88 protein-coding genes and 3 rRNA genes (2 of these 91 only partly in view) are annotated in these 115,343 nt (G+C 66.1%); 20 read left to right on the top strand and 71 right to left on the bottom strand.

All coding sequences use genetic code 11. The annotated features are described in order from the left end of the window. A protein-coding gene (locus ACPXYO_RS13615; RefSeq protein ID WP_423921463.1) for a DUF512 domain-containing protein crosses the window boundary here: on the bottom strand, positions 1-413 show its beginning. The gene continues 1,186 nt to the left of window position 1, outside the view; the window shows 413 of its 1,599 coding nt (coding positions 1-413); its start codon is at positions 411-413; the stop codon falls past the left edge of the window. Positions 414-518: 105 nt separating this feature from the next. Between ACPXYO_RS13615 and ispH the strand changes: the two genes are divergently transcribed. Beyond that, complete coding sequence (ispH, locus tag ACPXYO_RS13610; RefSeq protein WP_423921461.1) at positions 519-1,580, top strand: 4-hydroxy-3-methylbut-2-enyl diphosphate reductase; 1,062 nt, start codon at positions 519-521, stop codon at positions 1,578-1,580. Between the two features lie 43 nt (positions 1,581-1,623). On the opposite strand, the gene ACPXYO_RS13605 is transcribed toward ispH, so the two are convergent. The 8 genes from ACPXYO_RS13605 to ACPXYO_RS13570 all read right to left on the bottom strand — a co-directional run bounded on the left by ACPXYO_RS13605 (position 1,624) and on the right by ACPXYO_RS13570 (position 14,648). After that, a complete protein-coding gene (locus ACPXYO_RS13605) occupies positions 1,624-4,149 on the bottom strand; it encodes a sulfatase-like hydrolase/transferase (protein WP_423921459.1) in 2,526 nt (841 codons plus the stop codon). Between the two features lie 386 nt (positions 4,150-4,535). Next, positions 4,536-5,231: a lysophospholipid acyltransferase family protein gene (locus tag ACPXYO_RS13600; RefSeq protein ID WP_423921456.1), complete on the bottom strand. Its 696-nt coding sequence runs from the start codon at positions 5,229-5,231 to the stop codon at positions 4,536-4,538. Beyond that, complete coding sequence (aroA, locus tag ACPXYO_RS13595) at positions 5,224-7,299, bottom strand: 3-phosphoshikimate 1-carboxyvinyltransferase (RefSeq protein WP_423921453.1); 2,076 nt, start codon at positions 7,297-7,299, stop codon at positions 5,224-5,226. Before aroA ends, ACPXYO_RS13600 begins: the two co-directional genes overlap by 8 nt. Further along, positions 7,296-8,414, bottom strand: coding sequence for a prephenate dehydrogenase/arogenate dehydrogenase family protein (locus tag ACPXYO_RS13590; RefSeq protein WP_423921450.1), 1,119 nt, complete (start codon positions 8,412-8,414; stop codon positions 7,296-7,298). Before ACPXYO_RS13590 ends, aroA begins: the two co-directional genes overlap by 4 nt. A gap of 73 nt (positions 8,415-8,487) precedes the next feature. Next, on the bottom strand, positions 8,488-12,099 hold the full coding sequence (locus ACPXYO_RS13585; protein ID WP_423921447.1) for an indolepyruvate ferredoxin oxidoreductase family protein: 3,612 nt from the start codon (positions 12,097-12,099) through the stop codon (positions 8,488-8,490). Positions 12,100-12,253: 154 nt separating this feature from the next. Further along, a complete protein-coding gene (locus ACPXYO_RS13580; RefSeq protein ID WP_423921445.1) occupies positions 12,254-12,988 on the bottom strand; it encodes a pseudouridine synthase in 735 nt (244 codons plus the stop codon). A 5-nt stretch (positions 12,989-12,993) separates the two neighbouring features. Further along, the gene (gene scpB / locus ACPXYO_RS13575) at positions 12,994-13,815 is read right to left on the bottom strand and encodes an SMC-Scp complex subunit ScpB (protein ID WP_423921442.1); all 822 of its coding nucleotides are present in this window, start codon (positions 13,813-13,815) and stop codon (positions 12,994-12,996) included. Further along, positions 13,812-14,648: a segregation and condensation protein A gene (locus ACPXYO_RS13570; protein ID WP_423921440.1), complete on the bottom strand. Its 837-nt coding sequence runs from the start codon at positions 14,646-14,648 to the stop codon at positions 13,812-13,814. Before ACPXYO_RS13570 ends, scpB begins: the two co-directional genes overlap by 4 nt. 138 nt (positions 14,649-14,786) lie before the next feature. On the opposite strand from ACPXYO_RS13570, the gene trpS reads away from it, so the two are divergent. After that, positions 14,787-15,788: a tryptophan--tRNA ligase gene (gene trpS / locus ACPXYO_RS13565; protein WP_423921437.1), complete on the top strand. Its 1,002-nt coding sequence runs from the start codon at positions 14,787-14,789 to the stop codon at positions 15,786-15,788. Between the two features lie 104 nt (positions 15,789-15,892). Here trpS and ACPXYO_RS13560 read toward each other — a convergent pair whose 3' ends face one another. The 5 genes from ACPXYO_RS13560 to ACPXYO_RS13540 all read right to left on the bottom strand — a co-directional run bounded on the left by ACPXYO_RS13560 (position 15,893) and on the right by ACPXYO_RS13540 (position 25,094). Further along, entirely contained in the window at positions 15,893-20,452 is a 4,560-nt protein-coding gene (locus tag ACPXYO_RS13560; RefSeq protein ID WP_423921434.1) for a sacsin N-terminal ATP-binding-like domain-containing protein, read from the bottom strand. A gap of 514 nt (positions 20,453-20,966) precedes the next feature. Then, positions 20,967-21,101, bottom strand: coding sequence for a hypothetical protein (locus tag ACPXYO_RS13555; RefSeq protein ID WP_423921431.1), 135 nt, complete (start codon positions 21,099-21,101; stop codon positions 20,967-20,969). Positions 21,102-21,103: 2 nt separating this feature from the next. After that, positions 21,104-22,381 carry an ATP-binding protein gene (locus ACPXYO_RS13550; RefSeq protein ID WP_423921428.1) on the bottom strand — a complete coding sequence of 426 codons (1,278 nt, stop codon included), beginning with the start codon at positions 22,379-22,381 and terminating at the stop codon, positions 21,104-21,106. A 119-nt stretch (positions 22,382-22,500) separates the two neighbouring features. Continuing rightward, positions 22,501-23,427 carry a site-specific tyrosine recombinase gene (locus ACPXYO_RS13545; protein WP_423921426.1) on the bottom strand — a complete coding sequence of 309 codons (927 nt, stop codon included), beginning with the start codon at positions 23,425-23,427 and terminating at the stop codon, positions 22,501-22,503. A gap of 2 nt (positions 23,428-23,429) precedes the next feature. Continuing rightward, the gene (locus ACPXYO_RS13540; RefSeq protein WP_423921423.1) at positions 23,430-25,094 is read right to left on the bottom strand and encodes a CTP synthase; all 1,665 of its coding nucleotides are present in this window, start codon (positions 25,092-25,094) and stop codon (positions 23,430-23,432) included. A 147-nt stretch (positions 25,095-25,241) separates the two neighbouring features. Here ACPXYO_RS13540 and ACPXYO_RS13535 point away from each other — a divergent pair, with 147 nt between their 5' ends. Further along, on the top strand, positions 25,242-26,732 hold the full coding sequence (locus ACPXYO_RS13535; RefSeq protein WP_423921421.1) for an amidohydrolase family protein: 1,491 nt from the start codon (positions 25,242-25,244) through the stop codon (positions 26,730-26,732). Between the two features lie 133 nt (positions 26,733-26,865). Here ACPXYO_RS13535 and ACPXYO_RS13530 read toward each other — a convergent pair whose 3' ends face one another. The 27 genes from ACPXYO_RS13530 to argC all read right to left on the bottom strand — a co-directional run bounded on the left by ACPXYO_RS13530 (position 26,866) and on the right by argC (position 56,858). Further along, positions 26,866-27,921 (bottom strand): hypothetical protein, encoded by a 1,056-nt coding sequence (locus ACPXYO_RS13530; protein ID WP_423921418.1) that lies wholly within the window; start codon positions 27,919-27,921, stop codon positions 26,866-26,868. A 43-nt stretch (positions 27,922-27,964) separates the two neighbouring features. After that, positions 27,965-28,816: a glycosyltransferase gene (locus ACPXYO_RS13525; RefSeq protein ID WP_423921415.1), complete on the bottom strand. Its 852-nt coding sequence runs from the start codon at positions 28,814-28,816 to the stop codon at positions 27,965-27,967. A gap of 17 nt (positions 28,817-28,833) precedes the next feature. Continuing rightward, positions 28,834-29,895 (bottom strand): copper transporter, encoded by a 1,062-nt coding sequence (locus ACPXYO_RS13520; protein ID WP_423921412.1) that lies wholly within the window; start codon positions 29,893-29,895, stop codon positions 28,834-28,836. After that, positions 29,896-31,080 (bottom strand): putative cytokinetic ring protein SteA, encoded by a 1,185-nt coding sequence (gene steA / locus ACPXYO_RS13515; RefSeq protein WP_423921409.1) that lies wholly within the window; start codon positions 31,078-31,080, stop codon positions 29,896-29,898. It abuts the gene before it with no gap. After that, entirely contained in the window at positions 31,077-32,771 is a 1,695-nt protein-coding gene (gene recN / locus ACPXYO_RS13510; RefSeq protein WP_423921406.1) for a DNA repair protein RecN, read from the bottom strand. The genes steA and recN overlap by 4 nt, the downstream gene beginning before the upstream one ends. A gap of 87 nt (positions 32,772-32,858) precedes the next feature. After that, positions 32,859-33,737 carry an NAD(+)/NADH kinase gene (locus ACPXYO_RS13505; protein ID WP_423921404.1) on the bottom strand — a complete coding sequence of 293 codons (879 nt, stop codon included), beginning with the start codon at positions 33,735-33,737 and terminating at the stop codon, positions 32,859-32,861. Continuing rightward, on the bottom strand, positions 33,734-34,600 hold the full coding sequence (locus ACPXYO_RS13500; RefSeq protein ID WP_423921401.1) for a TlyA family RNA methyltransferase: 867 nt from the start codon (positions 34,598-34,600) through the stop codon (positions 33,734-33,736). The genes ACPXYO_RS13505 and ACPXYO_RS13500 overlap by 4 nt, the downstream gene beginning before the upstream one ends. A gap of 100 nt (positions 34,601-34,700) precedes the next feature. After that, entirely contained in the window at positions 34,701-35,720 is a 1,020-nt protein-coding gene (locus tag ACPXYO_RS13495) for a 2-oxoacid:ferredoxin oxidoreductase subunit beta (protein ID WP_423921399.1), read from the bottom strand. A 113-nt stretch (positions 35,721-35,833) separates the two neighbouring features. Then, positions 35,834-37,714, bottom strand: a complete 1,881-nt coding sequence (locus ACPXYO_RS13490) for a 2-oxoacid:acceptor oxidoreductase subunit alpha (protein ID WP_423921396.1) — start codon at positions 37,712-37,714, stop codon at positions 35,834-35,836. 85 nt (positions 37,715-37,799) lie between these two features. Then, positions 37,800-38,870, bottom strand: a complete 1,071-nt coding sequence (locus ACPXYO_RS13485) for a class I fructose-bisphosphate aldolase (RefSeq protein ID WP_420624236.1) — start codon at positions 38,868-38,870, stop codon at positions 37,800-37,802. A 149-nt stretch (positions 38,871-39,019) separates the two neighbouring features. After that, entirely contained in the window at positions 39,020-39,652 is a 633-nt protein-coding gene (locus ACPXYO_RS13480) for a hypothetical protein (protein ID WP_420624237.1), read from the bottom strand. 490 nt (positions 39,653-40,142) lie between these two features. Continuing rightward, positions 40,143-40,259 (bottom strand): 5S ribosomal RNA (gene rrf, locus ACPXYO_RS13475). Positions 40,260-40,387: 128 nt separating this feature from the next. Then, a 23S ribosomal RNA gene (locus ACPXYO_RS13470) occupies positions 40,388-43,470 on the bottom strand. A 315-nt stretch (positions 43,471-43,785) separates the two neighbouring features. After that, positions 43,786-45,305 (bottom strand): 16S ribosomal RNA (locus tag ACPXYO_RS13465). The 16S, 23S and 5S rRNA genes sit together here, the layout of an rRNA operon. A 503-nt stretch (positions 45,306-45,808) precedes the next feature. Further along, on the bottom strand, positions 45,809-47,080 hold the full coding sequence (gene tyrS / locus ACPXYO_RS13460; RefSeq protein ID WP_423921392.1) for a tyrosine--tRNA ligase: 1,272 nt from the start codon (positions 47,078-47,080) through the stop codon (positions 45,809-45,811). Between the two features lie 83 nt (positions 47,081-47,163). After that, positions 47,164-47,931, bottom strand: coding sequence for an ABC transporter permease (locus tag ACPXYO_RS13455; RefSeq protein ID WP_423921389.1), 768 nt, complete (start codon positions 47,929-47,931; stop codon positions 47,164-47,166). Then, the gene (locus tag ACPXYO_RS13450) at positions 47,928-48,890 is read right to left on the bottom strand and encodes an ABC transporter ATP-binding protein (protein WP_423921386.1); all 963 of its coding nucleotides are present in this window, start codon (positions 48,888-48,890) and stop codon (positions 47,928-47,930) included. The genes ACPXYO_RS13455 and ACPXYO_RS13450 overlap by 4 nt, the downstream gene beginning before the upstream one ends. Beyond that, on the bottom strand, positions 48,890-49,159 hold the full coding sequence (locus ACPXYO_RS13445; RefSeq protein ID WP_423921384.1) for a hypothetical protein: 270 nt from the start codon (positions 49,157-49,159) through the stop codon (positions 48,890-48,892). Before ACPXYO_RS13445 ends, ACPXYO_RS13450 begins: the two co-directional genes overlap by 1 nt. 51 nt (positions 49,160-49,210) lie before the next feature. Next, positions 49,211-49,459 carry a hypothetical protein gene (locus ACPXYO_RS13440; RefSeq protein WP_420624242.1) on the bottom strand — a complete coding sequence of 83 codons (249 nt, stop codon included), beginning with the start codon at positions 49,457-49,459 and terminating at the stop codon, positions 49,211-49,213. A gap of 76 nt (positions 49,460-49,535) precedes the next feature. After that, positions 49,536-50,150, bottom strand: a complete 615-nt coding sequence (locus ACPXYO_RS13435; RefSeq protein ID WP_423921381.1) for an NUDIX hydrolase — start codon at positions 50,148-50,150, stop codon at positions 49,536-49,538. Continuing rightward, the gene (locus tag ACPXYO_RS13430) at positions 50,147-50,746 is read right to left on the bottom strand and encodes a DNA-3-methyladenine glycosylase (protein WP_423921379.1); all 600 of its coding nucleotides are present in this window, start codon (positions 50,744-50,746) and stop codon (positions 50,147-50,149) included. Before ACPXYO_RS13430 ends, ACPXYO_RS13435 begins: the two co-directional genes overlap by 4 nt. Further along, complete coding sequence (gene argH, locus ACPXYO_RS13425) at positions 50,746-52,197, bottom strand: argininosuccinate lyase (RefSeq protein WP_423921376.1); 1,452 nt, start codon at positions 52,195-52,197, stop codon at positions 50,746-50,748. The genes ACPXYO_RS13430 and argH overlap by 1 nt, the downstream gene beginning before the upstream one ends. A 10-nt stretch (positions 52,198-52,207) precedes the next feature. After that, positions 52,208-52,669, bottom strand: coding sequence for an arginine repressor (gene argR / locus ACPXYO_RS13420; RefSeq protein ID WP_423921373.1), 462 nt, complete (start codon positions 52,667-52,669; stop codon positions 52,208-52,210). Further along, entirely contained in the window at positions 52,666-53,583 is a 918-nt protein-coding gene (gene argF / locus ACPXYO_RS13415) for an ornithine carbamoyltransferase (RefSeq protein WP_420624247.1), read from the bottom strand. Before argF ends, argR begins: the two co-directional genes overlap by 4 nt. After that, positions 53,583-54,836, bottom strand: a complete 1,254-nt coding sequence (locus tag ACPXYO_RS13410; RefSeq protein ID WP_423921369.1) for an aspartate aminotransferase family protein — start codon at positions 54,834-54,836, stop codon at positions 53,583-53,585. Before ACPXYO_RS13410 ends, argF begins: the two co-directional genes overlap by 1 nt. 46 nt (positions 54,837-54,882) lie before the next feature. Continuing rightward, a complete protein-coding gene (argB, locus tag ACPXYO_RS13405) occupies positions 54,883-55,848 on the bottom strand; it encodes an acetylglutamate kinase (RefSeq protein WP_423921366.1) in 966 nt (321 codons plus the stop codon). Beyond that, positions 55,845-56,858: an N-acetyl-gamma-glutamyl-phosphate reductase gene (gene argC / locus ACPXYO_RS13400; protein ID WP_423921363.1), complete on the bottom strand. Its 1,014-nt coding sequence runs from the start codon at positions 56,856-56,858 to the stop codon at positions 55,845-55,847. Before argC ends, argB begins: the two co-directional genes overlap by 4 nt. Positions 56,859-57,143: 285 nt before the next feature. Between argC and gltB the strand changes: the two genes are divergently transcribed. The 3 genes from gltB (at position 57,144) to ACPXYO_RS13385 (ending at position 64,359) form a co-directional block, all read left to right on the top strand. Beyond that, positions 57,144-61,892, top strand: coding sequence for a glutamate synthase large subunit (gltB, locus tag ACPXYO_RS13395; protein ID WP_423921361.1), 4,749 nt, complete (start codon positions 57,144-57,146; stop codon positions 61,890-61,892). Positions 61,893-61,948: 56 nt separating this feature from the next. After that, positions 61,949-63,406, top strand: coding sequence for a glutamate synthase subunit beta (locus tag ACPXYO_RS13390; protein ID WP_423921358.1), 1,458 nt, complete (start codon positions 61,949-61,951; stop codon positions 63,404-63,406). A gap of 200 nt (positions 63,407-63,606) precedes the next feature. Beyond that, positions 63,607-64,359: a M20/M25/M40 family metallo-hydrolase gene (locus ACPXYO_RS13385; protein ID WP_423923862.1), complete on the top strand. Its 753-nt coding sequence runs from the start codon at positions 63,607-63,609 to the stop codon at positions 64,357-64,359. A gap of 64 nt (positions 64,360-64,423) precedes the next feature. Here ACPXYO_RS13385 and ACPXYO_RS13380 read toward each other — a convergent pair whose 3' ends face one another. Then, on the bottom strand, positions 64,424-65,071 hold the full coding sequence (locus ACPXYO_RS13380) for a hypothetical protein (protein WP_423921356.1): 648 nt from the start codon (positions 65,069-65,071) through the stop codon (positions 64,424-64,426). A 6-nt stretch (positions 65,072-65,077) separates the two neighbouring features. Further along, on the bottom strand, positions 65,078-65,569 hold the full coding sequence (merB, locus tag ACPXYO_RS13375) for an organomercurial lyase (RefSeq protein ID WP_423921353.1): 492 nt from the start codon (positions 65,567-65,569) through the stop codon (positions 65,078-65,080). Positions 65,570-65,915: 346 nt separating this feature from the next. Here merB and ACPXYO_RS13370 point away from each other — a divergent pair, with 346 nt between their 5' ends. Further along, complete coding sequence (locus ACPXYO_RS13370; protein WP_423921350.1) at positions 65,916-72,254, top strand: cell wall-binding repeat-containing protein; 6,339 nt, start codon at positions 65,916-65,918, stop codon at positions 72,252-72,254. A gap of 33 nt (positions 72,255-72,287) precedes the next feature. Next, positions 72,288-73,064: a nitroreductase family protein gene (locus ACPXYO_RS13365; protein WP_423921347.1), complete on the top strand. Its 777-nt coding sequence runs from the start codon at positions 72,288-72,290 to the stop codon at positions 73,062-73,064. A 57-nt stretch (positions 73,065-73,121) separates the two neighbouring features. Here ACPXYO_RS13365 and ACPXYO_RS13360 read toward each other — a convergent pair whose 3' ends face one another. The 4 genes from ACPXYO_RS13360 to ACPXYO_RS13345 all read right to left on the bottom strand — a co-directional run bounded on the left by ACPXYO_RS13360 (position 73,122) and on the right by ACPXYO_RS13345 (position 76,067). Continuing rightward, a complete protein-coding gene (locus ACPXYO_RS13360; protein ID WP_423921344.1) occupies positions 73,122-74,318 on the bottom strand; it encodes an ISL3 family transposase in 1,197 nt (398 codons plus the stop codon). Between the two features lie 163 nt (positions 74,319-74,481). Then, the gene (locus ACPXYO_RS13355; protein ID WP_423921341.1) at positions 74,482-74,874 is read right to left on the bottom strand and encodes a GOLPH3/VPS74 family protein; all 393 of its coding nucleotides are present in this window, start codon (positions 74,872-74,874) and stop codon (positions 74,482-74,484) included. 4 nt (positions 74,875-74,878) lie between these two features. Next, positions 74,879-75,097 carry a GPP34 family phosphoprotein gene (locus ACPXYO_RS13350; RefSeq protein ID WP_423921338.1) on the bottom strand — a complete coding sequence of 73 codons (219 nt, stop codon included), beginning with the start codon at positions 75,095-75,097 and terminating at the stop codon, positions 74,879-74,881. A 142-nt stretch (positions 75,098-75,239) separates the two neighbouring features. Continuing rightward, complete coding sequence (locus tag ACPXYO_RS13345; RefSeq protein ID WP_423921336.1) at positions 75,240-76,067, bottom strand: DUF192 domain-containing protein; 828 nt, start codon at positions 76,065-76,067, stop codon at positions 75,240-75,242. Positions 76,068-76,148: 81 nt separating this feature from the next. Here ACPXYO_RS13345 and ACPXYO_RS13340 point away from each other — a divergent pair, with 81 nt between their 5' ends. The 4 genes from ACPXYO_RS13340 to ACPXYO_RS13325 all read left to right on the top strand — a co-directional run bounded on the left by ACPXYO_RS13340 (position 76,149) and on the right by ACPXYO_RS13325 (position 82,107). Continuing rightward, on the top strand, positions 76,149-79,157 hold the full coding sequence (locus ACPXYO_RS13340) for a cytochrome P450 (protein WP_423921333.1): 3,009 nt from the start codon (positions 76,149-76,151) through the stop codon (positions 79,155-79,157). Between the two features lie 239 nt (positions 79,158-79,396). Next, positions 79,397-80,206, top strand: coding sequence for an SDR family NAD(P)-dependent oxidoreductase (locus ACPXYO_RS13335; RefSeq protein WP_423921330.1), 810 nt, complete (start codon positions 79,397-79,399; stop codon positions 80,204-80,206). Positions 80,207-80,270: 64 nt separating this feature from the next. Continuing rightward, complete coding sequence (locus ACPXYO_RS13330) at positions 80,271-81,140, top strand: SDR family NAD(P)-dependent oxidoreductase (RefSeq protein ID WP_423921327.1); 870 nt, start codon at positions 80,271-80,273, stop codon at positions 81,138-81,140. 46 nt (positions 81,141-81,186) lie between these two features. After that, positions 81,187-82,107: a D-isomer specific 2-hydroxyacid dehydrogenase family protein gene (locus ACPXYO_RS13325; protein WP_423921324.1), complete on the top strand. Its 921-nt coding sequence runs from the start codon at positions 81,187-81,189 to the stop codon at positions 82,105-82,107. Between the two features lie 24 nt (positions 82,108-82,131). Here the strand turns inward: ACPXYO_RS13325 and pheT are convergent, their stop codons facing one another. The 6 genes from pheT to infC form a co-directional block, all read right to left on the bottom strand. Continuing rightward, positions 82,132-84,543, bottom strand: a complete 2,412-nt coding sequence (gene pheT / locus ACPXYO_RS13320; protein WP_423921321.1) for a phenylalanine--tRNA ligase subunit beta — start codon at positions 84,541-84,543, stop codon at positions 82,132-82,134. Positions 84,544-84,595: 52 nt separating this feature from the next. Beyond that, a complete protein-coding gene (gene pheS / locus ACPXYO_RS13315) occupies positions 84,596-85,657 on the bottom strand; it encodes a phenylalanine--tRNA ligase subunit alpha (RefSeq protein ID WP_423923860.1) in 1,062 nt (353 codons plus the stop codon). 76 nt (positions 85,658-85,733) lie between these two features. Further along, positions 85,734-86,540, bottom strand: coding sequence for a TrmH family RNA methyltransferase (locus tag ACPXYO_RS13310; RefSeq protein WP_423921318.1), 807 nt, complete (start codon positions 86,538-86,540; stop codon positions 85,734-85,736). Positions 86,541-86,575: 35 nt separating this feature from the next. Beyond that, on the bottom strand, positions 86,576-86,944 hold the full coding sequence (rplT, locus tag ACPXYO_RS13305; protein WP_420624265.1) for a 50S ribosomal protein L20: 369 nt from the start codon (positions 86,942-86,944) through the stop codon (positions 86,576-86,578). A 45-nt stretch (positions 86,945-86,989) separates the two neighbouring features. After that, positions 86,990-87,184 (bottom strand): 50S ribosomal protein L35, encoded by a 195-nt coding sequence (rpmI, locus tag ACPXYO_RS13300; protein WP_419553718.1) that lies wholly within the window; start codon positions 87,182-87,184, stop codon positions 86,990-86,992. A 106-nt stretch (positions 87,185-87,290) separates the two neighbouring features. After that, the gene (infC, locus tag ACPXYO_RS13295) at positions 87,291-87,899 is read right to left on the bottom strand and encodes a translation initiation factor IF-3 (protein WP_423921314.1); all 609 of its coding nucleotides are present in this window, start codon (positions 87,897-87,899) and stop codon (positions 87,291-87,293) included. 205 nt (positions 87,900-88,104) lie between these two features. On the opposite strand from infC, the gene ACPXYO_RS13290 reads away from it, so the two are divergent. Both ACPXYO_RS13290 and hisG read left to right on the top strand, forming a co-directional pair. Next, complete coding sequence (locus ACPXYO_RS13290) at positions 88,105-88,590, top strand: hypothetical protein (RefSeq protein ID WP_420624268.1); 486 nt, start codon at positions 88,105-88,107, stop codon at positions 88,588-88,590. 103 nt (positions 88,591-88,693) lie between these two features. Further along, on the top strand, positions 88,694-89,569 hold the full coding sequence (gene hisG, locus ACPXYO_RS13285) for an ATP phosphoribosyltransferase (RefSeq protein WP_423921310.1): 876 nt from the start codon (positions 88,694-88,696) through the stop codon (positions 89,567-89,569). A 95-nt stretch (positions 89,570-89,664) separates the two neighbouring features. On the opposite strand, the gene ACPXYO_RS13280 is transcribed toward hisG, so the two are convergent. Further along, a complete protein-coding gene (locus ACPXYO_RS13280) occupies positions 89,665-92,469 on the bottom strand; it encodes a cell wall-binding repeat-containing protein (protein WP_423923858.1) in 2,805 nt (934 codons plus the stop codon). Positions 92,470-92,498: 29 nt separating this feature from the next. On the opposite strand from ACPXYO_RS13280, the gene ACPXYO_RS13275 reads away from it, so the two are divergent. Continuing rightward, entirely contained in the window at positions 92,499-94,478 is a 1,980-nt protein-coding gene (locus ACPXYO_RS13275) for a cell wall-binding repeat-containing protein (RefSeq protein WP_423921307.1), read from the top strand. A gap of 107 nt (positions 94,479-94,585) precedes the next feature. Here ACPXYO_RS13275 and ACPXYO_RS13270 read toward each other — a convergent pair whose 3' ends face one another. From ACPXYO_RS13270 to ACPXYO_RS13255, 4 genes are all read right to left on the bottom strand, one after another. After that, positions 94,586-95,893, bottom strand: coding sequence for a bifunctional 3,4-dihydroxy-2-butanone-4-phosphate synthase/GTP cyclohydrolase II (locus ACPXYO_RS13270; RefSeq protein WP_423921304.1), 1,308 nt, complete (start codon positions 95,891-95,893; stop codon positions 94,586-94,588). Further along, positions 95,886-96,491 (bottom strand): riboflavin synthase, encoded by a 606-nt coding sequence (locus ACPXYO_RS13265; protein WP_423921301.1) that lies wholly within the window; start codon positions 96,489-96,491, stop codon positions 95,886-95,888. Before ACPXYO_RS13265 ends, ACPXYO_RS13270 begins: the two co-directional genes overlap by 8 nt. Before the next feature lie 11 nt (positions 96,492-96,502). Further along, positions 96,503-97,540 (bottom strand): bifunctional diaminohydroxyphosphoribosylaminopyrimidine deaminase/5-amino-6-(5-phosphoribosylamino)uracil reductase RibD, encoded by a 1,038-nt coding sequence (ribD, locus tag ACPXYO_RS13260; protein WP_423921298.1) that lies wholly within the window; start codon positions 97,538-97,540, stop codon positions 96,503-96,505. Positions 97,541-97,608: 68 nt separating this feature from the next. Then, positions 97,609-98,130, bottom strand: coding sequence for a MogA/MoaB family molybdenum cofactor biosynthesis protein (locus tag ACPXYO_RS13255; RefSeq protein ID WP_423921295.1), 522 nt, complete (start codon positions 98,128-98,130; stop codon positions 97,609-97,611). 103 nt (positions 98,131-98,233) lie between these two features. Here ACPXYO_RS13255 and ACPXYO_RS13250 point away from each other — a divergent pair, with 103 nt between their 5' ends. Beyond that, complete coding sequence (locus ACPXYO_RS13250) at positions 98,234-99,424, top strand: amidohydrolase family protein (protein WP_423921292.1); 1,191 nt, start codon at positions 98,234-98,236, stop codon at positions 99,422-99,424. Between the two features lie 74 nt (positions 99,425-99,498). Beyond that, positions 99,499-99,915, top strand: coding sequence for a hypothetical protein (locus ACPXYO_RS13245; RefSeq protein WP_423921290.1), 417 nt, complete (start codon positions 99,499-99,501; stop codon positions 99,913-99,915). 49 nt (positions 99,916-99,964) lie between these two features. Here the strand turns inward: ACPXYO_RS13245 and ACPXYO_RS13240 are convergent, their stop codons facing one another. After that, the gene (locus ACPXYO_RS13240; protein WP_423921287.1) at positions 99,965-101,242 is read right to left on the bottom strand and encodes a CaiB/BaiF CoA transferase family protein; all 1,278 of its coding nucleotides are present in this window, start codon (positions 101,240-101,242) and stop codon (positions 99,965-99,967) included. A gap of 109 nt (positions 101,243-101,351) precedes the next feature. Here ACPXYO_RS13240 and ACPXYO_RS13235 point away from each other — a divergent pair, with 109 nt between their 5' ends. Both ACPXYO_RS13235 and ACPXYO_RS13230 read left to right on the top strand, forming a co-directional pair. Further along, a complete protein-coding gene (locus ACPXYO_RS13235) occupies positions 101,352-101,969 on the top strand; it encodes an enoyl-CoA hydratase-related protein (protein WP_423921284.1) in 618 nt (205 codons plus the stop codon). A 44-nt stretch (positions 101,970-102,013) separates the two neighbouring features. Then, the gene (locus ACPXYO_RS13230; RefSeq protein WP_423921281.1) at positions 102,014-102,784 is read left to right on the top strand and encodes an N-acyl homoserine lactonase family protein; all 771 of its coding nucleotides are present in this window, start codon (positions 102,014-102,016) and stop codon (positions 102,782-102,784) included. 22 nt (positions 102,785-102,806) lie between these two features. Here ACPXYO_RS13230 and ACPXYO_RS13225 read toward each other — a convergent pair whose 3' ends face one another. Then, positions 102,807-103,832 (bottom strand): amidohydrolase family protein, encoded by a 1,026-nt coding sequence (locus ACPXYO_RS13225; protein ID WP_423921278.1) that lies wholly within the window; start codon positions 103,830-103,832, stop codon positions 102,807-102,809. Between the two features lie 149 nt (positions 103,833-103,981). Here ACPXYO_RS13225 and betC point away from each other — a divergent pair, with 149 nt between their 5' ends. Next, positions 103,982-105,511 (top strand): choline-sulfatase, encoded by a 1,530-nt coding sequence (gene betC, locus ACPXYO_RS13220; protein WP_423921276.1) that lies wholly within the window; start codon positions 103,982-103,984, stop codon positions 105,509-105,511. A 58-nt stretch (positions 105,512-105,569) separates the two neighbouring features. On the opposite strand, the gene ACPXYO_RS13215 is transcribed toward betC, so the two are convergent. The 11 genes from ACPXYO_RS13215 to ACPXYO_RS13165 form a co-directional block, all read right to left on the bottom strand. Next, positions 105,570-106,142, bottom strand: coding sequence for a YfcE family phosphodiesterase (locus ACPXYO_RS13215; RefSeq protein WP_423921273.1), 573 nt, complete (start codon positions 106,140-106,142; stop codon positions 105,570-105,572). A 21-nt stretch (positions 106,143-106,163) separates the two neighbouring features. Next, positions 106,164-107,069 (bottom strand): methionyl-tRNA formyltransferase, encoded by a 906-nt coding sequence (locus ACPXYO_RS13210; protein ID WP_423921271.1) that lies wholly within the window; start codon positions 107,067-107,069, stop codon positions 106,164-106,166. Positions 107,070-107,176: 107 nt separating this feature from the next. Then, positions 107,177-107,746: a peptide deformylase gene (gene def, locus ACPXYO_RS13205; protein WP_423921268.1), complete on the bottom strand. Its 570-nt coding sequence runs from the start codon at positions 107,744-107,746 to the stop codon at positions 107,177-107,179. A gap of 60 nt (positions 107,747-107,806) precedes the next feature. Continuing rightward, positions 107,807-109,663, bottom strand: coding sequence for a hypothetical protein (locus tag ACPXYO_RS13200; RefSeq protein ID WP_423921265.1), 1,857 nt, complete (start codon positions 109,661-109,663; stop codon positions 107,807-107,809). Positions 109,664-109,771: 108 nt separating this feature from the next. Then, positions 109,772-110,962, bottom strand: coding sequence for a methionine adenosyltransferase (gene metK / locus ACPXYO_RS13195; RefSeq protein WP_423921262.1), 1,191 nt, complete (start codon positions 110,960-110,962; stop codon positions 109,772-109,774). Between the two features lie 108 nt (positions 110,963-111,070). Continuing rightward, on the bottom strand, positions 111,071-112,360 hold the full coding sequence (coaBC, locus tag ACPXYO_RS13190; protein WP_423921259.1) for a bifunctional phosphopantothenoylcysteine decarboxylase/phosphopantothenate--cysteine ligase CoaBC: 1,290 nt from the start codon (positions 112,358-112,360) through the stop codon (positions 111,071-111,073). Between the two features lie 61 nt (positions 112,361-112,421). Further along, positions 112,422-112,760, bottom strand: coding sequence for a DNA-directed RNA polymerase subunit omega (rpoZ, locus tag ACPXYO_RS13185; protein ID WP_419553752.1), 339 nt, complete (start codon positions 112,758-112,760; stop codon positions 112,422-112,424). A 95-nt stretch (positions 112,761-112,855) separates the two neighbouring features. Beyond that, positions 112,856-113,467, bottom strand: a complete 612-nt coding sequence (locus ACPXYO_RS13180) for a guanylate kinase (RefSeq protein WP_423921256.1) — start codon at positions 113,465-113,467, stop codon at positions 112,856-112,858. A 10-nt stretch (positions 113,468-113,477) separates the two neighbouring features. Further along, positions 113,478-113,813, bottom strand: a complete 336-nt coding sequence (gene mihF / locus ACPXYO_RS13175; RefSeq protein ID WP_423921254.1) for an integration host factor, actinobacterial type — start codon at positions 113,811-113,813, stop codon at positions 113,478-113,480. A gap of 64 nt (positions 113,814-113,877) precedes the next feature. After that, positions 113,878-114,624 (bottom strand): orotidine-5'-phosphate decarboxylase, encoded by a 747-nt coding sequence (gene pyrF / locus ACPXYO_RS13170; protein ID WP_423921251.1) that lies wholly within the window; start codon positions 114,622-114,624, stop codon positions 113,878-113,880. 5 nt (positions 114,625-114,629) lie between these two features. Next, on the bottom strand, positions 114,630-115,343 hold the 3' portion of the coding sequence (locus ACPXYO_RS13165) for a dihydroorotate dehydrogenase (protein WP_423921249.1). It continues 264 nt past the right edge of the window; the window shows 714 of its 978 coding nt (coding positions 265-978); its start codon lies off the right edge, out of view; its stop codon occupies positions 114,630-114,632.

The raw sequence follows: 115,343 nt of genomic DNA, 5'->3' as shown, positions 1-115,343 counted from the left end.
GTCACCCGCTCGAGATCCAGCTCGGTGAAGCGAGTCAGCGTCGTGAAGTTCCCGTACAGAAACGACAGCCGGTAGTCGTCGTCCTTGAGATAGAGGCTTCGGCGCAGTCCCGGCGGCAACTGATAGATGAAGCAGAATTCGCAATGGTTGTCGCACGTTTGAACCCGGTCGAAGATCGCAGCGTTCACCTCGGCACCCAACCGAACCCCGGCGTCCTTGCTGACGTCGAGTTGGACCGCGCTGCCGGCTCGCACGATTTCGAGGCTGGGGTCGGCTTCGTCAAGCAACAGCTGCCAGGCGATCACGTCGGTCGGCACGACGCCGTCGATCGACACCACCTCGTCGCCCACAGCCAATCCGGCAACCTCGGCCGCCGAGCCGGGCTCCACCGCCACAACAACCGGCCGGGACATGGGTTCAGGATAGGAAGCTGTCACCGTTTGCCCTGCTGGCTCGGCCCAGTTGCCACACTGTGTTGCTGCACTGGGTTTCTGTGCTGGGTCGGTAGCGTCGTCGCCGTGGCAGTCGACCGGGTGCTTCTGGCCGCGCCACGCGGCTTCTGCGCCGGCGTGGAGATGGCCATCAAGGCGCTCGCCTGGATGGTGCGAACGTTCGCACCGCCCGTGTACTGCTACCACGAGATAGTGCACAACCGCTTAGTGGTCGATCGCTTCGAACGGCTCGGGGTGGTGTTCGTCGATGACGTGGCCGAAGTGCCCGCTGGCCGGCCGCTCATGCTGTCGGCTCACGGCTCGGCGCCGGAGGTCGTCGACGAGGCTCGCCAGCGAGGCGGCTACGTGGTCGATGCCATCTGCCCGCTCGTCACCAAGGTGCACCACGAAGTGCGGGTGCGAGCCGGTAAGGGCTACAGAGTCGTCTACGTGGGCCATGAGGGTCACGACGAGGCGGTCGGCACCATGGCAGTGGCTCCCGCATCGATCTCGTTGGTGTCCGAGCCGGCCGACGTGGATGCTCTCGACGACTTCGAGGGGCCCGTGGCCGTGCTGGCCCAGACGACGCTCAGCCTCCGGGATTGGTCGGATGTCGCCGACGCTGCCAAGGCGCGATTCGGCGACGTGTGGATGCCAGGCCGCTCGGACCTCTGCTTCGCCACCACCAACCGTCAGGGCGCACTGGCAGAGATCGCCCCCCACTGCGATGCCGTGGTTGTCATCGGCTCGGCCAATTCGTCCAACACCATGGCGCTCGCCAAGGTGGCGGCCGAGTCGGGCTGCGAACGCGTGCTGCGGGCGAACGCCGCCTCTGAGCTGCCTGAGGATCTCTACGGCACGATTGGGGTCACCGCCGGTGCGTCGGCGCCTGAAGAGCTCGTCGACGCAGTCATCGCCCGCCTCGCGCCCGCGCACGGCACGACCGAGATCTCCATCACCGACGAAGACGAGTACTTCCCCCCGCCCCGCGAACTGCGCGAACTGCTGTCTGCCATGGAGATCGCCGTGCACGCGACCTTGTCGGTGTCCCCCGTCGCGCGCACAGCTGCCACAGATCGCACGACCGCCGCCAGCGACGTACTGGCGTCCCTCGCAGCGAATGATCTCGTGCGGCTCGACCAGATCTAGCGCAGCATGATCTGAAGCGTGCCGGAACTGTCCAAGCGCGCTCTCAGGGGATCGCGATGTCGGGTATGGGCGCTTGCTGTCCGAAGATGCGTACGCCGCGGAGGCGGGAGTCGGTGAACTCCTGCAGCTTGCGTTGGTAGTACGAGATGCCGCGGAACAGGGTGCCGGCGACGTTGTCGGCGTTCCAGGCGTTCCAGAGCCGTGCCAGTTCGACGGCCGCATCCCGGTCACTGGCGAGCAAGTCCGTCGTTTCGCCGATGTCGTTTTCCAGATCGACCAGCATGGGCGTGTTGCGGTCCTCGGCCACGCTCAATTTCATATTGTCGGAGCGAACAGCGTAATCGTGGATCAAGGAACGCTTGTTGTCGTAAAGATCTCGCCAGAAGAGCGCCAGATGTGGCGAGCCGGTGGTTTCGCGGCGCAAGTACGGATCCAAGTTGACGCCGTCCAACGGCCGTGCCTCGTCCGTCGCGGCAGCACCCGCCATCTTCAGCACGGTGGCCGCGATGTCCAAGCTGATCACTTGTGGTTCATATGTCCGGTTCTGCGGCCATCTCGCCGGCCAAGATGCGACGAACGGAACACGTATCCCGCCTTCCCAGAGATCTCCCTTGCCCCCGCGCAGCGGGCCGTTGTCCGCCCATGATTGGATGCCGCCGTTGTCGCTGAGAAAGAAGATGATGGTGTCATCGCGCTGTCCCGATGACACCAGGGCATCCATCACTCGGCCAATGTTCTGATCCAGCGAATCCACCATCGCCAAGTAGGTGCGGCGGCCGCCGTTGGCAACATCTTGATATTTCTCTATCAAATCGGCTGGCGCCTGGAGCGGGCCGTGGGGAGCGTTGTAGGCTAGATACAGGAAGAACGGCTGATCCTGGCCGTCACCAATAAAGTCGATGGCTTTGTCGGTCAGCACATCGGTCAGATACCCAGTGAAGCTTGCCGTGGCGGTATTTTCGATCAGCGGAGTCACCAACTGATTCGCAGGCTGGGTGGCATCAATGTCGTAATAGTCATGTGCTCCGCCCAGGAAGCCATAAAAGTAGTCGAACCCCCGCTTGAGCGGACTGAACCGGTGCGCCGCGCCGAGTTGCCACTTGCCGACCAGACCGGTGCGGTAGCCCGCTGTCTGCAAGTACTCACCGAACAGCGTCTCCTCCAAGGGCAAACCCATATGGTTGTCAAATGGCGCGTAGGTGATGTTTCCCTCGAGGCCGTAGCGCGCCGGATAGCGCCCGGTGAGCAGGCCTGCCCGCGACGGAGTGCAGATCGGGAACGGCACATAGCCGTTGGTGAAGGCAATCCCTTCCTCCGCGAGCCGATCGATGTTGGTTGTCTGAATCTCCGTGGCGCCATTGAAGCTGACATCGTTGTAGCCCAGGTCATCCACCAGAATGACGATGACATTGGGCGGCTCTTCGGGGATGCCCAAGACCTCCACTGCTGTCTCTGCTGCCGCTGCGACAATCGACACACTGAGGCTGGCCTTGGCCGCTTCTGTGCCGTCGGCATTGCTCAGGCTGACCTGGACCGTGTACTCGCCGGCCGGGCATGTCGCGGGCACTGCGGCGCTGCGGATCTCGGGATCTTGGTCCACCATCTTCATGTAGCGGTCGCGGCCCGTGCCGCCGCCCTCGCACTCGTCCGCGTCGACCACGTCGGCACGGAACCAGTAATCCACATCAGAGGTGTCGGAGTTGAACTCCAAGTCGCCGAAGCTCATCGTGATGCTGAAATCCGTGCCCACCGTGATGGGATCGGACTCAGACAGATCCAGCGTGATCGTCGGTCCTTGCAGCGCGGACACTGGCGCCGCTTCGACAGCCGCCGTCGCAGCGCTGGTGAGTGTCTCAGAGCTGCCGCCGTCATCGGTGAAAGCCACCCGAACCTTGATGGTGTGACCCTCATCGGCGGGCCGGAGCGTGTACGTGGCCGCTGTGGCCCCCGCAATGTCGTCGTCCGCGGACCCGTCGTTGGAGATCCACTGATATATGGGCGTTGCGTCGCTCAAGCCGTCCACGTCGGCAATCTCAGCCGTGGACACGGCCAGCGTCTCGCCCACTTGCGCGATGCCGACAATGGTGGGCAGACCAGTTGCCGCCGTATTGGCCCTGACCGGCGCGGCGGTCGTGGTTGGGCCATGGTCCAAGGCCGGCGGCGTATCCGGCCACTGTTGTATCTCGGTGGCCCACATGAGGACAAAGTCCGACCAGCTCGAGACGCCCTGGGCGTTCCGGGCGCGAACCCAGAAATACAGGACCGCGTTGCGAGGGAGATTGCTGATTATCGCCTGCGAGCCATCGAACGCTATCTCGTAGCCGTCAGCCCGACTGGGCAGGTCAACCCATTCGCGGCGGTCGGCGTCAAAAAATTGTACGTCGTAGGAGTCTGCACCGGGCACGTCGTTCCAGTCCAGCTCCACCATGCCGTGCCAGATCGCCTTGCCGGCAGGCCGGTCCGGTGTCGGGGGGGGGGGGGGGCTCAGCACCTGCGCGGAAGCCGTGGAGATACTCACAATCAGCGCCAGCGCAATGATCGCCGCGAGCCTTACCAGCTGTTTCCGCATCGACGAACTCCCAAGTGAAGACTTGACGGGTGCGCTCCCGTGGGGAGTCGCCGCAGGTGTTGCGTCGCCGCCGCGAAAGGCCTCGGGCGACACGCGGTAGAGACGATACCCGCCGCGGCTGCAGATGGGGTCGTGCTGAGATAGCGGCGATGGTGTGTTGCGCGGACGATACGGGGTGCTGCTGGGAATTGATCCGCTGCGGGTCTGGTGTGTCAGCAGCCTGATCGGCTGGAAACGCCTATGGCTGAGCAGGCTCGGAGCGTCATTGTGGGCGGTGGCGCAATTGGGGCAGGCTTGCTGTGCTCGTTGGCGCATACGTGCCGGACCAACCCGTCGATCTGCACACATGCAGATGACGGCCATATATCAATACGGCGCCCCGCATCTCAGTAGTAGTTGGGGGTGCCGGCGTCGGCTTGCGCACGATCGAAGAGCTCCTGGACACGCTCGCGCAGCTCCTCGGTGACCTCACGCACTGCCCAGCGTGACACCCGTCCGCTCGGCCCCGGCGGCGGCGGGTCCATCGGCTCGCCGATGATCAACTTGATCCGCCGGGGATACACGAACTTGGCGCCGCGAGGCATGGCAGCGGCAGTTCCGCCGATCCCGACGGGCACAATTGGCACCTGCGCCCGGGCGGCCAGGTACGCCGGTCCATCCATGAGCGGCAGCACCCGCGGGCCGTCCTTACGCTCGCCTTCGCCGAACATCACCACCGGACAATCGCCGTAGCGCAGCGCATCTAGCGCAATCCGCAGTGCCGCCCGGTCAGGAGCGTCGCGGTTGACGGGGAAACAACCGAACGTGTTGAACAGCCAGGCAGCAGGGCGGTACTTCCACATCGATTCCTTGCCCATCACCCGCATCTGCGCCGGAATCGCGGCGTGGATCGGCGTGTCGATATAGCTGCGATGGTTGGGCACCCACACGCACGGGCCATCAGGCATGTTGTCCAGCCCCTCGACGGACATTCGGTTCCAGGTCCGGAAGATGCCCCACAGCAGGTATTTCGCCATCTTGTACACCGCGAGGTTGAACCGGCTGTCGCGCAGGTCAACCTCGGGGCCGTCGGACTCAGACATTGTTCGCCGTTCCGGCCGGCAGTCGGAAGTCGGTTGCTGACGCGTAGAGCTCAGCGATCTGCGCCACGGCCTCATCCTGAGTCATCTCACTGGTGTCCACGATGACGGCTCGGGGCGCCACTCGCAGCGGCGAGTCGGCCCGGCCCGAGTCGAGCCGGTCCCGCTCGCTCAGCTCGGCGGCCAACACTGCCACCGCCCCGTCATCAGGAGGGGCCCGATCGGAGTTGCCGCTTGATGAGGCCTGCTGTGCGAGGCGACGACGTGCCCGTTCGGTTGGGGTGGCTGTCAGGAACACCTTCAGCACGGCGTCGGGGAACACGACACTGCCGATATCGCGGCCTTCCATGACTCCCCCGCCCAATCGATTGGCCCAATGCCGTTGGTGCTCCACGAGCACTCGCCGCACTGCGGGATTGGCCGCGACGGCGCTGACGCTGCGGTCCACTTCGCCGCTGCGGATCGCCGCCGTGGCATCGACGCCGTCCACCGTGACGCGCTGTGCGTCACCCACGCTGGAGATCTCGATCTCGGCCGTGCGGGCAATCTTGGCGACACCTTCGGCATCGTGCGGGTCGACATGTGACTGCAACGCCGCCCATGCCACCGCCCGGTACATCGCACCGGTGTCGAGGTAGTCCATCTCGAGTTCGGCTGCCACGGCACGGGCCACGCTGGACTTGCCTGAAGCAGCAGGGCCGTCAATCGCGATCACCGGCGAAATCGGCTCCCGAGCCCCCTCCGGCGGGGATCGCAGCGACTGGAGCGAGTCGAAGAATTCCGGGAATGTCTTGGCTACGCAGTCCGGGTCGTCGATTTCGATGCCCGCAACACGCAGGCCGATCAACGACATCGCCATCGCCATGCGGTGATCGCCGTGGCAGTCGACCCGGCCCACTCGCAGCCCGAACGGATTCGCACGAATCCTGATGCCGTCGGGCTCAGCAACGGCGGGGACGCCACGCTTGGAGAGCTCGGACACGGTGTCGCCGATGCGGTCGGTCTCCTTGCGGCGGATGAAACCAATGCCGCTGATGCGTGTCGTGCCCTCGGCGAACGCGGCCACTGCCGCCAGCGTCTGGGCCGTGTCGGAGCAGTCGCGCAGGTCGAATGTGCCCCCCTGCAGCGCTCCGTCCGCCGGCGCACCAACAACGACGGCATTGTGGCTGATCGCGACCTCAGCTCCCATCTCACCGAGGATCTGAGCGAAGCGGACGTCGCCCTGGATGCTGCTGTTCCCCAGGCCCTCGACACGCACACTGCCGCCGCAGAGCGCCGCCGCTGCCCAAAAATAGCTCGCGGCAGAGGCATCCGGTTCGATCGCGTAGCCCCCAGCTCGGTAGCCGCCTGGCGCCACGACATAGCGGTCTGGGCTTGGCGTGTCAATGGTTGCGCCGAACGCTGTCATCACCGCAACCGTCATGTCGATGTACGGCCGGCTCACGGCGTCTGGCGCCGAGTGGATCTGCAGGTCGATGCCACCGAGCAGCGGACCCGCCAACAGCAGACCACTGGCGAACTGGCTGCTCACGTCTCCCCGAATCCGAACCTGACGCGGTTCAGCCAGGGAGTAGACGCCGTTTGCCGAGACCACCTCAAGCGGCAGCTGGCCGGGCTCGCCCAGCTCGCGTACCTCCGCACCGAGCGAACGCACAGCTGCAATGAGGTCCCCGAAGGGACGGGCACGCAGCTGCGGATCACCGTCAAGCAGCCACCGACCGCCGATCGCTGCGAGCACGGGCAGACAGAAGCGTGCCGTCGTGCCCGATGATCTCGCATGCACCCGCGCAACACCGTCCCCCGCAGTTTGCTCAGTAGCGCTGCCAGCACCGATGCCGTTGACGACCAGCCGTGAGTTCGCGCGATCGATGCGCGCCGACGCCCCCATCGCGCGTGCGGCGTCGATCATCGCCTCGGTGTCATCGGCGAACAGCGCTCCGTCGAGCGTGCTGAGCCCGCCGGCCAGTGCCGCGCACAGCATCGCCCGGTTGGTGATGCTCTTGGAGCCTGGCACCGACGCCGTGCCTGAGACCCCGTTCGTGAAGGGGGCGATGACCCGCCCTTCGCTCATGCCAGATCGCGCGTCGTGGGGTGGTAGCCCTGCCCGGCCAGGGCGGCAAGGAAGCGCTGGGCCTCATTGCGCGCCACCACGAGCACGAGCACGCCCTCGGTTCCCTCGGGCGAGTGCGCCACCTCGATGTCGGCCACGTTCACGTCGCAGTCCGCAGCCAGCATGGTGATGGCGGCAATCTGGCCCTTGCGGTCCGGGATCGGCACCCGCACCTCGAGGAGTTCCTGGGGCCGCACGTAGCGAGACGGCAGGTTGGTGCGCGCTCGACGTGCTTGGGTGAGTACGGCGCGTAAGCCCTCGCGATCTGCTCCCGCTACCACTTCGCGCATCTGTGTCAAGCGCTCGGACAGCTCATCGAGCACGTCGACGATGGCGTCTCGGTTCTCGCCGCAGATGTCGAGCCAGATTCCCGGATGTCCCGCGGCGATCCGCGTCATGTCTCGGAAACCGCCCGCCGCGAGGCGCAGCAGCGGCGCATCGTCGAGGGCTCGTTCGTCTGCGAGGCACATCAGCGTTGCCGCAGCGAGGTGCGGTACATGGCTCACCACGGCCACGAGTGCGTCGTGTCGTTCGGGCGTCATCGTCACGACATCGGACCCGAAGCCGGTCAGCACCGTCTGGCACGAACGCAAGGCGTTGTCGTCGGTGGTCTCGGTCGGCGTCAGCGTCCACACGGCGCCGACGAACATGTCCGGGTTTGCTCCCTCAACGCCTTCCTGTTCTGAACCGGCCATCGGATGGCCCGGCACGTAGCGAGGATCTGTGATGGTCCGAGCAACCGGTGTCTTGACGCTGCCCGTGTCGGTTACCACGGCACCCAAGGCTGCGGTGTCTGCGAGTGCTCTCGTGACTTCACCGGCAAGAAATGCAGCAGGCACGGCCACGACGCAGAACATCGCCTCGGAATCGGTGCCGATGGCATCCAGACAACCAAGCTCGAGCGCCCGCTGAGCGTGACCGCCGACAGCGTCCCGCCCGGTCACATGCCAACCCGACTTGCGCAATGCAGAAGCGACCGACCCGCCGATCAGGCCCGTGCCGACGACTTGGGCGCGCCGCACCTCCCCGGTGCCAAACGACGGCACCTGCTCGGGCGCGGAGGGATCAATCGCCACGTACCGAAGGGTACCGATGCCTCCCGACCCTCCCCGTGTGCAGGCTCTGGTTACCGATCTGCCTGATCGACCTTCAGTGGGTGAGCTCGCCGACACGTTCGTCGAGCTCAGCCCGAAACGTCTCGACCGTGGCCATCTTGATGTCCTCGTAGCCGCGCACCAGCTCCGGCAACCTGGCGATGGCAACTGCCTGCTCGTATCGAGCGGCGCCGGCGTCACGCTCGAGTGCTTCGACAGCGGCATCGAGGGCGGCGAGGTACTCGTGTACCAGCGCCCGCTCGGTCCGGCGGATCTCGGTGTGGCCGAAGGGATCGAACCAGTGGCCTCGCAAGCGCTTGCCGCCCGCCAGCAGCGCGAACATCGGTCGCCACGCCAGCGAGAACCGGACCTTGCCCGTGCGCCCAAGCGCCCGCAGCACCGGCGGATGCAAGCTCCACGACACGGTGCCGTCAACCGAAGCCGCCAAGGCGCGTGCCGCCGCGTTCGCAGCCGCGTCTCCCATGAGGCGGGCAACCTCGTACTCGTCCTTGTATGCCATGAGCTTGAACAGCCCGGCCGCAGCCGAATCCGTCAATCTGGCCGAGCCGTCCCCCGCAGTCCGATCCGCACGCGCCACCCCTTCGACGGCCTCGAGGAAGTCGGCTGCCAAGCGGTCAGACTGATAGGCGCAGAGCTCTGACACGTAGGTACCGAGGCTGGATCGCAGCTCCGTCGAATCGTGTGCCGCTTTCACTCCACCCAGGCCGTCCATCATCTCGTCGATGCGAGCCGCCAAGCGTCCCGGCAACGATAATTCGCGGGCGCCGGCGTCGCTGGAGTCTCGATCCGCAGCGGGCACCGACGCTTCCGCTGCGATTGCGGCTGTCTTGGTGCCGTCTGGGTCAGCAATGATCGCCCGGCCCCAGCGGAAGGCCGCGATGTTCTGGGTCACGGCAACGCCGTTCAACTCAATCGCCGCCTCCACACTCGAGGGTGCTATAGGCAGTGCGCCCGACTGGACGGCCATTCCCACGACAAACACGTTCGCCGTGATCGTCGAGCCGCACAATGCGGTCACCAGCTCGCCGACGTCCGCCCAGTGCCGCTGCCCGTCAACAGTGACGGCCGCCACCCTCTCAAGCAGCTCGTCGGTCGCGGGCATCTCGATGTTCGGATCGGCGACCATCGGGCCGGTCGGCGTCACTGACGTGGAGCCGACGACCATGGTCCGTTGGGGGTCGGCCACATCGAGTCCCGCGGCAGACGCAGCCACGAGCAGGTCGAAGGCCAGGATCACGTCGGCCTGGCCGCTGCCAAGGCGGGCCGTAGCCGGTCGCCCGAGGCGCCGAAGCCGCAGATCGCCCACGACGGTGCCGGCTTTCTGCGAGAGACCGATCTGATCGAGCCCCCGAACCTCGAAGCCGTCGAACATCGCCGCAGTGCCAAGCACCTGGTTGACCGTCACGACGCCGGTGCCGCCGATCCCGCACATGCGCACCGACACCTCATCGGGACCGGTGAACCGAACAGGTTCGGGCAGTTCGGCTGGCGGCTCGGGCCTGACGCCAATTCCTTCTCCGGTCCGGGGCGCACGCCGCAGCGGCGCAAGCATTTGCCGCACTGCGGTGCGAAACGGTCCACGCTGGCTCACGGTCATGAACGACGGGCAATCACCGTCGAGGCACGAATAGTCGAGGTTGCAGGAAGTCTGGTCGATGTGGGTCTTGCGGCCGAAGAACGTGTCGATCGGTTGCACCGACAGGCAGTTGCTCTTGCGCCCGCAGTCGCCGCAGCCTTCGCAGATCCGCTCGTTGATCAGCACCCGCTGGGTCGGCGTCGGCTGCGTTCCCCGCTTTCGGGCCCGGCGTGCCTCTGCCGCGCACTGCTGATCGTGAATCAGCACGGTGACGCCCTCGATGCCCGCGAGCAGTTCCTGAGCTTCGGTGAGACGGTCGCGATGCCAGACCTCAACGCCCGCAGGCAACGAGCGGCTGCGGTAGGCGGAGGGGTCGTGAGTGGTGATCAGTACCTTGGCCACCCCGTCTGCCAGCAGACCCGCTGCCACCTCGGGCACCTCCAACTGGCCGGCGGGATCCTGCCCGCCGGTCATGGCAACGGCCCGGTTCCACAGGAGCTTGTAGGTGATGTTCGTGCCGGACGCCACCGCGCCGGCGATGGCCAACTGACCACTGTGGAAGTACGTCCCGTCGCCCAGATTCTGGAAGATGTGGGCCGTCTCCACGAAGGGCGACATGCCAATCCACTGAGTGCCCTCCTGACCCATGCACGTCACGCTCACGATGTCGCCGACGCGTTCGGGATTCATGAACAGCGCCATCGTGTGGCAACCAATGCCTGCGCCCACCAGCGCGCCGTCGGGCACCTCGGTGGATCGATTGTGCGGGCAGCCCGAGCAGAAGTACGGCGAACGGCTCTGTTCGGGCGGCAGTGCCAGCGGCAGCTCGATGCGCACACGCTCGGGACGGGCCCCCACGAGCCGGTCGCCGATGCGAGCCTCGAGGCGACTGCGCAGCGGCTTGATGAGGTCATCGGCGGTCAGCGCACCATACGAGCTCAGCAGCATCGCGTCGTTCTCGTCGGTCTTGCCGACGATGCGGGGATGGTGCGACTGGTTGTAGAGGGCGTCTTTCAGCAGCGACTCGATGTTGGGGCTCTTCTCCTCGATCACGAAGATCTCCGTGACCCCGCGGGCGAAGTGCCGGGCTCGCTCGGCGCTGAACGGGATCGGCATGCCCATCCGCACGAGCCGGATGCCGGCGTCTCGCACCGACTCGTCGCTGTCAAGGCCCAGCCGCCGCAGGGCCTCGCGCACCTCGCGGTATGTGATGCCCGAGGCCACGACGGCAATCCAGGCGTCGGGAGGGTCGACCGTGGCGTCGTTCAGGTGGTTGGCTGCCGCGTACGCGATGGCCAACTCGTAGCGGACCTCAACGATTTCACGCTCGATGTCGACCGTGTGCGGCGTCAGCAGGTAGCCGTCGGGCCTGTGGCGGTAGGGCTCGCCGTCGACGAGCGGGATGACCGGGTCGAACCGGTCTGGATCCAACAGGACCGTTGCGGCGCCGTCTGCCACGTCGGCCACGATCTTCAGGCCCGTCCACAGCCCCGTCGTGCGGGACATCGCTATGGCGTGACGGCCCAGATCGAGCGCCTCGGCGGGCGTGCCCGGATACAGCACCGGGATGTGCAGGTCAGCCATGGTCCCAGCGGAGCTCGAGGGAATCGTGGAACTCTTGGCGGCTGGGTCGTCGCCGGCGATGGCGACCGCGCCACCGCGAGGATCGGCGCCGGCGAACACTGCGTGCCGAAGAGCATCAGTTGCGCGGTCGACGCCGGGCGCCTTCCCGTACCACAGGCCGACCACGCCGTCATAGACGGCGTCGGGCCGGGTGGTGGCCAGTTGACTGCCCATGATCGCGGTCGCTGCCTGATCCTCATTGACAGCAGGCGAATGCACGACCGGCAGGTCGGTTGTGGCACGGGCGGCCTCGACGGCGGCGTCATAGCCGCCGAGCGGCGAGCCGGGGTAGCCCGATATGAAGGCCGCCGTGCGCAGTCCAGCCCGCCGATCGGCCCGCAGCTGCTCGATCGGCAGGCGCGCCAACGCTTGCAGCCCAGTCATGAACGTGGTGCCGCGGTCGTCCGTGTAGCGCCCCGACAGCCGGTATGTCTCAGCGAGGCTCATCAGCTTGCTCCGGTGTGCATGCGCAGGCTCTCGGGCAATTCATCAGGGTATTCTGCCTGCGCTACATCCATTGTGGTCGCTCGCTGTGACATTGACGGGCCGCCGAACTGCACGCGTCTGCGGCTGCCGGGCAGCAGTTCGCACCGCGGCCGAGTCAATCTCCGCGCCTTGCGGCCCGATGCAGCCTTCGGATCTCGTCGGCACTGAGCGATCGGTGCTCGCCAGGGCGCAGTGCTGGATCGGCAAGCGGGCCGATGCGTGTGCGCACCAACCGCAGCACCGGATGGCCCACCGCCTCGCACATGCGGCGGATCTGGCGGTTGCGGCCCTCCCCAATCGTGATGCGCAGCATTGACGGCTGCGGCATGGACACCAACGCTGGCGCAGTCTTCCCATCTTCCAACTCGATGCCATCGCGCAGTCGGGCCAGCGATCCCCGGGACGGCACCCCCTCCACATGCGCCAAGTACTCCTTGTCGACACCCCACGACGGGTGCGTCAGCCGGTGAGTCAGCTCGCCGTCGTTGGTCACGATGATGAGCCCTTCGCTGTCGGCGTCCAGCCGACCGACTGGGAAGACGCGCACTGCCGCAGGCACCAGGTCGGTCACGCAGCGTCGTCCCCGGTCATCCGATGCGGCGCTGAGCACCCCGCGCGGCTTGTTCACCAAGTAGTGGACAAGCTCCGGGTCCCAGGTGACGACGGCTCCATCGACTTCGATGCGATCTGTCGGTCCCGCACGATCTCCGATCCGGGCTGTTGTGCCGTTGACCGTGACGTGTCCCGCAATGATCAGCTCCTCGCACGCCCGCCGGCTGGCTACGCCGGCACGCGCCATGACCTTGTGCAGTCGCTCGATACCGCTTGCTGGCCCGTCAGCGGGTGCCACGTCGCCTAGCCGGTGCGGCTGGCTGCAAGGCGGTCCATGGCCTCCACCGCGTCGGGGTCCAGGCTCAGCTCCGCCAGCGACGGCAGGTCCTCGAGGCTGTCAAGGCCCAGTCGTTCGAGAAAAAGTGCTGTCGTCCCCAGCAGGGAAGCGCTGCCCGGGCCCGGATCGCGCGCGACCTCAGTGATGTAGCCCTGATTTGCGAGCGTGCGCACCACGCCGTCGGCATTCACGCCCCGGATGGCACTGATCTGGGCACGCGAGATTGGTTGCTTGTACGCAACCACGGCCAGGGTCTCCATCGCCGCCGCAGACAGCCTCCCGGATCGACGACCGCCGACGAACCGTTCGACATAGTCCGATACGGCCGGGGCGGACTGCAGCTGGTAGCCGCCTGCAATCCGCACGAGCGTGAATCCCCGCTCGGCCGTGGCGTACTCGCGAGCGAGTTCGTCGCAGACCACGTGGACCGACGCGATGGGCGCCGCGGTCACCGACGCCAGCACCTCGGCCGGCACAGGCTCGGTTGCAACCATCAGCACGGCCTCGATCGCTGCGTACAGCTCGTTGTCGTCGAGCGCTCGTAGCTCGTCGAGGGTCATCTCACCGGCGAGGATTTCCGCAGCGATGCCGTCGAGTCCGTTGCCGGCTTCTGCCACGCCGTCATCCGCGCGACCGTTCTGGGCGGGCATCGACGGGTGCGGCGGGGGTTGTGCCTGCGGCTCTGCCTGCGCGATCGGCGGCGTCGGCGGTCCAGCGACCGTGCGACCCTCATCGCTGACGAGGCGCAGGCCGTTGGTCGAGCTGTGCGGCGGACGCTTGCTGCTCACGCAGCGTCCTCGCCGTAGCCGACAGCCGATACCGGCAGCGATGCGTCGTCGCCCCCGGTCCACTCCACGCCGATATCGCCGAAGTGCTCGGCTTGGGCCAATTCCACGAGCCCCGATCCGAACAACTCGAGCACGGCCAAGAAGTACACGACGACGACGATGCGCTCGGTGAGATGCTCGGTGAGCTCGCGGAAAGATGCCGCACCGTCCACCATCAGCCGTTCGGCAATCTGGTTCAGCGCCTCGTCCACCGTGATCCCCGCAGCACGCAGGTGACCGACGTCGACACGCGGCACGGGCCTTGGCGCCAGCACGCGCTCGAGCGCTGCGGTCAAGTCGTCACGGGACGCGCCTTCGAGCAAGTCAGGGGCAAAGGCAATGAACCGCTCCTCGGGACCGGCGTTTCGGGGCCATTGCAACGTTGCGGCCAGCCACCGCTCTCGCAGTAGCCGGGCCGCGGCGCCGAACGTTCGCCCCTCGACCAGTCGCGCGAAGGCCGCGTCCCGAAGCCCGTATGCCGCCAGCTCTTCTTCCAGATCCAGCTCGACGGGCGGGGTGGGCAGCAGGCGGCGGGACTTCAGCTCGATCAGCGTTGCAGCCAGCAGCGTGAACTCGCTCGCAGCATCGAGGTCGATCCTGGCCTCACCATTGCTGTGGACGTCGGTTTCGCCGTCGGCACCGAGCGTGAGGTCCGCAGCCACCATCACGGCGACGAAGTCGTCAACGAGGCGCGTCAACGACACCTCCCAGATGTCGACCTCCTGGGAGACGACCAGCTTCACCAGCACATCCAGCGGGCCCGCGAAGGCCTCGGTGCGAACCTCGTGGGTCACGCAGCCCGAAGATACCGCGGCCCGCAGGTATGGCTCGGGACAGTTGGCGGCTTTCGATAATGGCCGCGCCAGGTGGCCTGTAGCCCAACGAGGCCTTCGCTGCGGCCCGCGCGCACCGGCCCGGTACCGTCAGGCGCCATGACACGAGTGCTCTCGGGCATCCAGCCCACCGGCGACGTTCACCTCGGCAACTTTCTCGGGGCGCTGCGCCATTGGGCGATCGATCAGCACAATGCCGACGCCTTTTACTGCGCCGTCGACCTTCATGCCGTCACCATCCAGCAGGATCCGCAACAGCTGCGCTCCGCGACGCTGGGCACGATGGCCACGCTCATCTCGGTCGGCCTCGACCCTGAGGTCTGCACGCTGTTCGTCCAGAGCCACGTTCCCCAGCACACGGAGCTCTCGTGGCTGCTCGAATGCACGGTGTCGCTCGGCGAGCTGCGACGGATGACCCAATTCAAGGACAAATCGGCTCGCTCAGAAGAGGGTGGGCAGAGCGGCGACCATGTCTCTGCCGGCTTGTTCACCTACCCGGCGCTGATGGCCGCCGACATCTTGATTTACGACGCCGACCGGGTGCCCGTCGGCGACGACCAGCGCCAGCACCTCGAGCTGACCCGCGATGTGGCGCAGCGATTCAACAGCCGCTACGGCGACACGTTTGTGATTCCCGATGCTGCTATTCCCGCGGTGGGCGCCCGAGTCATGGATCTGCAGAGTCCCACCGCGAAGATGTCCAAGTCAGCCGAGAGCCCCCAGGGGTCGATCGGCATCTTCGACGATCCTGCCGACATCTCTCGCAAGTTCGCCCGCGCAGTGACCGACTCCGAGTCCGAGGTGCGTTACGACTCCGACGCCAAGCCAGGCGTCTCGAACCTGCTGTCGATCCTGGGTGCCGCCACCGATCGCAGCCCAGCCGATTCCGCGGCGGGCTACAGCCAGTACGGGGCGCTCAAGTCCGACACCGCCGATGCGGTCATCGCGATGCTCGAGCCGATCGCCGCCAAGAAAGCCGAGCTCGATGCGGACCCCGCCGAGCTCACTCGCATCATCGCGGCCGGTGCCGACAAGGCTGAAGCGGTGGCAGCAGGCACCCTGGCTCGCGCCAAGACGGCCATGGGCTTCCTGCCCAAGTAGCGACACCCAGCACGCCCACCGCGCGATCGCGCCGACGCCTCGAGTCCGGATGGCCGGAACGAGATGAGGGGCGTAGACGGCCCGAAGCTACCCACTCTTTGAGCTCAAGGGCTTAAAGCGTTCCGAATATTTTCCCCTTCGCTGATTGGCCGTTGGTCATCGATCGGGGCGAACTGGTAAACGAGGCTCGTCGCCTCACGCAATCCCGACAGGGTGATCGCCCCCCGTTCGGTCGGGCGCAAGTTATTCAAGGGATCGTTCACAACACGGATGGTGGGCTGCGCATCGACACCCTCGATGTTGGATACGACAACGAGGAAGAAGTCAGGTGTTGTGAGCGCTCGTTGCACTTCGGAGTCCGTGAGCGTTACCTGGTCCGGTTCCGACCCGGCTGAGACCTTCAACTCGTAGAACTTATCTAGCTGATCGACCGCATCGGCACCGACGCCGCGCTGGGTGCGCAGGTCGACGATGTCGTCCTGGTCGGTGCCCAGCAGCATTTGCAGAAGCTCGAAACCCACGTCTTCCCGGTCCACGTCGGAGTATCCGCGCAATGGAATCCTGTTCTGTGGTCGGCGCGAGCCTCGCTTCGGCTCGTTGAGGCCGCTGCGGGCCGCTTTCCCACCCGTTCCGCTGGCACTACTGAGCGATACGTTGTCCTCACGCCCCATTGGATCGACGAGCATGAGCGATTGCGGCTCTACCAGTGTCCTGAGAGCGGTCGCAGGCGGAGACTGCTGCCGCTGCCTGCTCTCTTTTCCGGCGACGTCGGATGACTGAGTCTTGCCTCCCGGCCGGGCATCAGGACTTCGGAGTGAGCGGTGCTTTTGGGCGGTGCTCTTCCGCCACTCCGCTAGATGACTGCCTGCCTCCAGTTCCGCCTCGGCGCGTGCAGCGCGCTCGCGGGCAAGTTCAACGCTTCGCACCTCAATTCCTTCCTCCGCTTGGTCGCACGCGGCTCGCCATGCCTGCGCGACGAGTCGTGCTCCGCCCTTGAATAGCGCCGCGAGCGCTCTGCCTCCCCCATCCACGCGGGCGAGTGCCGCGGGTTCTGTGACAAAGACCGTGGCACGGGCGGTGTCGACTTTCGCCTTCACATCGCAGTCGTACTTCTGGCCCGAGGCAACTCGTACTGCGAGTGCGAGCGACGGGTGAACTTTGACAACGTACGCCTCGAGATTGGCCCAGGACTCCGTGCAGCGTTCGGCGAGTCTTGGGTCGTTGCGCTGTAGGTCGTCGCGCAGCAGTTCCACGGCCCGTCGGAAGAGTTCCGTCAAGTAGAGGTCGTTCGCCGCATGTTCGGGTTCGATTACTTCAGCTTCGCTGGCCCGGATCGCCGTGACTCGCAACGGCTCGAGCAGAGACTGGAACTGTTCAAGCCCTCCGCCCGGGCGCCAAATCGGAAGCCGGTCACCCAGCCCGGCAGCCAAGACGGGGTCGTCGGTTGCATACACAGGACGGTCGCGCCTCCACCCAATGCTCGTCCACAGCGCCAATTTCACCAGTTTCCGGCGCTCGACGGTGTTCCCGCGTGCATGGTGCTCGGCGAGTGTGCGCATGGTTTCCAGCAGGATTGCTTCCTCGGTCGCATCGGGTGCATCTTGGCGACGGAATGCGGCCTCCCTGAGTACGTTCAGGCAATCGTCCGGTGACGGCATCCTTAGACGTAGGGCACGCCACAACGGTTCGCATCCTCTTATCGCTGGAGCGAACGGGCGAAGGCGTCCAAAGATCGGCGGTCCCGCGAGCACATTTCGAGGAGACAGCCAGCCGAGATCCGTGAGCACAAGACCGTGGCGGGCGAACTCCGCCCACAGTTGATTCTCGGTCAGGTCGGAGTCGGTGTGCGCTCCAAGGCTACGCGCAAGAGCCCGATAAACGAGAGCCGAGTCGTGTCGCTGGTCCTCTGGTGAGACCTCATCTTCGTGCGAAGCCTGCCGAAGTGCCCGGAGCCGTTCTACAAGTTCGGATCGGCTGGGATCACTCGAAACGCCGACCGCCGCCAGGAGAGTGCGACGACTTGGCTGATCCAGGTCCTTGTGCAGATAATCCGGCGAGTTCGCGCCATATATCGCCTCGGTGCCCGGCGTACGAACGCGCAACGCGGTTGGTTTGCGCGCAGTGCCACTCTCATCGTCGAGCCAAGCAACGTCTCCGGCCTGCGCGAGCCAGAAGGCACGGATCCTTCCCTTGGGCCTCCAGACGTAGTAGCCCTCGACAGCATCGACTTCGGCGAAATCGCTCAAGCGACGGTCCCACCCCCGCCCGAGTGCCACCAGCAGTGCACCGGCTCGCTTTCGCCGAAGTCCTCCCCGGCGCTCCCGCGAAATGTCCGCTATCACCGCGAAGAGATCAGGGCTGTCGTGATCCTCAAGTGTGTAATCGGCGCCCCGTTCAGTCATCGCTGAGCTGCGCGCCTCCGGCCCGCCCTCGACCCTCTTGAATAGCCCCTGGCGGCTGTCGTTTTGGTACGGCTGCCTCAGCTGCGGATGCGGTCGAAGTCGCGGCGCGGTCGCGGCTCCTAGCAATCGAAGGAAACGGAGGGCGCCGATCCCTTCTCGACCTGCTTGCGAGCGGAGAGTTCTCGCGTAGCGGTCGCTCAGCCACACAAGCCCTTGTGATTTGCCAGCTGCGGCGGCGAAACTGTCCGGGTCCCGATCGATCGAACGCGGCAGGTACGCATCGACAGGCCGAGCCGATCCGGTTTTCTTGTGCCCCCCTGCGTCGTAGATGTACGACTCGAGCCGAACGGCACGGCCAACATCAGGTCCAAGAGCCGCCCGTTCGTTCCGAGTCATGCGCTCGAGTGCATCCCCGAGTGCACGCACCTGTTCATCGGAAAGCGGTGAGCCAATGGGGCGTCCCGACCGCCCAGCCTCGGCGAGGCGGCGCACCACTTCACCGTCGTCGGAACCATCGAGCAGAGCTCCGCACTCCCGCAGCCATGCGAGAACTGCAGGGGCGCCGTTTGTGGATGCCAAGTGGGCCGGGTGAAGCAGGGTGGTGATGCCCAGTTGCTCCGCGAGCGGCGCAGCTTCTACAGAGACCGCCGCTGCAGAGTTCCCGGTCGGCGGCACTAGCCGTCGCCCGTCGTGAGATATCACGCACGGGAGTTCGAGCAGTCTCGCGCCGAGTCGCTCCGCAAGCGCCGCAGCGACGAGCGCTATGGCCAGACTGGCTGACCGATTCTCATCGCCCACGAGGTCGAGCGCCCGCTCAACGCTGACTGGTTCGGGAAGGTCATCTCTGTAGCTTCGCCAGTCCTCCAGTACCGAACGCCATCTCCCGGCTGGATCCCTGACGCCGGACGGCAGCGTCGCGCTGAGCCCGGCCAATTGGGCGGTTTCGGACTCTTGCAGGAGTCCCTCCAGCGGCTTCGCCTCTAATGCAAGCTGCGACAGGTTGATGTTGCCTTGTTCGGGAACCGAGAACGACAATCGGGATGCAACTGCCCCTCTCGCCTTCTCGATGACGGCGGCTTCAAGGGCCCTGACCACAGGTGACGAAGGCTCTTCTTCACGACTGTGTGGCAGTGGTATCGCGTGCCAGGCAGCCTGAGGGTCGCGTCCGAAGAGGTCGAGTACCGCTTCCGACCACAGTTCCGCGACGAGGTTTACGAGCACTTGGTTCCACGCGGTGTCGGCGAAGTCGGCTCTACTGATGAGGGGATCGAACTGTGCACTTGCGAAGAGCGGCGAGCGAGTCGACGCCACCGGCAGCCCTGCGTAGATCTGACCCTTTTCGGTGGGGCTGAACGGGACCGCGACTGCGATCGGAGTGATCGACGCTGTCGCCTTGTTTGCACGCGAGACACCCGCAGGGGCTGGAACGTTGGCGCTGTACGCGGCCCACGAACGCCCGTCGGCTGCGCTCGCGTGCTCTCGCGATACTGCCGGGAGCTCTGAGCCCAACATCAAATTCTCGTCCGTGCGCCGCGCGAGCTCAAGCTGGCGAATTGTGTCGCCGTTCGGATCCAGCAGGGTCACACGAGCCACATGGCGGAGGAACAGCAAGGCAGAGTCGTCCCAGCCGTCGAACCAATCCTCAAGGTCCCGCGATCGCCACGTCCCGGCCTGTAGAGGAATCCGCATCGTGGTCCACCCAGGTTCACACAACCACGATGGCAGTTCCGGTGGCCGAGCGGGAGCGACCGTCGGATCGCCGATCCGGACGTGGTATGGGGCGCAGTGCACCTCAAGCGTGGACGACAACGATTGAAGAGTGGAGAGTCCTACGCCGAATCTGCCGATGGCACTCGCATCATCAGCCTTGGTGCTCAGCCACGGAGTCGCCAAGCCGAGCACATGCTCGAGGCGCACAGGAGTGCCATTGTGGCTCGCCAGCACTTCGGCTGGCCTCAGCAGAAAGCGCACATCTGAGGCCTCTACATCGTCGGCGTTCTGAACGATCTCTGCGACGCCCTGGAGCCGATCGCTTGTGATGAGGGTCCCGCTGTTTCTGGCTCCATCGAACGCCGTTGCGACGAAGCCCGGGAGTTCCTCAAAGAGTTCCCCGAGACGTTGGACCGCCGCCCGGGCTTCCTCTGGGCCGGTTGGCTCAAACGAGGAGCCACACGCGGCAGCAAGTCCCGGTTTGAAGAGCTGTTCGGCAGCCTCAATGGCCTGCGCGATTGGACCGTTGTCACCCACCAAGTTCTGTTGCATTGATTCGCTCCCGGGGTGCCAAGGTCTTGACCAAGAGGTCTACGAACACCGCAGCGCCGAACGTACATCCTGCCTGTACATAGCCTTATGCGGCGCCGTCGCTACTTGGTCAAACGGAGCCGGGCGGCGCGACGCACTCGGCTGGTTGCCGGTAACCGCAGCAATCCGGTGGTAGTCAGCGCCGTAGTGGACGACCGTCAGGTCGTTGAGCTCGGCAACTGCAGCAATCAACAAGTCCGACAACGGGATCCGGTGCTCGTCGCGCAACGCGAGCTGTGCTGAACACCGAGTGCCCGGCCGGAGGCCGCTTTGGTGATCGGAAACGAAGCCATCGCGCGACGCTCGCTCAGAATCTGCTCATTGTCGGAAGTCGAGCGGGCGCTGTAGAGAACCTCAAAATCGACAATTGGGCACGTCGCCACATATCCATCGACAATGAGCGGAGCGAGTCGGTTCGCGACCTGGGCATGGTGCATGCGCGCCAGCGCGCTCCTATCTACGGGATAGAGGGGTCTCAGCGCCATGCGGCGGACATGACCTCGTCGTCTGCAATGTCAGTGCCGTGCAGATCGACGAGACGACGCGCGTGCCTGAGCCGCAACTCAGCATCGATGGTGTGCCGCAGCGCTGCGTTCACCGTGTCCTTCATGATTACGGCCCCAACGCGGTGATGGGCACCACTGAGACGCCGTCGGACCGTCGATAGCCGTAGCCGGTTGCAGTGATCACCAGTTTGGTGACCGGCTCAGCGCGCTCGCCGGCATCGATGGTTGCGCAGGTCTTGGCCAGCGAGCGGGCGGCATCGTCCACGCGTGTCGCACCCAGCTTGACTTCCACAGGAAGCCAGCTGCCATCTCGACGCTCGATGACCGCATCGAGTTCATCGCCGTAGCTGGTTCGCCAGTGAAACACCTCTGCCTGGTTAGCCGCTGCGTAGACGCGAAGGTCGCGGATCACCAGAGATTCGAACAGCAGGCCCAAGGTCTCGAGGTCATCGAGCAACCGGTTCGGTGTTGCGGCCAGCACAGCCGCGGCCAGCGAGGGATCAGCGAAATGGCGCTTGGGCGACTGCTGCAGAGTCGCTCGCGAACGAAGCCGTGCTGGCCACACGGGCAAGTCCTCCACCATGAACACTCTCTCCAGCGCATCCAGATAGTTGGCAGTGGCGTTCCAGCTGAGCGGAGGCTCCCCGGCCACATCGCGCGCAAGTGTGCTCAAGGACGCCGTCGTGGAGGTGTGCCTTCCAAGCGAAACGAGCAGACGCCGAACGCGGGCTGGATCGTGCCTGGCGCCCGAGGCCGCTGGCAGATCGACGCGGGCCATCTCGTCCAGATAGCTCTCCAACAGTTCCTGTGCCACCGACGCCGGCCGACCCAAGTTGCGGGGCCATCCGCCTCGACACAGGATCTCTGCCATCTCAGGGACGGTCACCGACGGCGCAGCGGCATCGCATGGCCCGCCGTCGAGCAGTGACCCGAGCGACACGCTGCCATCGGACTCGCCGCTCTCCATCAACGACATCGGGCGCATCCTCACCCGTCGGACTCGCCCCGCCCCCGAGTGACGGGTGATGTCGTCGGGCGGTTGCGCGGAACCCGTCAGGATAAAGCAGCCGACGTCACGGCCTTCATCGACGACGTGGCGCGCCGTGTTCCAGATGGACGGCACGATCTGCCACTCGTCTACGAGACGCGGGCGGGGGCCCTCAAGCGCACGTCGGGGCACGATCTCGGCACCTTGCCGCGCTGCTGCATCGTCCAAGAACTGCACTTGGCTCTGCGTATGGCGCAGCCCTGTCCAGGTCTTGCCGCACCCCTTGACGCCCTCGATGACCACGATGGGCGCCGAGTCGAGAGCGGCGGATACCTGAACATCAGCCACACGGGGGAGATATCCGTGGGGAACCAGCGGTCCAGGTGGGGCAACCATATCGTCATGCTAGTCCATGTAGCAATTTTCAGGCAATTTGTGTATCAACTTCTTGGCACGCAGTGCTCTAATTTTCTGGCCCAATATGTTGTAATTTTGGGCAACATGGCCCACAACCGCTAATAACGGGCGCGGGGGTGCGCTTGGCGGTACACCTCGGTCAGTCGTTCTTGAGAGACCGCGGTGTACCGCTGAGTGCTCGAGATTGAGGCGTGGCCCAGCAGCTCCTGCACGCTGCGGATGTCTGCGCCGCCGTCGAGCATGTGGGTGGCGCACGAGTGGCGCAGCACGTGAGTGGTCAACTGGTCAGGGCCCAGACCGACGCGTTCACCATGGCGGCGCACGATCAGCCACACCCCCTGGCGGGTGATCCGCCGACCCCGGGCGTTGAGGAAGAGAGCCGTGGCATCGTCGCGGGACTTCCATGGCTCGGGCTCCAACGCTCCCCTGCCGGCCCCGCTCAACCAGTCCCCGACCGCATCGGCGGCATGGCGCCCCACCGGCACAATCCGCTCCTTGCCTCCCTTGCCCCAGACCCGCATGAGCCGCTCGTCGAGATCGACGTCGCCCAGAGACAGCGAGACCAGCTCGCTGGCCCGCAGGCCCATGCCGTAGAGCACTTCGAGCATTGCCCTGTCGCGCCGAGTCAGCGGGCTGTCCCCAACCGGTGAGGCCAGCAGCTGTTCGATCTGGTCGCGTCGCAGTGCGCGGGGCAAGCCGGCCGGCGTGCGAGGCACGTCCAGCGCCCCTGCAGGATCGTTCGACGCCAGATCCTCGGCCACCAGGAACCTGTAGAGGCCACGCAGGCTGACCGCGGCCCGGGCCACCGTCGAGGGGGCCCGCCCGAGGTCGTCTCGCAGGTGCGCCAGGTAGGCGGCGATATCGGAGGTGCTGGCGTCAAGCAGTCCTCCGCCTCTGGATTCCAGCCATGCAGCGAAGGCGTCGAGGTCTGCCCGGTACGACGCCACGGTGCGCGGCGCTCGACCCCGCTCGTTCGACAGCCAGCCCAGGTAGTCCTCGGCCTCGACTGCCAGCGCAGCGGACACCGTCAGCCCAGCGGCTCTGAGCCCAGCGGTCCGGTTCCAGAAGATGCTGGCAGCAGCTGTGGGTTGCGTCCCTCGGCTCGGGCGAGCGCAGCACCCACCAATCCGCAGAACAGCGGTGCGGGCCGGTTGGGGCGGCTCTTGAACTCCGGGTGCGCTTGGGTGCCCACCCAGAACGCATGGTCGTCCAGCTCGATGAACTCCGCCAGCCTGCCGTCGGGCGACATCCCGCTGCACTGCAGGCCGCCATCTTCCATCCGCTGGCGGTAGGCGCTGTTCACCTCGTAGCGATGCCGGTGTCGCTCGTTGACCAGCGTGTCGCCATACATCGCTGCGACACGACTGCGAGGAGCCAGCCTGGCCACATATGCGCCGAGCCTCATCGTGCCGCCCTTGTCCTGGACGTTGCGCTGCGCATGCATGAGGTCGATCACCGGGTGCAGCGTGTTGGGGTCGAACTCGGTCGAGTTGGCGCCCAGCAAACCCAGCTCGTTGCGACAGAACTCGATCACCATGACCTGCAGCCCCAAGCACAGACCCAGGCATGGGATGTCGTACTCGCGGGAGTACGCCGCTGCGGCGATCTTGCCCTCGATGCCTCGCGAGCCGAACCCTCCCGGGATCACCATGCCGTCGAGATGCCGCAATCGCCCCGCAGCGAGCAGACCCTCGATCTCCTCGGAGTGGATCCACTCGATTTCGACCTCGACACCGTGGTAGGAGGCTGCATGGCGGAGCGACTCCACGACCGACAGGTAGGCATCAGGCAGAGTCACGTACTTGCCGATGATGCCGACGCGCACCGTCGCCTGCGGTGCCTTGATGCGGGCCAGCATCGCTTCCCAATCGGCGAGGTCAGGTTCGACGTCATCAAACCCCAAGATCCCGCACAGGAAGCTGTCGAGGCCTTCTGCCCGCAGCACCATCGGGATCTCGTAGAGGACTAACGAATCGGGGGCGTTCACCACGCCGGCGAGCTCGACGTCGCTGAGGTTGGAGATCTTGTTGCGCAGGCCATCCTCGATAGGACCCTCGCTGCGCAGCACGATGGCGTCAGGCTGCACGCCGCGGCTGCGCAATTCGGTCACGGAGTGCTGCGTGGGCTTGGTCTTCTGCTCGCCTGAGGGGCCGATGAACGGCACCAGCGTGACATGCACGTAGCAAATGTTCTGCCGACCGACCTCGAGGCGCATCTGCCGGATGGCCTCAAGGAACGGCAGGATCTCGATATCGCCGACCGTGCCGCCCACCTCGGTGATCACCACGTCCACGTCGCTGGTCGCCAGCTTTCGAATGCGTTCCTTGATCTCGTCGGTGATGTGCGGGATGACCTGCACCGTCCGCCCGAGATACTCGCCCCTTCGTTCGTCAGCCAGCACCTTCTGGTAGATCGAGCCCGTCGTCGCGTTCGAATCACGGGTCAGCGACACGTCGATGAACCGCTCGTAGTGACCGAGATCGAGGTCGGTCTCGCCGCCGTCGTCGGTGACGAACACCTCGCCGTGCTCGTACGGGTTGAGAGTGCCGGGGTCGACGTTGATGTACGGGTCCAGCTTCTGCATGGTGACCCGCAGTCCGCGGGCGACGAGCAAGCGCCCCAGTGAGGCCGCGGTGAGTCCCTTGCCGAGGGAGCTGGCGACTCCACCGGTGACGAAAATGTGCTTGGCCACGCGGCTCCCTTAGTGGGCTCCCTCGAATTTCATCTCAAGCTACCGTCGCTTTGGCCGGGGGTGGCTGATCCCCGCAAGAGCTCAGCGACCTAGGGGGAACTCGCTGAGAACTTCACTCGGGAGCATCCACCTGCTGGACGGGAAACGATGAACGACGTCACGAACGAAGAACGCAACGAAGAGCCGGCAGATCTGTTGGTACGCAACGCCATGTTGGTGGCGACGTGTGACGATCAGCGCCAAGAGATCGATGGCGGGTGGGTTGCCATCGCAGACGGTCTCATCAGCGCTGTCGGAGGAGCCAGCGAGGCGCCTCCGCGGGCGCAGCGACACATCGACGCGAGCGGCTGCCTGGTGACGCCGGGGCTCATCAACACCCACCACCACATGTACCAAAACCTCACTCGGTCGTACGCACCGGCGCTTCGGGGCGGGCTGTTCGACTGGTTGACCACGCTGTACCCGTTGTGGGCACGGCTCGACGAGCGGGGCGCGTACCTGTCCGCCTGGGTAGGCCTTGCCGAGCTGGCGCTGGGCGGCTGCACCACGAGCACCGATCACCTGTACGTGCACCCCCGAGGTGCCGGCGACCTGATCACAGCCGAGATCACCGCGGCTGCCGAGTTGGGCATGCGCTTTCATCCCACACGCGGCTCGATGTCGCTCGGGCGCTCGGCGGGTGGGCTGCCGCCCGACGAGGTGTGCCAATCGCCCGACGAGATCTTGACGGAATCGGAGCGGCTTGTCGCCGTGCACCATGACCGCGCACCGAACGCGATGGTGCGCATCGCGCTGGCTCCCTGCTCGCCGTTCTCGGTCTCGACTGATCTGATGACCGCCACCGCTGCGTTGGCCTCCCAGCTTGACGTGCGTCTGCACACGCATCTCGCTGAAGACCCCGGCGAGGACGGGTTCTGCATGGAGATGTTCGGGATGCGGCCGGTGGAGTACTTCGAGCACTGCGGCTGGGGTTCGGATCGCTCGTGGATCGCACATGGGGTGCAGCCCAACCCCGCCGAGATCGCACGGCTCGGCTCCTGGGGCACCGGAGTGGCGCACTGCCCGAGCTCGAACCTGTTGCTCGGCGTCGGACTGGCCCCGGTGCGCGAGCTACGGGCCGCCGGTGTGCCCGTGGGCCTCGGCGTGGACGGCTCGGCCAGTACCGATTCGGCATCAATGTGGACCGAGGCGCGCAATGCCCTGCTGTTAGCACGGCTGCGCGACGGCCAGCGACACTTGAGCGCTGAGCAGGGCCTGTACAGCGGCAGGACGGGCGGCGGCGCGACCGGCGGCAGCGCCGATGACGCCGGAAGAGCCGATTTGGTGTATTTCTCCGCCCGGAATGTCCTAGACCTTGCAACTCGTGGCAGTGCGGGCTGTCTCGGCCGGGTGGGCGAAATCGGCGAGCTGTCGCCCGGCGCATGCGGCGACCTCGTTGTCTGGCAGCTCGACGGTCCCGCGTTCGCGGGTGCACTGTCAGATCCGATCGAGGCGTGGCTGCGCTGCGGCCCGCTGTCCGCCCGGGACACGATCGTGGCAGGTCGCCCCGTCGTCGCCGACGGTCAGATCGTCCACCCCAGCCTCGACGCCCGCCTAGCGGAACATCGGCAGTGCGCCGCTGCCATGCAGCGGGCATAGGACACAGCGCCGCTGCCATACGACGCGGATTGAACCCGTCAGCGCTTCTGTGTGCAGTTTTGCTGTCTACAGCGGCATTTCTGCGCAGAGTCTGGCGAGCAGGGTCTCCCAACTCGCACGCAGACACAGATGGTCAGCGGTACGGCGAGCCGAGCCGGTCCAGCCACCGCAACGGCGGCACCGCGTCGATGATCCGGCTGAACGACCAGCGCTCGCTCGCCAGGTTCAGCACCGCCAGCACCGCTAGCACGACCCACTCGACGCCCGCGGAGTACACGGCGACAGTGGCCATGCCCAGCATCGCTCCGAGGGGGTTGACGCCAGTGTCACCCTGCATGTGCTCTTCGGTCAGCTCACCGCGCAGCAGCCCGGCCGAGGCGCCGACCGCCCCGGCTGCCCACACCCCCCAGTCCGCTGCATCGGGTCCCTGGGTGAAGCACCCTGGGCTGCAGGATGCCGCAATCGCCGCCGGCACCAGAGCCACCAGCCACCACGCCAGTGCAGCCTTGGTGGCGCGTCCCGGCACCCGGTCCAACAGGTTCGCCAGGTTGGCCGCGAGGGCCACAATCAAGGCCCCACGCAGCAGCGTCACGATGCTCCACGGCGGTGACGCTGCTGTGGAGAACCAGTCGCTCGGATCGGCCCAGGTCGCCAGCTGGACTGCTCCAAGTGCCACCGCCAAGCCGCCGAGCGCTTTCTGCGCCCCGGTGGTGAGCCGCCGGTACTGCCAGCTGAGGCGCAAGTGTCCGGCGAACCCGCCGAGTGAGTCCTGGTGCTCAATGGCTCCGCGAGTGTCGTCGCGGTAGCCGAGCCAGCCCAGACCTGCCAGCAGCATCAGCGCCGCGATGCCCCCGGCGATTGCTGCGGGTTCCGGCGAACGGTCCAGCACGAAGTGGCGGTCCCCCACGGCGACCGCCCAGACACCGTGTCCGCCAGGCTCGATGATGACGAGCGCAGCCGTCACGGCAATCGTCACGATGATGCTCGCTGCGACCGTCAGCAGTCCCCCCACGGCCACGACGGGCTGTCCGCGGTAGTTGGGGCGTACCCAGCGGTCTCGCGCCATGCGGGCACCCAGCCAGCGCCACAGCAGCGACGTAATCGCCAGCGAGCAGAAGAACGCAGCGACGAGCAGCACTGCCGTTTGCAGCCGATCATCGAGATCGGACCTGAGGAGTGCGAGCGTCATCGCCGTCAATGGACCTCGCGGGCGCGACGCCAAGGCCTCACGGTTAGCTCGAGGTCCGTCGTCGCCGTGACTTCAGACGGGACCGCAGCCGTTGCAGCAATCCCAAGCGCCACTGTGGCCACGAGGGCCGCCACGATCGCAGTCGCCGCAAAGCCGCATGCACGTCCCGCCCTCGCTTCCGAGACGCTGGTCGACGTGACGACAGCGCGCGGCTAACGAGCGATGCGATCAGGAGATAGATCGTCTTCGGGCCCCCGATGCGGGAGGCCGCGGCGCGGTACACGTGCCGGCCGATTCTTGCCCGGTGAGCAAAGCCGCTGAGGTCACGCCCAGACGGCCGATGGGAGAAACCGACCTCGATCTCGCTGATGGAAGCCCCGCGTGAGACAACATCGAGCGTCAGACCGATGTCGAGACCGAATCCGTCGGCGAGCTCCATCGAGCGCAGAAGCGGACCCCGCAGGGCGCGCTGGCCCGACAACGGCTCTGCCAGCGTCAGCCCGGTCTCGGCACGCAGGACGCGCTCCGCAAAGCCCTTGACGAATCCGAACCCGCCACCGCCAGGGGGGGAATCGAGCGCGGCAATCGTCATGTCAGCCGTTCCCAGCGCAACTGGCTGCAGCAGTTCGCCTGCCAAGGCGGCGGTGCGGCCCAGGTCGGCATCGATGAGCAGGTACGCGTCGGGGGCACCTGAGGCGGCAACGCCCGCAGCTATGGCGGCCCCCTTGCCGCGATTGCGTGCAAGCTCGATAACGCGCGCCCCTGCGGCGGCCGCAGCCGCGGCCGTGCGATCGGACGACCCGTCGTCGACCACGATGACATCGAGCACATCAGGCACGGTCCGCAGCGCCGTCACCGTGGCACCCACCGTGTCTGCCCGATCGTATGCAGGCACGATCGCCACGGCGTGTGTCATGACGGGCCCAATCCGTGCGCGGGATCGACCGAGGAGAAGTGACGGATCTCGGGCAGATCCTCGAGCGCCACGAGCAGCGCCAGATCGCCCGAGAAGGTGTCCACGCCGTCGACGCTCGAGAACGAGGCGGCGAGCAGTGGGTCTGACCGAACCCGTTCGAGCACAGCGCCGTATCCGATGCCTGCGGCGTCGAGGGCGGGCACCTCGACAATCACACCGCTGCCCGGGTATCCGTTGTCAGCGATGACCATCAACAGGTCAAACACGAAGTCCTCGTTCAGCCCTGCTGCAGCTGCATCGGTCACCACCACAAGGCGCAGTCCCTCCCCGCCGAGCAGGTGCAACGCGACTGCGCCGGTGCCGTCGTGGGTGACCAAGCCCAAGTCGCGAAGCAGTGTGAGCGCCGTGCGCGTCCGAGGGGCCAACAAGAAGCCGCGCGAGAAGCCGTCGAGCGCACCGGCGTCGGTGATCGCGTTGACGTCGGCGTCGAGTGCTCGGCTCGAACCGGCCTCCGATGGCCGCAGGAGCGCCTGGGGCACCAAGAAGCGCAACGCCCTGCGCACCGCGTTGCGGCTGTCGCCCGCGAGCGAGAACGCTTCAGCAATTCGCTGGCGCACTTCGGGGTCATAGAGGCGCAGATCGTCGCTGAGCCGCAGCACACCGCCGAGTTGTGTATCGGTTACTGCCAAACGGGCTCTGATGGCGACGACCGCGTCGGTGTCGGTGCTCTCGGGTGCAACGATCAGCGTCGTCGTGCCGCTCAGGCGCCCTTGCGGAAGGTATGGGCGGACGAGATCCTCGACCTCGAACCGTTCAGACCGCGCGGCGTCGACGCTCGCAAGCGCCTCCTCACGCGCCGCCTCAGCCTCGTCACGCGCGGCCTCGGCCTCGGCGCGCCTGTCGATCGCCTCCTCAGTGTCGGCTTGAAGATGGTCCACCCGGGATTCCAGATTGCTCACCAACACCGAGTCCACAAACGTCGAGCCCAGCGCCAGGCCGATTGCCAAGGCCAGGAAGACGGCCGCGATGGACACGATGTGGTAGCGGAGGTTGACCATTCAGAGGCCCATGTTGATCCACAGTGTGCGCAGCAGAAGCCGGCCTGGCTCGGTCACTGCGGCAATGACGCCGATAGTGACCAGCGCCGAGACGATCAGCATCGCCATGTCGCGCTTGCGCACCTGGGTGCGGTACAGACGGCTCACACCCTTTGCATCCACGAGTGCCGAGGACACCTGCATCCGGGTGAGGAAGGTGGATGCCATGCCGCGGCGGCCCTTGTCGAAGAAATCGACCATTGAGGTGTGGGACCCGACCTCCACAATCTGCTCGGCTCGCTGCTCGAATGCCAGTCGCAATGCGAGGTCCTCGCTGGTGCCCGGCGCCGCAATGACGTCGTAGCTCAGGCCTGCATCGTCGAGGTGTCTAGCACCCGGCACGCCCCCTTCGGGATAGCCGTGCACGATGAGCTGCGCACCGCAGTCAAGCGCCCGCGGCGAGACTGAGTCGAAGTCGCCGATGATGATGTGCGGCACGAGACCGGCTTCAAGGAGCGCATCCGCCCCTCCGTCCACACCGATGAGCACCGGCCGCATGTCCGACACATAGCCCGAGCGTCGAAGTGCCGCGAGATCTTCGCGGTAGTCGATGCCGCGCACCACCACCAGCACATGGCGGCCGCGCAGTTCGTGTCGGAGCGGAGGGATGTCCAATTCCTCGGTGAGGATCTGCGGCTCCTGTTCGAGGTACTCGAGCGTGTTGCGGGCGAAGCTCCCCAATTCGCTGCGCACCGCAATGCGCGCCGATTCGAGCACATGCTCGAAGTACTCGGCGTCGCGGCGGTAACCGGTCCCTATCACCTCGCCGTCGCGCACTACCTCGTCGCCGGCAACTGCGATCTCGTCGCCCTCTCCCAACGCCTTGAATGCGGCCTCGCCGATTTCCTCGAGTACGGGCACCCCGGCCTGAGCGAGCGTGAGGCCGCCCAGCGCCGGGTACCGGCCGCTCATCGTCGGCACAGCGTTGACCACGGCCGCCGCCCCGGCTGCGATGAGCCCATCGGCGGCGACCCGATCGAGATCTGCGTGGTGGATGACTGCTATCTCGCCTCGTTCCAAGCGTCGGAGCAGGTTCTTGGTGCGGCGGTCCACGCGGCACCGGCCCGCCAATTCAGCGTTGGCCCCGTCTCGGCGGCGCCGCACACGCCGGCGGCGAGCCGTCTGTGCGTCGCGGGACAAGCTCACGGGACTGCGCCGCTGCGCGCTGGCTCAGCAACCACCGCTGCGTCCCCCTCGTCGGCGAGCTCAGCCGCCGCTGCGTCGATGTCCGGCTGCGTTCCATCGAGCGCCGGTCGCTTCGCAGCGGCATTGTCGAGCAGTTCGCTTGCGTGCTGGCGGCCGCTTGCCCAGTGGGGCTGACCCGCAAGCATCCGCGCCAACTCGCTCACACGTTCGGTGCCGGTGACCGCGACCAGATCCGACGCCACCGTTGCGCCGTCGTCGGTCTTGCGCACCGCCACATGGTGATGCGCAAATGCCGCGACCTGCGGGAGATGGGTCACCACCAGCACCTGGTGGTTCTTGGTCAGCGAGGCCAGCGCTTGACCGACGGCCACCGCCGTCTCACCGCCGATGCCGGCGTCGACCTCGTCGAACACCAGTGTCGGCGGACCAGCGGTCAGTACCAGCCGCAAGGCCAGCATCACCCGTGCCAGCTCGCCGCCGGAGGCCACCTTGGACAGCGGGCCGGGCGGAACACCCCGGTTCGCGCTGAAGCGCAGCTCGACGCTGTCGCTCGGCGGGCCGCCCGATACGCCGACATCCAGCGAGCCGCCGGGCAGCGCCAGCGACGCCAGGTGCTCGGTCACGGCGGCAGCCAGCCCCGGAGCAGCCGCTCGGCGAGCTGCAGCGACGGCCTGTGCCTCGCTGTCCATGTGGCGCTGCGCTGCGATGATGCCCGACTCCAGTTCGATCGCCAGCTCCTCGTGGCGTTCCAGCTGCGAGAGGCGCTCGGCAGAGCGGGCGCCGAACGACATCACCTCAGCGAGTGTGTCGCCGTACTTGCGCGTCAACTCACGCAGCAGTTGGTGCCGTGCGCGGACATCGGCCAACGCACCGGGATCGTCTTCGATCGTCTCGAGCACGCTCCGAAGTTGCGCCACGGTGTCGTCCAGCTCCGCGGCCACGGCCCCGAGTCGCTCGCTCAGGGGGGCAAACGCCTTCCGGCCACCCAGCGCGGCCAAAGCCCGGCCCAGCTTGTCGATGACGCCGTCGTCACCGGCGAGTGCGTGGCGGGCCGCGTGCCCCTCCCCGAGGTGAGATGTCGCATCCGCCAGCAGGTCTTCGCGCTCCGCGATCCGTTCCAGCTCGTCGAGGTCCTCCAGCTGCGCGGCGGCAATCTCGTCGACCTGGTACCGCAGGAGATCGATTTCCTGTGCCCTGGCACGTGCATCGCCGCCGAGCACTGCCAGGTTCTCAGCCAGCGCCCGCAGCTCCTCACGTGCTGCCGCCAATGGATGCAGGTCCACGCCGCCCCAGCGGTCCAGCGCCTCACGCTGGGTGCGCGGCCGCAGCAACGACTGGTGCTGGTGCTGCCCGTGCAGGTCGATGAGCCCGGCTCCCAGTTCGGCGAGCTCCGGTGCCGAAGCCATGGTGCCGTCCATGTACGCACGGCTGCGGCCTGCGGCTGGAATCACGCGACGCAGCACCCCTTCGCTGCCATCAGGGTTCACGAACCTGCCTTCGACGACTGCTTCGGTCGCGCCTGCCCGCACCATCGCAGGATCAGCTCGCCCGCCCACGAGCAGCTGGACCGCCTGCACAACGAGCGTCTTGCCGGCTCCCGTCTCGCCGGTCAATGCCGTCATTCCCGCGCCGAGCACCAGGCTGGCTCGCTCGATTACCCCGAGATTGCGCACCGCCAACTCTGCAAGCATCAGCAGCTCCTGCCGCTTTCCGGCCGACCGCAGGGGCCCGGTGGCTGCCGCTGGCAGGGCATTGGTCGCTCGCTCATCGACGCAAACTCAGCGATCCTTGAGGCCGAACTTGTGCTTCAGCACGCGATGGAAGCTGTCGCCGCCGGCGGTGACGAACTGTGCCTCGTATGGGGCGCGCGTCACCACGAGCTCGTCACCTGTCTGCAGCATTGTGGCCGAACGCCCATCCACTGCGGCCAGCGCCGGCCGCTCGCTGACCACCCGGATGCCGATCTCGGTGTCGGGTGGCAGCAGCAGCGACCGATCGAACAGCATGTGCGGCGCGACGGGCGTGACCTGCAGGGACGAATGCGTCGGCGCAACGACGGCTCCTCCCGCAGAGAGGCTGTACGCGGTGGAACCGGTTGGTGTGGACACGATGAGACCGTCTGTCGCATAGGTCGCGAACATGTCGCCGTCGAGCCAGACCTCCAGCCTGACCGTGTGGCCCGGATCGCGCTTTTCGAGGACGACTTCGTTCAAACCGGTCCACGTATCTGCGTCGTGGGAGTCGGGGTCGTCGGGATCTTCGCCAGGTCGCCGGCGCACGGTGGCGCTGACCATCATCCGCACCGATATGCCCAGCGTCCCCTCGAGCGCCGCGGCAACCGTTTCGGTGAGCTGTGCAGGCTCGAATTCGGTCAAGTAGCCGAGGTGGCCGACGTTGACGCCGAGAACCGGCACTCCTGCGGCCGCCACCAGATCGAACGAGCGCAACATGGTGCCATCGCCGCCGACACTCACGGCGAGATCCGGCATGGTGCCGATCGGCTCGTCGGCTGCGAGTTCGCTGCGACCGATGGCCGATGCCTCCACACGTCCCAGCTCGACGGTGTGACCCTCGCTCTCGAGCCAGTCCACTAATCGCTTCGATGCCGACACTGCCTCGGCGCGCTCGGCATGAGCGATGATCAGCACCGCGCTCATCGAGTTGCTCCCCCGTCGTCGCGTGTGCCGTCGACACGCTGGATTGCCCTGTCGATTGCGGCATCGAGGTCAAACGCGGCGGCGGTTCGGGAGGCGCCGACGACGTGGCTCGGTTGGTCCGCAGCGCGACGGCAATACAGGAAGAACTCGACATTGCCCGCCGCACCTCGCAGCGGCGAGACGGCGACGCCTGCCGGCACCAGGCCGCATCCGGACGCGCTCGCCGCCACCTCGCTGAGCACCCGCCGCCACACCTCGGGGTCGCGGACCACGCCCTTGCCCCGTGAGGCCTCCCGCCGGCCGGCTTCGAACTGCGGTTTGGTCAGCAGCACCGCATCCCCGCCGGGTGCGGTACACGCCGCCAGGTTCGCCATCACCGTTCGCAGCGAAATGAACGACAGGTCGGCGGTCACGATGTCTGCCGCACCGCCGATGTCAGCGGCCCCCACATGACGCACGTTGCAGCGCTCTCGCACCGTGACCCGGGTATCGGTGCGCAGACGTGCATCCAGCTGACCCCAGCCGACGTCGGCCGCCACAACCTGAACTGCGCCTCGCTGCAGCAGGCAGTCCACAAACCCGCCCGTCGAAGAGCCGGCGTCAAATGCGCGCCGCCCAACGACGGGGATCCCAAAGGCGTCCAGCGCTGCATCGAGTTTGTCGCCGCCGCGTGACACGAATCGGGCAGGTTCACCGCTGAGCTGGACCGGCTCCGCGGCCGCCACCATCCGTGAGGGCTTCTGCGCGACGGCACCGCTGACGAGCACCCGACCACCGGAGATGAGTGCCTGCGCGGCCGCCCGTGACGGCGCCATGGCTCGGCGCACCAACTCGTTGTCGAGGCGTCGTCGCACGGCGTTCATGCAGCCGAAAGTACCAGCGCGCCCGTCGGGCGCCGCAGCGAATTCTCAGACACGGCCGCGGCGGTCTTGCCGCCGCGAGCCTCGGGGCACGAGATGGATCTCAGACGTACCAAGTACCGCGTGAACGCAGCAACTGTCCGACGTCCGCGGGGCCCTGCTTTTCCTGGGCTGCGGCCAGCTGCCGCGTGGAAGCCATTGCGTACTCACTGCGCCGCACGGCACGGAATACGCCGATCGGAGTCGGCTCAAAGGGTCCGCGTGCAAGACGGGCCAGCATGAACGCCGTCGACGGATCGTGCTTGGTCTCGTCGTGGGTGAGCAGCTCGTCAGGACTCACATCGGCTGAGTGGATGACCCGGGCGCAGCCAGACTCGTCAATGACGCCGAACTCGCCATCAGCCCCGAACCGGATGGGTTCGCCATGCGTCAGCGGGATCAGATTGGCGTCACGATTCTGCTTCTTCGTGACACCTTCGAAGGCGCCGTCGTTGAAGACGTTGCAGTTCTGGAACACCTCCACGAACGCGGCGCCCTCGTGTTCGTGCGCCCGCCGGAAGGTTTCCATCATGTGCTGGCGGTCCATGTCGTGGGTACGGGCCACAAACGAGGCCTCAGCTCCGAGCGCCACTGCCAGCGGGTTGAACGGGGCGTCCAACGAACCCATCGGCGAGCTCTTGGTGACCTTTCCGATCTCGCTGGTGGGGCTGAACTGGCCCTTGGTGAGGCCATAGATCTGGTTGTTGAACAACAGCACCTTGATCTTGACGTTGCGACGCAACGCATGAATCAGGTGATTGCCGCCGATCGACAGCATGTCGCCGTCACCGCCGATCACCCACACGTCGAGATCGGGCCGCGCCATTGCCAGACCGGTGGCGATCGCAGGTGCTCGGCCGTGGATGCCGTGCACGCCGTAGGAGTTCATGTAGTACGGGAAACGGGCGGCACACCCGATGCCCGAAACGAACACCGTGTTGTGCGGCTCGGTGCCGAGGCTCGGCATCAGCATCCTCATTGCCGTGAGGATGGAGTAGTCGCCGCAGCCCGGGCACCAGCGGACCTCCTGGTCGGAGACCCAGTCTGCGGGCTGTGTGGTCGGCGTGAAAGAGGTGTCAGTCATCGTGCTTTAGGCCTCTGTCTGTGCTCTGAGTGCTCGTTGGGAGATTGTTCCGGCTTGTGCCAGTTGCGATTCGTGCGTCGTATGTCGTGTGTGTGGATTTGCGTCGTCGGCTTCTATGTGGCTGCCAACTCCTCGAGGCGCTTGCGTACCCCGGCGGTCACTTCTCCCGTGGTGAAAGGCACGCCGTCGATCTTTCCGATGTGTTCGACATCGATCAGGTACTTCGCTCGCACGAGATCGCTGAGCTGGCCCTTGTTCATCTCGGGGCACACCACGGCCCGGTAGCGCCGCAGCACGTCACCAAGATTCGTCGGCAGCGGATTGAGGTGTCGCAGATGCACGTGTGCGATCTGGAAGCCAGCCTCTCGCAGCCGTCCGGCGGCGGCGTCGATGGCCCCCCACGTGGACCCCCAGCCCAGCACGACGAGATCAGCATCGACGTCGCCGGCGATTTCGACATCGGGCACGTCGACACCGTCGATCTTGGCCTGCCGCAGGTCCACCATCAGCTGGTGATTCTCGGGCTCGTAGGAGATATTGCCGGTGGCGTCCTCCTTCTCGATGCCACCTATGCGGTGCATCAAGCCAGGCGTGCCGGGAATGGCCCACGGTCGGGCCAGGGTCTCCGGATCTCGTAGGTACGGCAGGAAGATGCCGTCGCCGTCCTCGTTGGTGCCGTTGAACTCGGTGGCGAAGTCGACCCCGATGTCAGGCAGCGTGCCGACGTCTGGGAGCAGCCACGGCTCGGAGCTGTTGGCCAGGAAGCCATCGGACAGCACGATCACCGGCGTCCGGTACTTCAAGGCGATGCGCGACGCCTCGATCGCGATGTCGAAACAATCGGCCGGGCTGCGCGGCGCCACCACGGGCAGCGGCGACTCAGAGTGGCGCCCGTACATGGCCATCATCAAGTCGGCCTGCTCGGGCTTGGTCGGCAGTCCCGTGGACGGACCGCCGCGCTGGATGTCGAGCACCACCAACGGGAGCTCCAAGCTCACCGCGAGGCTGAGCGTCTCGCCCTTGAGGGCCAGGCCTGGCCCCGACGTGGCGGTGAACGCCAGCGCTCCGCCGAAGGCCGCCCCCACAGCGGACGCTGCAGCGGCGATCTCGTCTTCGGCCTGGAAGGTCCGCACGCCGAAGTTCTTCTTCAGCGACATCTCGTGCAGGATGTCCGACGCCGGGGTGATCGGATATGAGCCCAGGAACACCGGCAGGCGCGCCAGCTGACCCGCCACGACGCAGCCCCACGCCAGCGCCGTGTTGCCGTTGACGTTGGTGTACTCGCCAGGTGCCAGCGGGGCCGGCTTGACCTCGTAGTGCGCCTCGAAGATCTCAGCGGTTTCGCCGAAGTTGTAGCCGGCCTTGAAGGCGGAGGTGTTGGCGTCAATGACCTGAGTGCGACCCCGGAACTTGGTGTTGATGAATTCGATGGTCGGCTCGGTCGGCCGGGTGTACATCCACGAGATCAACCCGAGCGCGAAGAAGTTCTTGGACCGTTCCGCGTCGCGCTGCTTGACGCCGTGCTCAGCCACCGCGTCCCGGGTGATCTGGCTCATCGGCACCGGGTATGCCCGGTAGTCGTCAAGCGTGCCGTCTTCGAGCGGGTTGGAGGAGTAGCCGGCCTTCTCGAGGTTGCGGTCGGTGAAGGCATCGGTGTTGATGATCAGCGCGCCGCCCTGCGTGAGATGGTGCAGCTGAGCCTTCAGCGCAGCGGGGTTCATGGCGACCAGCACTGTCGGAGCGTCGCCCGGCGTGGTGATGTCGAAGTCCGAAATGCGTACCTGGAAGGCCGAGACGCCCGCCAGTGTCCCCTGCGGGGCGCGGATCTCGGCGGGGAAATCCGGCAGGGTCGACAGGTCGTTTCCGAGGGCTGCGGAGATACTCGTGAACTGATCTCCGGTCAACTGCATGCCGTCGCCGGAGTCACCGGCGAATCGGATGATGACCTCGTCGATCTCCTGCAGCGGCAATTCGCGCGATGCGGTGTCGGTCACGTTTCCTCCTGGGGGGATTGCGGCCGCTCCAGGCGACCACGCTAGCCGCGGCTGAACCGATGCAGCCGGGTTGGGGTCACACCTGTCAGGCGATGGTCACGGCCGGGTCCGAATACACGTCCTGTATGGCGCCGAGCAGCTCGACGCCCTCGACCATTGGCCGTTGGAAGGCCTTGCGTCCCGAGATCAGCCCGATGCCGCCCGCTCGCTTGTTGACGACCGCAGTGGTGACGGCCTCGGTCAAGTCCGTGGCGCCCGAGCTGGCGCCTCCCGAGTTGATCAACCCGACACGTCCCATGTAGCAATTGGCCACTTGCCAGCGGCACAGGTCCACTGGATGATCCGATGTCAGCCGGTCGTACACGGCAGCGTGGGTCTTGCCAAAACCCGAGACGGAGACGAAAGCGCCGTTGTTCTCGGGCAGCTTCTGCTTGATGATGTCGGCCTCGATCGTCACGCCGATGTGGTTGGCTTGCCCGGTGGCGTCGGCGGACACATGGTGGTCAACGCCGCCTGCTTCGTTGGACAGGTTGATGGCTGGGTTGCGGAGGTAGCACCACAGCACGGTGAACATGCCGAGCCGGTGTGCTTCCTCGAACGCAGCGGCTACCTCAGTGATCTGCCGTCCGCTCTCAGCCGAGCCAAAGTAGATGGTGGCTCCGACGCCAGCGGCGCCGAGCTCATGCGCCCGGGCGACCGAACCGAACATGATCTGGTCGTACTTTGCGGGATAGGTCAGCAGCTCGTTGTGGTTGAGCTTGACGATGAATGGGATGCGATGCGCGTAGCGGCGGGACACCGCCCCCAGCACGCCGAACGTAGTCGCCACGGCATTGCAACCGCCCTCGATCGCCAACTCCACAATGGAAGCTGGATCGAAGTAGATCGGGTTGGGGGCGAACGAAGCAGCCCCGGAGTGCTCGATTCCCTGGTCCACCGGCAAGATCGAGACATAGCCGGTGCCGGCGAGGCGGCCGTGGTCGAACAATGACTGAAGGCTCCGCATGACCTGCGGAGAACGGTCCGTGCCGGCTACGACGTCGGTTACGAAGTCCGGCCCGGGCAGGGTGAGCAGATCCCGCCCGATGCCTTCACACTTGTGGTCCAGCAAATAGGAGGCCTGCTCGCCCAGCAGGCGCTCGATGTCGGTAGTCACGTTGTGCCGCTTGCCTCGCGCGATCGGGCGGCGCCGGTACTGAGGGCCGGTACTGAGGGCGGCGCTCGCCGAATGACGGGATCACTCTACCCGCGCGCTCGCGGCGGAAGGCTGATCCTGCAGGGATTTCTTGAAGTTGTGCGCTATCGCTAGGCGTTGTGCGTGCCGAGTGCTGCCAACCGGTCCTGCACATCAACGAATTCGGGCTCGACATCGGCAATCCGGGCGAAGCCGCGCCGGGCCCGCTGCAAGTCCCCGATCCGGTCGTACAGATCTGCGAGCGCGTACCACAGCCTGAGGTGGTGCTCCTGAGGGCCCTTAGGGCGCAGCGGACCCGCCTCAAGCAAACGAATGGCGTCGCGTGGGCGGCCTTCGTCCGTCAGCGCACCCGCAGCCACGATGCGCCCCTCGGTGATCGTCTCAGCGTCAGGATCGGCGTGCCTCAGCCGGTCCCAGACGTCGTGCACGTCGTTCAGCCGGCCCAGTGCCCGGTAGCAGTCCGCGAGCACTGGCAGCTGGTCGATAGCCCTGGTAAGCGCCTCATATTGCTCGAGCCGGTGTGACGCCGCAGTCCAGCGACCAAGGCGGTACAGCGTGAGGCCGTAGAGCTCCTGCACCTCCGCGACGGCCGCATATCTCGACGCCAGTGGTCGGAGCGTGCTGAGCGCGTCGCCGAACCGTTCTGCCAGAAAGTCCTCTCCTGCATCGCGCAGGCGATGAGCGAGTCGGTCCCGTTCGGATGCCGGCAGGTCTCGCACCGATGCTGGGTCCAGCTGGGGCACATCCAGCCGGACTCTCGGCCGACGCCGGGGCTGTGTCTTTGTCGTCTTCGTCGCGGCACGCCCGACGGGCTTCGGGCCCTGAGGCACCGAAGGTCGCGGCTCTTGGCGGACCGGCACCCCCGCTGCATACGCATCCCCCCGGTCGCCCCCCGGGATCGGCCGCAGCACAGAAGCGCCCTTGCGTGCAACCCCGCCCCAATCTGTCCGCCGGGCCGCTCGCTCTGCCACCTCGTCGACAGGCTTGTCACCTCGACGAGGAGGTCCAGACCGACGCTGCTCACGTTGGCCCCCAGGGCGGCGATCTTTCCCAGGTCGGTCATTTCGACCGCGGCCGGACTCGCCTCGACGACCGGGACCTTGCCGTCGATCGCTGTCACGATCGGGGCGCCGCTGCGGGCCTCTGCGAGGCGGGCGCCGGTTCTGCGTCACTCCTCGAGACTAGGCCCCGAGCGCGAAGAACCCCCGCCGCTAACACGACGGGGGTTCAGGGTTCCGGCAGCGACCTACTCTCCCAGGGGAATTGCCCCCAAGTACCATCGGCGCTGGCAGGCTTAACTTCCGTGTTCGGAATGGGAACGGGTGTGGCCCTGCCGCCATAACCACCGGAGATCCAGTGCGTACGGTCGTGCCGTATGCACAGTTCCAGTTCGCGTGCGAGATATCTCGCACGGCGACTCCTGCAAAGCGATGCACGCTCAGCGCACTACGTGGTGCGCTTCTTCGAGGCTGAGTATCGATACCAAGCCCTCGGCCGATTAGTACCGGTCTGCTGAACACATTGCTGTGCTTACACATCCGGCCTATCAACGTGGTTATCTTCCACGGGCCTTACCTGGTTGTACCAGTGGGAGATCTCATCTTGGAACAGGCTTCGCGCTTAGATGCTTTCAGCGCTTATCCCTTCCGCAGGTCGCCAACCAGCCGTGCTCCTGGCGGAACAACTGGCACACGAGAGCTGCGTCCATCCGGGTCCTCTCGTACTACGGACAGCTTTCCTCAAATCTCCTACAGCCACAGAGGATAGGGACCGAACTGTCTCACGACGTTCTAAACCCAGCTCGCGTACCGCTTTAATGGGCGAACAGCCCAACCCTTGGGACCTGCTTCAGCCCCAGGATGCGATGAGCCGACATCGAGGTGCCAAACCTTCCCGTCGATATGGACTCTTGGGGAAGATGAGCCTGTTATCCCCGGGGTACCTTTTATCCGTTGAGCAACGACGCTTCCACACGCAATCGCTGGATCACTATGCCCTGCTTTCGCACCTGCTCGACCTGTATGTCTCACAGTCAAGCTCCCTTGTGCCATTGCACTCGACGACTGATTGCCAACCAGTCTGAGGGAACCTTTGGGCGCCTCCGTTACCATTTGGGAGGCGACCGCCCCAGTCAAACTACCCGCCTGGCACTGTTCCCGAACCCGTTGAGGGTCCTAGGTTAGAGTTCCGACATGAGCAGGGTCGTATTTCAAGGTTGACTCCACGCACGCTGGCGCGTACGCTTCCTCGTCTCCGACCTATCCTACACAACACGTGCCACAACCCAATACCAGGTTATAGTAAAGGTCCACGGGGTCTTTCCGTCCTTCTGTAGCTAACGAGCATCTTTACTCGTACTTCAATTTCGCCGGGTCTGTGGTTGAGACAGTGGGAAAGTCGTTACGCCATTCGTGCAGGTCGGAACTTACCCGACAAGGAATTTCGCTACCTTAGGACCGTTATAGTTACGGCCGCCGTTTACCGGGGCTTAGGTTCACAGCTTCGCTCCAAAGAGCTAACCGTTCCCCGTAACCTTCCGGCACCGGGCAGGCGTCACAGCGTATACATGGTCTTACGACTTCGCACGCTGCTGTGTTTTTAGTAAACAGTCGCTTTCCCCTGTTTTGTGACACCCCTTCCGGCTCAGGCAGCTAGTGCCGTCACCATCATGGGGTCATCCTTCTCCCGAAGTTACGGATGCAATTTGCCGAGTTCCTTAACCACAGTTCTCCCGTTCGCCTGAGTATGCTCTACCTGCCTACCTGTGTTGGTTTAGGTACGGGCACCGCGTGAACTCGCTAGAGGCTTTTCTAGGCAGCATGGAATCAGTGACTTCGCCTGTAGCGGCTCGGCATCGCGTCTCAGACTTCATGGGGTCCGGATTTACCTAGTCCCCGTCCTACACGCTTACCCCAGGTCTACCATCGCCTGGGTTCACCTATCCTCCTGCGTCCCCTCATTGCTGTCCTCAGTGCGGTGGGTCGGTTCGTCTTTCCCCGAAGGGAAGACAGCCCCTTAGCAACCGCATTTTGGACTGGGCGCGCACGCGGTGGTACCGGAATATCAACCGGTTGTGCATCGACTACGCCTCTCGGCCTCGCCTTAGCTCCCGACTAACCCTGGGAGGACCAGCCTTCCCCAGGAACCCTTGGGCTTACGGCGGAGGGGATTCGCACCCCTCTCTCGCTACTCATGCCAGCATTCTCACTCGTACCCGCTCCACTGGCGCTCACGCTCCAGCTTCGCAGCAGGCACGACGCTCCCCTACCCCTCAAATCCACCCGTAGGTGAATTCAAAGACGCGGCTTCGGCGGTGTATTTAGCCCCGTTACATTATCCGCGCAGGACCACTCGACCAGTGAGCTATTACGCACTCTTTCAAGGGTGGCTGCTTCTAAGCCAACCTCCTGGCTGTCTGGGCAATCCCACATCGTTTGCCACTTAATACACACTTAGGGGCCTTAGCCGGCGTTCTGGGCTGTTTCCCTCTCGTCCAACGAAGCTCATCCCCCGTGGACTCACTGCCGCACTCTGGAGCCATGGCATTCGGAGTTTGACTGGGGTCGGTAAGCTTGTGGGCCCCCTAGCCCAATCAGTGCTCTACCTCCATGGCTGAACGTGCGACGCTGCACCAAAATGCATTTCGGGGAGAACCAGATATCACCGTGTTTGATTGGCCTTTCACCCCTATCCACAGGTCATCCGCCCAGTTTTCAACCTAGGTCGGTTCGGGCCTCCACGGAGTCTTACCTCCGCTTCACCCTGCCCATGGATAGATCACACGGCTTCGGGTCTACAGCATGCGACTGTGCGCCCTATTCGGACTCGCTTTCGCTCCGGCTTCCCATCACTGGTTAACCTTGCCACACACCGTAACTCGCTGGCTCATTCTTCAAAAGGCACGCTGTCGCGCACGGACACGAATGTCCGGTAGCGCTTCAACTGCTTGTAAACCAATGGTTGCAGGTACTATTTCACTCCCCTCCCGGGGTACTTTTCACCTTTCCCTCACGGTACTAGTTCGCTATCGGTCGCCGACACATATTTAGCCTTACGAGGTGGTCCTCGCAGATTCACGCCGGCCTTCACGGAACCGGCGCTACTCGGGAGCAATCCCAGGAGACAAGCAGATTTCGCGTACGGGGCTGTCACCCTCTTTGGCCCGCCTTTCCTGTACGGTTCCGCTATCTGCTTGTTTTGTAACTCCTTGACCGATCTGGTGTTCGGTCGGGGATGTCCCACAACACCGATCCGGCAACGCCACCAGGCTTTACCACCGGACTCGGTTTAGGCTGTTCCCATTTCGCTCGCCGCTACTCCGGGAATCGCTGTTGCTTTCTTTTCCTCAGGGTACTGAGATGTTTCAATTCCCCTCGTTCCCTCGAACTGCCCTATAGATTCAGGCAGACGTGACACCCGATAACAGGTGCCGGGTTTCCCCATTCGGATGTCCACGGATCAAAGCCTATTCGGCGGCTCCCCGTGGCTTATCGCAGCCTATCACGTCCTTCATCGGTGTTCGGCGCCAAGGCATTCACCATTGGCTCTTCGTAGCTTGGTATATCGATACTCAGTCTCGAAGAATCAAAATCCCTCCATCGCTCGTGAACACGTTTAAGCGGCAGTTATTTCGTGCCACTCAACGGTCGCCAGCGACGAGGGTTTGATGCTCGTGCATCGCTATGCAGTTATCAGAGAGCTGCGACGCCATGGCGCGACACAGCGCTCCCTGGCAGCAGAACAGAGGACGAGCCGACTGAAACCGGCTGATGAAGAACATCAGCCAATGGATCCAGGCAGCACCAGTGCTCCAACTGGGAATCTCCGTCTGAGAACCGAGACCTCGGTGGTCTCGGTCTCGGAGGTGACTCCTTAGAAAGGAGGTGATCCAGCCGCACCTTCCGGTACGGCTACCTTGTTACGACTTCACCCCAATCGCTAACCCCACCTTCGACAGCTCCCCCCCTTGCGGGTTGGGCCACTGGCTTCGGGTGTTGCCAACTTTCGTGGTGTGACGGGCGGTGTGTACAAGGCCCGGGAACGTATTCACCCCGGCGTTGCTGATCCGGGATTACTAGCGACTCCGGCTTCATGGAGTCGAGTTGCAGACTCCAATCCGAACTGAGACCGGCTTTTTGGGATTCGCTTGACCTCGCGGTTTCGCAGCCCTTTGTACCGGCCATTGTAGCATGTTTGCAGCCCTGGGCATAAGGGGCATGATGACTTGACGTCGTCCCCACCTTCCTCCGACTTGTCGCCGGCAGTCTCCCATGAGTCCCCGCCATTACGCGCTGGCAACATAGGACAAGGGTTGCGCTCGTTGCGGGACTTAACCCAACATCTCACGACACGAGCTGACGACAGCCATGCACCACCTGTGATGGGACCATAAGGAAACCGCATCTCTGCGGCTGTCCCCAACATGTCAAACCCAGGTAAGGTTCTTCGCGTTGCCTCGAATTAAGCAACATGCTCCGCCGCTTGTGCGGGCCCCCGTCAATTCCTTTGAGTTTTAGCCTTGCGGCCGTACTCCCCAGGCGGGGCACTTAATGCGTTAGCTACGGCACGGATTCCGTTGGATGGAACCCACACCTAGTGCCCAACGTTTACGGCGTGGACTACCAGGGTATCTAATCCTGTTTGCTCCCCACGCTTTCGCTCCTCAGCGTCAGTACCGGCCCAGAGTGCTGCCTTCGCTATCGGTATTCCTCCTGATATCTGCGCATTTCACCGCTACACCAGGAATTCTACACTCCCCTACCGGACTCTAGTCATGGCAGTATCGAGTGGCGTCTCAGAGTTGAGCCCTGAGTTTTCACACCCGACTTACCAAACCGCCTACGAGCCCTTTACGCCCAATGAATCCGGACAACGCTTGCGCCCTACGTATTACCGCGGCTGCTGGCACGTAGTTGGCCGGCGCTTCTTCTGCAGGTACCGTCAATTTCGTCCCTGCTGAAAGGGGTTTACGACCCGAAGGCCTTCTTCCCCCACGCGGCGTCGCTGCGTCAGGCTTGCGCCCATTGCGCAATATTCCCTCCTGCTGCCTCCCGTAGGAGTCTGGGCCGTGTCTCAGTCCCAGTGTGGCTGATCGTCCTCTCAGACCAGCTACCCGTCGATGCCTTGGTGAGCCATTACCTCACCAACAAGCTGATAGGCCGCGAGACCCTCCCGGAGCACCGGAGCATTTCCTGAACGCACCATGTGGTGCAGGCAGGGTATCGGGTATTAATCCAGGTTTCCCTGGGCTATTCCCATCTCCGGGGTAGGTTTCTCACGTGTTACTCACCCGTTCGCCACTTCCCCATTGAGACCGAAGTCTCGGGTTCGTTCGACTTGCATGGATGAAGCGCGCCGCCAGCGTTCGTCCTGAGCCAGGATCAAACTCTCCATCGAGATCGAGGCCTGCCATGCCGCTGCAACCGCCGAAGCGGCTGCGACCGGACATCGCAAGCACGATCGAAGAGCCCGTGACGCGATCTGAGGGGAAATCCCCTCTCCTGCGACAACTGGCTGGAATTGGTGCACCGTCGCATGTCGGCCCGCTCGAGGCGAGCCTGATGCTCCGGCACGAATAAGTTGGTCCCCGGTCTGGGTAGACCGCGGACCGGCTGTGTGGTTCGACCGGCGGCTGGAATCCAGCAGCCGATCGCCCGCACTGGCGTTTTCGTCCTCTGTTCTGTTGTCAAGGAGCGCTGCTGAGGCGAAGCCGCCGGCAGCTGACACTCAATCGGCGTCTGCCGCTGCCCTCTGCGAAGGAGTGCTGCGGGGGACGCCGCCGGAGGTGTCGGGCCCCTCCGGCCGGCAAAGCGGCCTGCGAGGGGGAGGCATGACACTACAGGGGGCGACCCACCTCCGCAACCACTCTCAGTCACAGATTTCGCCTGTACGCGGCGCTGTCAGGGCGCGGTCGCCACGTGCCAGCGCTTCTTGCCTCGCCGCAGCAGCACATAGCGGCCATAGAGCAGGTCGTTCGCCCCGACGAGGCGGTCGGGATCGCTGGTGCGATCGCCGTTGATGTACACGCTGCCCTCGGCGAGCGCCCTGCGAGCTTCGCTGCGGCTGTGAGCCAATTCGGCGTCGACGAGCACGTCCACTACGGATGCACCGAGCACTCGCAGCTGGCCCGAAGGGACTTCTTCGACCACGAACGCCAGCGCTGGTGCCGACACCTCGCGCAGCGACGCCATCCCGCCGAACAGCACCTCACTGGCCCCGGTCGCAGCGGTGGCCGCTGCATCTCCGTGCACGATGCGCGTGATCTCGGTCGCCAGGCGCCGTTGGCCCTCGCGACGGCCCGGATCGGCCTCGTGCGCAGCAGTGATGTCCTGCACTTCCGCGATATCGAGGAACGTGAGCTGAGCCAGCAGCTTGCCCACGTCGGCATCATCAGCACCGATCCACGTTTGGTAGAAGCGGTAAGGACTCATGGCGTCGGCGCTCAGCCACAGTGTCTCGCCACCAGCCGTCTTGCCGTATTTCGTGCCGTCACTGCGCGCCAGCAATGGCCAGGTCAGCGCGTGGGCGGAGCGTCCCAGCCGGCGCCGAATCAAATCGATGCCCAGCACGATGTTGCCCCACTGATCAGAGCCGCCGACCTGCAGTTCGCACTCGACGTTCTCGGCCAGCCAGAGGTAGTCGTACGCCTGCAGCAGCATGTAGCTGAACTCGGTGTAGGACAGCCCATCACCTTCGTCCAGTCGGTTGCGGACCGACTCCTTGCCGACCATCTGCTGCACGGTGACGTGCTTGCCGACGTCTCGCAGGAAGTCGAGCACGCCGACACCGACAGTCCAGGCGCGGTTGTCAAGCAGCCGTGCTGCGGAGGTCCCGTCGTCGAAGTCCAGGAATTGCCGCAGCTGCGGCACGATCCCCTCGAGGTTGCGGGCCAGAGCGTCGTCATCGAGCAGGTTGCGCTCAGTCGAGCGCCCGCTGGGGTCGCCGACCATGCCGGTCGCCCCGCCAGCGAGGGCTATCGGACGGTGCCCGCCCAGCTGCAGCCGACGCAACGTCAGCAGTCCCATGAGGTTGCCCACATGGAGGCTGGCGGCGGTGGGGTCGAATCCGCAGTACACAGTGATCGGGCCGGACTCCAGACGCTGCGCGAGTGCCCGACGGTCGGTCGTCTGATGGATCAGACCGCGCGCATCGAGGTCAGCCAGGACGTCCACGCCGCCAGTCTGCCTGACAGGTCGCGCCATGAGGTCACAGCGAGGTCACGACGGGCGCGCGCCCGATGGGTCCCGACGTCTGGCTAGCTGCGAGGCGTCCAACGAAAGGCCCGCACCGTGACCAGCACTCCGAACACTCCCCACACACCGATGATCACCCAGCGCCACACCGGCATCGGCACGCCCTCAGCGAAGGGATCAAAGGTGCGCCCCAGCGCAAGGGCGAGGTGCTTGATCGGGAAGATGTCGCCGATGAAAGTCATCCAGCGCGGTGCTGTGTCCGAGGGAATGAACACGTCGGACACGAAGTACAGCGGCAGCACACACATGTTGGTGATCGCAGGCGCCGCCTGCTCGCTCGGGCAGACGCAGGTGATGGCCAAGCCCAGGGCGGAGAACGCAGCCGCCCCCACAAGCAGGGAGATGAACAGGCTCGGCAGGGCGGCGAGCTGGATTTCGACGCTGTAGCCGAGCCAGCCGATGCCTATCACCAGCACGGTCATCAGCGCCGTCAGGACCAGCGACGAACCGACCTGCCCGCCCACGTAGACCCAAGGCCGCAGCGGTGTCGCCCGCATGGCCTTGAGCACTCCGTTCTCGCGCTTGATGACCGTGACGATGGCCGCGTTCATGAAGTTGGCCGAGACAAGTGCCAGCGCCAGGATTCCCGGGACGTACACCGTTGCGACGCGTGCCCCGGTAGAGCTCATGATCTCGTTGCCGAAGATTGACGTGAAGATCACCAGGAACACGAGCGGCAGCACCACCGTGAAGAACGTGGCGGCGGGGCTGCGCCAGAAGCCCAGCAAGTTGAACGAGGTCTCACTGCGGAGCTGTCGAAGGGCCCTCAAGAGTCTGAGCCAGTCAGCGCCAGGTAGGTGTCTTCCAGCGTGGGCGGCCGGACCGCCAGCGAGTCCAGCCGCGTGCCAGCCGTGTCGGCCGCAGCCAGCAGCTCCCGCACCACGCCTCCCACATCTGCGGTGACCAGTTCGTGGCGCAATCCGCCCGCTGCTCCTGCGGCGGCAGTACCCGGCGGCATCGAGGAGCCGTCGCCGTTCAGCAATTCACGCAACTTGTCCGGCAGGCGGCTCGGTTCCAGTTCGTCCGCATCCCAGCTGATGCGCGCCCCTATGGCGGCATGGGCAGCCAGGCCGGATGCGGTGCCGTTTGCCACGATGCGTCCTCGGGAGATCACCACGATCCGGTCGGCGAGGTGTTCCGCCTCGTCCATGTAGTGGGTGGTGAGCAACACGGTCACGCCCAGCGTTCGCAACCCGCCGATGGTGTTCCAAGCCTCACGGCGAGCGGCAGGGTCGAAGCCGGTCGTCGGCTCGTCCAGGAAGACCAGCTCCGGATCGCCGACCAGTGCCAGGGCCACGGCCAGACGCTGCTTCTGGCCGCCCGACAGCCGTCGTGTTCGAGTCCGGGCCGCATCGGAGAGCCCGACCCACTCGAGCACTTCAGCAGTCGGGCGCGGAGAGCGGTAGTACGCGGACCACATCGTCACGATTTCCGACGCGGTGAGGTCGCCCTCGTGCTGGGCGCCTTGCAGCACGACGCCGATGCGCTCGCGCCACGCAGCGGTGGCGTCGGCTGGATCGACACCCAGCACCTGCACGTCGCCCGAAGTCCGGGTGCGCAAGCCCTCCAGGATCTCGACCGTGGTGGTCTTGCCAGCCCCATTCGGCCCAAGGAAGGCCAAGACCTCGCCGGTCGCGACCGTCAGATCGATGCCCGCCACTGCCTCGACATCGCCATAGTGCTTGTAGAGCTGTGCGACCTCTATGGCGAGGTCCGCGCCGCCGTTCATCACGCGTGTCCACCGACCGCGGCGCTGCCGGGTGCGCCGGCTGTGTCGTCGCCGTAACGCTCGGGATGCGCCACCTGCGGCCGGACGGCGGCCGCGTACAGCAGGACGGCAGGCGGACCGATGAAGATGATGAGCAGGATCCAATCCATGCGGCGCCGGCCGGCTGCGGAGAATCGCTGCCTGCCCAGCCGCAGAACATCTGCAATTCCCAGGATCATGATCACCGCGGCCACCGCAACAACGATGATCAGCACCGTGCCGAAGTCCACGCGGTCACGCTACCGGGGAGGTTTTGCGCACCCGGCCGTGGAAGAGGCCACTCAAGCCCCGAGCGTCGAGACGGCTTCGGACACATAGAGCCCGGCGCCAGCGATGCCCGCAATGACGAGTCCTGCACCTGCCGACCACACGGTGCCGTTGAACAGGAGCCTCCCGCCAGCGGCGAGCACTACGGTCACCGCAACCGCTCCGAGCACCGCCCCGGGCACGTACGTGACGGCTATCCAGCCCGCCACCAGACCGCACAGGAACAGGACGGTGTCTTCGACCAGCCGAAGGACGCTGCGCACGCTCTCAACGTACGCTTCGGCAGACGCCTGAGGGCACGGTCCGTCTTGAGGAGCGGCCCTGGTCGTGTGGCGGTGGTCAGCTACGAGAGCTCACGTCGCGTGCCAGTTCGAAGCCGTAACGGGCCAGCCGACGGGTGCTGGCGTCGAGGTTCAGCACAGGATCGACGAGCTGGCTCTCAGTAATCCAGCGCAGTCCCTCAGACTCGTGATTGCCCCGTGCCACCGCGCCTCGTGGTGCGCAAACAAGGAACCGCACGTCGAAGTGCAGGTGATCGGGCTCAGTGCGCTTGCGGTTGACGAACAAGTGCACGTCGATGTCGACGGGGTCGCTCCAAACCTCAAGGCCCTCGATGCCGGTTTCCTCGGCGGCCTCACGCAGTGCGACGGAGGCCAACGAGGAGTCGCCGTCAGCATGGCCGCCGGGCTGCAGCCAGCGGCCGATCTTCACGTGCAGGAGCACGAGGCCGTGGGTTGCCTCATGGTTCACCACCCAGGCGGACGCGGTGAGGTGTCCTGGCGCGCAGGAGCGATGCAGCGCGTCCCGATGACGGGCGGCAAAGTCGAGCAGGCGCCGGCGGTGCATTGCCTGGGTGCGGTCGCGAGGGACGAAGCATTCGACCACCGCAATCGCGGCTGCAAGGTCGCCTGCTGTATCGGGGTACTCGGGTCGCTGGACGAAACGCCCCGTCATCGCACGCTCACGTGTGGGCTGCTGCCGTCGAACCAACGCCATTGCAAGTCGGTGCCACGGTTGATGCCGATACGGCACGCACTCTGCAAGTTGGCCGGCGTCCAGCCGTCGTCGCGGATGCTCAGGCCATCGGGGGTCGTGAGGTCGCAACCGTCGTGAGTGCCGTCGATATCGAACGCCTCGGTCAGCTTCGCCGGACCCGAGCAGAGATCCCTGCAGGCAATCCGTTTGCCGGAGCTGCCGCGGCGAGCAGTCATCAGCTCGCAACCGCCCAGTGGCTCGAGGGCGCGCAAGAGCACAGCCGCTCCGGCTCCGGCCGGCGAACACACTGCGTTCGCGCACCAGTGCAGTCCGTAGATCCGGTACACATACAGGCGCCCGGGTGGACCGAACATCGAGGCATTGCGCGCTGTCGGCCCATTGCGCGAGTGAGCAGCAGGATCGCCGTCGCCGCTGTAGGCCTCTACCTCCACAATGCGGCCGGCGCGAAGCGATCCGTCGTTGTGCACGAGCAGCTTGCCGACCAGGTCCGGCGCGACTTCGGGTGCCGGTCGCGCGTAGAACTCCGGCGGCAACGGCGAGGCCGCCGACTCCATCAGCATCCGCCCGGAGCGCCGGCGGCGGCCGCGAGGGCGGCGTCGAGGCGGTCCAATTGGACGGCCACGGAATCGGGTCCGCCAGCGCCTGGGGATGTGCGGCTGCGGTGTGCCGCCCCAGGCGCAAGCCGCTGCGCGGCCTCGGGTCCCAAGTCCGGATGAGCAGCTACGAGTTCGGTCAGCCGGTCCGCGTTGGGAGACGCCTCCGAGTCTGACAGCGCCTCGCGCACGAGCGCAGCAATGACGGCATGTGCCTCCCGAAAGGGTGTGCCGCGGGCTACCAGCCACTCCGCCAGATCGGTCGCTGCGACGAACGGGTCATCAGCGCCTGCAGCCATCGCAGGGGCGTTGAAGCTCGCCGTGCTCAGCAGCCCGTCGAGCGCCAGGGTTACGAGGCACACCGTGTCGACAGCGTCGAACAGCGGCTCCTTGTCTTCTTGAAGATCCTTGTTGTATGCGAGCGGCAGACCCTTGAGCGTCGCCAAGAACCCGGTCAGGTGACCGATCAATCGTCCCGATTTGCCACGTGCCAACTCGGCGACGTCAGGGTTCTTCTTCTGCGGCATCATCGACGAGCCGGTGGCGAACGCGTCGTCAAGCGTCACAAAGCCGAATTCGGCGCTCGACCACAGCACCAGTTCCTCGCCGAGGCGCGACAGGTGCACCCCGGTCATTGCCAGCGCATACAGCGTGTCGGCCACGAAGTCGCGGTCGCTGACTGCGTCAAGCGAGTTCTCGAAGACTGCTGCAAATCCCAACTCGGCCGCGGTCGCGGCCGGGTCCAGCGGCAGCGACGAACCGGCCAGCGCGCCTGCACCGAGCGGCGACACGTCGGTTCGGATCCTGGCCTCGCCGAGCCGCTCGACATCACGCAGGAGGGCCCACGCGTGCGCAGCCAGGTGGTGAGCGAGCCCAACTGGCTGGGCCTGCTGCAAGTGGGTATAGCCGGGCAGCCGCACGCCGGCATCGTGCGCCTCGCGCGCCCGGCCGGCCAGCGTGCTCGCCAAGCCAAGCACCAACGGTGTCAGCTCGTCGATGGCGCCGCGGGTCCAAAGTCTCAGGTCAGTTGCGACCTGATCGTTGCGGCTGCGGCCGGTATGCATCTTTGCCGCGACCTCGCAAAGCTCGGTGGCTCGACGCTCGACCGCCGTATGAATGTCTTCGTCGGTCGGGGCCCACACCATGTGGCCCCCGGCAATCTCGGCTTCGACCTGTTCGAGCGCGGCGACTATGCCATCGTGCTCGTCGTCAGTGAGCAGGCCGACATCAGCCAGCATCGAGACGTGGGCGCGCGACGCTGCGATGTCCTCAGCGAACATTCGCTTGTCGAACGGCAGCGAGTCGTTCAACGCCGCCAGCGCGTCTGCGGGCGCGTTGGCGAACCGGCCGTGCCACAGCGTGGTCGGGCCGGGTCCTGACGGTTGGTCCTTGGCAGTGTCGTCAGCAGACATGATCGGGGGCTCACAAATCGGCGAGTTCACGGCAGCGGCCGGCGACCGCCGCGCCGCCCAGTTCCTCAACGGCCACGATGAGCAGTGTGTCGTCGCCAGCCACGGTGCCGATCACGCCGTCGAAGTCGCTTCGGTCGATGGCCGAGGCGACCACGTGCGCAGACCCAGGTGGGGTGCTCAGCACGACGATGTTCTGCGACCAACGCACGTCGAGCACCCAGTCCCCGAAGACGCGTCGCAGGGTGTTCTCGGGCAGGGTCCCAGGTGCATCGGCCTCTGGCACTGCATACACCGTGCGGCCTGCGGTGCGCATCTTGGCCACACCCATCTCGTCGAGGTCGCGGCTGACCGTGGCCTGGGTGACCTCCACTGAGTGCTCTCCCAGCAATCCGACCAGCTGTGCCTGGCTGCCGATCGCGCTGCTGGCGAGCAGCTCGCGGATGAGGTGCTGTCGCTGCGCCTTGGTGGTCACGACGCCTCCCCTTGGGCCGCCGCCTGTCCGGCCAGGAAGGCCAGCAGGCCCCGTGCTGCATGCATCCGGTTCTCGGCCTGCTGCCAGACCCTGCTCGCCGGGCCGTCGATGACCTCGGCGGCCACCTCCTCGCCCCGGTGCGCCGGCAAGCAGTGCAGGAAGATTGCACCGTCGGCAGCCTGCGACATGAGTTCAGGGGTGACTTGGTACGCGCCGAATGCGGCGAGCCGTTCGGCTTGTTCATCCTCTTGGCCCATCGACGTCCACACGTCCGTGCAGACCGCATCGGCGCCCACGACGGCTGCAGCCGGGTCGTCGGTGACCGTGCACTCACCGCCCAGCGCCCCAAGACGGTCGAGCGTCTCCGATGACGGCCCGTAGCCCGACGGAACAGCCAGCGTGCTCGGAATGCCGGCCAGGGCGCAGCCGATGGCCAGCGATCGCCACACGTTGTTCGCGTCGCCTACGAAGGCCACCCGCTCGGTGCGATCCAAGCCGATGCACTGCGAGATGGTGAGCAGATCCGCCAGCGCTTGGCAGGGATGGGCGTCATCGGACAGCAGATTGACGACTGGCGCGACCTCACAGGCCGCCATCCGCTCAAGGAGGCCGTGCCGATAGACGCGAGCAGCGATCATCGTGTGGTAGCAGGCCAACGTACGAACGATGTCTTCGGCGGTCTCGCGCACGTCCATGCCCACCTCTTCGGGGCGGATGTAGACGGGGTGCCCGCCGAGCTGTCGCACGGCCATCTCCATCGAATTGCGGGTGCGGTTCGAGGCCTTCTCGAATACCAGTGCCACCCCGCTGCCCTCCAGTGCGGCAGGCGCAGCCGCGGCGGGGCGCGCCGACAGATCGAGGACCCAGCGCAGTTCGTCAGCAGACAGATCGTCGACTGCCAAGAAGTGCCTCATCAGCCGCCCCCGAGCACGTTCGCGAAGATCGCCAGGCATTCATCGATCTGCTCGCTCGACACCACCAACGGCGGCGCGAACCGCACTGCGGTCGGCGAGATGCCATTGACGACGAGCCCGGCCTCCAGGCACGCCGCTGCAATCTCGGGGCCGCTGCGGCCGATGGCGTCGGTGTCGAGTTCGGCGGCAATGAGCAGACCCAGGCCACGGGTGTCGACGACGCCGGGGACGCCCATGAGCTTTCCGGCCAGTTCCTCGCCGCGGGCTGCCGCCAACCCAGGCGCGTCGATCGCCTCCATCGTGCGCAGCACGGCACGAGCGGCGCTCGCGGCCAGTGGCTGGCCGCCGAAGGTGGTGGCGTGGTCGCCGGGTTGAAACGCTCCGGCGACCTCGCGACGGGCCCAGATCGCGCCGATCGGCACGCCGTTGCCCAGCGCCTTGGCCATCGTCACGATGTCAGGACGCGCCGCGCCAGTCGGGCCGCCGGCCGGATCGAAGTGGTAGTGCCAGGCGAACCACTTGCCCGTGCGCGCCAAGCCGGTCTGTACCTCGTCGATGATCAGCGCCATACCGCGTTCGTCGCAGATCTCCCGGACGCGGCGCAGGTAATCGCCGTCGCCGACGTTCACGCCGCCCTCGCCTTGGACAACTTCCAGCAGGACCGCGCAACAGCTCGGATCCAGGGCCGCCTCGAGAGCCTCCGCGTCGTTGTAGGGCACATGGCGGAAGCCCTCAGGCAGCGGCTGGAACGTCTCGTGCTTTTCGGGCTGGCCGGTGGCGTGCAGAGTCGCCAGGGTTCGCCCGTGAAACGACCTCAGCGCACTCACCACAACATGGCGCCCGCGCCCGCCGTACTTGCGCGCCAGCTTGATCGCCCCTTCGAGCGACTCGGCGCCGCTGTTACAGAAGAAGACCTGACCGCCACCGCCCTGCAGCCGGTCGATGGTCTGAGCCACTTCGACCTGGGGTTCGGTGCCGAAGAGGTTCGACACGTGCAGCAGCGTGCGCGCCTGCTCGTTGAGCGCATCGGCGACCGCCGGGTGGGAGTGGCCGAGCGAAGTGACGGCCAGCCCTGCCAAGAAGTCCAAGTAGCGCTTGCCGTCGCGGTCAAAGAGCTCACAACCGCTGCCCCGCACGAACTGGACCGGCGGCGGCCCATAAGTCGGCATGAGCGGGCAGGAATCCAGCCCTGCGCCGCCCATGGCAGCGGCGTGCGCAGCGTTCGAAGATGTCTCCGTCGTGGTCTGTGTCATGTCGTTCTGGCCCTTGTGTCAATAGTCGGGTCGATGGTTCGGTCGGTCAGCTCGTCACCAGGTGCGGCCGGTCGCGGGTGATCATCGTGCCGACGCCAGCATCGGTGAACAGCTCGACGAGCACCACGTGGGGAACGCGGCCATCGAGCAGGTGCGCGCTGCTGACGCCGTTGCGCACGGCGCTGATGCAGGCCTCGATCTTCGGGATCATCCCGCCGACGATCTTCCCGCTGGCCAAACGGGCAGCGAGCGTGTCGGCCGTGGCGTGGCGGATCAGCGAGTCCGGATCTTCGACGTCGTCGAGCAAGCCCGCTACATCGGTGAGGTAGACGACCTTCTCGGCTCCGAGAGCAGCCGCCACGGCTCCGGCCACGGCGTCCGCGTTGATGTTGTACGCCTGCCCCGTGGCGTCAGCCCCGATCGTGGAGATGACCGGGATCAGCCCTTCGGCGAGAAGACGCTCGAGCAGGTCGGTGTTCACGTCGGTGACCTCGCCTACGAAGCCCAGATCGGGGTTCCGGGCGGTCGCTGTGATGACTCGGCCGTCCTCGCCCGAGATGCCCACTGCCAGGGGGCCGTGCGCATTGATGGCACCGACGATGTCGCGGTTGACTTTGCCCACCAGCACCATGCGTGCAATGTCGAGGGTCTCCGCATCGGTGACCCTCAGCCCGTCGCGGAACTCTGACGTCTTGCCCAGGCGCGCCATGAGATCGCCGATCTGCGGCCCGCCGCCGTGAACGACTACCGGTGCCAGGCCGATCTGGCGCAGCAGCATGATGTCGGCAGCAAAACCGTCGGTCAGCGCCGTGTCGACCATGGCGTTGCCGCCGAACTTGACGACAACGACCTTGCCTCTCCAACGACTGATATACGGCAGCATCTCGACGAGCAACTCGGCCCGCTCGACCTGCTTGGCATGTTCTTCGTCGGCGTCCTGTGACTGATCGGAATGATCGTCGCCGCCGGCGACCTGAGTCTGATCGGAATGATTGTCGCCGGCAGCATTCATGGCATCAGCCCTGTCGTCGACAGCCCGGCCGTCTCGGGAAGGCCAAGCGCCACGTTTGCGCATTGCACTGCCCCGCCCGACGCGCCCTTCACCAGGTTGTCGATTGCGCTCAGAACGACCAGCCAGCCGGTGCGGGGATCCACCCGGGCACTGAGATGGCAAGTATTCGCGCCGAGCGTGGCCTTGGTGTGCGGGACGTCTCGATGCACGACCACGAAGGGTTCGTCCGCATAGAACTCAGCCAGAACGCCCAGCGCGTCGTCGGTGGTCATGCCCTCAGTGGGCCTCGCATAACACGTGGCCAGAATGCCGCGCACCATCGGTGCCAGATGGGGCGTAAACAGCACCTGGCAGCCGGTCACTTGCTCGATCTCGGGCGTGTGGCGGTGATCCAGCAAGCCGTAGGCCACGAAGTCCTCGTCGACGGTCGAGAACGTCGTATTGGGCTGAGGAGCGCGGCCAGCGCCGCTGACTCCCGATGCGGCATCGACGACGACGCCGCTCGTCGAGATGTGTCCGCCGCGTGCGAACGGGACCAGCGCCAGCGCCGCGGCGGTCGGGTAGCAGCCGGGCACCGCGATGCCCGCCGCGTCACGCAACGACTCGCGGTCGAGCTCGGGAAGGCCATAGGGCAATTCGCCCAGCATCTCCGGCATCGGGTGCTCTAAGCCGTACCACTGCAGGTACAGCGCCGGATCGAGCAGCCGGAAATCTGAACCCAGATCGATCACGCAGCCCACCCGCTTGTACAGGTCTGCCACCACCGGTGCGCTGGCCATGTGCGGCAACCCCAAGAAGACCGCGTCGAGCCCGACGAAGATCTCAGGGTCGTAGGCGCAGTAACGAAGGTCGCCGTAGTGAGCTGCCAGGCTGGGGTACAGGTCGCGCACTGCAGCGCCTGCTTGTGTATCCCCGGCCACGGCCACTACGTCGAATGACCGATGCGCGGCGGCCAGTCGCAGCAGTTCCGCCCCGGTAAAGCCCGAAGCGCCCACGATTCCGACTCGCACGTGTGACCCCGTGTTTGTGTCCATCGCCGCCGTGTCCATCTCTTGGTCCGTTTCGCTGGGAATTCGTGCCGTCCCGTCGCGGCACGCCAAGTGCGACGCCGCGCTTCGCAGATCACCTTACCAGCCTCACGGACGTTTATTCACGCATTTGCAAATTTATTCAACCATGTGCGGGGCCGCCGTCCGGTAAAGCGTCGGTAGACTCGCTCCCCACAGGGCCAACGACGTCCCTGGGGCCGCGAAGTGGCAGTACGCCACTTCAGTTATCTCACTGGGACGTCGCCAATGCCGACTGCCGAATCTGCGCCAGGCGTCGAAGGCCGCCCTGCCGTACGCTCTGGCCCGTACGCCGCTCCCCCGCCCGCGCAAGGGCTCTATGACCCCGCGTACGAGCACGACTCGTGCGGTGTGGGCTTCGTCGCCGACATGTCCGGCGTTCCCAGCCGCGCCGTCGTCGATCAAGCCCTGCAGTGCCTCGTCAACCTCGACCATCGCAGCGCCACCGGGGCGGAGGCCAACGTCGGCGACGGCATCGGCCTCACCGTTCAAGTCCCCGATCAATTCCTGCGAGCGGTCTGCGATTTCGAGCTCCCGCATGCGGGCCGCTACGCCGTCGGCACGGCGTTCCTGCCTCGCCAAGATCCCGAAACAGCTGCTGAGGCCATCGAAGCGATCATGGTCGACGAAGGGCTCGAGGTGCTCGGTTGGCGTGACGTCCCGACCGATCCCTCCTCGCTCGGCAAGTTCGCCACCGATCCCATGCCGGTCTTCCGCATGCTGTTCGTGGCCGCACCCGAGGGCAAAGGGCTGGAAGGACTCGACCTCGAGCGCCGGGTCTATGTCGCGCGCAAGCGCACCGAGCACGAGATCGACCCTGCCCCGTACTTCGGCTCCCTGTCGTGCCGGACGCTCGTCTACAAGGGGATGCTGACCTGCAGCCAGTTCGCGGAGTTCTATCCCGACCTCGTCGACCCCCGCATGGAATCAGCGCTCGCGCTGCTTCACTCGCGATTCAGCACCAACACCTTCCCCTCGTGGCCGCTTGCACACCCGTACCGCATGCTCGCCCACAACGGTGAGATCAACACCGTGATGGGTAACCGCAACTGGATGCGGGCACGCGAAGGCACGCTGTCGAGCCCGCTGTTCACCGCTGCAGACGGCACCAACTTGCTCGAACGCACCTACCCCATCTGCACCCCGGGTGCGTCGGACACGGCCAGCTTCGACGAGGTCCTCGAGCTGCTGCACCTCGGCGGCAGGACGCTGCCGCATGCGGTGTTGATGATGATCCCCGAGGCGTGGGAGAACCACGCCCGCATGCCGCAGGACAAGCACGACTTCTACGAATTCCACGCTTCACTGATGGAGCCGTGGGACGGTCCTGCAAGCATCGCCTTCACCGATGGGACCGTCGTCGGAGCCGTGCTCGACCGCAACGGCCTGCGACCCTCCCGTTACTGGGTGACCTCCGACGGCCTGGTCGTGATGGCGTCGGAGGTCGGCGTTGCTGACATTGATCAGACGCGCATCATCCAGAAAGGCCGCCTCCAGCCAGGCCGCATGTTCTTGGTCGACACTTCCCAAAGCCGCATCGTGGGCGACGACGAGATCAAGCGCGACCTGGTGACTGCCGAGCCGTACGGCGACTGGCTGGCTGACGGGCTTGGGCACCTCGAGGATCTGCCGCCTCGCTTCAACCTCACTCCCCAGCACGCTTCAGTGACGCTGCGCCAGCGCACGTTCGGCTACACCACCGAGGAGCTGCGGATCCTGGTCGCGCCGATGTCCCGTACCGGCATCGAGCCGATCGGTTCGATGGGCACCGACACCCCGATTGCGGTGCTGTCAAAGCGCCCGCGCCTGCTCTTCGACTACTTCAGTCAGCTCTTTGCGCAGGTCACGAATCCGCCCCTTGATGCGATCCGTGAGGAGCTGGTCACCTCGACAAAGGCCAAGATCGGCCCCGAGGGGAACCTGCTGATGCCCGGCCCGGAGTCATGCAAGCAGATCGTGCTGCCCTCCCCGATCCTGTCGAATGAGGATCTGGCGAAGATCCTTTACATCGACGAGGACTCGCGCACAGCGCCGCATGGAGCGGCGTCAACAAGCACAGCGCCGCATGGAGCGGCGTCAACAAGCACAGCGCCGCATGGAGCGGCGTCAACAAGCACAACCCTATCGAACGGCGCCGCGACAAGCAGCGCAGCGCCGCAGTTCCGGCCGTTCGCAGTGGACGGCCTGTACCCCGTGGCCGATTGCGGCGGGGGCATGGAGCGCGCCATCACCGATGTCTGCCGACGGGTCGACGAGGCCGTCGCCGACGGCGCACAGATCATCGTCCTGTCAGACCGTTACAGCGACCCGGAGTACGCGCCCATCCCCTCGCTGCTGCTCACGGGCGCAGTGCACCACCATCTCGTGCGCAACAAGACCCGCACGATGGTGGGGCTGGTGACCGAGTGCGGCGATGCACGCGAGGTGCACCACATGGCGCTGCTGCTCGGCTACGGCGCCAGCGCCGTGAACCCGTACCTCGCCTTCGAGTCGATCGACGACATGGTGCGCAACGGCGTCATAACTGAGGTCGACGAGCGCACCGCGAAACGCAACTACGTCAAGGCGTGCACCAAGGGCGTGCTGAAGGTGATGTCGAAGATGGGCATCTCCACGGTGGCCAGCTACACGGGCGCGCAGGTATTCGAGGCGGTCGGTTTGGGGCCCGACGTCATCGATCGATTCTTCACCGGGACAACCTCCAAGCTCGGCGGCGTTGGCCTCGACGTGCTCGCCGCCGAGGTCGCCGAACGCCATCGATTCGCCTACCTGGACAATCCCACTGAGGCGGCGCACCGCGACCTGTGGGCCGGCGGCGAGTACCAATGGCGGCGCGAGGGTGAATACCACCTGTTCAACCCTGAGACCGTCTACAAGCTGCAGCACTCCACCCGCGCCGGCCGCTACGAGGTCTTCAAGGAATACACCGGGCTGGTGGACGACCAGTCCACCGAGTTGGCAACGCTGCGAGGTCTGTTCGAGCTTCACCCGGCACCCGGCGGGCCGATACCGATCGACGAAGTCGAGCCAGTCACCGAGATCGTGAAGCGGTTCTCGACCGGGGCAATGAGCTACGGCTCGATCTCGGCAGAGGCGCACGAGACCCTGGCCATCGCCATGAACCGCATCGGGGGCAAGTCCAACACCGGCGAGGGCGGCGAGGACCCTGAGCGCTACCTGCCCGATCCGAACGGCGACCTGCGGCGCTCTGCAATCAAGCAGGTGGCCTCGGGGAGGTTCGGTGTCACCTCGGAGTACCTCACCAATGCCGACGACCTGCAGATCAAGATGGCCCAGGGCGCAAAGCCCGGCGAGGGCGGGCAGCTGCCGGGTCCCAAGGTGTGGCCCTGGATCGCGAGGACCCGCCATTCCACACCGGGAGTCGGCCTCATCAGCCCGCCGCCGCACCACGACATCTACTCGATCGAGGATCTCAAGCAACTCATTCACGATCTGAAGAACTCGAACCCGCAAGCTCGTGTCCACGTGAAGCTCGTGGCCGAGGTGGGCGTGGGCACGGTGGCTGCCGGCGTGTCCAAGGCCAAGGCCGATGTCGTGCTGATCTCAGGGCACGACGGCGGCACCGGGGCCTCGCCCTTGACCTCGCTGAAGCACGCCGGCGCACCATGGGAGCTGGGCCTCGCCGAGACGCAACAGACGTTGCTGCTGAACGGCCTTCGCGACCGCATCGTCGTGCAGACCGACGGGCAGCTCAAGACCGGCCGCGACGTGATCGTCGCAGCAATGCTGGGAGCCGAGGAGTTCGGCTTCGCAACTGCTCCGCTGGTGGTGTCGGGCTGCATCATGATGCGGGTCTGCCACCTCGACACCTGCCCGGTGGGCGTCGCGACGCAGAACCGGGAACTGCGCAAGCGCTTCGGGGGTCGGCCCGAGTTCGTCGTGAACTTCTTCGAGTACATCGCTCAGGAGGTCCGCGAGTATCTGGCGATGCTGGGGTTCCGCTCGCTGCCTGAAGCCATCGGGCGTGTGGATCGCCTCGATACCACCGCAGCAGTGGCGCACTGGAAGGCGCGCGGCTTGGATCTCTCACCGATCCTGGTTGAGCCGCAGACGCCCTGGCCGCAGGACCGTTACTGCACGCAGAGCCAAGACCACGGTCTGGAACGGGCGCTCGACCAGCAGCTCATCGAGCTGGCTGCGCCTGCGCTGGAGCGGCGCGAACTCGTGCGGGCGGAGTTGCCGATCAGCAACGTGAACCGCACGGTCGGAACCATGCTCGGCCACCGCATCACTGCTGCACACGGCGGCGCAGGACTGCCCGACGACACCATCGACCTGACGTTCAACGGCTCAGCCGGACAGAGCTTCGGCGCATTCGTGCCGAGCGGAATGACAATGCGGTTGTACGGCGACGCCAACGACTATTTGGGCAAGGGCCTGTCGGGCGGACGATTGGTGGTGCGGCCGCCGCGGGCGACGAATCCGGACTTCGTGGCCGAGGACAACATCATCGCCGGGAACGTGATCCTGTACGGGGCGACGAGCGGCGAGGCGTACATCCGCGGATGCGTGGGCGAGCGATTCTGCGTGCGCAACTCGGGTGCCACTGCCGTGGTCGAAGGCGTAGGAGATCACGCCTGCGAGTACATGACCAGCGGCATGGTGGTGGTGCTGGGCAGCGTCGGACGCAACTTCGGCGCAGGGATGTCGGGCGGCGCCGCGTTCGTGTACGACCCCGACGACGTCTTCTGGCGGAACCTGAACACCGAGATGGTCGATCTGGAACCGCAGCTCGACGACGCCGATGCGCAGACGGTGCGAAGCGCGCTGCGCCAGCACCTCGCCGAGACCGATTCGGTGCCGGCCGAGCGCATCCTGCGACGCTGGCACAGCGAGGTGCGGTCCTTCCGCAAGGTGATGCCGAAGGACTACCGGCGAGTGCTCGAGGCCCGAGCGGCAGCGGCCGAACTCGGCCAAGACCCCGACGAGGCAGTCATGGCGGCTGCGCATGGCTAGGCACCACGCAGTGCGGGCACGGCGCAGCCGCCAGCAGTCAGGCACATGGGCTGCGCATGGGTGATATCCGGGGATTCCTGCGGCACGACCGCGAGCTGCCGACGCGGCGCCCAGTGCCGGTGCGCCTGCGCGACTGGCGTGAGGTTTACGAGCCGTTCGCAGATGAGGATCTGCGCGCACAGGCCAGTCGCTGCATGGATTGCGGCGTGCCGTTCTGCAATTCGGGCTGCCCGCTGGGCAACATCATCCCGGACTGGAACGACCTTGTGCACCGCGACCGCTGGCGCGACGCCATCGAGCGGCTGCACGCAACCAACAACTTCCCCGAATTCACTGGCCGGCTGTGCCCTGCCCCGTGCGAGGGGGCCTGCGTGCTCGGCATCAACGCTGACCCGGTCACGATCAAGCAGGTCGAGGTCGCGATCATCGACAAGGCCTTCGAGATGGGCTGGGTGCGGCCCGAGCTGCCAGCGGTGCGCACGGGTCGCAGCGTTGCGGTGGTGGGCTCGGGTCCTGCCGGGCTGGCTGCGGCGCAGCAGCTCACCCGGGCGGGTCACGACGTGACGGTGTTTGAGCGCGCTGACCGGCTGGGCGGGTTGCTGCGGTACGGCATTCCCGAGTTCAAGATGGAAAAGCGCCACATCGAGCGGCGGCTCGATCAGATGAGCGCCGAGGGCACGAAGTTCCGTACGGGCGTCGAGGTGGGGGCAGATATCCCGGTGGCGGACCTTCAGGCCGACTTCGACGCGCTGGTGCTCGCGGGCGGTGCCACTGCGTGGCGTGACCTGCCGATTCCAGGTCGCGAGCTCGACGGCATCCACCAGGCCATGGAGTACCTGCCGTGGGCGAACAAGGCCCAAGAAGGCGATCTGGACCCGGCCGACGTACCGATCAGCGCCGAAGGCAGGCAGGTGGTCATCATCGGCGGCGGCGACACGGGTGCTGACTGCTTGGGTACCGCACATCGTCAGGGAGCGGCGTCGATCCACCAATTCGAGATCCTGCCGCGGCCGCCCGACGAGCGATCGTCGGCCAACCCGTGGCCCACCTATCCGATGATCTACCGAACCTCCTCAGCCCACGAAGAAGGCGGCGACCGGGTGTACTCGGTGAACACCGAGCAGTTCCTCGGCGACGACAGGGGCGCCGTGCGGGCACTGCGGGCACACGAGGTGGTGTTCAGCGAGGGTCGTTTCGCCAAGGTGGAGGGCACCGACTTCGAACTCGAGTGTGAGCTTGTGCTGCTCGCGATGGGATTCTTGGGGCCGCAGCAACAGGGCTTGCTGGCTCAGCTCGGCGTCGAGACTGACGCACGCTCCAACGTCGTGCGCGACGACGATTACCGCACCAGCGTCGACGGCGTGTGGGTGTGCGGCGACATGGGGCGCGGCCAGAGCCTGATCGTGTGGGCGATCGCCGAAGGCCGTGCGTGCGCGGCGGCGGTGGATGAATCCCTCATGGGTCACACCGCCCTGCCGAGACCGATCCCGCCGTCTGCCCGTCCGCTCAACTGAGCAACCGACGGCGGGCGCAGCGATACCACGATCAAGCGTCCGGGAGGTGACCACATTGAACTCGAGCACGTACATGGTGGACGGCGAGCGTCTGTGGCAGACGCTTGCTTCGCTGGCGGAGATCGGCGCGACACCGGCGGGCGGCGTTGCTCGTGTGGCGCTCACCAGATGGCGCAGGACGCCGTCCGATCGGGCACTAGATCGAACCCCACATCGAGCAGGGACCGATTCTCGAAGCGGCCAACGTGACGCTCGGCGCAGTGACGGGAGTGCAGGGCATCCGCTGGTACGACGTATCGATTGAGGGGCAGTCGGCGCACGCCGGCAGCACGCCGATGGAACACCGCGCCGATGCCATGGTGGCCGCGGCTCGCCTCGTGTGCGAGGCCGATGAGATTGCCGGCCGTCGGGCACCCGAGGGGCGCGCCACGGTGGGCACGCTTGCGGTCGGCACCGGTTCGCGCAACACCGTGGCGGGCTCGGTTTCGCTGACTGTCGACCTGCGCCACCCTGACGCCGCAGAGCTGAAGGCCATGCACGACGAGCTGCTCGCATTCGCTGACGGCCCGGCATTCGGCCTTCAGCCCGACAGCGCCGCATTAAGCGGCGTCAATCAGCCCGGGGCCGCATTGAGCGGCGTCGACCAACCCAGCGGGCGCTCGCTCCCCCGACCGCGGATCACCCCGATCTGGTACTCACCGCCGATCGTGTTCGATCGCCAGGTAATCGAAGCGCTGCGCGCCGGAGCGGCCGCGGCAGGCTTCGAGCCGGTCGACATCACCTCCGGTGCTGGTCACGATGCCTGCTACGTGTTGCAGGTCGCCCCGACAGGGATGCTGTTCATTCCCTGTGCCGACGGTCTGTCCCACAACGAGGCCGAGTCGATACTGCCCGAGCACGCAACGGCTGGCGCTCAGGCGACGCTGAACGCAGTTCTCGTGTTGGCGGGCTAGCGCCGAACCGCGCAGCCTGCCGACTCATACAGACGGCAGCAGTGCAGTTCCGGGGTGCGATTGCTCACCCGAGCTGGGACAGCTCGCGGCATTTCAAGATTGCACGGGCGGCCTGCTCCATGGCCGTCCAGGCGGGCTGGTCGGCCATCTCGCCCTGCCAACCCATCTGCCGCAGTCGCTCGGTGAGCCGCGCGTCGCCGACACCGACATCGGCCCGCGCCAGCCATCCAGTGGCAGCCTGTACGTCGCGCACCGCCGACCTTCGAGTCTCCACCCACTGTTGTGGGCCAGCCTCAGGCAACGGGTCAGCGGGAATGGCAACGATCATCGCCCTGGCGGTGTTGCGCCAGTGGCGGGCGATCTCGACCGGCACCGCTGCGGGCCACTCCACCAGCAAGCGCTCTTCGACGCTTCGGTCTTGAGCTGAGGCTCCTTCGACCACGCTGACATCAACCTTGCTGAGCGCGGTCGCCGCCGCTGTCGTGGCCCGCACGTCGGGCGGTGCGGGTGTCAGGCGTGCCCGCAGCGCCGCGAACGCTGCGGCGCCCCCGGGCCCGGTCATCCAGGAGATGAAGTCGCTGCGGGCACGTGCCCGGAACATCTCGGTGGCGAACGTGTCGGCCCACCACTCCACCGGCCGCAGCATGAACGCCATGCGCGGATCGAATTCCTCCCACCGACGGGCATGTTCTTCCGACCGGAAGAGGTTCATGCCCGCTCAGCGGAACGGCCGATTCGCCGCGTCCCCCCCGACGGGACTACGGGTGTAGCCGACCATCGTCGGAGGGTCGATCGCCAGGATCTCCTCGTCGCGCATCTCGATGCGCAGCGGTTCGCCGCCCAGCAGGCACGGCGCATCCACGGTCACGGTGCGGCCCCCGAACAGCCAGCGGCACGCCAGCGCCTCGAAGCCGCACTGGGCGAACCAGCGCTGCTCGCCGTCGACGCTCACCCGGTACTGGGTGGGCTGGTTGTTGAACGGCGGAAACGATGCGATCCAGTCAGTGCCAGGGTGCATCCAGCCCGGCGTCAGGTCGATGATCCGGGAAATGAGCGCCTTGGCGCGCAGCGGTTCGACGCCCAGTGTGCGAGCCAGCTCGGCGTAGTGAGGAGCCACGCCAGTCGCCACGATCTCGCTCATGATCGCCGCGTAGGCGTCGTCCAATTCGGCCAGCGGAAACTCATCTGCGGCGTTCGCTGCATCGGCCATTGCACGACTGTAGGGCTTGGCTCGCGAAATCAAGAAATCCGCTGATGAATAACCGCTGATAGCGCCCATTATTCCGAGCAAAGGGTCCACCATTTTGGCTCCGGATTGCGGTACTTCTGTCGAGTCGCACGCCGTCGCCGACGGCACGCATTTGTGAGCGCAGGAGGCCCTGTTGCCCGAGGCGACCGTTACGACATCTCTTCGCCGCGGACGGCGTTTGATGGTGCCTGCGCGGTCAGCGGCAGCCACGCGCTGGCGTCGGACCTGCGCGGTTTCGGCGGTTGCCATTGCCGCTGCGTCCTTGGCGGTCGTTTCACCGCCGGCGAGTGAGCCTGCGGCGGCCCAGGTGGTGCCACTTGGCGCGTCGTGCAGCGAGCTCAATGCCATGGTCGGGCGCCCGACGAACACCTACATCGTCCGCCAAGGCGTCAAGTTCGTCTCGGACTCGCAATCGAGTGTCGGACCCGGCTCGAACAACAGCTACAGCAACGGGGAGACTGTCCGCATCCAGGTCAAACTCAGCCTGAACGTCCGTTGGGACGTTCGCGACGATCTCGACCCCAATGTCAAGCCGCTGTCCGTCGCCTTCATGCTCGGCGACAGCGAGAAGACGGCGGAGGCAACTCCTGCGGAGGGCAAAGACAACAACATCCTGAGATTCGACTACACGCTGGATTCGGATGACGGATCCCACAGCGCCAGCGACCTCTGGATCCCCGAGAACTCGGTCAAGGCCAATGATTTCGCATTCGCGAAGACCGCCTCGAACGTGCCGCACCAGGAGATCCACGGTCCCTGCGGCGGCGCGGACGTGGAGCATCCCGCCGTCTTCCATCCCAAGTCGAGCGGCTCACCGACCATCATCAGCAGGCCCAAGATCATGAGCGAGCCGCTCGATGGTGATGCCTACTACCAGGGCGAGGAGATCTGGGTCCGGGTCGAGTACAGCGAACCTGTCACCGTGAGCGGCACCCCGACGCTGACACTCGATGTGGGCGGGACGGACAGGCAAGCGCGCTATGTCTCGGCCAGCACGAACAACGAGCAATCGCTCCCGCACCCGCCCATGGACCCGCGACGCCGTTCCAGCATGACCCGTCTGCTCTTCGCGTACGAGGTGACAGGGAGCGACAGCGATACCGACGGCATCAGCATCGACAGGGGCAGCCTGAGCGGGGGCCCGATCCGCGCCATGGACAATGGCGTTACGGCGACGCTCAACCACGACGGCCTTGGGGCCGCCGTCGAATACAACGCCCGCGAGGGCGGCGACCCGACCGTGGCCAAACACCTGGTCGACGGCAGCCGCCTGCCCTTCGACCACGAAGAACCTTCAGACTCGCTGCGCAGCGAGTTGGTGGACTCCGGCACTCCGGCGCACGTCACGAGCTATGCGACGCGAGTCGTCAGCGAACCGGCCAGCGGCACGACGCTCCATGCAGGCGAATACATCGTGGTGCGGGCCGAGTTCAGCGAAGCCGTGGTCGTCGAAGACAACCGGCTGGAGCTGCCAATCCAGTTCTTCAACTGCTACAACGCCGACTTCAACCACATAGAGACCCTCGAGGCAGAACACGGCCTCAATTCCGATGAGGTGGAGACGTACAAGGACAGTCTCGAGGCTTATGGCTGTCTCGAGACCAATGGAGACCGGATCAGTCCCACCCTGAAGTACGCCAAGTACCTCTCGGGCTCGGGTCACACGAGGCTGCTCTTCTGGTACCAGATCGGTTCTGCCGACAAGGACCGCGACGGCATCATCGTGCCTGACGGCAACTTCACTTACGACGGCGGCAAGGAAATCACCTCAAGCATCCAAGACAGCATCATCACCGCTGACGATGGCGCCGAGCTCTACACCCACTATTCGGACGTCTTCGACAAGCCGCTGAAGTACCAGCGGGCCGACGGTCAAGCCGTCGAAGGCCCACCGATCATCATGTCGGTCGACATCACCAGCGATCCGAACACTGGCGACGACGACCCACGAGACACCTACGAGTTCGAAGACACCATCCAAGTCAGAGTGACGTTCAATCAAGACGTCTCGGTCACTGGAATGCCGAAGCTGACCCTCAATCTCGACAGCGGCCCCGAAGACGCGACGTACGCGTCGGGCAGCGACTCAAGGTTGCTCTTCTTCCACTACACCGTCGAGGCGGGAGACCGGGACCGCAACGGCATCAGCATCAACCAGAACAGCCTGAAGCTGGACGGCGGGACGATCGTGGCCGTCGACGATCCGCTCGAAATTGCATCACTGGACCACCGAGCGCTCGGCACTCAGGGCGGGCACAAAGTCGACGCAATGGCGCCGATCATCACTGGCACCGGCATCAGCATCGTGAGCCGGCCACCGAATGGGGGCACCTACTACGGCGTCGGGTCGGACATCGACATCCAAGTGACCTACGACGAGACGGTCGAGGTCTCTGGCACCCCGATACTCAACATTGCGCTGAGCACCAGTACCCAACCCGAGACTAGGACCGCCTCGTACGACCAGACGGCAAGCGACGCAGACAGCAACGACCGCACCATCGTCTTCCGCTACACCGTCTCTTCTCCCGATGATGACCCCGACGGTGTTCGGGTGCTCAAAGGCAGCATCTCCGGCGGCACGATCGAGAGCGTGAGCCCGAATCCGCTCCCCGCCGATCGCGACTTCGAGGAGCTGCGGACCCAATCCGACCACAAGGTCGAGACGGTCGAGCCGACGGTGAGTTCTGTCGCAATCGTCTCGGACGGCTCGTGCGATGTGGGGCCGTACCAAGTTGACGACATCATCTGTGTAGCTGCGACGTTCAGCGAGCGGATATGGGTTGACACCTCCAGCAGCGATCCCAACGTCGAACTCGTTCCCTACATCGAGATTCGAGTCGGCGACGGTCAAGCTGTGCAGGCGCCGTGCGATTGCGACAATGTCCGCAATGCCCAGCGCCTCGTGTTCGAGTACGCCGTCCAACCGGGCGACCTCGACACCGACGGCATCAGCGTTGATCGCGACAGCATCCACGACGGCGGCGGAAAGATCACCGACCAGGCGGGCAACCGGGCCGACCTGGCACACGACCCCATCGCGGCAAGCAACTCCGGCCCTGACAACTCGGTGGATGCCATCGTGCCGACGATCACGAGAGGGCCGACGCTGATCGACGGGCCGCTCAGCGGACAAGACACCTACGGCAGAGGTCAAGAGATCAAGGTCGAATTTGAGTTCAGCGAGAACGTTTCAGTTACCGGAACGCCGCTGCTGGCGCTTGAGTTCAACTACGTCGACTCGGCCAATGTGGATGTCACCGCCGTCAAGCAAGCCCCCTATCGCGCCCACCTGTCAACCGGCTGTGCCTCAGACATCGACCCGTGCAAGCTGCTGTTCTCCTACATAGTGCAGGCGGGCGATATCGACCCCGACGGCCTCAGCATCACCCAGAACGCATTCGACAAGCAGTCCAACCGCAGCAAGATCATGGATGCCTCGCGGAACCGGGCCGACCTCCGTCACCCCGAACTCGAGACGCAAACCGGTCACAGAGTTGACGCCGCCGGGCCGATCATCACCCAAATCCTGGCAACCCCTGATGGCGTTCATGGCATCGACGACGTCATCACCTTCACCGTCAGCTTCGATGAACCCATCGAGATCGACACGTCGAACGTCGACACGACGGATACGAGCACCGCAAATGACGGTCTGCGTCTACGTCTGACCATCGGCAACAGCACCGAATACGCGACCTACACCTCGGGCGGTTCGAACATACAACTGCTCTTTGAGTACACCGTCGTCGAGAACGACCTCGACGAGAACGGCATCACCGTTCCCGCCAACGCCATGGAGAAGCGGGGCGCAGTCGTCTCGGATCTCTACGGCAACGAGTCATTGCTCCGAAACGACTCCAAGACCAACTGGTCCGATCATGAGGTGGACGGCGTGCGGCCTCGGGTCGTCGGCAATGCCACGATTTCCAGCGAGACGCACCCGGGCACCAGCTACTACGGCGCGGATGACGAGAAGCCGATCACGGTCCAAGCCAGATTCAGCGAGCATGTCGTGCTCAGCAGCGCCTCGGTGAAGCTGCAGATCGGGGATGATCCCGACGACAACAACGAGCGCCTCGCGCTCTGGCAACCTCCTGTGAACTATCTCCGCGACGTTGGCATCGAGGTGCTGACGTTCAGCTACACCGTCGACGGCCCGGACGGCGACCACGACGACAACGGCATCAGCGTCCTTGCCGATGGCCTAGTTGGCGATATAACCGATCTCGCGGGCAATGCACCGACGCTGACCCTTGACAACACCTTCGAGCACGGGGGCATCACCAATGCCGGCGCGCACAAGGTCGAGACGACGAGACCCACGGTGGAGAGTGTCGTGGTCTATTCGGACTCACCGGGGGGCGACGCCACGTACCACGAGGGTGACGCCATCATGGTCAAGGTCGTGTTGAGCGAACCGGTGATCGTCCCTGGCACACCGAGGATCGACTTGGAATTCGACGGCGGAGTGACGAAGACGGCCTCGTTTGAACGCGTGCTCAACGACAACATGTCGCTGATCTTCACCTACACCGTCCAATCTGGCGACATGGACGCTGACGGCTTCAGCGTCAAGATGAACACGCTGCGCCATTCATCAGACGGCAAGATCACCGATGTGCCTCGCAACGAGGCGGTTTTGGACCATTCCGCCGTCGATGCCGGTCTAGACCACAAGGTGAACGGTGACCTCATGCCGCGCGGTCCATGGGTGATGCAAGCACCCAGGATCACGAGCAATCCGGCCAAGATCAACACCTACGGCAAGCACAACGGCGCGTTCGAGGTCATCACACTTGAAGTGATGTTCAGCGAGGAGGTGACGGTCTCCGGCAGACCGATACTGCCGCTGACCGTCGGCAGCGGACCGAAAGTGGACGCGACATTTTCCACCGGCAGCGGTAGCGACAAGCTCATCTTCAGCTACAGGGTCAACTCCGGTGATCTGGACCCTGACGGCGTCAGCGTCGACGCCGGGACCATCCGGGGTGGAACCATCGTTGCCGAAGACGACCAGACCCCCGCACTCCGCTCAGTGCCCGCGCTCGACAACGTGCCGGGGACGCACATGGTCGACGGAGTGGCACCCGAACTCGACCCGGTTCCCGAATTCACCAATACTCCGGCCGACAACGAGACCTACATGAAGGACGAGGTCATCCAGGTCACGGCCCACTTCGACGAGCACATCATCTTCACCGGCACTGATCCAACGATGCAGTTGATCATTGGTACTTCCATGAAAACGGCAAGGCTTACGAGTCCAACGACCATCGATGACGAGACCGGCACCATCTCCTTGGTCTTCGAGTACGCGGTGGCGGCCGGCGACATGGACGACGATGGCGTCAGCCTTCCGGCTGACGGCATCCGCGGATCCATCACCGACATCGTCGGCAATCCCTTGGACCGTACGCACGTCTCGATCTACGGCGGCCTCAACCGCAAGGTGGACGGCGGCCCAGCGAATCGTCAGCCCACTACTCCCGGCAACACCGGTGGCGGTGGCTCGAGTCCCGACCGGATCGGCCCGGACGACGACCGCCTCAGCGTCCGCGTCGAGCGCATTGGCGGCATCGACCGATTCGAGACGGCGAAACTGATCGGCGAACGCTACGTCCGCGAAATATCTCGCGACCGTTCGGTGCCAGCCGAACAGCGGATGGTCGATACGGTCGTCATCGCGTCAGGGCGAGCATTTCCTGACGCGCTGACTGCATCAGCCCTTACAGGCTCGGCATTGAGCCCCATTGCTCTCTCCGGCCCGTCACTGGCCGGCAGCCGACAGGCTCCATTGTTACTGACCGAACCGGATGAGCTCCCGTCGTTCACCCGGGACTTCCTCGTCGAGAACGAGATCAAGCACGTCTATATCGTGGGCGGGACAGGTGCGATCTCGAGGAGTGTCGAGACCGCAATCGCTGCACTGCCGTCAGTCACCAGCGTGATGCGATTCGGAGGTGAAGACCGCTACGCCACCTCTGTGTCGATTGCATCGGAGGTCTCGGCGATGATGGGCGGAGCCGGGGAGTTCTGCGGCACCTCGCTGCGTACGGCCTTGCTGGCGGTCGGCGACGACTTTGCTGACGCTCTCGCCCTAGCCCCGATCGCTGCGCGTGGACCTCATCCACTGCTTCTGACTCGCCGTGACGCCCTGCCCGAGAGTGTACGTGACTTCTTCGCTGCAGCAGCCGAACTCGGCACTATCGAACATGTTGTCGTCGCGGGGGGCGCGTTCGCTGTGTCCGATTCAGTCATTGACGAATTGACCGAAATGGGTCTCAACATCACGCGTCTCGGCGGCGAAGACCGGTTCGACACTTCGGTGCGGATTGCAATCTATGTCCTGAGGGCAGCCGCGAGCGGCCAAGGTGCCTGCCTGGACACGAACCGCGTTTCCTTCGCGACCGGCTTGGTGTATGCCGATGGTCTCTCCGGTGGACCGCTCATGGCTCACCTGAGAGCGCCGACCGTGCTGCTTTGGCCAGACGCTGTGCCAAAACAAGTCGATGGATTCCTGAGCTGGCATCTGCTCGACCATGAGAACCTGACGCTCACCGTGCTCGGCGGACCTGCGGCACTCTCGTACGGCGTGATTCGTAAGGTACGGATCGCTGTGCAAGACGTCCTCGACCTCGACTAACTCGGTTCCGATAGCAACAGCTAGGTTCGGCGCATGGCGGTGGACTCCGAGTATTCCAATGCCGATCTGACTGCCCCGCGCTTCGAGTCGCTCCTGGACGTAATCCGGTTGCGGCGATCGGTTCGCAGCTTCGAACCACCGCCTGAGCCGTTGCCCGCCGATGCAGTGCGCGGCATCTGCGAAGCAGGCCGCTGGGCGCCGTCTGGCGCAAACACCCAGCCGTGGCACTTCGTCGTCGCTGCAGAGCGGACCGACGTGATCGTCGTCTCAGACGTGTTCGTGCGACAAGCAGACCGTCTGGTGGAGCACTGCCGCGGCTTCCCCCACGTCCACAAGAAGCACTGGCTGCACAATTCGCTCGCCATCGTGCTGATCTTCTGCGACCCGCGCTGGGTCGACTCGTACCCCGTCAGCGACCATCCGGGCTGGAGCGAAGAGTACGACGCCAACAACGAGAAAATCCTGCTGGCCTCGGTAGGAGCGGCCGCCCAGAACATGCACCTGGCCGCTGCCGCGTACGGACTCACCACGGCGTGGCTGAGCGGCGGCGGCGAGGACACCACCGCTCGGGAACTGCGCGATCTGCTCGGCGTGCCGGAGCCACTCGTGCCGATCGCGACTATTCCCATCGGCTGGCCGCACCGGCGCGCCGAATCGCGCTACCGCCACCCACTCGAAGAACTCATCCATTGGGGACGCTGGGACCCCGCCCGAACGCCGGCCGGCGATGCGGTGCAGACCTACGTGGGCGCGGTCCGCCGTCAAGCCATGTATCGCGGCAGCGAGACGCTCGAAGACCTCGACGAGTGAGGCAACAGATTGAGCCTTCGTCTTTTTTTGGGATTCGGGCTGCTGGGCTCGGCGGGGTCAGGTTAGTAGCAGGCCGCGGGCTTCGAAGTTGGCGTAGTTGGTGAAGCCGTGGGCTCGGCGTCGCAGGACTTGGAGCAGGTTGTTCGTTCCCTCGATGCGTCCGTTGCTGGGCCGTCCTGTGTGGTGCCAGTCGAGGATCTGGGCATGCCAGGCGAGGAACGTGTCGACGGTGTCGCTGAACTCGGGTATCTGGCCGGTGCTGTAGATGTCCGCGAACCGGTCCAGGGCTGCCATCGCGCCGTCGTGGTCGTCGGCGAGATAGAGCTGGTGCAGCTCGCCGAGCGCTTCCCAGGCTGCTTTGAGCCGTGGATGGGCGGCGAACAGGGCGTCAAGGCGGGCCTGGTCGGCGGCGTCGAGCTTGTCGGGTCTGCGCATCAGCAGGAATCTCGCCCGGAACACGTCGCGGTCGAAAGCGGGCTTGGAGCCTTCGGGGCGGCGCTGGACGTCTCGGCGGACCGCGGTGAGCCCTGCTTGGAACCATCTGATGACGTGGAACCGGTCCAGGACGTGGCGGGCATGGCCGAGCTGGGCGTCGATCGCTGCTTTGTACGCCGCCGAGCCGTCGGACACCACGACCTTCACCGCCGGGCACCATCGGTGCCCTTGGGCGGCCAGGAACCCTGACAGTGCTGCCTGGCTGCGGTGGGGAACCATGGCGAGCACCTCGCCGGTGTCGCCGTTCACCAGTACCGTCACATAGCGGTGCCGCTTGCGGATCGAGGTCCCCTCCACCAGCAGCACCCGACACCTTTGCCGGCGCCGGCGGTCGCCGACCAGACCTGCATAGGCGACCACCAGCGCGTTGACCAGCTTCCAGCCCACTCCATGACGGCGGGCCGCCGAGCTGACCGTCATCGCACGGGCGTCTTTGACCAGCCGGCGCGCCAGACGCGCCGTGACACGGCCCTCGAACGCCGGGTGGTCCTCCATGAACCGCCGGCCGCCGCAGACCTCGCAGACCATGCGCCGCTGCTCGAACACCAGCACCACCGGCCGGCCCGACACCTCCAGGTCGCGGATCTCCCGGTCCCGGCGGTCATGGGCCTTCCCGCTCGGGGTCCCGCAATCAGGGCAACACGGGCGGCGCACCGTCGAGCGCACCCGCACCACCAGCCGCTCAGGCGCGTCGACCACCACCCCCAGCACCTCGACACGCGGCAGCCACAACCGCACCGACATAACATCACGCTTCATCGAGGCCCTCCAGGGTTCGGCGTCTGCAAACACCGATCCCAGCAGGGCCTCGACCCCTACAAGCGGACCCTCAACCCACCCTCATCCCAACAAAAGACGAAGGGCCAACAGATTCAGCTTGGGTGCTGACCGGCCCGCTCGCACAAACGGCGGGCCCCAGCAGCTACAGCATGAAGCGGCTGACCGTGGAGCTGGCCAGCCACATCTCGATGTCACGGATGGCCTGCGTCATTGCCTGGCCGATGAGGTCCAGCTTGCGTACCTGCTCGATGCGCGGCGCGGCGCGCTCGAGCTCGGGCTTCGAGAGCAGCTCGCCGAAGATGCCGCAGGCGTCCACCAGCGCGATGATCACGATGTCACGCGGGCTGGGGATCTCGTCGCTGAACAGCACGCCCATGATGCGCAGCTTCACTTCGCGCTCAGCCTTGCCGTCGACCGATGGGTAGCGGCGAGACCGGAACACCCACAGATGACGGTCGTCCTTGCGCTCGAGAATGCCCTTGTCGACCAGCCGCGCAAATGCCTCCTCGCGGATGCCCTCGGCCCGAGCCGCCACGAACTCACCCAGTAGCGCGAGTCGCTCTCGGCCTGCTGGGCCGCAATCTGGGCAAGCTCAGCATGAGCTTCTCCAGATCGGTGTCGATCCGGTTCTCCATGGCCAGATCCATGAGCACCGAACCGGCGATCACGCGGTCGAGGGTGCGCTCAGGCACATGGATCAGCTTGCCGTCGTCGTCTCGCAGCCGCAGGAGGAGAATTTCTTCGGCGAATCTCAGCATGGTGTGTGTTCAGCTCCCGTGCGTCTGTCTCGACCCGGCCCACATCGTGGGGCCGCGTGCCCGCAGCGTAATGGGCTTTAGGGCCTTGCAGCCCGTATCTGGACGCTCCGATGCGAGGTGTGCCCGTCAGACATCGAGACCGTCAGCGCTCCAATGTGATGGCCGTGGCGCTCTCGAGACCGAGGTCGTAGTCGGGGCCCCGGGGATGTTCAACAGCGATGCGGTACGGGCCCTCGGGGTAGTACTGATCGCACTCCGCAGAAGGCGTCGGCGACAAGCACGGAACCATGTCAGTTGACGAGACGACGGCGCCGCCCGCATCCACGTACGTGATCCGCAGCGGCAGGGGTGTATCGCGCATCCAGAAGGCATCGCTCGTGTCGCTGTCGAAGACAAACACCATCGCTGCGTAGCCGCCGAGTGCCGCAAAATCAACGACACCCATGAGGCCCCGCTGGCGCGCCAGAGGGGTGTCGGCGACGATGACCGGCCACACCTGCGAACCGGTTGGGCCGCTGACAGCCATCAGGCTCTCACCGAAGCCGTCGAGAGGCTCGGCGGTTCCAAGCACCTGATTCGCATCAGCACGAGAGTCGGGCTGAGCCGTCACAAGCACCTGGTTCGCATCAGCACGGGTGCCGGGCTCAGCCGTCGGCGACGGCTGAGCGGTCGTTTGCGTCACCTCGGGGTCCTGGGCGGCGGTAATGGTGGCACTCGGCGACTCTGTGGCAGCGGGCGCCGCGAGCGTGGCAGCGGTCGAAGGTGCCACGGTTGCCCGCGAGGTATCACCTGCGGCGGTACTGAGGTCGTCGTCGACGGCAATCGTCACGACAGTCGGTGACAGCGAAGTAGTAGGCGAAGGATTGGCCGGGGGGACCAAGCCCCCTGACCGGGTCGACTCATGCACCGAGCATGCGCCGAGCACCAGCACGATGACGATGGTCGCCGTCAACCGGCGGCGGTGGCGCATCAACGCAGTCTGTCGTGCCGGCTGACCGATGCGGACGCGACGCGCGGTGGAACCGGGTGGCATGCGTGATGAGATAGGGGCGTGAACAGCAGCGCAACCGCGCTCGAGAAACCTGACGCGCCGACCCGGTCCATCGATGACGAGGGGGCGGTGCCGTTCGCGGACTTCGCTATCGGGGAATTTGCCGACTTGGTTGCGATGAGCCGCGAGCTGAGCCGCACCGGCGACTGGGTAGTCCGCACGCCATTCGGACTGTTCGTCCACGGATACGACGAGGCGCGCGCGATCCTGCGCGACCCGGCATGGATCTCGATGCTGGCCGGCGTCGCGATGCTCGACGAGGCAGCGCTCGATGGCGCCGGGCGCACACCGGTGAACTTCAACGCCTTCATGGCGCGTGCCCGCCGGGACGCACCCGTCAGCGCTGGCGACGAGGCGATGAGGGCCCGACCGAACGTGCTGTCACTCGAAGGTGATGATCACCGCCGCCTGAGGAGGCTCTTCGGCCGTGCCTTCACGCCCGCGGCGGCGGACCGGCTGCGACCGTTCATGGCATCCCACGCAGCGAGACTGATCGATCCGTTGGTGTCTGCAGGCGGCGGAGAAGTCGTCTCGGGCCTGTGCGACCCGTATCCGGTGCCGGTCATCTGCCGCCTGCTCGGCGTGACCGACGACGACTGGGGTCAGTTCGGCCGGTGGGCCGAGACCATCTTCGGACTCTTCGACGGTGACGCCGAGGCCGTGGTCCGCAGGCTCGGCGACATCGCCGCAGCACAGGCCGAGTTGGGCGCGTACGTGGTCGACCTGATCGAGCGCCGACGCCTCGAACCAGCCGACGATCTGCTGTCGGAGCTCATCACTGTGTCTGATGAGGGTGACCGGCTGAGCGAAGACGAGCTCATCGGCATGGTCGAGGCACTGCTGATCGCCGGGACCGACACCACACGCAACCAGCTCGGGGCCACCTTGGCGGTGCTCGCCGACAGGCCGGAGCAATATGCGGCGCTGCGGGCCGATCCCGACCGGATACCGGCATACGTCGAGGAATCGCTGCGCTACATCGGGGCAGTGCGCACGGCGATGCGCATCGCCACCACCGACTTGATCGTCAACGGTCTGCTGTTCCCAGCCGGCACCATCGTCATGATCGGCCTGCACGCGGCCAGCCTTTCGGGCGGTTGCCCGGCCCACGCTGGAACATCGCCGGACGCCGATCGCCCAGCCTCGCAAGAGTCTCCCCCCGACGAGCACAGCTTCGATCCCTACGAGTTCAATCCGGTTGTCCCCCACGAACATCCGCACCTGGCCTTCGGCAGCGGTGCGCACCACTGCCTCGGGGCATTCCTGGCCCGGGCAGAGCTGCAGGAAGCACTGCGGGTCTTCGTCGAGCACGTCGAGAGCTTTGAGTTGGACGAACCGGTCGAGTGGAAGCCGCTCTCGCTGGGGATCTGGGGACCGTCCCGCATGCGCCTGCGACTCAACACCGCGCCATTGGCGACACGGATACCGGCGAGAACACTGCCGCCGGCCAGCACGAACGCCGATCTCGGAACCTCGGCCGAGCGCGATCGCTACCTGACCACTGTGGCACCGCTGCGCCGCGCAATCCACGACAGCGTCCCCGAGCTGATCGCACGGCCGCGCTTCCCGCCCGTGTTTCGGCTGGTGGTTACTGCAGCTCGTATCGGCTGGGCCAGCTACGCCGGTCGATTGCTCGACCGGCGACTTGATCCCGAGGAGCGGCGAGAGCAGATCTACCGACGCCTGCGGCTGGCGGCAACCAAGCTCGGCCCTGCCTACATCAAGCTGGCTCAACTCATCGCCGCCGGCGAGGGTGTCTTCCCCGATGCGCTCGTGGCCGAGTGCCGGCTGTGCCGTGACCAAGTGCCGGCCGAGCCGTGGGCCGCGATCCGCGAGGTCATCGAGGCCGAATTGGGCCCGATCGACGAGCGTTTCTCTCACTTCGACACCGAGGCGACCGCAGCGGCCTCCATCGCCCAGGTGCACGAGGGCCGGCTTCCCGATGGCAAGCGGGTCATGGTCAAAGTGCAGCGGCCCGGTATCCGCCGGCGTGTCGAACGAGACCTGGCGGTGCTGGCGTGGATCGCGCCGAAGCTGGTGGACCGCATCCCGATCACCGCGCTGGCCAATCCGCCGGCGCTCGTGGAACTGTTCGCCGAGACCATCTCCGAGGAACTCGACTTCCGGGTCGAGGTAGCAAACCTCTTCGAGGTCGACCGTGCGCTGCGCGCCACCACCACCGGACGCTGGGAGGTGCCCGAACCGTTCCTCGATGCTGTCACCGAGCGGGTAATCGTGATGAGCCCGGTCGCCGGACGCCCGCTCAGCGAGTTGCGGCCCGAAGACCTCGCCGACGGCGAAGCTGCAGCCATCTTCCGCCAGATGAACGACGCCCTGCTCCACGGCGCCTGCATGACGGGCGTTTTCCACGGCGACTTCCACGCCGGGAACGTGTTCATCGACACCGAGGGGACGCCACCCGGCGAGCCACCCGCCATCGGGTTGGTCGACTTCGGTATTACCGGCCGGCTCGAAGGGCCCAAACGGGTGGCATTTCTGCGCTACGTGGTTGGCCTGCTCACCGGCGACCTGGAGTCGCAGATTTCCGGGATGATCGACTTGGGAGCCTTCGGACCTGGCAGCAGTCCCGAACGAGTCATCGCCGACCTGCGCCTTGATCGGCCGGGATTCGACCCGCTCGAACTCACAGAGGACGAGTTCACCTCCGAATTCCGTGCGCTGATCTCGGGCCTGCTGGCCAACGGCGCACGCATCCCCAAAGAGCTGATGCTGTTCATCAAGAACTTCGCCTACCTGTGCTCGGTGGCGGGCGAGCTGGAATCCGAGATGGAGGTGCTGGCTCAATTCGAGCGCATCGCCTCGTCGTTCTTCGCCCGCAATGGGGTCCGGATGGCCACCGAGATCGGCTTCTCGCCAGCCCCCGACGCCGTCGACGAACGCATCATCCGCCAAGCCATGGGCATCTCGCCCCGTCACGAACGGGTCACCTGGCGGCTCATCCGGGGACGACGCGAGGGTCTGAAGTCCCGGGTGAGCAACGCCGACTGAACGGCTACGTTCAGCCGACCCGCTACGCGCCGGTGGGGCATGATCTTGGAGGCATCGCGGGTGGAGCCTCGAAGCCATGCCGCGGCGAGACCGTCGCAATCAGCGCGAGAGCGGGAGGGACCATGGCATCAGACAGCCCAGCGCCACATGAAGCGGCGTCAAGCAGCCCAGCGCCACATGAAGCGGCGTCAAGCAGCACAGCGCCACATGAAGCGGCGTCAAGCAGCACAGAGGGCCGCATGGCGGGCAAGGTGGCCGTCATCACCGGCGGAGCGTCGGGGATCGGGCGAGCATGCGGGCTGCGCTTTGCTGCCGAGGGCGCGTCCATCGTGGTCGCTGACTTGAACCTCGAACGCGCTGCGAACGTCGTCGACGAGGTCAACTCGTTGGGTCAGGACGCCATCGCGGTCCAGGTGGACACCTCGCAGCAAGAACAGAACGACGAGATGGCAGACGCCGTCGTCGAGGCCTTCGGGCGCATCGACGCGTGCGTGGCTGCCGCGGGAATCTCTCATTCCGGCTACGTCAGCCGCGAGATCGACGAGCAGGCGGGGCAGGACCGCTTCGACCGGGGCGACATGTTCTTCATCGACAAGTCGCTCGAATCGTGGCAGCGAGTGCTAGATGTCAACCTGACCGGTGTCATGCTCACCAATCAGGCCGTGGCCCGCAAGATGAAGGACAACGGCGGCGGCGCGATCGTCAACATCTCGTCCATTGCCGGCACCAATGTGCTCAAGGGCAGCTCGGATTACTGCGTCTCCAAGGCCGGCGTATGGATGCTGACGCGCTGCGCGGCGCTGGAACTCAGTCGCTATGGCATCCGCGTCAACGCCGTGGGTCCCGGCTACATCCAGACATCGATGAGCGGTGCCGTGCTGGGCAATGAGCGGTGGGTGGCCGCACGTGAACGCGAGACGCCGCTGGGGCGGCTCGGCGTACCTGACGACATCGCCAACGCCTGCCTGTACCTGTGCAGCGACGATGCCAGCTTCGTGACCGGCGAGATCATCTTCCCTGACGGCGGCGTCATGGCCGCCGGCCGCTGAGCGGCGCGCCCAGCAACACATAGCGACAAGGTCACAACCGGAGCAGGGCGAGAGGACACCAGCGATGGCAGACAACGAAGGCACGGCGCCGCATGGAGCGGCGTCAGGCGAAGCAGTGGGTCGCATGGAAGGCAAGGTCGCTGTGATCACTGGCGGCGCATCCGGCATCGGCCGGGAGTGCGCGCTGCGCTTCTCCGAGCAGGGTGCTTCGGTCGTGGTGGCCGACCTCAACCCGGACCGGGCCGAAGCCGTGGCGGCCGAGCTCACCAACCGTGGACGTCAGGCGACCTGGACCCAGGTCGACACTGCCGATCAGGAACAGAACGAGGCAATGGCCGAAGCCGCAGTGGCTGCTTTCGGGCGGCTCGACGCTTGCGTGGCCGCTGCGGGCATCTCCCACGCCGGCTACGTCAGCCGGGAGATCCCCGAGCAAGTCGGCCAGGACTTCTATGAACGGGGCGACCGGTGGCTACTCCAGAAGTCACTGGAATCGTGGCAGCGAGTAATCGATGTGAACCTGACCGGTGTCATGCTCACGAACCAGTCGGTCGCGCGCCGCATGCGTGACAGCGGGGGCGGTGCCATCGTGAACATCGCCTCGGTGGCGGGTTTGATGGCGCTGCAGGGCGGATCGGACTACTGCGTGTCCAAGGCCGGCGTGTGGATGCTGACCCGCTGCGCAGCCCTTGAACTCAGCCGCTACGGCATCCGGGTGAACGCCGTCGCACCCGGGTACATCCGTACATCCATGACGGCCTCCATGACCGACAGCGACGAGTGGGTGCGTGAACGCGAGCGGGAGACCCCGTTAGGCCGCCTGGGCGAGCCCGCCGACATCGCCAATGCCTGCCTCTACCTGTGCAGCGACGAAGCCAGCTTCGTGACCGGCGAGATCATCGCTCCCGACGGCGGTCTGGCCGCCGACATTCGTTGAGGGATCTGGACGTGAGTCGCATGAGAAGCGGACGGAGGGCGACACGATGAGCGTGCTCGTCGCCGTCGAGCCCGACTGCTGGCGGCGTCCAGTGCTGGCTGAGGCTGTCGTGCGGGGCGGGGGCACGGTGAGCGCCCCGGATGGGGCATCAGCGCTCGTGTGGGCCGAACCCACCCAGGCCCAGTTGATCGGGGAAATGGTGGATGCCAATCCCGGCATCGAATGGGTGCAGCTCCCCTACGCCGGCATCGAGCCGGTGGTTGACGTCGTGACTGCCCGGCCAGCCATTGAGTGGTACTGCGGCAAGGGCGTATATGCAGAACCCGTCGCCGAGCACGCGCTGATGCTGGCGCTGGCCGGAATGCGCGGAATGGCCACATACGCCCGCGCCGAAGCGTGGAGCGCACCCGAGGGGCGCAACCTGCTGGGTGCTTCGGTGACGGTGCTGGGCGGAGGCGGCATCACCGACTCGTTGCTGCGCCTGCTCGCGCCGTTCGGCTGCGAGGTGACCGTGCTGCGTAATCGTCCTGAACCGATGCACGGTGCGGCGCAGGTGGTCGGTCCCGATGCGCTCGCCGACGTCCTTCCGGGCACCGATGTGCTGGTGCTGGCGCTCGCACTCACACCCGACACTGCCGGCATCATCGGCGCGGTGGAGCTGGCGGCCCTGCCCGATCACGCTTGGGTCATCAACGTGGCCCGCGGCGGCCACATCGTCACCGACGATCTGGTGTCAGCGCTGCAGGATGGGCAGATTGGCGGCGCTGCGCTGGACGTGACCGACCCCGAACCGCTGCCCGACGATCACCCGCTGTGGGGCATTCCGAACTGCCTCATCACGCCTCACATCGGGAACACGCCTGAGATGGGGTTGGCTTTGCTGGCGGATCGTGTCGAGGCCAACGTGGCGCTCCGGATCTCAGGCGAGCCGTTGCTCGGCCCCGTGTACCTGGATCTGGGCTACTGACGCCAGATGCCGCCCGCCGGCGGCTCAGCGCAGAACAGCGCCGTGGGTGGCTTCGACGATGTCGATGCATCGCTGGCGGATCTCGGCGACCTGCTCGTCGGTGAGGGTGCGGTCGTCGGCCTGCAGCCGCAGACCGAACGCCAGTGATCGCGTGCCCGGGGCCATCTGATCACCTCGGTAGACGTCGAAGAGTTCGACTGAGCGAAGTTCGCTGCCGCCGACGGACCGCAGCGTGTCACGCACCTGCGACGCCTGGACATCGTCGGGAACTGCGAACGCAAGGTCGATGTCGCTCGAGGGATACGTCGAGACCATCTGGTAGGGCCGATCCGCAGTTGCGGCCGCTGTTTCAAGCAGAGGCTCCATGTCGAGCTGCAGCCAAGCGCAGCGCTGGGCGAGACCGTGACGCTCGCATACGACCGGGTCGACCTCACCCACGTGGCCAATGGCGTGTCCTTCGAGCATGATTTGTGCTGCCCGTACCGGATGCATGCCGTCGAGGTCGCTGGTGTTCACCAGCGAGGCATCGAGCCCAAACGCGACAGCGATGAGGTCCCACAGCCGTACTGCATCTGTCGCCTCGCCGCCGGCCCAAATGGCGCCGAGCTGTTCAGTTTCGGTCGGAAGCGCGCCATTCGACGGGGTAGCTGGAGACGATGCGACTGGCGGCTGGCCGAACACCACGCCCATCTCGAACAGCGACACAGTCTCGTTGCGGTGGGACGTGTTGTATGCGGCCGCGGTGAGCAGGCCAGGCAGCAACGACGGGCGCAATACCGATTCCTCGGTGGCGAGCGGGTTCAGCAGGCGGACCGGCTCGGCGCCGTCAATGCCCGCTCGACGAAGGGCGTCGGGCGCGAGGAACGGGTTGGGCATTGCTTCGGACAAGCCGGCCCCGATGAGCACGCGACGCAGGTCGCGGCGCAACCGCTGTGTCGGCGTCAGCCTGCCCGGCTCGGGTGAGCGCGGCACCGTTCGGCCGAGCCGCCCGTAGCCGTAGTGACGAGCGACCTCCTCAGCCACATCGGTTTCGGTGGCCACGTCGGGACGGAAGCTGGGAATCGTCACCTCCAGCGAGCCGTCGGCGGCGCTATCGCAGTGCAAACCGATCGGGTCAAGCAACGAGCGCAGCTGGCTCTCGCTGAAAGGCTGTCCCAGCAGGTGGCTCATGCGGGCTGGGCGGACATCCACGGGTGTCGCATCGGGCAGCTCGCCACGCCCGTCGAGACGACCGCGGCAGACCGACACCCCGCCCGGAGTGATCCGGTTCAGGAGTTCGCAGAAGCGATCCAGTGCTGTTGGCACCAAGTCCCAGTCAGTTCCTCGCTCGAAGCGCATTGAAGCTTCCGAGCGCAGGCCAAGCCGCTGGGAGGTGCGGGTGATCGACAAGCGATCCCACCAAGCCAATTCGAGCAAGACCGCCGTGGTGGCCTCGCTGATCTCGCTGCTTGCGCCGCCCATGACTCCCGAGATGCCAATGGGCTGGTTGTCGCGGTCGATGATGACGCCGTCACCCCGCTGCATGGTGCGCTCTTGATCGTCGAGCGTGACGACGGTTTCGTCGCCTGGGCTGCGCCGCGTGCCCAGGTGGCCACCGGGGACAAGCGCAAGGTCGTAGGTGTGGTTCGGCATGCCCAGCTCGAGCATCACGTAGTTGGAGACATCCACGACCGAGTTGATGGGCCGCATCCCGCACAGGGCGAGGCGCAATTGCATCCACAGCGGCGACACGCCGACGGCTACGTCGCGAATGGCGCGTACGCCGAAGCGGCCGCACAGGTCCCCGTCCACAATCTTGACCGATGCCACGTTCGAGATGTCCTCGTCGGTCTCGGCAACGACCGGCTCCGGTATCTCGAACGGGATACCGAGACGTGCGGCCAAGTCGCGTGCCACGCCGGCCACCGACATCGCGTCGGGACGGTTCGGGTTGACCTCGAGGTCGTAGAGCACGTCGCCGCCCAGACCGATCTGGTCCATCAGCGGAGCGCCGAGCTCCAACCCGTCGGGCAGGATCATGATGCCCTCAGCATCGGTGCCCAGCCCGAGTTCAGCAGCCGAGCAGCACATGCCCTCGGACACCTCGCCGCGCAAGCGCCGCTTGCCGATTTCGAGGCCACCCGGCATGGTCGTGCCGACCGTCGCGAGCGGCACCAGATCGCCGACCGACATGTTGAATGCGCCGCAGCACACCTGCAACGCACCGTCGGTGCCCTCACCGCTGGTGCCGGGCAGCTCCACGTCAACCAACTGGATGCGATCGGCCTCCGGATGCGGTCGCAACCCCGCCACTCGCGCCACCACCACACCGTCGAGCGACGGCAGGATGCGCATTTCCTCGACAGCCATGCCGAGATCGCTCAGGTGATCGGCCAGTTCGGCGGAATCGCCCTCGATGGGTGCGAATTCGCGCAGCCAGCTCAGCAGCACCTTCATCGCGGCATGCCTCCCCTGGGTGCTCGAACACTCATCCCCGCGACTCCCTGCATCAGAACTGGCTGAGGAACCGGATGTCGTTGGTGTACATGTCTCGCAGATCGTCGATGCCGTGGCGCATCAGCGCCAGCCGGTCGATGCCGAAGCCGAATGCGAACCCGGTCCATTCCTCGAAGTCGATGCCGCAGTTGGTGAGCACGTTGGGGTGCACCATGCCGCAGCCGCCCAGCTCGATCCAGCCGGTTCGCTGGCAGGTCTGGCAGCCCGAGCCCTCGCAGAGCACGCAGGTGATGTCGAACTCCGCAGACGGCTCGGTGAACGGGAAGTACGAGGGGCGCAGTCGCGACGAGATCGACTTGCCGAAGTAGGCCGAGGTGAACTCCTCCAGCGTGCCCGCTAGGTCTGTGAACGAAATTCCCCGGTCCACCACCAGGCCCTCGATCTGGTGGAACACAGGCATGTGACTGGCGTCCGCCGTATCGCGACGGAACACGCGACCCGGGCAGATCGTGTAGATCGGCGGCGGCTGAACCTCCATGACCCGGATCTGCACAGGCGAGGTGTGGGTGCGCAGCAGCACGTTGGACGCCTCGCCGCCTTCGCCGTCACCAAGTTCGGTTCGCTCGCCCAAGTCCAAGTACAGCGTGTCCCACATCGAGCGGGCCGGGTGCGCAGCTGGCAGGTTCAACGCCTCGAAGTTGTACCAATCGGTCTCGGCCTGGGGGCCCTCGGACACGGTGAAGCCCATGCCGACGAACACGTCCTCGAGGCGCTCGGTGGTCTGGGTGACCAAGTGCAAGTGCCCCCGCCCTGGCCCCGGCGGCGTCTCGGTGAGGTCCAGCCACTCTCGTTGCAGCTGCTCACGGCGTGCTGCAGCAGCGAGTTCGTCGACGGCCTCCGCGTGAGCGGTGCGCAACGCCTGCTGGGCCTCATTGAGTGCGCGGCCAGCTGCGGCCCGCAGCTCTGGAGCCAGCGAGCCCAATCCTTGCTTGATCTGGCCGAGCGTCGACTTGCGCCCGAACAAGCCAGATTCCGCCTGCGCCAACTCGTCGCCAGAAGATGCCGCTGCCACCGCGGCGAGGCCCTCCGTGCGCGCAGCGTCGATATCCGCCAGCAGCGTGTCGAGTCCTGCTTCGGTCGCCGGGCCGTTCACGGCAGGCAGGGTACGAGTCCGCGGTGCATTCGCGAACTCAATTCGTCGGCAGGTTCCCGGCTTCTGGCCGCATGGCGTACATCAGCACGGCGGCGGCCACGGCTACGTTGAGCGAGTCCACCGGGTGCTGCATGGGAATCGCAACGGCGATGTCGGTGCCAGCCACAGCGTCGGCGGACGGTCCGTGCGCCTCGTTGCCCACCACGAGTGCCATGTGATCATTGAGTGGCAGCTCGTCCAACCGCACCTCGCCATCGGGTGCGGCGCGTACTCGCAGGTGTCCGGCATCTCCGAGGACGTCGAGCACTTCAGCGGTGGGGTGGCCGCGGTTGACCATCGTTCCGAACGTCAGCCCTGCGGCACCTCGCAGCGCCTTGGGGCTCCACAGATCGGTCGTGCCCTCAGTAGCGATGACCGCACCGATTCCCGCGGCCACGGCGCTGCGGACCACAGCCCCGGCGTTTCCGGGGTCGCGCACTGCTTCGAGCACCACGACCCGCGCCGCCGTCACTGCCGCGCTGAGCGGCGAGTCCGCGAAGCGTGCGATCGCGAGGACCCCTTGGGGGTTCATGGCATCGGCGAGCGGGTCGAGCACGTCGGCGGGAACGGGGTGGATCGCACCGATTCGTCCCCGGAACCCAATTCCCAGTCGCGCTGCATCAGGGTGATCGTCGGGCGCACCGGATGGCGCGTAGCGGTCGACCAGCTCGGGACGGGCAAAAACCGCTTCGAGGGTGGCGCCGCTGGCCAGTGCCCCGTCGACGGCTCTGGGTCCCTCGACGACGGCAAGTCCGGTTGCGTCGCGCTGACGCCGGTCGCGCACCAATCGCGACAGCCGCGACAATGCGGCCCCCGACGGCGGTGACGGCTGGAGTGCGCTCAGGCGGCTGTGTCGGTGAGGGCAGCCTCGGCACGCTCGGCGATCGCAGCGAACGCTGCGGGATCGCTGACGGCGAGGTCTGCCAGGTTCTTGCGGTCGACAACGATGCCCGCCACGTCCAGCCCGTGTATGAGCCTGCTGTAGGTGGTGCCGTTCTGGCGTGCAGCAGCGTTGATGCGCTGGATCCACAGGCGGCGGAATTCGCCCTTACGGGCCCTGCGGTCGCGGAACGCGTACTGCCCGCTATGCATGACCTGCTCGTTGGCGGCCCTGAATGACCTGCTCTTGTTGCCGTAGTAGCCCTTCGCCTTCTGGAGCGTCGCCTTGCGACGGGTGCGACTAGCCACGGATCGCTTGACTCGTGCCATGTTGATCCTCTCGCTTCTCTGGGATCGGGTCTGCGGAAACGGGGTTCAGCGGCCCAGCATCCGGTTGACTCGCTTGCGATCGGCGCTGGACACCTCGCCCTCGAGTGCTAAGCGCCGCTTACGCGCCGACGACTTCTTCTCGAGCAGGTGATTGCGGTTCCGCTTGCGGCGAACGAGCTTGCCGGAGCCCGTGGTCTTGAAGCGCTTCTTGGCGCCGCTGTGGGTCTTCATCTTGGGCATGGTTTCAGTGCCTTGCTCTCTTGGCTCACTCGGTCTGGCTCACGCGTTCTAGGTGCGTGAGTCTGTTGAACTGTGTCCGACGGCTGCAGCGCGGGCCGGCGGTGCGTCAGTCGCTGGGCGGGTCTGCGGCCTTGCGGCGCTGGCGCGAGATGCGGTCTGGGCTCAACAACATGGTCATGTTGCGCCCGTCCAGCCGGGGGAGCTGGTCGACCTTCCCGACGTCGACGACTGCCTCAGCGACACGTTCCAAGATCTGACCGCCCAGTTCGGGATGGAACACCTCGCGCCCTCTGAACATGACGGTGACCTTGACCTTGTGGCCGTCTTCGAGGAACTTGCAGACCTTGGCTGTCTTGGTGCCGAAGTCGCCCGACCCGATCTTGGGCCGGTACTTCATCTCCTTCAGCCCCGCGTGCGACGTCTTGCGCCGCGACTCCTTCGCCCGCTGTGCCGCCTCGTACTTGTACTTGCCGTAATCCATGATCCGGCAAACCGGAGGGGCGGCGTTCGGAGCCACCTCAACGAGGTCCAAGTCCAAGTTGCGTGCGATCTGCAGAGCCTCAGGCACCGACTTGATGCCGATCTGCTCGCCGTCAGGTGCAACCAGACGGACCTCGCGGACCCTGATGTCCTCGTTGATCCGGGCGTCACCGTCACTTGCGCGTGCTATGGCCGTACTCGCTTGTCCAAAGGACGCTCCTCGTCCACGCGGCATCCGTTGCGAACCCGGTACCGGAACGCGCCTTCCGGCGGTTCGGTGGGGGTCAGGACCCCGCTTGTTTCAGTTGTAGGGGCCGTAGGGTAACAGCGCTGGCTATGGGCGGCACAACGGCGGTGCGGAGACACCGGCGCAGTCCGACACAGCGCCGAGGCGAGGTCGCTGCAGGCCAGCGCAGTGATACGAGCTGGAGAGGTCGCCGATGAGCACGTTGTGGACACCGGAGGGTGAGCATCGCGTACCTCGCGAGGGCACCGGCGAGCCGTCGCAGGCTCCGCCCAGCAAGGCTGATGACGACGGCGGTGCGTACTCCGCTGATGACGACGGCGGCGCATTTGACATAGACCCCGAGACGGGTTTGCCGATCGATCCCCGTACCGGCGAGCCCTTCGATCCCGAAGAGCTGGCCGAGATGCAGGAGGGGCTGCGCGAGGCCCAGGAACAGCTGGTGTCGGTGCCAGCGGCCGAAATCGTGCAGAACCACATGATGGGTCTGTTCGAGCTGGCGGCACTCCACCTGCAGCGGGATCCGCCCGACCTGGCCGAGGCGCGCCTGCCCATTGATGCGCTGGGACTGCTCGTGGACCATCTGGCCGACCAGCTGCCCGCCGGTGAGACGCTGCGGGGCGCCTTGCAGCAGATCCGCCTTGCATACGTGGAAATCCACAAGCGCCAATCCGAAGCCTGAGCCGTCGAGTCGGCACACGGCGACAGCCCGCACGGCACGTCAAGAACTACCACGGCAATAACCAGCACAGCTCGCAGCAGTGCCGCGGGTACCGTTACCGCCCGTGCTCAAGCTCGTGCTCCCAAAGGGCTCGCTCGAAGAGGCGACCCTGCAGCTTTTTGCTGATGCCGACCTGCCAGTTCGCAGGGGCTCAGCGGTGGACTACCGCGCCACGATTGACGACCCGCGCATCGACGACGTGCGGATCCTGCGGCCCCAGGAAATCCCGTCCTACGTTGCCGATGGTCTGTTCGATCTGGGCATCGCCGGACGCGATTGGATCGAGGAGACCAGCAGCGACGTCATCTCCCTGGGCGAGTTGCGCTACTCGAAGGCCACTTCGCGACCGGTGCACATCGTGGTGGCAGTGCCCGAAGCCAGCAGCTACCAGGCGCTCGCCGACCTGCCTGACGGGGTACGGGTGTCGAGCGAGTATCCCGAGCTCACCCGTCGCCACTTCGCCGAGCGCGGCGTCGATGCCGATGTGCGGCTGAGCTACGGCGCAACCGAGGCCAAGGCACCCGAGATCGTGGACGCCGTCGTCGACCTCACCGAGACGGGAAGGGCCCTGCGAGCAGCCGGTCTTCGGATCATCGACGAGATCCTCACGAGTTACACCGAGATCTTCACCAACCGCGCTGCCTACGACGACCCGGCAAAGCGCCGAGCGATGACCCAGATCAAGACGCTCCTCGACGGGGTGCTCGACGCTCGCGGCAAGGTGCTGGTGAAGCTAAATGTGGCCCGCGAGCACCTCGATGCGGTGGTGGACGTACTGCCGTCGATGAAGGCGCCGACGGTGAACGAGCTGTGGGGCGGCGAGGCCTACGCCGTCGAAACTGTGGCGCCGAAACACGAGATCAACGTGCTCATCCCGGAACTGCTCGAACGGGGTGCGACGGACATCGTCGAGATGCCGATCTCCAAGATCGTCCCCTGAGCGCACCGCAGTTCGGGCATCTCGACGACATCAAGCCGGGCGAGATGCCGATCTCCAAGATCGTCCCCTGAGCGCAGCCCACCGGTGCTGAGGCATCAGCAGCCGGCGTCGCGGAACGGGTTGGCGTCGGCGGGCGGGAACCGTTCGGGCTCGAGCGGGTACGTGACCCAGTCGTCGGAGCAGAGCCCGCCGAATTCGGGCGCCAGGTTCCCGAGACTCCGCAGCGAAGGCGCCTGCCGCCAGGCAGCCCAGAACTCATCGCTGCTCGTGATGTTCTGCGCGTACCACTCGGGAACCTTGCCGGCCAAGCCTGCGAGCACCACCTGCTCATCGTCAGTTGACGGTTGATCCGGCAGCGACGGGCAGCCGCCGGATTCGTAGTACGTCAGCCAGGCGTGCGGCACCATGAGGTGAGTCACGGTGTCCGCTAGGACCTCGCCCCCAGGGAATCGACCGCGCGCGTAGCAGTCCGGATACTTGGTGGCGAAGTACAGCTGCACAGCACCCCACGCCTCAGGAGGCGCGAGGCCAGCCTCGATGTCGTACACGTGCAAGAGCTCATGGACGACACCGCCGAGGCTGAGCTGGGACATGGTCATGCCGACGACCTCACAGCCGCGCTCGTGCCAGTTGTCGCACGAGCGCCACACGAGGCCCCCAGCACCCGACGCGGACACGTTCACCTGGTCACGGATGTGGTCCCATGCGATCTTCAGCCATGGATAGTCGCCATGCCACCGCTGTGACTCCTCGTCCATCCATGAGTGCAGGACCTCAAGCGCGGTGACCGGGGCCTCGTCAGCCGGTATCGGGGAGAACTGCATTGCGAGCCTCGGGCTCGTGCGCTGCGTGGTAGTGCCGTCGCCCAACTGGGAGACGCTGTTGTCGCCCCAGCACGACACGCGGCCGTTGCGGCGCAGGGCGCACGCGTGAGCGGGGATCGGCGTCGAGCCGAGGCTGATGCCCACCTCGACGGCGTCGGAGATGCCGATGAGGCGCTTCGGCGTGGTCCGGGAGGTCCTCGTGCCGTGGCCGAGCTGCCCGACTTCGTTGTCGCCCCAGCACGACACCCCGCCGTCACGATGCACCACGCACGTACTCGTGCTGCCCGCCGACACCGACAGCACATCGTGGAGACCCTTGACGCTTGGCCCTGGGCGTCCTCCTCGCAGGTACCAGCAGAACACCTCGCCGCCTGTAGTGGCCGCGCAGGCTCGATCGTCGGCGACTGACAGCGACGACACCTGGCTCAGTCCCCTGACGCGCTGCGGGGAATCGAAGAACGAACCGCCCCAGCACGACACGCCGCTGTCGCGATGAATGACGCAGAAGAAGGTTGGGCCGGCGGAAATGGCAACGGCGTCGTCGAGATTCGGCACGCGTGCCGGCGTGTACTGGTTGTGGAGCGTGTCACGATGGCCGACTCCGCCCTGGCGATTCGCGCCCCAGCACGACACTCCGCCATCGCCGTGCAGCACGCAGGTGGTCTCGATGCTCAAAGCAACATCGGCAGCGTCGTCGATTCTCGGGATCTTCACCGGCACGTAGCGGTTGCCGGCGCCTCCCAGTGCAAGCTGTCCTTCGGATCCGTCGCCCCAGCACGAGACCGTCCCGTCCGCATGCACCGCGCAGGCATGCAGCGCTAAGTAACCGGTGTGATCGGACGAACTCAGCGCAACGACGTCGGTGAGCGATGCGGTGGTCAGCCGTTCGCGCCGGCCCTCGGCGCCCCAGCACGTCACGGTGGCGTCGAGGCGCACCATGCAGGTTCGCCCCCGCGCAACGGTAAGGAGCGTCTGATCACTGCGCGGCCCGTCGAATGTCGGGTAAGCAGCCGGCGCAGCGTCGTCGGTGTCTTCTGTCTCCTCGAGGTCTTGCTCGGATCCGAGGTGCTTCCCGGCCAAGTAGTCGTCAAGAGCCGTCTGGGAGACGGCTGCGTTGCCGCCGAACACACGCAGATCGACCGTGCCGTGAGCGGTGCGTGCCGCGTCGAGATATGCAGCCGTGCCGGCGGGAATCCGCTCCGGGTCGACGAGCAGGAGCGGGGCACACAGCTCCCCCAGCAGCGGCGCCGCGCTGAACGAATCGAACGGCACGCGCGCCCGTGTGATGCCCACGGTGCTGGACGTGAAGCATGGCTTCCCGGCGGCATCGCTGTATCGGTCGGTCACGAGTTCCGCCGCCTTGACAGCGGTGTCGTAGCGATCGGTGCCGGCCACGCGAGTCACCGACATGCCCATGTCGATGATCGCGGCCTCGATGGCGTCGCCGAGCGCCGCCGTGCCCCCCACGATGACCAAGTGCTCCATTCCGGCCCCGGACAGGTAGCGGACCACGTCGGCGTGCAGCTCATCCGGCGAGCTCAGCAGCACCGGATGGTTGCCGCGGGCAGCGAACGGGCCTGCCACCAGCGCATCGGCAAACACATCGCCGCTCGCGACGATCGCGGTGCGGCCCAGTCCCGGCATTTCACCGGCCACGATCTGCCGTGCGGCAGCCACTGACGTACCGAAACGGTCCGAGCCTGCGATCCGTTCGGCCGACACACCGGCATCGGCAAGCGCACTCAGGACAGTTGCACTCACACCCCGCCCAGGGCCGTGCCCGCCTCCGCCTGCCTCTGGGCCCAGCACCAGCGCGCGGGTCGCCCCGATCCGCTGAAGGAACGCCGCTGCATCGTCTCGCAGTTCGAAGGGCGGTGTCATCAGCACGGGCGCGCCCAGTGCGCCAGCCACTGGGGCAGCAACCACAGCGTCGGTCCAGCGCTCGCCGGACACCAGCACGACCTGCTCCACGGACCCGCCAGCCGCAGCCGCAACGGCATCGGCAATCAGCAACGAGGTCGAATAGCGATCCGCACCGCCAAAACGAACAATCGGAGATGGGCCGCGTGATCCCACAAACAAGATCTCGACGCTGGGTGGGTGTGGTGCCTGCCCTCCTCGTTCTCGGTGCCGCCGCGCTGATGCCGGTTTCCAGCGCTGCTGCGCAGTCGGGAGAGTCCGGCCTTGCCGACATAGAACTCGTGCGCTACGGCGGAGCGGACCGCTACGCCACATCGCTGCTCATCGCTGAGGCAGTCGCGGCAGATGCCGACGGTGAATTGGAGTGGGTTGTCATGGTGTCGGGCCTGAGCTGGCACGAGGCTGTTGTGGCTGCGTCGGTGGCGGGGCGTCTCGAAGCCCCCGTGCTGATGACACCTCCGGATGCAGTGCGGAGCGACGCGCTGGAGTTCCTGGATCGCGTCGGCGCGTCGAAGGTGCTGCTGGTGAGCAGCGGCACCGGGTCGGCGCGCACGATCACTGAGGCAATTGACGACCGGCTGCGCCAGGCTGAAATCGCCGTCGAGCGCATCGGCGGCAACGACCGGTACCACACCGGAGTCGCGGTGGCAGAACGGCTCGGTGCTGTCGGCGCGCTGAGCGGCGCCAAGACCGCGATCATCGCCAGCGGCGAAGTGTTCGCTGACGCGCTGGTTGCGGGTCCGCTGTCTGCACATGGCGGCCATCCGGTGCTGCTGACTCCCGGTGCGGAGCTGCACGCCGCCGTTGCGGATTACCTCGTGCGCGAGCGCATCGAGCGTGTCGTGCTCATGGGCGGGCCCGCAGCACTGTCTCAAGCGGTAGAAAACGCAATCGGCAGATTGGGTATCTCGACAGATCGCATTGCCGGAGCATCGCGGTTCGAGACGGCAACGCAGACGGCTGCCTATGCGGCTGGGCAATCGAGCGGCAGTTGCTTCGCTCAAGCCAGGGTCGGACTGGCCCGGGCGCGCGTGCCTTTCGACTCGTTCAGCGCAGCACCACTGCTCGCTCGCCGATGCGCGGCACTGGTACTCACGAATCCTGGCGACGTGCCTCAGAGCACCGCCGCCTACCTCGACACGGTGCGACGCTCAGCTGGCGACGGTGCTGCTCAGCTTCTCGTGTTCGGCGGCGAGGCGGCCGTCGCCAAGTCGGCCATTGACGCTTACCGGACCCGAAGCGACACCTCCAGCGGCGAGTCGGTAGCCGATGATGCAGCCGTGGGTCCGTGCGGGGGCACACCCACTGATGCGCCGGTGCAACTGCTCGAGAGCCCATTCGCTAGCGAAGCAGACTGGTCGCCCGATTGCCGGCAAATTGTCTACAACAACGGAAGCGCGCTGGTGGTAGCCGACCGCGACGGCACCAATGCGCGACTGCTGTTCAGCATGGTCGGTGTCTCATCTGGCAATCCCGCGTGGTCACCGGATGGCTCTAAGATCGCGTTCAGCGGGTGGACGAGCACGGATCCTTCCCAGGGCACCGATCCTTACCGGAGCCACATCTACACGGTCATCAGTGACGGATCGAACCCGGTCCAATTGACCAGCGGTGCGGTTGAGGACGACAATCCGACTTGGTCGCCTGATGGTCGCAAGCTGGCATTCGGTCGCCATAGTTGGGAAGACAACGATTGGTTCATCATGAGCATGGACTCCGATGGACGGAATCCAGTCGAGCTGACCCGGGACTTCGGTGGGGGGTCGAACCCGGCCTGGTCTCCTGACGGTTCGCTGATTGCCTTCGAGTGGGTCGGACCACTGGCGGTCATGAATGCCGACGGAACCAATATGAGGACATTGCCTCCCGAACTCAACCGCTCGGGCCGCCTGCCATACAACACCGACAGCAAGCTGTCGTGGTCACCGGACGGCACCCGTTTGGCATTCAGCCTCTACGAAACACGGGAGGATCGCGCCGTCCCGGATGAATCGAATATTGCCATCCTTGATATTGGCACCGGTCAGGTGACGGAGATCACGCGGATGGAGGGCCACGAGATCAACCCGGATTGGTCGCCAGACGGTCAGCGAATCCTCTTCAACTCCGGTCAGGACGACGCCGGACACAGCCACGTCTTCGTGGTCGGTGCCGAGGGATCATGATCTGACAGCAGAGCGAGGCGGACGTAGAGACGGTCACGCCCGTCATGTGCCGCGGATCTGCTTCGAGCTTGGGGTCCTGGGCCGCCGCTCGCAGACAAGACCGGGCATCAGTCGGCGAGCGGGGGTGCTGCTTCGAGGTCGCTCTCGGCCGCGTCCTGGGCTTCGTCGTCCATGAGGTGGCCCATGCGCATCTTCTTCGTGCGCAGGTAGGCATGGTTGTGGGGGTTGGCTGGCGCCGTGGTCGGCACCCGCTCGACGATTTCGAGTCCGTAGCCGGACAGACCGCCGATCTTGTTCGGGTTGTTCGTCATGAGGCGCATCCGATGCACGCCAAGCTCCGCCAGGATTTGCGCCCCGATGCCGTATTCCCGGCTGTCCACCGGCAGGCCCAGCTCCAGGTTGGCGTCGACGGTGTCGCGACCCAGGTCCTGCAGCGAATACGCAGCGATCTTGTGACCGATGCCGATGCCGCGGCCCTCGTGGCCGCGCAGGTACACGAGTACGCCGGCGCCCGACTCGGCGATGGCCTCCAGGCTACCGTGCAGCTGTGCCCCGCAATCGCAGCGCATCGAGGCCAGGATGTCGCCGGTCAGGCATTCGCTGTGGACACGCACCAGCACCGGCTCGGAGCCCATGACGACCCCGTAGGTGAGCGCCAGGTGCTCGGTGTCGTCGAAGTCGCGGAAGACGTGCCCCATGAACTCGCCGTAGATGGTGGGGATGCGGGCTTGCGCGATCGGATCCACGAGGCGCTCGTTGGCGCGCCGGTAGCGGATGAGGTCGGCGATGGAAATGAGGAGCAACCCGTGTTGATCGCTGAACTCGACGAGATCCGGCAGGCGAGCCATCGACCCGTCGTCGTTGACCACCTCGCAGAGCACCCCGGCGGGATGGCACCCCGCCAGCCGGGCAAGGTCCACCGCTGCTTCTGTGTGTCCGGCCCGCTTGAGCACGCCACCAGGGCGATAGCGCAGCGGCAGCACGTGGCCAGGCCGGTTGAAGTCATTGGCGCTGGACTTCGGGTCGGCCAACAGGCTCAGGGTTCGTGCCCGGTCTCCCGCTGAGATTCCGGTCGTGGTGCCTTCGGCTGCATCCACGGTGACCGTGTAGGCAGTGCGCATCGACTCGGTGTTGACGGTCACCATCAGCGGCAATGCCAGCTCGTCGAGTCGTTCCCCCATCAAAGGAGCGCAGATGACACCCGATGTGTAACGGACGAAGAACGCCATCGCCTCTTGCGTGGCGTGCTCAGCCGCCATGATGAGGTCGCCCTCGTTCTCACGGTCCTCGTCGTCGACGACCACGACGATCTCGCCGCGTCCGATAGCTGCGATCGCATCGGGAATGGCAGCGAACGGCGATTGGGCGGGTGCCCCTTCGGCTGTGTTGTGATCGGTCATGCCGGACTCAGTCATCGTTGGTTCCGGAGCCATTCTGCCCGAGCAGACGCTCGACGTAACGAGCGAGGACGTCGACCTCAAGGTTGACGGGATCGCCAGGCTGCGCGGTGCCGATGGTGGTCATCGCCATCGTGTGCGGGATGAGTGCCACCGAGAACTGGCATCCGCCGGTGTCGTCGTCGTCGATGTCGAAGCAGGTGAGGCTGACGCCGTCGAGTGTGACCGACCCCTTCTCCACCAGGTATCGGCGCAATCCCCCGTCGGAACCCACAGCGACGCGCAGGTCAGGGCCAGGTCGGGTGATCGTTGCCACACCGTCCACATGACCCTGCACGATGTGACCGCCGAGCCGGTCTGCGTAGCGCATCGCGCGCTCGAGGTTCACTGAATCGCCCGCTGCCAGCGAGCCGAGCGCTGTGCGACGTGCCGTCTCGGCGGTGACGTCGGCCTCCCACCAGCCATCCCCCATTGCGACGACGGTGAGGCAGCAGCCATTCACAGCGATCGAGTCGTCGATGGCGCTGTCAGCGAGCACGACCGCCGCATTGAATCGGTATCGCTCACCATTGCTGCCGGCGAGGCTGCCGAGTTCCTCGACGATTCCGGTGTACATCGCTGGTCCCTTCAGCGCCCCGTGCTGGGGCGCCGATCGGGGCTGACGATACCGGTGAGTGGCCCACCGAGGCTCGCAGCGGGGTGCCCAACTGGGTGCACGGTGAGGCGTAGGTCGGCTCCCACGTGGCGGACCTCAGCGATGTGGCCACGCCAGAACTCGCCGATCGTGGATGCACCTGGCCCCGCCAGCAACGGCAGCCCGTCGTCGCCGCCCGCGAGCGCAGGCGCGAGATACACGACGTATTCGTCGACCAAGCCAGACCGGTGAAACTCCCCCGCGACGTGGGCACCGCCCTCCACCAGCAGCTCGACGACGCCTTCGGCGGCCAGATCCCTCAGCACTCTGGGCAGCGGCCCGCTCACTTCGGTGCAGGGATGCACGTTTGCGCCGGCCGGCGCTAAGCCGAGCACGAAGCGGCGCGGGTCAGTCCCCGGCGCGTCGCGGACGGTCAGCGACGGGTTGTCTGCACGCACGGTGCCGGCGCCCACCAGCACCGCATCGCAGCGCGCACGCAGCGCATGGGCATCGGCACGGGCTTCGACCGAGGTAATCCATTGCGACGTCCCGTCGGGTGCGCCGATGCGGCCGTCGAGGGTGGTGGCCAGCTTGAGTACCACCCAGGGCCTGCCGGTGCGGCGCTGATGCAGGTAGGGACCGAGCGAGGCCTCGACATCGCCGAAGCCTTCGATGACCTCGATTCCTGCGGACCGGAGCGCAAGCGTTCCCCGGCCTGACACCTGCGCATCGGGATCGGCGACGCCGATACAGATGCGGCCGATTCCGGCGTTGATGATGGCTTCGACGCACGGCGGTGTGCGGCCGGTGTGCGAGCAGGGTTCCAACGTCGTGTACAGCGTGGAAGCGGCCAGATCCGTGCCCGCCGCGAGCGCCGCATTGAGCGCGACGATCTCGGCGTGTCGTCGCGGGGGCGGCTCGGTCGCCCCGCCAAACGCTTCGCCGCTCGCGGTGACGAGCACGGCGCCCACCCACGGATTCGGCGCTGTCGTGCCCCGGACGCTCTCGCCCAGCTCGACGGCGTGCGCCATCTGTGCAGCGTCAGCCTCCGTCGCCGGGTTCGCCGGCTCGCTGCGAGGAGCCGGGTCGTCCGGGCACATCAGTGAAGCCGTTCGCCAGCCAGCAGCGCCAACGCGTGCGGCAACACATCGGCCACTGCCTCGAAGCACTCCACGCAACCCTTTGTGGAGCCGGGCGTGTTCAGCACGATCGCATGACCGACAATGCCCGCGACGCCACGCGACAGGCGGCCCAGGGGGTTCACCAGCCGCATGGCCTCGGCCAGGCCGGGCGCTTCGCGCTCGATGACGGCGCGGGTCCCTTCAGGAGTGAGATCTCGCTCGGTGAAGCCGGTGCCGCCGGTGGTGACGATGAGGCCTTCGAAGCCACCGGTCATGGACCGCAGCGCTTCGGCCACCGTCTCGACGCCGTCGGCAACGACACGGCGTTCGACCACCTCGTATCCCGCGGCCCCCAGCACGTCGCCGAGTGCTTCGCCGCTGCGGTCCTCGCGAGTGCCGGCGATCACACCGTCGGAGACCGTCAGCACCTTCGCCGCAAGCCCCGGCGATGGATCGGGATGATCCTGGGCTTGATGATGCCCCACACGCGAACCGGCCATCGCGGCAGGCTACCGACGGTCATTTGGGCGTGGCGTTGAATGCGACGTCCAGCGCATTGATCGGCCCAGCGACTCACCCCGCCCCCGTCACCAACCTGCATCCATGGCCTACGCGCGCAATCGGACCTATCTCGACGCCGACAGCCACCTCATGGAGCTGCCGGACTTCCTGCGGGCTCATGCGGATCCGGGCATTCGGGATCGCATCCCCGAAATTGACTTTGCCAACGGCGGCCGCCTCACCGACGACATGGAATTGGCGGTGCAAGCCCGTGCCCACCCGCCCGAGACCGTAGAAGAGCTGATCGCTCTCGGAGACGACCTCATCGCTGGGCCGAAGGGATACCAGGCACTGGGTGCCTTCAACTCCGGCGAACGGTCCACGGCGCTGGATCTGCTCGGTTTTGCCCGGCAGTTCGTCTTCGCCACGTTCAGCGTCGGCGTGGCCTTCGATCCCCGGTCAGACCTCGACGTGCGCTACGGAGCCGCCCTGGCACACAACCGGGGCATGGCTGAGTTCTGTGCAGGCGATGACCGACTGGTCGGCGTGGCACTGCTGCCGCTGGACGATCCGCAGATGGCGGCTGCCGAAATGACCCACGCGCTCGAGCTGGGACTGGGTGCGATGTGGATTCCCCACCGGCCCGCAGGCGGCGCGTCGCCTGGGCACTCAGATCATGATCCTGTCTGGGCGCAGATGGCCGAGGCAGGAGTGCCGTTTGTGCTGCACGTGGGCGGGGAGCCGCTGCAAATCCGCCGAGAGTGGATGGATACGGGCCGCCCGGTACCGACCGATTGGCGTGGCGGCGGCGAGAACGTACGCGGCAAGGACATGGTCGCCCTGCATCACGCCGCGGAGACCTTCGTCGGCGTGATGGTGCTTGACGGTGTGCTGGCCCGCCATCCGAACCTGCGCGGCGGGGTCATCGAACTCGGCGCCGGCTGGGTGCCCCAGATGCTGCGCCGGCTCGATCAGGTTGTCGAGATCTGGAAGCGATCCGAGCCGGATCTTGCTGCGTTGGGTGAGGCGCCGTCGGAACAGATCACCCGGCAGATGGCGTTCACGCCGTACCCATTCGAGGATGTCGGCGCCATGATCCGCGACTCCAACGCGAACCTGTACCTGTTCTCCAGCGACTACCCCCATATCGAGGGCGGCCGGAATCCGCTGGGTCGCTTCAACTCGTCACTCGAGGGGTTCATGACCGCGTGCTCGACCGTTTCTTCGCCGACAACATGGCAGAGTTGCTCGAAGCCCAGTCCTGACAAGCCAGGCCTGAAAAGCCAGCCCTGACACCTTCGCTCCGTCCATTCGTGGTATTCACGCGACGGGACCCGCCCCAGACCTGACCCAGAATCGAGACTCCAATGAACGAAGTCCGTGAAGTCGCTTTTGATCTGGACACCGTTCGCATCGTCCTGCACGTGCTGGCCGTGACCGTGTGGATCGGCGGTCAGATCGTCGTCGGCGCGGTCGTGCCCGTCGTCAGCCGCGCATTTCCCGGATCAGGCAAGATCGCTGCAAAGGCGTTCTCCCGAGTCGCCTGGCCCGCGTTCGGCGTGGCGGTGGCGACGGGGCTGTGGTCGATGCTCGCCATTCCGAGCGAAGAGACAAGTTCCGGCTGGGCGATGCTGCTGGGCATCAAGATGCTGCTGGTGCTCATCTCGGGCGTCGGCGCGCTGGTGCATCAGAACGCAGGCGACAACGTCGCGAAGCGAGGCATCGGCGCCGGCGTCTCGCTGCTGTGCGGCCTGACGGCGCTGCTGTTCGGCGTGATGCTCTAGCGCCAAGTTCTCCGCAACTGGCTGCGAGAGCCGGCCCGGGCGCCAGCCGTCACCAGATGGCGCTGGCTGCCTTGAGTTCGAGAATCTGCTCGTCGTCGTAGCCCAGCTCGGCGAGGATCTCGTCGGTGTGCTCGCCGTAGTCGGCGGTTCCGCCTCGCGCGCCGCGGAACTCATCGACGTCGAATACCGCCGTCGGTCCAATAAAGCCGTCGTCGAAGGTCACGAGGTACTCGTTGGCCAAGATGTCGGGGTTGTCCGCGAGGTCCTCCACGCGATTCACCGGCGACACCCACGCCCCGCAGCCCCGGATCGCCCGCCACCACGCCTTGGTAGTGCCAGTCCTCATGTGAGCGGCGAACAGGGGTGCGAACTCGGCGCGGTTGCGCACAACGTCCTCGAAAGTGGCGAACCGCGGGTCTTCCAGCCACGACTCGATGCCGACAGCTCTCGCAAGCCCTTCCCAGTGCGGTCCTTGCAGAGCAGCGATCGCAATCCAGCCATCGACCGTCTCATAGACCGTGAAGAGCGGGTTCCAAGCCCTTCCAGGGTCGAAGCGGTCCATGCGCTGTCCCACGTTCGCGGCAACGCCTACGGCCTGGCTGGCCAGCCACAGCAGCGCCTGTGTCTGGGACGTGCCCACCACGCAGCCCCGACCGGTGCGCGCACATTTGAGCAACCCGGCCATCACCGCCGAAGCCATGTTGGTGCCGGTCAGGATGTCGCTCAGCGAGCCCGGCGGATATGTCGGCACTTCGGTCGGCGAGATCGCGTCCATGAAGCCGGCGTGCGCCATGCCAACCGTGTCCTGGCACAGATCTTCGGCCAGCTCGCCTCGAAGCCCGAACCCGCCGCCTCGGCAATAGACCAGCTGCGGGTTGAGCTTGAGCAGGGTGTCGGGGTCGGCGCCGTAGCGGGCGAGGCCGGCAGTCCGCAGGTTGGTGATGAACGCATCGGCCTCGCCGATCAGGCGCTCGAAGACCGGGCGTCCCGCGGCCGACGCGATGTCGAGTGCCAGCGACCGCTTGTTGCGGTTGAGCGAGCCGTACAGCCATTCTCGGCCCCGATCGTCAAAGCTCACCCCGAACACGCTTGCGAAGCTGCGCATGTAGTCGGCCTGGCCGACCTGCTCGATCTTGACGACATCCGCGCCGAGCGATGCCAGCGTGAGGCCCCCGACAGGTCCTTGCACGTACATGGTCATCTCGACGACACGGGTGCCGGCGAGCGGCGCCTCAGCAGCTGCGTCCATCACGGGGTCCATCACCGGGTCCATCACAGGCTGTGCGTTGGGTTCCGTGTCCCGTTCATCGAACGACTCGACCGTCATCGCGGGCGACAGTAGCGCTGCGCCTGCGACCAACCCGGTCCGAGTTGCCCATCGAGGCAGCAGGCGCTCTTGACTAGGGCGATCCAACGCTCCACAAGAGGGATGCGCGATGGGCGACACTGGCTACAACAGCACGGGCTACACCTGCTTCGACGTGGAAGTACGCGACCGCATCGCTCGCCTCACGATGAAGCGCCCAGAGCGGGCCAACTCCATGATCGCCGAATTCTGGACGGAGTTGCCCGGCATCATCGACGACATCTCGGCCTGCGACCTGCGCTACGCGACCAGCGATGCGTTCTTCGTCATCCAGGAGATCAACATCGGCATGACCGCCGATGTGGGCACGTTGCAGCGGATGCCGAAGCTGGTGCCCGAAGGCGTAGTGCGGGAGCTGGCCTACACGGGACGTCGCATGGGCGCTGAGGAAGCCTTGGACCGAGGCTTTGTCAACGCCGTCTACGACGACCACGCCTCCATGATGGAAGCCGTCCACGAGATCGCTGCACAGATCGCCGCCAAGAGCCCGATGGCGGTCTGGGGCACCAAGCAGACCATGAACTACAGCCGCGACCACTCCGTGGCTGACGGTCTGGAGTACATCGCCACATGGAACGCTGCGATGTTCGATACCGACGACATGGGCGAGGCCTTCCGTTCCCAGCTCGACAAGCGCGATGCGGAGTTCCCCGGCCACCGCCCGCTGCACGGAGGCCTCGCCACCTGAGAAAGTAGGCACTGCTACTCGAGTCGACCCCAAGGAGCACGAACATGGCCGGACTGTCCCTCGTCCCTCTTGAATGCGGCTGGCTGTCCACCGCTACCGCCTCGGTGATCGCGGATGCGCCCGGTGAGGTGCGGCTGCCTATCCCGAGCTGGCTGGTGCGCCATTCCAGCGGTCAGACGCTGGTGTTCGACACCGGCATGCACCCGCAGGTGCAGGACGGCGTAGGCACCCGCTACCCATTGATGGCAAAGGCCTTCACGGCCGACTACTCGGCGGGCGAGGAGGTCTCGTCCCGGCTGGAGGGGGTCGAAGTCGATCCGGCCGGGTTGACGTTCGTGATCTTCAGTCACCTGCATTTCGACCATTGCGGCGGCACGGAACTGCTGCCGAATGCACGGCTGATCTGCCAGCGGGCCGAGTGGGAGGCCGGACATCACCCCAAGCTCATCGAGCACGAGGTGTACAAGCCCGAAGATTTCGACCTGGGCCACGACGTGCTGCTTGTCGACGGCGAGCACGACGTGTTCGGCGACGGCTCGGTGACGTGCATCCCGACACCGGGACACACGGCGGGTCACCAGTCATTGCGAGTGGAGCTGGACAGCGGTCCGGTGGTGCTGACCGGAGACTGCGTCTACTGGGAAGACGTACTCGATCGAATGCTGCTGCCGCCGTTCGGCTTCAACCACGACATGCAGCTGGAATCAATGCGGCGACTGAAGTCGCTGCGCGACGACGAGGGGTGCCGCCTGCTCTACGGGCACGACGACACCCAGTGGGCGACGCTGCCCCACGAGGGGCTCGGGCTGACCTAGCTCGTTGACCTAGCTCGCTGACTTAGCTCAGCGGGTCGACGCGGTAGAAGCGGCGAGCGGTACCGGCGAAGAGGTCGGCGCGTTCTGACTTCGTATAGCCGGCCTGATCGCAGATGCGCTGGAAGGCGTTGAACAGCACCGTGTACGAGCAGCCCTGCTTGTCCACTGGGAAGTTGCTCTCGAACATGCAGCGGTCGGGGCCGAAGGTCTCGATTGCGTGTCGGATGTCGTCGCTCCAGGTTGCTGCGACGTGCTCCGAGGAAGGTGCCTGAGGGAGTCGCTTGAAGCCCACGCCATAGATGCTCATGCCAATGCCACCCACCTTGACGGTGACCTGGGGGTGCCTGGCAAGCGCTTCGAGCGCTGGCCGCACGACGGCGCGCACCTCATCACGGCGGTCGGTGTAGGGGCCGATGCCCAGCGGGCCGCCGAGGTGGTCGAGCACGACGGGTGTATCGGGCACAGCATGAGCGAGGTCGACGAGTTCGGTCACTTGCGGATGGAACATCCAGCCATCGAAGCTGAATCCCATCCGGCCCAGCGTGGCGAATCCGGCCCGGAAATCCGGAGCTCCGAGCAGGCCGGGCGGAGCCTTGGTGTGGCTCTCGCGGATCTGGTCGCTTGCGTCCCAGCCGTTGGCGTGACGGATGCCCCGAAACAGGCCCTCGCCGGCCTCGTCGTGCGCTGCGAGCACCTCCTCGACGGCGTTGCCGAGCGTCAGGTCGGCGAAGCTGACGATCGCCGAGATGGTTGCCCCGTCGGCATCGGCCGATATGGCGGCCTGCTCTGCGACGAACTCGGTCTCGCCCACCGGCCGCATGTGCTCGGGCCCGCTGGTGTAGTAGCCAGCCATGCACTCCACAAACACCGTCTGGGTGACGTTGTGGCCCGCACCGGTGTCGGCGTGCAGTTCAGGCACGAGGTACGTGCCCGCCGGGAAGTCCCAGAGGTGATGGTGCGGGTCAACGATCTCGGTGTCGGGATCGATGGGCTGCTCGACGGTGGCTGCCAGCCATGCGTCCTTGTCGACTGCTGGGTCGTCGGCCACTGCTGTTCCCCCTGTGTCGTAGCGAACGGGTTGCGCGCGGCACTGTAGGCGGCGACGCCCCGCCGGGCATTCGCCGACGAAACGGTTCGGAAGCCGAACGACGTTCACCGTGGTCAGCGCAGCCGGACTTGGTGGTTAGGTTCCGCTCAATGACGAAGCCGAACATCCTCTTGGTGATGGCCGACCAGCTGGCGCCCCACTTCACAGATGCATACGGGCATCCGCTGGTGCAGACCCCCGCCATGAACGCTCTTGTCGAACGCGGAGTGCGTTTTGACGCCGCCTACTGCAACTTTCCCCTCTGCGCGCCTTCGCGGTTCTCGATGCTGTCCGGGCAGCCGGCCACAGCGATCGGTGCGTGGGACAACGCGTCGGAGTTCGCGGCATCGGTGCCGACGCTGACGCACTACCTGCGTCTGCTGGGCTACCGCACGACGCTGGCGGGGAAGATGCACTTCATCGGGCCCGACCAGCTCCACGGATTCGAAGAGCGTCTGACCACCGACATCTACCCCTCGGGCTTCGCGTTGACGCCCAACTGGGACGCTGACGCTGCACCGTTGAGCCATTGGTACAACATGGCAAGCCTGTCGGAGGCGGGACCGGTGCTGACCAACTACCAGCACGACTTCGACGAAGAAGCCGGATTCGCCGCCGTCCGGCACCTGTACGACCTCGCCCGCCAACCCAGCGACGAGCGTCCGTTCTTCCTCGTCGCGTCGTTCACCCACCCCCACGACCCCTACGAGGCCCGGCCGGAATGGTGGACCCTGTACGACCCCGACGACATCGACCTGCCGGAGCCGATTGCCGACCATGAGATCGATGCGCACACCCGGCGCATCCGTCACGGCATCGGATCCGACACGCCTGGGCACACCGATGAGCAATGCCGCAATGCGCGGCACGGCTACTACGCCAACACGAGCTACTTCGACTCCTGGTTAGGGCGACTCGTGCGGGCGCTTGAGGAGACTGGGCGCGCCGACGACACAATCGTGATCGCCCTCAGCGATCACGGCGACATGCTCGGCGACCGGGGGGCTTTCTTCAAGATGTCGTTCTTCGAGCGCGCAGCTCGAGTTCCATTGGTGGTGGCAGGGCCGGGCGTCGCCAACTGCGCGATCCCGAACGTGTGCTCGTTGGTTGACCTGCTCCCGACCATTCTGGACGTTGCGACAGACGGCGCCGGATGGCCCGAGTTGAGCCCAGAGACGAGGCCGGACTCAGCAGGTCGCAGCCTGTGGGAGCTTGCATCAGGCGGCCACGATGACGCCGACGAGGCCATCGGTGAGTACACGGCAGTCCTGACCACCCAGCCGATGTTCATGATCCGCAGAGGCCGCTACAAGTACATCCACTGCGAGGGTGACCCGGCCCTGCTCTACGACGTCGCGGCGGACCCGCTTGAGCGAACCAACTTGGCGGCCGACGCTGATCACGCCGAAGCAGCGGCGGCGTTCGCCGCCGAGACCGCGCAGCGCTGGGACGCCAGCGCGCTCCGCGAGCAGGTGCTGGCGTCGCAGCGAGCCCGGCGGGTTCTGAGCGCGGCGGCGCAGGCCGGCGGAACGATGTCGTGGGATTACAGCCCGCCCCGCGATGTGGCCGGCGAATACGTCCGCGACGGCATGGACTGGCTGACGACAGGACGCAGGAGCCGCATCATCGCGTCCGGCTGAGCGAGCGGAGTGCTGGCGGCGTCCGGCCAGGGTGTCCCCGACGCATCCAGCAGCAGCCTCAGATCTTGCGATCCCAGGACTCGGTGGGTTCGAGCCCATCGGGTGTGAGCTGCCACAGCGACGGCGTGGCCACGCCGTCAGCAATGTCGAGATATCCAATGGTGCCGAGCTGGGCGCTGAGGTTGCGAGGGAACGTCGGCGATCCGGGATTCACGCACAGCACGCCCGACAGCGTGTCGATGCGGTGAACATGCGTGTCGCCGTACACGCACACATCGAGTTGCTCGCCGCCGAAGTGCCGCTCGATGGCGTCGGCCACGGTGTAGAAGGACAGCTCCGGCACGGGCAGGTGATGGGTGAGGCCGACCCGCACGCCGTCGAAGGTGTGCGCCCAGGCATTTGCCAACAACCGATGGTCAGGCTGGATGTCGCGGCCCGACGAGCCGTCGTCGCCGTTGCCCCGAGCGGCCCAGGTCGGTGCAATCTCGTTGAGCCGGTCGACGACCGATATGTCGTAGATGTCGCCGGCGTGCAGGATGGCATCGCACCCCTCCATGGCTGCATACGCCCCTGGCCAGAGCTCCGGCGCAGCCTCGGGGATGTGGGTGTCCGAGATCAGCCCGATCCGCATCTAGTCACGCTAGGCGCGAGGTCAGCCGAAGCGGGTGCCGGATGGCAGTCGGGCGCCGTTCAGCCATGCCTGGGCCTCGGCAGCTGGGCGGCCCGCGGGCTGTACGACGTTGAGGCGCACAATGCCGTGTCCGGTGACCACGGCGTCGCTCTGAAGCGTTCCCGGCGGCGCATCGTGCGTCAGCGACAACGGGGTGCCTCCACGAACGATGAATCGTTGGCCGTTGAGCATGGTCCACGCGCCACCCACCCGGATCTGGCGGTCGATGTGCGTTGCGGGCTGGGACCAATCGATCTCTCGGTCGGCACGGCTGAGCTTTCGGGCGTACGTGGGCTCGCCCTGCTGCGGTTCGGCTGTGCCGAGACCGTCGTTGAGGGATGTCACGAGGCGCTCGGCTCCCTCGTGCGAGAGTCGGCTGCGAAGGCTGGCAGCAGTGTCGGTTGAGCTGATCGGGACTTCATGGCGCCAGTAGACGGGACCGGTGTCCAGCGTTTCTTCCAGTGCCATCAAACAGACGCCGGTGACTTCGTCGCCGGCCAGGAGTGCACGCTCCACAGGGGCTGCGCCACGCCAGCGCGGCAACAGCGAGAAGTGCAGGTTGAGCATCGGGACCTGGGACAGCAAGTCAGCGCCGATCAGCCGGCCATAGGCGACGACCACCGCGCAGTCGGCATCACAGGCTGCGAGGTCGGCTGGGTCGTGGCTGATCGATAGGCCTCGCTGTTCCGCTGCGGCGGCAACGGGGCTCGGGGTGTCATGTCCGCGTCGGCTGCGCCGGCGTGGCGCGCCGGTCACAACGACGGGAATGTCGAAGCCGGCCTCAGCGAGCGACCCCAATGCGGGCACGGCGTCATTCGGGGTGCCCGCGAATGCGACGCGGCGGGGCCGGTTCGGGGGCAGTGGCAGAGTCGGCAACGGATGTGTCATGAGTCCTTCGGGCATCTCATCCCCACCGGCACATCCCGACTTTGCGCAAGAATGCCGCCACAGGCGGCAAATCTGCACAAAGAAGGCGCGACGCAGCCCCCGAACGCTCAGCCCGCCGCGCTGTTGCGGCCGACGAGAGGGACAGGGCCGCTCGCAGCGGGGCCCGGGGCGCCCGACTGCAGCTGTGCCAGCTTGGAGCGCCACTCTCGCAGGGCGTCCTTGCGCTCCGCCTTGTTGAGGTGGTCGATGAGCAGCACGCCGTCGAGGTGGTCAAGCTCGTGCTGGAACAGGCGTGCCGGCAGGTCCTCGGCTTCGATGCTGACCTCGTTGCCGTCGAGATCGAGGCCGACCAGATGCACCTCTTTGGGGCGGACGACGTCGAAGGTCAGGCCCGGCACGGAGAGGCATCCTTCGGTATAGGTCCACTCGCCGTCACTCTCGACGATTTCGGGATTGATGAGGGTCTGGGGGCCGTCGCCCTCGTAGAGGTCGAACACGAACAGGCGGCGTTGGATGCCCACCTGGGGAGCGGCGAGACCGATCCCCTCGGCCTCGTACATGACAGGCAGCATGTCGTCGACCATGCGCGCGACGCGGCCGTTGATCTCAGTGATTTCGGCAGCCCGCTGACGCAGCACCGGATCGCCCATCAGCCGGATCTCGAAGGTGCCTCCCATGGCTTTCGGAGGCTACCGGCGCGCCCTCGCGCCGACCGGCGGAGCGTTCGGCGAGCTGAATCAGGCACGCAGCGGGTCGACGGCGACCCGCAGCCGTCCTGAAGGCCGCTCGGCGGCTGCCAGCGCGTGCAGCAATACGTCCCGGTCGTCGCTGCGAATCCGCCAGGTGCCCTCGGCCGGCCCGGCGATGTCGAGTGCGCCGGCGCGATCGCCGGCTGAAAGGAGATCAATGTAGGTGCGGGCTGCTGCGCCCGACACCAGCGCCCAGGCGGCAGCCGGCGGCTGGTGCATTTGGGATCGACGCTCGATTTCGGCACGGATCCAGTCGCCCGGATCGGCCTCGACAGCCGCCAACAGGGCGGGATGGGCAGGCAGGCGGGTCTGCACCACAATGCGGCCTCCACCAGTGCGCGGTCCCACCAGCCGCGCTGCGCGTACAAGCAGCGCGAAGGCCTCCTCGGCGGCCCGGTAACGAGGCGCTGTCAGCTCCTGATCGAAGTCCAGGAAGGCCACTGCATCTGCTGATGGCACCCGGTGCAGCACTGCTTCGGTGCCGATGTAGAGCGCTGGCCCATCGGCCAGCTGCGGCGAGGCCGCCCGCCGGTGCCTGTGGGTTGAGTCGGCAGTCGAGCCGAGAGCTGCGTCAGTAGCTGCTGCGCTCTCGCCGACGATCTGGATCACGGGGCGTCGAGCCAGACGTTCCATCTCCTCCGCAACGCCCTTCACGCCGACGCGAGCGCGCCGGAACCTGGTGGCGCCGCAGGATTCGCAGACCGCCGGGCGCTTCTCGCCGCTGCCGGGATCGACAAACTGCTCCTTTTCCAGTCGCAGTGCACGCCCGGTTTGCTCCGAACACGCCAACTCGCCACACGATGCGCAGTAAGCGAGGCGAGCCCGCCCCGTGCGGTTCAGCACGCAGACCACGGTGCTATCGGTTCGCAGCAACGCGGCCAGGGCCTCCCCGCACCACCCCCCTGCAGTCGGGTCGTCCTGTCGCCGGTCGGCAATCTGCACCCGGGGCCAGGCTCCGCGCTCGGTCGGTCGTGGTGCGGTGATGAGCACCGGGGCGTCCGTGGTACCGGGTCGGCGGGCCCCCACGAGTGCGTCTGGTGACGGCATCGGTCCGACGAGCAGGCACTGAGCGCCGTCTCGGCGGGCACGCTCGACGGCGATGTCACGGGCATTCCAAGTGGGAGCGGCTTCGGACTGGTAGGCCCCGTCGTGCTCGTCGAGCACGATCACGGTGTCCATGGGGCCGCACGGCGCCCAAGCCGCAGTCCGGGTTCCCACCACCGCCTGCGCCGAGGTCGCGCCTGCCCAGTCACGAGGAGCCAGCGCAGTTGAGACGCCGGCTTGTCGCAGCCGCCCTGCCAATCGCGCCGCCCATGCCACGGTGGGCACCAGCACCAGCGACGGACCGCGCCGCACTGCCGCCGCGACCAGCGGCCATTCGTCGGCGCACGGTCCCAGACGCACGACGGCCGGCGCTTTCCGGCCGGACGCGAATGCGGCTGCGACCCAGTCCGGGGCATCAGCCGAAACAGGGGCCTGGGCGCCCTCGCGACCCCCCGAGACGTCTGACGGCAGGCCCGCTACGACCCGATCGGCACTGGCGATGCGCAGGAAATGAGCCCGAGTGCCCGCCCAGCGCCATGCGGCCCAACTCGCCAGCTCGACGATGTGCGGCGGCGGCCCCACTCCAACGACACCGCTGATCGGCACCAATTCCCGGCCGCTGGGCACCGGTGGTTCGAGCCCGGTCACCCAGCCCCGCAGGCGGCGACGGTTGAGCACCACCCTTACGACGGTGCCCACGGTGACGGGCACCCGACCCGAGGCGAGCTCCGGCGGCAGCAGGTAGGTGAACTCGCGGTCGATGGCCGGCTCGTCGACCAGCACTTGGACCGCTTGGCGCATCGTCGCAGTCTGCCCCGCGCCGCCCGCACAGCGAGCGCCGATTGCGCGGTGCCGCAGACCCGGCTGGATCTGCCTGTCCTGCTCGAAGGCGCCGTCGCGCCCGCCCGCCTACAAACCCAGCGCTGATTTCAACTCGTCGACCCGGTCGAGACGCTCCCAGGGGAACGACACGCCGTCGGATTCCCGGCCGAAATGGCCGTATGCGGCTGTGGCCTTGTAGATCGGTTGGCGCAGATTGAGGTCGGTCAGCAGGGCAGCGGGACGCAGGTCGAACACTTCGGCCACCGCCGACGCGATGGCGTCTGGGTCGACGTGGGATGTCCCGAAGGTCTCCACCAGCAACGACACCGGCTCGGCCCGGCCGATGGCGTACGCCACCTGGATCTCGCACCGGTCGGCTGCGCCGGCGGCGACCACGTTCTTTGCGACCCAGCGAGCGCCGTAGGCCGCCGAACGGTCCACCTTGGAGGGGTCCTTGCCGCTGAATGCGCCCCCGCCGTGGCGGGCGTAGCCGCCATAAGTGTCGACGATGATCTTGCGTCCCGTGAGGCCCGCATCGGCGACCGGTCCGCCGCTGACGAAGCTGCCCGAAGGGTTCACCAGCAGCTCAAAATCGTCGTCGGCGAACGCTGCCGGCAGCGTGGGGCCGATGACGTGCTCGAGCACGTCCGGGCGCATCATCCCGTCGATCTCGATCCCGTCCCGGTGCTGGGCGGAGACGACGACAGTGCGGAGCGCGATCGGCTCACCATCGCGGTACTCGAAGCTCACCTGCGTCTTGCCGTCAGGGCGCAGGTAGGGGATGCGGCCCGACCTGCGAGCTTCGGTGAGCTGCTCGGCCATTCGGTGAGCGACATAGATCGGCAGCGGCATGAACGCCTCGGTTTCCCGGCAGGCGTAGCCGAACATCATCCCCTGGTCACCGGCCCCCTGTTCAGGAATGACGTCCAACGTCGCGGCAGCTTCAGTACTTCCGAAGACGCCCTCGGTGATCTCGCTCGACTGCTCGTCAAGGGCGATCATGACGCCGCAGGTGTTGCCGTCGAAACCAAGCTCACCGTGGTCGTAGCCGATACCGATGATGGTGTCTCGCACCACCCGCGGGATGTCGATGTACGCCTCAGTGGACACCTCTCCTGCCACCACAACCAGACCGGTCGTGACCAGCGTCTCGACGGCCACCCGAGCGTGCCGGTCCTCGGCAATCAGTGAGTCCAGGATGGCGTCCGAGATCTGATCGGCCATCTTGTCGGGATGGCCCTCGGTCACCGATTCTGAGGTGAAAGTCCACTGGCTCACCGTGGCTCCAGATTCGATCGTGATTGGTCGGTCGTGTAGGCCCGTCGCAGCTGCTGATTGCAGCAGCGCGGCAAGGCTAGACGGCCTGAGCCGAAACCCAGCAGACGATCAGCGGCGAAGCTCGGCGACAGCGTCGAGCACGGCGTCGGCCACCTCGCGCTTCGAGCACAGAGGCAGCGGTCGCACGGTGCCATCGGCCAGCAGGATGGTCACGATGTTGGTGTCGTGTGCGAAGCCCGCGCCAGCGGCCGAGATGTCGTTCGCGACCATCACGTCGAGGTTCTTGCGCGCCAGCTTCTGTGCTGCGTTGTCGAGCACATCCGCCGTCTCGGCGGCGAAACCGACGAGTACCTGGCCCGGGGGCTTGCTGGCCCCGAGCCCGGCGAGGATGTCCGCGGTGTGCTCGAGTGCGATCACCGGCGGCGCACCGCTGTGGCGTGCGTCGCCCTTCTTGATCTTCTGAGGGGCGACTTCTGCGGGCCGGAAGTCGGCCACTGCAGCCGCCATGAGGATGACGTCGGCGTCAGCGTGTGCACGCACAGCAGCTTCCATCTCGGCTGCTGATTCGACCCGTACCTCCCGGATGCCTTCAGGAGAGGGCAGCGCGGCACTGGTTACCAAGGTGACGTCGGCTCCCCGGTCCCTCGCCGCGGTGGCGATGGCGTAGCCCTGCTTGCCTGACGAACGGTTGCCGATGAAACGAACCGGATCGATAGGTTCGCGGGTGCCTCCTGCCGTCACCGTCACGTTGACGCCTGCGAAGTCCCGGCGCGCCACCGATGGCTGGCGCACCTCGGCTGAGTCCGGTTGTGCGGCAAGCACTGCGCCAACGGCGTCGAAGATCGTGGCCGGCTCGGCGAGGCGGCCTGTGCCGACATCCCCGCCGGCGAGCCGGCCCGATTCGGGCACCACAATGTGCACGCCCCGGCCGGTGAGCACGTCGAGGTTGTGCTGCACGGCGTCGTGTTCCCACATCTCGGTGTGCATGGCGGGGCAAACGACCACGGGGGCACGCGTCGCGAGCAGCGTGGCGGTGAGCAGGCCGTCGGAAATACCCGCTGCGTAGCTGCCGATGACCCGCGCCGTGGCGGGCGCCACGACGATGACGTCCGCTGTCTGCCCCAGCGTCGTATGCGGGATCGGATCGTCTTCACCGAAGATCGACGTGCGAGCGCGCTCGCTGGCGAGCGCATCGAACGTGGCCCGGCCCACGAATCGCTGCGCTGCGGCCGTCATCACCGGAATGACGTGAGCGTCGGCGTCCATCATGAGCCTGCAGAGGATCACGGCCTTGTACGCGGCGATACCGCCGCTGACTCCGAGCACCACGCGGCGCCCGGTGAACGGCGACTGTGCCCGAGCAGAGTCAGGATTGAGGCGATCGGCAGAGTCCGTCACTGCCGCGCAAGGGTACGCCCCGCTGTCAGATCTCGACAGGGCTGGGTTGTGGTCCGTGGCGCTAGGCCTCGAGGTCGGGAACCACCTCGAGCATGGCAGCATCAGCCTCGGCTGCAGCGAGCGCTTCGGCTTCCAGACGTGCCCGCTCTTCGGGATCGAAGCGCTCGAAGGTGATCTTGTCGGCCTCGATCTCCTCGAACGCGATCGACAGCGGCTTGCGAGCGACCGAAGCCACCTGCGGCGGCACGACCGAGCCGATGCCGCCGTCGAGCTGGTTGTAGTACGAGTTGATCTGCCGAGACCGCATGGCCGCAAGGCTCACGAGGGTGAACTTCGAGTCGACCTTGGAGAGCAGGTCCTCGAGCCCCGGGGTGATCATGGTGTCGGTTGACTCAGTCATCGCAGAATGCAGGCTACCGAGGACCCAGCCCAGCGCCATGGTGCCTGCAGGCGCCGTGTGGTGGTTCAAGGCATGGAGCCCTCGCACGAGCCCGCTCAGGCTCGAGCAGCAGGCGGGCGGCGGGAGCGTGTGCGGTCCACGAACGCGGCGATCTCGCCCACGGTGCTGGAGATGTCCCGGTTCACCACGATGAGGTCGGCCATCCGGTAGCCCACGGGCAGCTCCTCGTCGGCCTTGGCGAGCCGGCGTGCTACCTCGGCGTCGGGATCCCCTCTCCGGCGCATGCGCCGTTCCTGCTCGGCTCGGCTGGGCGGAAGCACCATGATCACCAGCGCAGACGGATCACGATTGCGCACCGAGACAGCGCCCTGCACGTCGATCTCCAGCACGAGATCCCTTTCGAGGTCGGGCGGCGGCATCGGGGTGCCGTAGCGATACTCGAAGAAGTCGGCCCATTCCAGGAATCCTCCCGAAGCGATCCGGGCCTCGAACTCGGTTGCCGTCACGAAGGTGTACGCCTCGACTGGCTCCCCGACGCGGCGAGGACGGGTCGTCCAGGACCGGCTCAGCAGGAGGGTCGGATCCCGCGCCACCAGCTCAGCCACGATCGTGCCTTTGCCGGCCCCGCCCGGCCCGCACGCCACGTAGAGCGTCACGCCCCAAGGCGCGGTCGGGCTCGCAGCGCCACTGGGCGCCGGGTTGGTCATGCGACTGTATTCACGCGCCTGGGGCGGAATCCTGTGCGAAGTGCTCGCTCAAACGGCGCCGCTGCGTACCGCCGAGACCTCGCAGTCGCCGATTGTCGGCGATGCCTATCTCGGCCATCAGGCGACGGGCCTTGACCTTGCCGAGACCCGGCATCGACTCCAAGGCAGCAAGTGCCTTGAGCTTGCCGACGTTCTCGACAGTGTCGGCTTCGGCCAGCAACTCATCGAAGGTGAGCAAACCCATCTTCAACCGGTGCTTGACGATTGCGCGGACCTCGCGGGCCTCCTTGGCCTTGGCCAGCGCCTCGGCACGCTGCTCGTCACTGAGTTCAGGCAGCGGACTCATTGTCGTGCAGTGTAGCTACGCCGCCCATAGGGCTTAGGGACACTGGCTTGGCGAGCGCTGCCGATCAAGCGCGGGCAAGCTCCGCAGCTACCTCGGCAACGATTGCCGCGGCCGCAGCCTGCGGATCGGGTGCCGCGGTTATCGCACGTCCGATGACGAGCAGATCGGCACCGGCAGCCAGTGCTGCGGACGGGGTGGCAACCCGGCGCTGATCGGCTGCCGACACGCCGGTGGGTCGTATGCCGGGCACGACGCGGAGCAGTCCAGGCGCCGCCGCCGACACCGTCGGGAGATCTGACGCGGCGCAGACAAGGCCGCCACAGCCGGAATCGTGGGCCAGCGCAGCTAGTTGCGTCAGCACCTCTGGCGTGGCTTCGGCGTCCGAAGTGAGGACAGTGACACCGAGTGCAACAGGTGCGACGCTCGGCATCGATGAGCCGCTCGACATCTCGGCGCCTTCAGCCAGCCCGCGTGCTCCTGCGGCCAGCACGTCCGGCCCGCCCTGGGTGTGCAAGGTGAGCAGCCAGACACCCAGCGCACCGGCGCTCCGTGCAGCCCGCTCCACCGTGTTCGGGATGTCGTGCAGCTTGAGGTCCAAGAACACCCGGCAGCCCGTCGCCACGATGTCTCTCACGAGCGAGGGACCCTCTGCGACAAACAGCTCGAGGCCGACCTTCATGACGCCGAAGTCGGCTGCGAAACGTTCCACCAGCGCCAGCGCCGCTGCCCGATCCTGCACGTCCAGTGCAAGTGCCAGCCGGTCTCGGGCTGCACCGCTGCGGAGCGTTGCGGCCGATCCGGAAGTGGTCATCGTGTTCAACTGCTCTCGGGTCTGCCTGCGCCAGCTGAGCGCGGCCCGGTTCGGCGGTGATGGGCCCGGCCAGTCAATTCGGCGGCCGCGAAGACGCCGTGCTTCTTGCACCAGCGGCGCAACTCAGACACCACCTTGCGCGGAGCTCGCGGATCCCAGAACGATGCCGTGCCGACCTGTACCGCACAGGCCCCGGCCGCCAGGAGCTCCACAGCGTGCTCGGCTGCCGCCACACCGCCGACGCCCACGATCGGCACCTCGCCCAACGCCGCTCGTACGTCGAAGATGGCCCGGACGGCCACGGGCCGGATCGCCGGACCCGACAACCCGCCGCCGACGTTGCCGAGCGTGGGCACCGCAGTGACGGGATCGATGGACATTCCGAAGACGGTGTTGATGAGCGTGAGGGCTTCGGCTCCTGCGGTCATCGCGGCGGCGGCGATCTCGACCAAGTCGGTCACGTTGGGGGTGAGCTTTGCCCACAGCGGCACACCTGCAGCGCTCGCGGCGCTGACGGCATCGGCAGTTGCCGCCGGATCGCACGCAAACATCTGGCCCCGGCCCTCGAGGTTCGGGCAGCTGACGTTCACCTCCAGTGCCGTCAGGCCGGCACCGGCCAGGGTCCGAGCCGCTGCCTCATAGTCAGCCACCGTGCGGCCCCAGATGCTGGCCACCACCCGAGCCCCGGTTCGACGAAGGCGCGGCAGTTCAGTCTCGAG

It is taken from the genome of Candidatus Poriferisodalis sp., from assembly GCF_965237655.1.
Lineage (GTDB): Bacteria > Actinomycetota > Acidimicrobiia > Acidimicrobiales > Poriferisodalaceae > Poriferisodalis.
This window is presented reverse-complemented; position numbering and strand designations above follow the sequence as displayed.

Bases quoted from the DNA above. Each gene is read 5' to 3' on its own strand.
- ACPXYO_RS13605 (WP_423921459.1), bottom strand. From the start codon at position 4,149: ATGCGGAAACAGCTGGTAAGGCTCGCGGCGATCATTGCGCTGGCGCTG.
- ACPXYO_RS13600 (WP_423921456.1), bottom strand. From the start codon at position 5,231: ATGTCTGAGTCCGACGGCCCCGAGGTTGACCTGCGCGACAGCCGGTTC.
- aroA (WP_423921453.1), bottom strand. From the start codon at position 7,299: ATGAGCGAAGGGCGGGTCATCGCCCCCTTCACGAACGGGGTCTCAGGC.
- ACPXYO_RS13585 (WP_423921447.1), bottom strand. From the start codon at position 12,099: ATGAGCCTCGCTGAGACATACCGGCTGTCGGGGCGCTACACGGACGAC.
- trpS (WP_423921437.1), top strand. From the start codon at position 14,787: ATGACACGAGTGCTCTCGGGCATCCAGCCCACCGGCGACGTTCACCTC.
- ACPXYO_RS13560 (WP_423921434.1), bottom strand. From the start codon at position 20,452: ATGCAACAGAACTTGGTGGGTGACAACGGTCCAATCGCGCAGGCCATT.
- ACPXYO_RS13555 (WP_423921431.1), bottom strand. From the start codon at position 21,101: ATGAAGGACACGGTGAACGCAGCGCTGCGGCACACCATCGATGCTGAG.
- ACPXYO_RS13550 (WP_423921428.1), bottom strand. From the start codon at position 22,381: ATGGTTGCCCCACCTGGACCGCTGGTTCCCCACGGATATCTCCCCCGT.
- ACPXYO_RS13535 (WP_423921421.1), top strand. From the start codon at position 25,242: ATGAACGACGTCACGAACGAAGAACGCAACGAAGAGCCGGCAGATCTG.
- ACPXYO_RS13530 (WP_423921418.1), bottom strand. From the start codon at position 27,921: ATGACGCTCGCACTCCTCAGGTCCGATCTCGATGATCGGCTGCAAACG.
- ACPXYO_RS13520 (WP_423921412.1), bottom strand. From the start codon at position 29,895: ATGGTCAACCTCCGCTACCACATCGTGTCCATCGCGGCCGTCTTCCTG.
- recN (WP_423921406.1), bottom strand. From the start codon at position 32,771: ATGCTTGCAGAGTTGGCGGTGCGCAATCTCGGGGTAATCGAGCGAGCC.
- ACPXYO_RS13505 (WP_423921404.1), bottom strand. From the start codon at position 33,737: ATGAGCGCGGTGCTGATCATCGCTCATGCCGAGCGCGCCGAGGCAGTG.
- ACPXYO_RS13500 (WP_423921401.1), bottom strand. From the start codon at position 34,600: ATGAACGCCGTGCGACGACGCCTCGACAACGAGTTGGTGCGCCGAGCC.
- ACPXYO_RS13495 (WP_423921399.1), bottom strand. From the start codon at position 35,720: ATGACTGACACCTCTTTCACGCCGACCACACAGCCCGCAGACTGGGTC.
- ACPXYO_RS13450 (WP_423921386.1), bottom strand. From the start codon at position 48,890: ATGAACGGCGGCGCGGACCTCGCCATAGAGGTCGCACAGCTCTACAAG.
- ACPXYO_RS13435 (WP_423921381.1), bottom strand. From the start codon at position 50,150: ATGACGGGGCGTTTCGTCCAGCGACCCGAGTACCCCGATACAGCAGGC.
- ACPXYO_RS13430 (WP_423921379.1), bottom strand. From the start codon at position 50,746: ATGGAGTCGGCGGCCTCGCCGTTGCCGCCGGAGTTCTACGCGCGACCG.
- argH (WP_423921376.1), bottom strand. From the start codon at position 52,197: ATGTCTGCTGACGACACTGCCAAGGACCAACCGTCAGGACCCGGCCCG.
- argF (WP_420624247.1), bottom strand. From the start codon at position 53,583: ATGAGGCACTTCTTGGCAGTCGACGATCTGTCTGCTGACGAACTGCGC.
- ACPXYO_RS13410 (WP_423921369.1), bottom strand. From the start codon at position 54,836: ATGACACAGACCACGACGGAGACATCTTCGAACGCTGCGCACGCCGCT.
- argB (WP_423921366.1), bottom strand. From the start codon at position 55,848: ATGAATGCTGCCGGCGACAATCATTCCGATCAGACTCAGGTCGCCGGC.
- gltB (WP_423921361.1), top strand. From the start codon at position 57,144: ATGCCGACTGCCGAATCTGCGCCAGGCGTCGAAGGCCGCCCTGCCGTA.
- ACPXYO_RS13390 (WP_423921358.1), top strand. From the start codon at position 61,949: ATGGGTGATATCCGGGGATTCCTGCGGCACGACCGCGAGCTGCCGACG.
- ACPXYO_RS13380 (WP_423921356.1), bottom strand. From the start codon at position 65,071: ATGAACCTCTTCCGGTCGGAAGAACATGCCCGTCGGTGGGAGGAATTC.
- merB (WP_423921353.1), bottom strand. From the start codon at position 65,569: ATGGCCGATGCAGCGAACGCCGCAGATGAGTTTCCGCTGGCCGAATTG.
- ACPXYO_RS13365 (WP_423921347.1), top strand. From the start codon at position 72,288: ATGGCGGTGGACTCCGAGTATTCCAATGCCGATCTGACTGCCCCGCGC.
- ACPXYO_RS13360 (WP_423921344.1), bottom strand. From the start codon at position 74,318: ATGAAGCGTGATGTTATGTCGGTGCGGTTGTGGCTGCCGCGTGTCGAG.
- ACPXYO_RS13350 (WP_423921338.1), bottom strand. From the start codon at position 75,097: ATGCTGAGATTCGCCGAAGAAATTCTCCTCCTGCGGCTGCGAGACGAC.
- ACPXYO_RS13345 (WP_423921336.1), bottom strand. From the start codon at position 76,067: ATGCGCCACCGCCGCCGGTTGACGGCGACCATCGTCATCGTGCTGGTG.
- ACPXYO_RS13335 (WP_423921330.1), top strand. From the start codon at position 79,397: ATGGCGGGCAAGGTGGCCGTCATCACCGGCGGAGCGTCGGGGATCGGG.
- ACPXYO_RS13330 (WP_423921327.1), top strand. From the start codon at position 80,271: ATGGCAGACAACGAAGGCACGGCGCCGCATGGAGCGGCGTCAGGCGAA.
- ACPXYO_RS13325 (WP_423921324.1), top strand. From the start codon at position 81,187: ATGAGCGTGCTCGTCGCCGTCGAGCCCGACTGCTGGCGGCGTCCAGTG.
- pheT (WP_423921321.1), bottom strand. From the start codon at position 84,543: ATGAAGGTGCTGCTGAGCTGGCTGCGCGAATTCGCACCCATCGAGGGC.
- rplT (WP_420624265.1), bottom strand. From the start codon at position 86,944: ATGGCACGAGTCAAGCGATCCGTGGCTAGTCGCACCCGTCGCAAGGCG.
- rpmI (WP_419553718.1), bottom strand. From the start codon at position 87,184: ATGCCCAAGATGAAGACCCACAGCGGCGCCAAGAAGCGCTTCAAGACC.
- infC (WP_423921314.1), bottom strand. From the start codon at position 87,899: ATGCCGCGTGGACGAGGAGCGTCCTTTGGACAAGCGAGTACGGCCATA.
- ACPXYO_RS13290 (WP_420624268.1), top strand. From the start codon at position 88,105: ATGAGCACGTTGTGGACACCGGAGGGTGAGCATCGCGTACCTCGCGAG.
- ACPXYO_RS13270 (WP_423921304.1), bottom strand. From the start codon at position 95,893: ATGACTGAGTCCGGCATGACCGATCACAACACAGCCGAAGGGGCACCC.
- ACPXYO_RS13265 (WP_423921301.1), bottom strand. From the start codon at position 96,491: ATGTACACCGGAATCGTCGAGGAACTCGGCAGCCTCGCCGGCAGCAAT.
- ribD (WP_423921298.1), bottom strand. From the start codon at position 97,540: ATGGCGCACGCCGTCGAGCTGGGCGAGAGCGTCCGGGGCACGACAGCG.
- ACPXYO_RS13255 (WP_423921295.1), bottom strand. From the start codon at position 98,130: ATGGCCGGTTCGCGTGTGGGGCATCATCAAGCCCAGGATCATCCCGAT.
- ACPXYO_RS13250 (WP_423921292.1), top strand. From the start codon at position 98,234: ATGGCCTACGCGCGCAATCGGACCTATCTCGACGCCGACAGCCACCTC.
- ACPXYO_RS13245 (WP_423921290.1), top strand. From the start codon at position 99,499: ATGAACGAAGTCCGTGAAGTCGCTTTTGATCTGGACACCGTTCGCATC.
- ACPXYO_RS13240 (WP_423921287.1), bottom strand. From the start codon at position 101,242: ATGACGGTCGAGTCGTTCGATGAACGGGACACGGAACCCAACGCACAG.
- ACPXYO_RS13235 (WP_423921284.1), top strand. From the start codon at position 101,352: ATGGGCGACACTGGCTACAACAGCACGGGCTACACCTGCTTCGACGTG.
- ACPXYO_RS13230 (WP_423921281.1), top strand. From the start codon at position 102,014: ATGGCCGGACTGTCCCTCGTCCCTCTTGAATGCGGCTGGCTGTCCACC.
- betC (WP_423921276.1), top strand. From the start codon at position 103,982: ATGACGAAGCCGAACATCCTCTTGGTGATGGCCGACCAGCTGGCGCCC.
- ACPXYO_RS13215 (WP_423921273.1), bottom strand. From the start codon at position 106,142: ATGCGGATCGGGCTGATCTCGGACACCCACATCCCCGAGGCTGCGCCG.
- ACPXYO_RS13210 (WP_423921271.1), bottom strand. From the start codon at position 107,069: ATGACACATCCGTTGCCGACTCTGCCACTGCCCCCGAACCGGCCCCGC.
- def (WP_423921268.1), bottom strand. From the start codon at position 107,746: ATGGGAGGCACCTTCGAGATCCGGCTGATGGGCGATCCGGTGCTGCGT.
- ACPXYO_RS13200 (WP_423921265.1), bottom strand. From the start codon at position 109,663: ATGCGCCAAGCGGTCCAAGTGCTGGTCGACGAGCCGGCCATCGACCGC.
- rpoZ (WP_419553752.1), bottom strand. From the start codon at position 112,760: ATGACTGAGTCAACCGACACCATGATCACCCCGGGGCTCGAGGACCTG.
- ACPXYO_RS13180 (WP_423921256.1), bottom strand. From the start codon at position 113,467: ATGACCAACCCGGCGCCCAGTGGCGCTGCGAGCCCGACCGCGCCTTGG.
- mihF (WP_423921254.1), bottom strand. From the start codon at position 113,813: ATGAGTCCGCTGCCTGAACTCAGTGACGAGCAGCGTGCCGAGGCGCTG.
- pyrF (WP_423921251.1), bottom strand. From the start codon at position 114,624: ATGACCACTTCCGGATCGGCCGCAACGCTCCGCAGCGGTGCAGCCCGA.